We start from the raw sequence: 115,343 nt of genomic DNA, 5'->3' as shown, positions 1-115,343 counted from the left end.
TCGGCGGGCCCGTTCCGCCAGGTACATCCGTCACAAAGGTCCGGTCCGGAAAGGTGCGCGGCGAATGGGTCCGGGCGGCCGGTGTACCTTTCGGCTCGCAGGCGATCTACTACATCCACGGCAGCGGCTACGTGATCTGCTCGGCCCGCACGCACCGTGGTATCGCGGCCCGGCTGTCGAAGCAGACCGGGCTTCCGGTCTTTCTCACCGACTACCGGCTCGCACCCGAACACCGGTTCCCCGCCGCGGCCGACGACGTCGAGGCAGGCTACCGCTGGCTGCTCGACCGGGACATCGCCGCGGAAGACGTGGTGATCGCCTGCGATTCCGCGGGCGGGCATCTCGCGCTGGACCTGCTGGTCGAGAACGGGCGCCAGAGCAGGCCGCAGCCCGCCGCGGTCGCGATGTTCTCCCCATTACTCGACCTCACCCTCGGTATGGCTGCCGAGCAGGAGCGTGTCCGCACGGACCCGCTGATCTCCGCCGCCGCGGCGAGGCGGCTGCCCGCGTCCTATACCAGCGGTCAGCCCGCGGATGCACCGCGTCTGCGGCTGACGATCCCGCACGGCATGGCACTGCCTCCGATCCTGGTGCAGGTCGGCGGCACCGAGATGCTCCGCGCCGACGCGCAGGCCCTGTGCGACATGGTCCGTCGTGCGGGCGGCAGCTGCGACCTGGAGATCTGGCCCGGGCAGCTGCACGTCTTCCAGGCCCTTCCGCTGGTGGTGCCCGAGGCCGACCACGCCCTCGCCCGCGCCGCCGACTTCCTGCGCGCGGCGCTGATCGCGACCTCCACGAAGAAGGTGAGTTGAGATGTTCGGACTGGATCGGTGGGCGGGCCTGGGCAGATCCCGCCGCACGCACGGCGCGCGAGCCGTGGTCACCGGCGCGGGCAGCGGCATCGGCCGGGCATTCGCCCTGGAGCTCGCGGCGCGCGGCGGCCAAGTGATCTGCGCCGACATCGACGAGGCACGCGCCGACGAGACGGTCGCCCTGATCGAACGCACCCACCCCGGCGCCGCGCACGCCTTCCGTTGCGACGTGGCGCGGCGCGAGGATGTGGAACTGCTCGCCCACTTCGCCGACACGCTTTTCGAGCGCCCGGTCAGCTTGGTGATCAACAACGCCGGCGTCGGCATCGGCGGTAAACCCGTGGGCCGCATCGGATTCGACGACTGGCAGTGGGCGCTGGACATCAATCTGTGGGGCGTCGTGCACGGCTGCGAGGTCTTCGCGCCGCGGCTGCGCGCCACCGGGCGCGGCGGCATCATCAACGTCGCTTCGGCCGCCGGATTCGCCGCGGCGCCCTCGATGGCCGCCTACAACGTATCGAAGGCGGGCGTGCTGTCGCTCTCGGAGACCATGGCGGCCGAACTGAGCGGCACCGGGGTCGCGGTCACCGTCCTGTGCCCGACGTTCGTGCGGACGAACGTCGCACGCGACGGCCGGATCACCAAGGAATCCGCGCAGCTGGCCGACTTCCTGATGCGGTGGACCGGCTTCTCCCCCGAGCGCGTCGCGCGCACCGCGCTGGACGCGCACGACCGCGGGCAGCTCTACGTCCTGCCCCAGCTGGACGCGCACGTCGTCTGGCTGCTGAAGCGGTACTTCCCCGCCCGGTACACCTACGTCCTCGGGCTGCTGGATCGGCTACTGCCCCAGGACGACTCGACCACCACCGGCGGCACGCCGGTCACCGACAAGACAGGAGTCTGACATGGCCATCACGATGGACTTCGACGACATGCTCCGCAAGATCAAGGACCGCCAGTGGGCGCTGGCCGACATCGACTGGGACGCGCCCGGCGCCGAGACGATCACACCGGAACTGCACGCCAAGCTGAAGCCGTTCATGGCCGACCTGATGTGGATCGAGAACGTCGGCGCGCGCGGCTTCGCGGCAATGGCCAAGAAGGCGCCGAATGAAACGTTGCGCGAGATCTACCGTTACTTCCACGCCGAGGAGCAGAAGCACGCCAACGCCGAGCTGGCCCTGATGCGCCGGTGGGGCATGCTCGACGGTGACGAGATCCCGCAGCCCAACGTGAACGTCAAGCTGGTGATCGACTTCCTGGACAAGTACTCCGACGACATGTCGCTGTCGTTCCTCGGCACCGTGATCCCCATGCTGGAGGTGGCGCTGGACGGCGCGTTGATCAAGTTCGTCATGGACGAGATCGATGACCCGGTCTGCCAGGAGGCGTTCAAGAAGATCAACTCCGACGAATCCCGCCATCTGGCCGTCGATTTTGCGGTGATGGATCTGCTCGGGCACGCGCAGATGCGCAAGTTGCTCATCGACCTGGTCGGCGGATGGGCCAAGCCTTCGCTGGTCATCGGCGTGCTCAGCTACGTGCCGCTGCTGAACAAGATGCGCGACAACATCGTCGCGATGGGCGTCGACGAGCAGAAGCTCTACGGCGCGCTGAAGCGGTACGCGAATGTCGGCGAGCGCAGCGAATTCGCGCGCAGGCTCCCCATGTACCAGATCGTCAAGATGCACGGTGGTTGGGTGATCAACCGCGACCACCCCTACCACCTGGTGGCCGACGCGCTGGTGAAGATCACCGGCTTGGTGCCGAAGGCACTGCTGCGCAAGGACCCGACCTGGTCGAAGGAACTGACCTACGAGCCCGCCGCATGACAAGGAAACCGATGAGCACGCACACCCTCGACGTCGCCGTGATCGGCGGCGGGTTCGCCGGGATCGGCACGGCCATCCGTCTGAAGCAGCACGGAATCCACGATTTCGCGATCCTCGAACGGGGCACCGCGGTCGGTGGAACCTGGCGTGACAACACCTATCCCGGTGCGGCGTGCGACATTCCGTCGCGGCTGTATTCCTACAGTTTCGCGCCGAATCCGAATTGGTCGCACACCTACTCCGGCAGCGCCGAGATCCTCGGCTACATCGAGGCGATGGTCGCCGAGTTCCGGCTCGATCCGCATATCCGCTACCGGCACAACGTCACGGGCATCGTGTTCGACGAACAGGCCGGGGCCTGGGAGATCGCCGTCGAGGGACACCCGCACCCGGTCCTGGCGCGCACGGTGGTGCTGGCATCCGGACCGCTGGCCAACGCCGGTTTCCCGGATATTCGCGGCATCGAGACCTACCAGGGGCACAAGATCCACAGCGCCCGATGGGATCACGACTACGACTTCGCGGGCAAGCGGGTCGCGGTGATCGGCACCGGAGCCAGCGCGGTCCAGATCATTCCGGAACTGGTCGAAAAGGCCGCCTCGGTGAAGGTGTTCCAGCGCACGCCCGGCTGGGTGCTGCCGCGGATCAACCGGCGGACCACCGTGCTCACCAAGGAGCTCTACCGCCGGGTGCCCGCCACCGAACAGCTGGCGCGGCGCGCTTGGTACTACGGGCACGAGTCGGTCGCGCTGGGCGTGGTCTGGAATACACCGCTGACCAGGGTGGTCGAGCTGGCCGGCAAGGCACAGCTACGCAGACAGGTCAAGGATCCCTGGCTGCGCCGTCAGCTCACTCCGGACTTCCGGGCGGGCTGCAAGCGCCTGCTGATGACCGACGACTACTACCCCGCGCTGCAACGCGACAACTGCAAGCTGATCACCTGGCCCATCGCCCGGATCTCCGAGCAGGGCATCCGCACCGCGGAAGGCATTGAGCACCAAGCGGATTGCATTGTCTTCGCGACCGGTTTCGACGTGTCCAAGGCCGGCACACCCATTCCGGTGGCCGGGCTCGGCGGGCGAATTCTCGCCGAGGAGTGGTCGCGCGGCGCCTACGCCTACAAGAGCGTCGCGGTTTCCGGATATCCCAACCTGTTCCTGACGTTCGGACCCAACTCCGGACCCGGGCACAACTCGGCGCTGGTCTATATGGAAGCCCAGATCGACTACCTGGTCAGCGCGATCGGCACGATTCTGGACCGGGATCTGCTGATGCTCGACGTCCGCCGGGATCGGCAGGACCGCTACAACGCGGCCATCCAGCACCGGCTCGCCGCCACCACCTGGAACTCGGGATGCCGCAGTTGGTACCTCACCGAGGACGGCTTCAACGCGACCATGTATCCGGGCTTCGCCACCCAGTACGTCCAACAGCTGCGCACAGTGGATCTCGACGACTACTTGGTGGTCGAGGCGAGCGCCGACCAGCGCCGGGTCGCACCGGTTTCGTAGGTGCCGAGAGCGCGGTGGACCGGACGATAGACTCGGTCGGCAGAGTTTCCGCAGCGGGCAACCGCTCCGCTCGGCGCCGTGGTCAGCGAGGGAGGTGAGATCGACGCCGGAGTACCGGATCGACGATCTCGCGCGCGCCGCGGGCACCACCACCCGCAATGTGCGCGCCTACCAGGAACGCGGGCTGCTGCCGCCGCCGGTCGGCAAGGACGGGCGGGCCAGCATCTACGACGACTCGCACCTGGAGCGGCTGCGCCTGATCGACGCGCTGCTGCAGCGCGGCTTCACCACCGCGCACATCGCCGACTTCATCACCAGCTGGGAAACCGGCAAGGACCTGACCGAGGTGCTCGGGCTGCAGCACGCCGTGACCGCGTCCTGGGCCAAGGACGAGACCTTCGAGGTGCCGCGCGAGCTGATCGGCACCATCCTCGGCGCCGAGGCCGACGAGCTGGTCGACCGCCTGCGTGAGATGAAGCTGGTCCGGCTCGAGGGCGAGACGGTGGTGTTCACCGACACCCAGCTGCTCACCTCGTTCGCCGAACTGCACGAGTACGGTCTCGAACTGCGCACGCTCATCGAGATCTACGCCAAGGTGGCCGACCGGATCGATGACATCACCCACATCATGATCACCGCCGCCAAGCAGCACATCATCGACGAGCACGGACCCGGCTGGCTTCCGGACACCAGCAGCGAAATCGCCGACACCACCACGATGCTCAACAAGATGCGCGAGCTGGCGGTGGCCTCGGTGCACGCCACGCTGGCCCGTTCGCTGGACGTCACGCTGCGACGCGAACTCGGCGACTACCTCGCCACCGCCGCCGACCGCGAGCGCAGGCGCAGCGAATCCCGGCCCGAGATGCTAGGCGGCGACTCTCGCTAGCGCCCACTGAACCCACCCGCCGCGACGTACCCTCCTAGGCAAGTACAGCGTGCCGACCTTCGACGGATGGAGTCGCCGTGGCGTCCGACCGAGCCAGAATCCCTCCACAGCGGCTGGTGCGGGCCGTCGAATCGGTCCGCACGGTACTGGCCGTGGCGTTTCGCAAGCTGGTGCCGGGACACATCGCGCTGATGGAGCTGATCGCCGCCGGATGGATCACGCAGGCCATCCACGCCGCCGCGGTGCTCGGGGTGGCCGATGAACTCACGAAAGGGCCGCGATCGAGCGCGGAACTCGCCGCCGCGGTCGGCGCCGACGAGGACGCGTTGCGGCGCCTGCTGCGGCTGCTGATCAGCTACGGCATCTTCACACAGCGTCGCGACGGACGCTACGCGCTCACATCGATGGCGCGGGCACTGCGCCGCGACGCGGACGTGTCGCTGCGCGACGCGGTGCTGTTCTTCGGTTCCGCCACCCACCGCAACCACTGGTCGCACCTCGTCGACGCCGTGCGGACCGGCCGGCCCGTCGGCGAAGAACTGGACGGGATGCCGTTCTTCGACTACGTGCAGCGCGATCGCGAACTCGGCGAGCTGTTCGACCGCGCGATGACCAGTATCAGCACCCTGGCGATGGAACCGTTGCTGGCGGCCTACGACTTCGGCCGCTACGAAACCCTCGTCGACGTCGGCGGCGGCGAAGGAGCACTGCTCACCGAGATCCTGCGTCGCTCGCCGCGCTCGCGCGGCATCCTGTTCGACCTTCCCGAGGTGGTGGCCGCCGCGCCCGCCCGGCTCGCCGGACTCGGCCTGGCCGAACGCTGCGCCGTCGAAAGCGGATCGTTCTTCGACAGTGTCCCCAAGGGCGGCGACGCCTACATCCTCAAACACATCCTGCACGACTGGGCCGAGCCGGACGCGGGACGCATCCTGGGTGCACTGCGAGCGGCGATGGAGCCCGATGCCCGGCTGCTGATCATCGAACTCGTGGTTCCGGAACACACCGGTCCGCACCCGAGCAAGTTCATCGACCTGGAGATGCTGGTCAACGCGGGCGGCCGGGAACGGACCGAGGCCGAGTACCGGGAGTTCCTCGCCCGCCACGGGTTCACCCTCACCAGGTGCGTGCCGACGGTCTCGCCCGACAATGTGCTGGAAGCGCGGCCGAGCTGAAAACCCGAGCGCTCCGCTACCGCGCCGCTGGAAGCACGAACGCGAGGGTCGCGATCCCGATGGAGCCATCCGACATGCACGTGGCGCGCATCGGCTTGCCGACGTTCGTCTGCTGCGACTCGAAGCCGCTGTAGTAGCCGAATACCGGGCCGGACCCTGGCGGCACGTGAAAACCGAGGCACTCGGCGTCCAACACCGCCGATCCCTCACCGCTGTGGCACAGGGCGGCCGCGTCGGTGACACCGCGGTCGACATAGCAGCCGGTCGGCACCGCCCCTGCCGGCCCCGCGCCGATGAAGACAAGACCAACCCCGATACTCAGCAGACCGATCGCCCCGCCTGCTCGCCGCATGATGGTGTGCACCGCAATCCCTCCTCGGCAGATCTCGGCCAATCCTGGTCTTGCTGTGCGGGGCCGCCCCATCGCCCTCGCATCCCTGCTCTCCTGATATTTCAGCAGAACCGGACGGACGGGTCGAGTGCGACACCAGCGCAAATAGAGGGCGGTGCGATCGCGACGAAATCGCGATGCACGTCGCCGAACGTGCGCTACTTTCCCGAAGGGCCCGCGAGGGACCGCCATGCGTCGACAGCCCGAATCGGCGACAGCAGCATAGGAATCCGCGCCACCTCGACTGTGGTAAATGGTCTCGGGCATCGTCTTGGCATGTGAGATCCATCACTTCCAATGCGGCGGCGGTCGAAGCTCGCCAGTCCGTTGGAGGTCCGATCCGGGACTCGAAACCCACGCTGCCGTAGCCGATGCGGCTCCCCAATGGCCAGAGCGGAAATCACCATGGTCTCGCGGCGTGAACCTGCACAAAGCGGCCCTCTGGAAAGCCTTTCCCGGGCCGAGCGCCGCGACACCCGCCACGGACCGCACCGAAGGACATGGTCTTGCGTCCGCGAATGCGAGGAGGCGTCGTACCGCAAATCTTGGTAGCGCACATGAGATCTCCGGTCCGGCTATGGGACCGCTAGGCTACGGACAGCGTCGGCGGGTTCGAGTGAGGATGTGATTCGGCCGTGGATTGGACCTTCACCCCGGACGAGTTCGCCCATATCTGGCGTGAAACCGACCTGGATCGCCACCCGTATCCGCTGCGGATCCTGGAGACGCCGCGCACCGAAGACGAGGCGGAGAAGCTGCGCATCGCCCTCGCCGAACGGCTACCGCTCGGCCGCGACCCCGACCTGTCGGCCTGCCTGCGCATTCTGGCCGAGCCGCACACCAGGATCGTCGCTATCGGTGGCGCACACCGGCCGGGCAGCGAACTGCGGCTGCTGGCCGCCGCGATCTACGACCGCGCCGTGCTGGCGGTGCAGGAACCCGGGTCGAGTCCGGATTACGGTGGCCGCGTGCGTGTTTCGATCGGACACAGCTCGAAGTTGGGCCAGCGGATCGCGGCGCTGCTGCCGAAGACGCCGCCGGGCAAGGAACCTCCTCGCGTCGCGTCCGGCGACGCGGTGCGCGATCAGGAGACCGTGCCCGCGCGCCGATCTGCCGCGCCGCGGATCCGCAAGCTGCTGCTCGAGCCGCACACCGCCGAGGGGCACATCAGAATCGAACCGCGGCTGGACCGTCCGGCTCCGCCCCCGCCGATCCACTACACCTGGATCGACGTGCGCAACGACGGACGGTACTTGATCAAGGCGGGTGACGAGGTGCACATCACCCCGGCCTCATCCGAGCAGATCGCCGCGCAACTGCAGAAACGCATTCCCGCTTAGCTCACGTCGGCGGCCGGGACCGACGACTTTGCTGACCCGGCACCGGCTTCCGGTTAATCTGGGGCCTACCGACCGATCTCAGGGGTGAGCGATGACGATCGAGACCAGCCGAGCCGATATCGCCCGATTCAAGGAGGCGGCCCAGGCCGGGACCGTTCAGTTCGATCCGGCGGCGGCGCGGCAGTGCGCCGAAATGTACGACCGGCAGGCCGATCGGCTGCTCCACCTACAGCAGCGCCTCGAATCGGCCGCGGAACTCGGGGGATTCGGTGGTTTCGTCTCCGCGCAGCAGTTGCAGGCCGGTTTCGGTCACAAGGCCCGGGACGCCGCGGCCCTGCTCGACCACTACATCGAGGCGGCCTACCGGATGAAGGAAGCGTTCCTGATCAGCGGCGGCCTGTTCGAGGAGGCCGACGCCGCGCATGCCGCCGCTCTGCGCGCCATCGAGTCGAGGCTCCCGCGATGAGCGGCTCCGATCCCACCTACATCAGCTCGATGGAGCATTTCGAGTCGATGCGGCACGAGGAGATCTACGCCAAAGCCCAGCAGATCGACGCCGCGCAGGTGCTGCGCGCCTCGACAACCTGGCTCGAGGCGGCCGGAGCCCTCACCACGTCGTTCCCGCTCACGCAGGGCGGCGTCGACCGCGTGATGGACTCCGTGGAGTGGAAAGGCGCCGCCGCTGACGCGGCCCAGGCCAGCGCACGCAGTATCGCGGCGGCGGCCGACGAACTGGCGGCGGTGCTCGGCCAGGTCGGCGCCCGGCTCGGCGGGGTCGCCGCCGCCGCCGAGGCGGTGAAGCTCGCGGTGATGCCGCCCGGCGATTCCGGACCGATCGGTGCCATCGCGAAAGCTCTGGAGGCCGCTCGCGTCATCGACGCGCAGATGGCGCAGGAAGCACTGCGCCAGGAAGCCCTGCTCGCGATGAACATGGTCTACAAGCCTGCCTACTCCGCAGCGGGTACCGCCGTGCCCGCGCTGCCCGATCCGCCCGCCATTCCCGCCGCGCCGTCCGCACCGCGGGTGGGCTCGCCCGGCACGCCCAGATACGCGACGCCCGAGCAGGTTCTTCCGAACGACCAATCGGCCCCGGACACAGCGCAACCCGCGCCCGCCGCACCGGAATCGTCCGAGCCGTCACACAACCCGGTGCCGCCAGCCCAGCCGAAGCCCGACACGCAGCAGCCTCCGACGGCGCCACCCACCCAGCAGGCTCCCCCGCCGCAGGAAGCTCCTTCCACCCAGCAGACACCGCAACCCACGCCGTCCGCACCGCCGACACCGCCCACGCAGCAGGCACCGCAGCCCACGCCGTCCCCTCAACCCGCACCGCCGACACCGTCACCAGAGGCTGCACCGCCGACGCAGCAGGTGCCACCCACAACTCCGGCACCGCCGAGTCCTCCTCCAGCACCGCAGGTCCCGGAGCCTCCGCAAGCGCCGAGCCCGTCCGCACCCCCGCCTCCGCCACCGCAGCCGTCGCCACCACCTGCGCCGCAGACCCCGGAACCGGCACAACCGCCGAGCCCACCCCAGGCGCCGCCGGCGCAACCCCCGGTTCCCGGCCCGGCCGGGCCCCCGGTCGAGTTGCCGGACCCAGGTGGCCAGCCCGGCGTCACCGGCCCGGTGGAGGGCAACCAAGGGCACATCCCCACCACCAACCAACCCGGCGTCGTCCCGTCCTGATCGCCGTCAGCGCGCGTCCGCTCTAACGCGTCGGCAGCAGATCGAATGCCGGTATGTGCCTCGGTTTTACGACCAGGAAGTGCTTCACGTCCAAGGTTGCGACGGCTCGCGCCCCGAGACGTTCTGCAACAGCGATGACCGATACATCCACGGCACCAAGTGGCAGGTCGGCATATCTGAGGATCAATTCGTGTATCCGCTGTAAGTTGTGCCTGCGCCGGTGCTCACAGCGTGTCGAACCCCGCAGGATCTCGCGGTTGATCGGCCATCGGCCAGGTGGACTGCGATCGGACTCGCCCGTGGCCACGCGGAGTGTGGCCGTGCCTGGTTGATGCCTGCGGATTACACCTTGACCAGGTCGTCGGCGTGGATGACGGGGCGTTGCATGGTGTCGGGGAGTTCGTCGGTGGAGCGGCCGAGCATGCCGGCCAGTTCGGTGCTGTCGTATTCGACGACGCCGCGGGCGACGATGCGGTTGTCGGGGGCCACCAGGTCGACCACGTCGCCGCCGTAGAAGCGGCCGCGGACACCGACGATGCCGGCGGCGAGCAGGGATCGGCGCCGGTACGCCACCGCTTGGACCGCGCCGTCGTCGATGAGCAGCGCGCCGCGGCTGTCGGCCGCGTGCCGGACCCAGAACTTGCGCGCGGACAACCGGACCGGGCGGGCGGCGAACGCGGTGCCGACGGTGCCGGTGGTGAGTGCGGTCGCGGCCGAGGTGGCGGCGGCCAGGAGGACTGGCACGCCCGCGTCGGCGGCCAGCCGAGCCGCGGACAGCTTGGACGCCATGCCGCCGGTGCCGAGCGCGCCACCGCTGCCCGCGATCACGCCGTCCAGGTCGGCGCTGCTGCGGACCTCGGGGATGAAGGTGGCCGCGCCCTTGCGGGGATCGCCGTCGTACAGGCCCTCCACGTCGGACAGCAGCACGAGCGCGTCCGCGCCGACCAGATGCGCGACCAGCGCGGCCAGCCGGTCGTTGTCGCCGAAACGGATCTCTTCCGTGGCGACGGTGTCGTTTTCGTTCACCACCGCGACCGCGCCGAGCGAACGCAGGCGATCCAGGGTGCGCTGCGCGTTGCGGTGGTGTTCGCGGCGGGCGAAGTCGTCGGCGCTCAACAGCACCTGGCCGACCGTGCGGCCGTAGCGGGCGAACGAGGTGCCCCACGCGTGGGCGAGCGCCAGCTGTCCGACGCTCGCGGCCGCCTGTTTCGTGGCCAGGTCACGCGGACGACTGGTCAAGCCGAGCGGCGCGATGCCGGCGCCGATCGCGCCGGAGGACACCACGACCACATCGGACCCCGCGCGCATCCGCGTCTCCACCGCGTCCGCGAGCCGATCCAGCCGCGCGGTGTCCAGGCCGCCTTTCAGGCTGGTCAGCGCGGACGAACCGATCTTCACCACGACCCGCCGCGCCGACGCGATCGCCAGCCGAGCCTCGCTCAGGCCCGACGAATCCGTCTCGGCGGTCACCGAAGTCACCTGCATCGCCACCGAACTCCCTGCGCCACGATCGAATCCACAGTGGTCGGAGCGGGTGCCATGATCCGCGCCCGCTCGGGAACGATCGAGCCCGACCCGCGGTGCACGCACCGCGACCACGCCACGACTCGACCGTCGTCCACGTCCTACTCCTCGTCTTCTTGCACCAACCCGCGCCGCACCCGGGACGCGTGCTTGCGCTCGGCCGCGCTCACTCGGTCGGTCTGCTCCAGCCGGACATCGGTGCCGCGGCCGGTGGGCACGATGTCGATGCCCGCCGAGATCTGCGGCTCCCACTCGAAAGTCACGTCGCCGATGGTCACCGGCGCTCCCGGCTCGGCGCCCAAGCGCACCAGTTCGTCCTCGACGCCGAGGCGGGCGAGGCGGTCGGCCAGGTAGCCCACGGCCTCGTCGTTGTCGAATTGGGTTTGGTGCACCCAGCGCTCCGGCCGGGTGCCGCGCACGATGAAGCCGCCCGGCTCCTCCGGGTCCGCGATCACGCTGAACCCGGTCTCGTCCACCGCGATCGGACGGATGACCGGGCGCTTGGGCGCCGCCTTCGGATGCTCGTCGCGGTACTTGCGCACCAGGTCGGCGAGGGCGAACGTCAAGGGGCGCAGGCCCGCCCGGCTCACCGCGGAGATCTCGAACACCGGCCACCCTCGCTCGGTGAACTCCGGGGTCACCATTTCCGCGAGCTCGGCGGCGTCGGGCACGTCGATCTTGTTCAGGATCACCACTCGCGGCCGGTCGGCCAGGTCGCCGAGCCCGGCGTCGGCGCTCAGCGCCGGTCGGTAGGCGGCCAGTTCGGCCTCGAGCGCGTCCACGTCGGAGACCGGGTCGCGCCCCGGCTCCAGCGTGGCGCAGTCCACCACGTGTGCGAGCACCGCGCAGCGCTCCAGGTGCCGCAAGAAGTCCAGGCCCAGGCCACGGCCATCGCTGGCGCCGGGGATCAGGCCGGGCACGTCCGCGACGGTGAAAGTGGTATCCCCACTGGCGACCACACCGAGGTTGGGCACCAGCGTGGTGAACGGGTAGTCGGCGATCTTCGGCTTCGCCGCCGACAGCACGGAGACCAGCGACGACTTGCCCGCTGACGGGAAACCGACCAGCCCGACGTCGGCGACCGACTTCAGCTCCAGCACCAGATCGAGCTCTTCGCCGTCCTCACCGAGCAGCGCGAAACCGGGCGCTTTGCGCGCCTTCGAGGCCAGTGCGGCGTTGCCCAGCCCGCCGCGTCCGCCGCGGGCGACGATGAAGCGGTTGCCTGCACCGACCAGGTCGACGAGCACCTTGCCGTCGTCGTCGAGCACCATCGTGCCGTCGGGCACCTTCAGCACCAGGTCGGCGCCCTGCTTGCCGTCCCGGTTGCCGCCCTCGCCCGGCTTGCCGTTGCCCGCCTTGGCGTGCGGGTGGAAGTGGAAGTCCAGCAGGGTGTGCACGTTGGAGTCGACCTCGAGGATCACGTCTCCGCCGTTGCCGCCGTTGCCGCCGTCGGGTCCGCCGAGCGGCTTGAACTTCTCCCGGTGCACCGAGGCGCATCCGTGGCCGCCCTTGCCCGCACGCACATGCAGTACGACACGGTCGATGAACTTGGACATACGCCGAATCATCCTCCTTCGGGACTGGTCGTACTCAGGGCTGTCGTCGCGAAAACACGAAAAACGGGCCAGGGTATCGAGACCCTGACCCGCTCGTTGTTGTCCGGAAGTGGTTCGGCGGTCAGGCCTGAACCGGCTCCGGGACCACGATGTTGATGGTCTTGCGTCCACGCTTGGTGCCGAACTCGACCGCGCCCGCCGCGAGGGCGAACAGGGTGTCGTCACCGCCACGGCCGACGTTCACGCCGGGGTGGAAGTGGGTGCCGCGCTGACGCACCAGGATCTCGCCCGCCTTGACCGTCTGGCCGCCGAAGCGCTTGACGCCGAGTCGCTGGGCGTTGGAATCGCGTCCGTTCCGGGAGCTGGACGCGCCCTTCTTGTGTGCCATAGCTGATTCTCCTCGGGATGTCTTACTTGATGCCGGTGACCTTCAGGACCGTCAGCGGCTGACGGTGACCCTGGCGCTTGTGGTAGCCGGTCTTGTTCTTGAACTTGTGGATGCGGATCTTCGGGCCCTTGGTCTGCTCGACCACCTCGGCGGCCACGGAGACCTTGGCCAGCTTCGCGGCATCAGTGGTCAGCTCGGCGCCATCGACGACCAGGACCGGATCCAGCGCCACGGCGGTGCCAGGAGCACCCTCGATCTTCTCGACCTTCACCAGGTCACCGACCGCGACCTTGTACTGCTTTCCGCCGGTCTTGACGATCGCGTACGTTGCCATCGGTCGGCTGCCCTTCTTCCTATAGTGCTCTGCACTTGCTCACGCGGCGACTTCCGGGTCTGATTCCACCGGAAACCGCCACACGACTGGTCTGGTAATCGCCGCCGCCTCGGCGCCTGGTGGCTCTCGGTGTCGAACTGGCGAGAACCGGGCCACGAAGACAAAACATGTTGTCACCGGGCAGCGACTGTCCAAGATTACAGGACGGCCACCGCCACGACCAAACCGGCGTCCGTGCGCACACCGCGCCTATGCCACCGGTTCGCCGCCGACACGCACGTGGCCCCCGCCGGTCACACCGACGAGGGCCACGGGACCATGAGCGAGCGCAGCGAGCGAACAACGGACACAGCCGAGCACTCGCTCATGCCGGAGCCGAGCGCCAGCGAGGCGCAGGCATGAGCGACGACTCAGTTGGACGACTCGGGCGCGCCCGCCGGTCGCCCGACCGCCCGCCTGCGCGGCCGGTTGCGCTGCGGCAATTCGACCGGCTCGGGCTGGGAGTAATCGGTGGCCGGCGAGGGCGCCTGCTCACCGGTGGGCAGTACGAACACCGCGCCCGAGCTGTCGGCGGCAGGTGCGGCGGAACGAGCGACCCTCCGGCGCCGAGGCTGGCGGCCCCGGGCCGGTTCGGCCACACCGTTGGCGGTCGCCGCGGCAGCGGCCTCGACCGCCGATACGGGCTGCGCCACCGGGGCGGGCTCAGCAGGCCGAGCGGGCTGCGCGGCCGGAGTCGGCTCCGCAGTGCGAGCCGGCTCGACAGCGTGAGCGGGCTGTTCGGCCTGCGCGGGCTCAGGAGCAGGAGCGGGCTCCGCGACCTGCGCGGCTTCGGCAGCCGGGGCGGGCTCCGCGACCTGCGCGGGCTCGTCGACCCGAGCGGGTTCGACCGTCCCTGCGCGCTCGGCGACCGACTCGGACACCCCGGGCTCGCCGGTCTCGACCTGCTCGATGACCTCGACGACTTCGGCGGGCTCGGTCTCGGGCTCCTCGGCGGGCACTGCCACGGCGGCGTGGACAGTCTCCGCGATCAGCGACTCGGCGGCGGCACCGTCTTCGACGGCCGCGGCGGATTCGCCGGCAACCGCGGGCTCGACAGCCTCGGCCTCGGCTTCGGCGACCGCCGCCGCACCGGCCTTGTCTCCGCCCTGCTGCGGCTCCTGGTCGGCATCGTCGGGGTGGTGTGCGGCCATCGCCAGCGCGACCGGATGCGCCCGCTTGACGGCGGCGTCCTCCTCGGGTTCGCCGGCGGGACCGGCCCCGTTGGCCGGCTGGGCCTGCGCTGCCGCGCCCTTGTCCCGTCCGCGGCGCCTGCGCGAACCGCCTTCCTTGGTCCGCCCGGCGGCTTCGTCACCCGAACCGGGCTCTACCGGGTAGGCGTGCACCAGGATGCCGCGGCCATGGCAGTGCTCGCAGGTGGTGGAGAACGCCTCGACCAGGCCGGTGCCCAGCTTCTTGCGGGTCATCTGGACCAGCCCGAGCGAGGTGACCTCGGAGACCTGGTGCCGGGTGCGGTCCCGGCCCAGCGCCTCGGTGAGGCGGCGCAGCACCAGGTCGCGGTTGGACTCGAGCACCATGTCGATGAAGTCGACGACGATCATGCCGCCGATATCGCGCAGCCGCATCTGGCGCACGATCTCCTCGGCCGCCTCCAGGTTGTTCCTGGTGACCGTCTCCTCCAGGTTGCTGCCGCCGGAACCGGTGAACTTGCCGGTGTTCACATCGATCACCGTCATGGCCTCGGTGCGGTCGATCACCAGGGTGCCGCCGGACGGCAGCCACACCTTGCGATCCAGCGCCTTGGCCAGCTGCTCATCGATCCGGTAGGCCTCGAACACGTCGACGCCGTTGTTCTCGTGCCGGGCGACCCGGGCGAGCAGGTCCGGCGCGACGGTGCCGATGTACTTCTCCACCGTGCTCCAGGCCCGGTCGCCTTCGATGACCAGCTTGGAGAAGTCCTCGTTGAACAGGTCGCGGATGACCTTGACCAGGAGGTCGGGCTCCTCGTACAGCGACTTGGGCGCGTTGTTGTCCTTGCCGGTCTGCTGCTGGATGGTGCGCCAGGTGGCCTGCAGCCGTTCCACGTCGCGGGCCAGCTCGGTCTCGCTGACGCCCTCCGAGGCGGTGCGGATGATCACACCGGCGTCGGCGGGCACGATCTCGCGCAGGATCTCCTTCAGGCGCTTGCGCTCGGTGTCGGGCAGCTTGCGGCTGATTCCGGTGGAGGTGCCGCCCGGCACGTACACCAGGAAGCGGCCGGCCAGGCTGATCTGGGTGGTCAGGCGGGCGCCCTTGTGACCGACCGGGTCCTTGCTCACCTGGACCAGCACCTGGTCGCCCGGCTTGAGCGCCTGCTCGATCTTGCGCTCCTTGCCGCCGAGACCGGCGGCCTCCCAGTTCACCTCACCGGCGTAGAGCACACCGTTGCGGCCGCGGCCGATGTCGACGAACGCCGCCTCCATGCTGGGCAGCACGTTCTGCACCTTGCCCAGGTAGACGTTGCCCACCATGGACGCGGAGCCGGTGCTGGTCACGAAGTGCTCGACCAGGACGTTGTCTTCGAGCACCGCGACCTGCGTCGCGGCCGGATGGTCCGGGAAGGACTTCTCGCGCACCACCATGACCCGGTCCACCGCCTCGCGCCGGGCCAGGAACTCCGACTCGGTCAGGATCGGCGGACGGCGGCGGCCCGCTTCCCGGCCGTCCCGGCGGCGCTGCCGCTTGGCTTCCAGCCGGGTGGAACCGGTGATGCCCTGGACCTCGTCCACCGTGACGCGAGCGCGGCTCTTGTTGCGCGGCTCGCGCTCGTGCACCACCGTGTTCGGCGGATCGTCCTCGGCGGGCTCGTTCTCGCCGGATTCCCCGGCCACCTTGCGGCGACGGCGACGACGGCGGCGACGGCTCGAACCCTCGGGTACGTCCTCCTCGTCCTCGGACTCGGCCGTGCCGGTCTCGGCGGACTCCGCCGCTTCGGTGGGCTCGGTGGTCTCGGCGGCCGACTCGTCCTCGGTGTCGTCGGAATCGGTCTCCTCGCCCTCGTTGTCCGCGTCGGACTGCTGCTCGCCGCGCCCGCGACCACGGCCGCGGCGGCCGCGGCGCCTGCGCCGCGGCTGGCCCTCGGCGTCACCCTGCTGGTCGGATGACTCGCGCTCGTCCTCGGCGACCTCGGTCTCGTCTTCGGCGGGTTCGGCGGGTTCGGGTGCGGTCTCCTCGGCGCGCCGGGTCTCGCGTTCCGCGCGGCGCCTCCTGCGGGCCTCCTCGGCGGCGCCTGCGTCCGGCGGCAGGAACAGCGGCGCCTGCACGACCGCGGCCGATTCGAACACCACCGGGGCGACCGGCTCCGGCTCCTGCCGCACCAAGTGGGTGAACAACTGCGTCGGCTGGTGCGCCATGTCGCCGGTCGGCGCGGGCTGTCCGGGGCTCACCACCTCAGGTGCGGAGAAGAGGACGCCCGCGGCGGCGAAAGGTGCTTCGGCCTTGGGTTGTGGAGCGGGTTCCGGTGGTTCGGTCACCTCCGGCCCGGTCTCGGTCGAACGCGCGGTGCCCGCGTCCGACGGTTCGGCGGTGGTGTGCGCCGGTGCGGGGGACGCCTCCTGCTCGGGCGCGGCGTCCGCCTCGACCGGCGCCAAGGCGTCGCGGACGGACTCCGCGACGGCTCGGTCGACGTTCGATTGCGCGCTGCGCGCGTCCGCCCCCATCTCGGTCAGCTTGGCCAGGATGCGCTTGCTCGTTACCCCCAGCAACTTGGCGAGTGCGTGAACTCGGATTCGCTCCGGCAATTGTTCGGCATCCTGTGATGTTGTTTCCAGCGGCTCTTGTTCGGCCACGAAGTCTCCTCGGGCCCCCGGGCGCGTCCCTCCCGGCGGGAGTGACGCGGCCGACGCGGGGGCGCTGTTCGTTCGACTCGCACCCGGTGGGCGCGAGGTCAAGTGGTCTCGCCCCGCGTGCCCGGTTATCTCCTCGGTCGTTCGTCGTTCGGGCTAACTGGTCACGCGGCGCCTGGCAGTATGGCTGAACTCCGCGGATCGAGCGCTCATCCAGCGTGCCGACGCGGACAGCGAGCCCCGATTACCAGGCCTTTTGTCCGTGGCAGCGATGATCGGCATCGAACCGCGGTGTCATCCGGCTGCGCTCGTCACGTCTCGTTCGCGCACCTGCACGAACAGTCGGCATCGAATGCAGCCGATGCCAGTATCCCACATCGCGCGCCGGGCGTTCGCCATCGGCGCTCGGCACCGTCGGGCCCGCGCCGCGTTCGCCCTGCGCTACCACGGCGCGGGCACGACGGTCCGGACCCGATCAGGCGGGCAGTTCCGGGAACCAGAGCGCGATCTCACGCTTGGCCGATTCGGGTGAATCGGACCCGTGCACCAGGTTCTCCTGCGTCTCGAGAGCGAAGTCTCCGCGAATGCTGCCGGGCGCGGCCTTCTCGACCGGATCGGTACCGCCCGCGATCTGCCGGAACGCGGCGATGGCCCGCGGGCCCTCCAGGATGGCCGCGACCACCGGCCCGGAGGTGATGAACTCGATCAGGGAACCGAAGAACGGCTTCTCGGCGTGCTCGGCGTAGTGGCCCTTGGCCAGTTCCTCGGACACCTGCTTCAGCTCGAGGGCGACGATCTTCAGCCCCTTGCGCTCGATACGTGCCAGCACCTCGCCGACAAGGCCACGGGCCACACCGTCCGGCTTGATGAGTACCAACGTCTGCTCAGTCACGGCGCACAGCCTAACGGGCAACCTTCCGGACGCCGCACCAGCGGTCGGGCTGGCTCGCCCCGGAAGTCGCACCGCGGACCTGGACACCGCGTCGGGGCCCCCATGTGCCGATCGTCGTCCACGTCCTCGTCACGAGGCTGTCCGCGGCGAGGGGCCGAGGCGATCGCCGCGATGACGGCTAATCGCGCTGGATGCGCTGACTCGGCAGCAGGCCCTTTTCCATGCGCCCCCGCACGTCGGCGCGCAGCACCAGGATGAAGCCCCAGACCACGGCGAACACCACGCCGATAATGCCGATGGACAGGTGTATCAACGCGCCGAGCAGGACGAACACCTGCAGCGCCAGGTTGAACGGCAGGGCCCAGGACCGCCGCTGCAATCCGGCACCGAGGAACATCACCACCGCGAGTGCCACGAGATAGGTGCCGGACAGCCAGGTCACCCCGCCCCCGACGTCGGCGACCACCGGCAACGCGAGCAGTACGACGATCGCCTCGAGTACCAGGGTGCCCGCCATCACGCCGCGGAAGCCCTTCCACGGATCGGTCGCGGGCGGTGGCACCGGCCGCTCGCCCTGGTCGGCGGGTTCACTCATGCTGCATCCCTTTCGGCATGATCGGGGCCTTGCGTCACGCTCCGCTGCCGCCTGCGCTCACTCATGCCGGGTCCTTTCCGAACAGCGCGCGGGTCGCGCCCGCGGTCACCACCGAGCCGGTGACGACGACGCCCGCGCCGGACACCATCTCGCCCTGTTCGCCGACGTCCTCGGCCATGGCGATCGCGGTCTCCAGCGCGTCCGGCAGCGTGGTCGCGGTGACCACCCGCTCGTCGCCGAAACGCTGTACCGCGAGATCCGCCAGGGTCTCTACGTCCAGCGCGCGCGGCGAGCCGTTGGTGGTGACAACGATCTCGTCGAACACCGGCTCCAGCGCGGCGAGGATGCCGGCGGCGTCCTTGTCGCCGAGCACCGCGATCACGCCGACCAGCTTGCGGAAGTCGAACTCGTCGGTGAGCGTCGCGGCCAGCGCCCGAGCGCCAGCCGGGTTGTGCGCGGCGTCGATGAAGATGGTCGGCGCATTGCGGACACGCTCGAGCCGGCCCGGGCTGGTCACGCTCGCGAAACCGGCGCGCACGGCGTCGACGTCGAGCTGACGCTGCGCGCCCGCACCGAAGAACGCCTCCACCGCCGCGAGGGCGAGCACCGCGTTGCGTGCCTGGTGCTCGCCGTGCAGCGGCAGGAAGATCTCGTCGTACACCCCGCCGAGGCCCTGCAACTCGAGTTGCTGCCCGCCGACCGCGATCTGGCGGGCGAGGACACGGAACTCGGCGCCTTCGCGCGCGACCGCGGCATCCATCTCGACGGCGCGGCGCAGCAGCGCCTCCATCGCCTCCGGCTCCTGCTGCGCGATCACCACGACGTTGTCGCGCGGCACCAGGCTGTCCGGGGCGCGTTTGATGATCCCGGCCTTCTCCTTCGCGATGGAGGCCAGATCCGGGCCGAGATATTCGGTGTGGTCCAAGCCGATCGGCGTGATCACCGCGACCTGCCCGTCGATCACGTTGGTGGCGTCCCAGGCGCCGCCCATGCCGGTCTCCACGACCGCGACATCGACCGGTGCTTCGGCGAAGGCGGCGAACGCCATGCCGGTGAGCACCTCGAACTTGCTCATCGCCGGCCCGCCCGCGGCCGCCGACTGCTTGTCGATCATCTCGACGAACGGCAGCAGTTCCCGGTAGGTCTCCACGTACTTCGCCGGCGAGATCGGCGCGTTGTCGATGCTGATCCGCTCGGTCGCCAGCTGCAGGTGCGGGCTGGTGATCCGGCCGGTGCGCCGGTGCAAGGCGGTGAGCAGCGCGTCGATCATCCTGGTCACCGAGGTCTTGCCGTTGGTGCCCGCGACGTGGATCGCCGGATAGCTCTGCTGCGGCGAGCCGAGCAGGTCCATCAGCGTGGCGATTCTGGCGAGCGACGGCTCGATCTTGGTCTCCGGCCAGCGCTGGTCGAGTTCCGCCTCGACCAGCGCCATCTCGGCCAGTTCCACCGGGGACGGCCCGGCGCCGAGCCGCGCGCCGCCACGGCGCTCGTCGTCGCCGTACTGCGGTTCCGGCTCGTGGTTCACTTGCCGCTCAACTCCGCCAGGCGGGACTCGATGCGCGCCACTTCGGCGGACGCGATCTGCTGCCGGTTCTTGATCTTGTCGACGACGTGCTCGGGCGCCTTGGCCAGGAACGCCTCGTTGCCGAGCTTGGCGGCGGTGCCCTGGAGTTCCTTCTGCGCGGCGGCGAGGTCCTTTTCCAGGCGGCGGCGTTCGGCGTCCAGGTCGATCGCGCCGGAGGTGTCCAGCTCGACGGTCACCGTCGCCGTGCTCAGCCGCACCTCCACCGAGGCGGTGGCGGCGAAATCCGCGCCGGGCTCGGTGAGCCTGGCCAGGTTCGCCACCGACGGGGCGAGCTCACCGAGCCCCGCGGCGTCCACGCCGATCAGCTTGGCCGCCACCTTCTGCTTGTCGGCCAGGCCCTGGTCGCTGCGGAACCGCCGGATCTCCGTGATCAACCGCTGGGTATCCGCGATGCGTTGCGCCGCGGCCTGATCCGCGGGCACACCGGAGGCCTGCGGCCACGGCGCGATCACCACCGACTCGCCACCGGTCACCGCCTGCCACAGCGCCTCGGTGACGAACGGGATGACCGGATGCAGCAGGCGCAGCACCGCGTCCAGCACCGCGCCGAGCACCAACTGGGTCGCCTCGGCGCGTGCGCCCTCGGCGGCGAACTGCACCTTGGCCAATTCCAGGTACCAGTCGCACAGTTCGTCCCAGGCGAAGTGGTAGAGCGCCTCGCACGCCTTGCCGAACTCGTAGGCGTCGAACGCCGCATCCACGTCCGCGCGCACCTCGTCCAGCCGGTCCAGGATCCACCGGTCGGCATCGGTGAGCTGTGCGCGGTCGGGCAGGTCGCCGACTCGCGCGCCGTTCATCAGCGCGAACTTGGCGGCGTTGAACAGCTTGGTCACGAAGCTGCGCGAGGCGAGCACGTGCGGCTCGCCGACCGAGAGGTCGCCGCCGGGCTGCGCGCCGCGCGCCAGGGTGAAGCGGGTGGCGTCGGCGCCGAAGGCGTTGATCCAGTCCAGCGGGTCGATGCCGTTGCCACGCGACTTGGACATCTTCTTGCCGAACTGGTCGCGGATCAGGCCGTGCAGGAACACGTCCTTGAACGGCACCTGGCGCTCGCCGCCCTTGCCCGTGGTCAGCACGGCGTCCTCGGCGACGTAGGTGCCGAACATCATCATCCGCGCCACCCAGAAGAACAGGATGTCGTAGCCGGTGACGAGAACGCTGGTGGGATAGAACTTCTCGAGTTCGGCGGTGGCGTGCGGCCAACCCATGGTGGAGAACGGCCACAGCCCGGAGGAGAACCAGGTGTCGAGCACGTCCGGGTCCTGCACCCAGCCCTCGGGCGCCTGTTCGTCGGGGCCGACGCACACCACTTCGCCCTCGGGGCCGTACCAGATCGGGATGCGGTGGCCCCACCACAGCTGACGCGAGATACACCAGTCGTGCATGTCGTCGACCCAGCCGAACCAGCGCGGTTCCTGGCTCTTCGGATGGATCACGGTGTCGCCGCTGCGGACCGCGTCACCCGCGGCCTTGGCCAGCGAATCCACCTTGACCCACCACTGCATGGACAGGCGCGGCTCGATCGGCTCGCCGGTGCGCTCGGAGTGCCCGACGCTGTGCAGGTACGGCCGTTTCTCCGCGACGACGCGGCCTTCCTCGGCGAGCCGCTCGCGCACCTTGACTCGCGCCTCGAAACGATCCATGCCGTCGAATTCGGTTCCGGTGCCGGTGATCCGGCCGCGCTCGTCCATGATGGTCGGCATCGGCAGGCCGTGCCGCAGACCCATCTCGAAGTCGTTGGGGTCGTGCGCGGGTGTGATCTTCACCGCACCCGAACCGAATTCGGGATCGACGTAGTCGTCGGCGATGATCGGGATCCGGCGCCCGGTGATCGGATGTTCCAGGGTGGTGCCGATCAGATCCCGGTAGCGCGGGTCCTCGGGGTGCACGGCCACGGCGGTGTCGCCGAGCATGGTCTCCACCCGGGTGGTGGCCACGACGACGTGCGGCTCGTCGTCGCTGAGCGAGCCGTAGCGCAGCGAGACCAGCTCACCTTGCACGTCGTCGTACTTGACCTCGATGTCCGAGATCGCGGTACGCAGTTCCGGCGACCAGTTCACCAGCCGCTCGGCACGATAGATCAGGCCCGCGTCGTAGAGCCGCTTGAACATGGTCTGCACGGCACGGGACAGGCCCTCGTCCATGGTGAAGCGGTCCCGGCTCCAGTCGACGCCGTCGCCGAGCGCGCGCATCTGCCATTGGATGGCGCCGCCGGACTCGCGCTTCCAGTCCCACACCTTCTGGACGAACAGTTCGCGGCCGAAGTGTTCCTTCGTCTTGCCGTCCACCGCGAGCTGCTTTTCCACCACGGTCTGGGTGGCGATGCCCGCGTGGTCCATGCCGGGCAACCAGAGCACCTCGTAACCCTGCATGCGCTTGCGGCGCGACAGCGTGTCCATCAGGGTGTGGTCGAGCGCGTGGCCCATGTGCAGCGTGCCGGTGACGTTCGGCGGCGGCAGCACGATCGAGTACGGGGGCTTACCGCTGGCGGGGTCCGCGGTGAAATAGCCAGCCGCTACCCAGCGCTCGTACATCTCGGCCTCTACGTCGCTGGGGGTCCAGCTCTTGGGGAGGGCATCGGCACGATTACGCGTGTTGTCAGGGGCTGCGCTGGTCACCCCGCGATTCTAGAGCGCGTCGATCCGTCCACTTCGGGTCGGTCGACCCGCCCGGCACGGGTCCGCCGAATCCGGCGCGGATCCGCCCGGCACGCCGATCGACAGCAGGCATCGGATCTCGGGTAGACCTGCGCCCATGGCCGGCCGCCGGCGACGCGACCGCGTCGGAGCCTTCTCCTACGGATGGAAGGTGCGGCATTCCGGGCTGAAGACAAAATAAGGCGGAGTCTTCGGTGGATGAGGGACACCGAACACTCCGCCTATGCCAGTAGCTTACCGGCGATCCGAGACCGGACCCGGAATCCATAAGTAATTCTCAGCTTCCGGCATTTTGTACCCCGGATGTTCCCCTGAAAAGACGCAGCCGGACGGAGTCCGTCAACAGCCCGCGCCGGGCCGAGCGAAGGCGAGGCAGCCGCTTATCGCGCGAGCGCGGTGGCGTCCGCCAGCACCAGATCTCCGTTGATCGCGATCGCGGCGGTGGAGCCCGCACCGGCCGCCGAGATCACCTGGGCTCCCGGGTTGGCGACGTTGCCCGCGGCCCAGACACCAGGAACGCTGGTGCGCCCGGCCGGGTCGGTGACCACCCAGCCGCTGTCGTCGAACGCGCAGCCCAGCGCGACGAGCACGGCGTCGTGGGCGCGGAAGGCCGGGGCGACGAACATCGCCCTCCGCGGCACCGTCCGCCCGTCGGACAGTTCCACCCCGCGCAGTGTGTCGTCCACGACGAACCGGGCGACCTCACCCTCGAGCACGCGAACCCCGCGCGCGTCCAGGTGAGCGCGGTCGACGTCCGACAGGGCCATCGTGTGTGGAAAGAAGAGCACATCCTCCGACCACTGCGGCAGCAGCAGCGCCAGGTGCACCGCGCGCGCCACCGCGCCCGGTTCCCGGCCGCCGAGCACGCCGATCGGCTGGTCACGGACCTCGTAGCCGTGGCAGTAGGGGCAGTGCAGCACGTCGCGGCCCCAACGCTCGCGCACGCCGGGCAGGTCCGGCAGTTCGTCCCGCAGCCCGGTGGCGACCAAGACGCGGCGTGCCCGCAACGACCCGCCGCGGCCGAGCCGCAGGGTGTAGTCGTCCGCGGATCCGCACGCGTCGATGACGACGTCATCGATCACTTCCCCGCCATAGCTCGTGACCTCCGCGACGCCGGTCGCGAGCAGATCGGCGGGCGGCATCCCATCGCGGGACAGGAACCCGTGCATGTGCTCGGCGGGCGCGTTGCGCGGCGCGCCGCCGTCGACCACCGCGACGCGTCGCCGCGCCCTGGCCAGGACCAGCGCCGCGGACAGTCCCGCCGCGCCGCCACCCACGATCACCACGTCGTATGTCCCCCGCACGCCTTCGCCTCGCTCGGCTCCGGCATGAGAGTGCTCAGCTGTGTCCATTCCTCGCTCGCTCATCCGCGATCACCTCCACCGGCAGGTTGCCGTCCCCTTCACTTGTTCGGCAACTAATGTTGCCGATTCCGGGAAATTGCGGTGCACTGGTGACATGTCCACGCAACCGGCCGTCACCCAAGCGCTGGCCGACATCGGCCCGCGGCTCAAGGCCCTGCGCACCCGCCGCAACGTCACGCTGACCGCGCTCGCGGAAAGCACCGGGATCTCCAAGAGCACGCTGTCGCGATTGGAGTCCGGCCAGCGCAAAGCCAGTTTGGAGCTGCTGTTACCCATCGCGATGGCCCACCAGGTGCCCTTGGACGAACTGGTGGCCGCGCCGAAGATCGCCGACCCGAGGGTGCACACCACGGCGCGAAAGATGAATGGAATCACCATCGTTCCGCTCACTCGGCAGCCGGGGCCGCTGCAGGCGTTCAAGATCATCATTCCACCCGATCGCGGCGAGCCGGACCCGAAGGTGCACGAGGGTTTCGAGTGGCTCTACGTGCTGTCCGGACGGCTCCGGCTGGTGCTCGGCGAGCACGATCTGGTGCTCGGGCCGGGGGAGGCGGCGGAATTCGACACCCGCCAACCGCATTGGTTCGGCAGCGCGGGCCGCGGCCCGGTGGAAATCCTCAGCCTTTTCGGCTCCCAGGGCGAACGAATGCACCTTCGCGCACGCTCGGCGGGGCGGAAACGCGCGTAAGAAAAACCAGGGTTTTCCCGGTTGCCGAACGGGTCTCGGCTGGGGACGCTGGGAGGGGTGAACCCCCCGCTCGAAGCCCTGCCGACGCACGCCCCCGAACCTCGGCTGCCGATCCTGTCCCCGGACACGCTGCACGATCTGCGGGGACACGCCATCGAGGAGTTGCGGTACCCGGCGTCGGCGGCCCTGATCATCGCGGGCGTGCCCGGTGCGGGCAAGAGCACCGCGCTGCGCAAGTTCTTCAGCGCCGAGTCCGATGCCGTTGCGCCCTCGCACGGCCCCGATGGCGCGCTGGTGCTCGACTCGATGCAGGCGCGGAACCGCTTGCGGCCCAAGCTGTGGTGGCTGCCCTATCTGCTGTGGCGCCCGGTGGTGCATATCGCGCACTTCCGTGCGATCCGCACGGCGTTACGCGACAGCACCGGTCCGGTCGTGATCCACGATTGCGCGACCTTCCGCTGGACACGCACGCTGATCGCGCGCTGGGCAGCGGGCTACGGCCGCGAACTGCACCTGCTCATGCTCGACGTGCCCGCCACCGTGGCGCGGGCAGGCCAGTACGCCCGCGGGCGCCGGATCAATCGCGTGGCCTTTTCGATCCACGTGCGGCGCTGGCGTCAGCTGATGCGCGAGATCGCGACCGAGCACGATACGACCACCGGCGCATCGCGTTCGGTGGTCATCGTCGACCGCGCGGCGGTCGACCGGATCCGTCGCGTGGTCTTCGCCTCTTGAAGGCGGAGGTACGCCCTGACCATCCAACTCGCTTGTCGCCGTCAGGGAACCAGAACGGTGAGCGCCGCGGGGACCGCACGGATGGTGATCGGCAGGGTGCCGGCCGGTTCGCCGTCGGCCGTCGCGGGCGCGCCCGGCGCGCTGAGCGTGACGGCCGCGGCACGGTACTGCTTCACCTCTGGATGGTTCTGGCGCTTGCCCGCCGACAGCGCGGGCAGCAGGCGCAGCATCTCCCCGCGCGACAGCGCGCCGACCACGGTCAGGTCGAGCAGTCCGTCGTCCATGAGTGCGTCCGGGCAGATCAACATGCCGCCGCCGTAGGTGCGAGTGTTGCCGACCGCGACCATGACCGCCTCGGTTTCCAGCAGCGAGCCCGCGCCGGGATTGGTCAGTCCGTCGGTCACCGCGCCGGTCAGCTCGACGCGGTAGGGCACGGTGAAACGTCCGGATATCTCGGCCAGCGCCGCGACGGTGTAGCGCAGCCTGCCTTTCGGCCAGCGCATGTTATTGGCGCGCAAGGTGACTCGCGCGTCGAATCCGGTGCCCGTCACGGTGGCGAACCACATCGGCGCGGTTGAACCGGTGGACTCGATCCGACCCAGATCGATGGTCCGGGTCCGCCCGCGCAATACGACATCGGCCGCGGCGATCGGGTCGTCGGTCGGCACGCCGAGTTCTCTGGCCAGATCGTTGCCGGTACCCGCGGGAATCATGCCGAGCGCGACGCCGGTCTCCGCGACGGCCGCGAGGGTCACGTTGATCAGCCCGTCGCCGCCGATGCAGACCACCGCGTCGGGCTTCGCGCCGCTGACGCCCGCGATGGAATCCCGAACCTGCCGAACGGATTCGCCGGCCGACGCGCCGCACACTTCGGTCACCTCGACGCCGCCGGCACGGAACCGGGCGATCGCGGCGCTCGCGGCGTCGCCCCCCTTGCCGTGCCCGGACCGCGGATTGGTCACCACGGTGACTGCCCGCACGGGCGAATGCTCGGTCACGGCACCAGCTTTCCGGGATTCAGGATGCCCTCCGGGTCCAGTTCGGCCTTCACCGCGCGCAGGACGCGCACGCCGAGATCGCCGACCTCGTCCGGCAGCCACGGACGGTGATCGGTGCCGACCGCGTGATGGTGGGTGATGGTGCCACCCGCCGCGACGATGGCGTCGCCCGCCGCGCGTTTGGCGGCCAGCCACTGGCCGAGCGGGTCGTCCAGCTGTTTGGCGACGACGGTGAAGTACAGCGAAGCGCCGGTCGGATAGGTGTGCGAGATGTGGCACATGACCAGTGCGGGCGTCCCTTGCTCGCCCAGCGCGCCGGTCAGCGCCGCGGTCACCGCCGCCTTCAGCGCCGCCAGGTTCGACCACGTGGTCGCGGTCTCCATGGTCTCGCACAGCACGCCGACGTCCAGGAGCGCGTCGCGCAGGTAAGGCGCGGCGAATCGACCGTGTTCCCACTCCCGCGCTGGGTTCTCGCCCAGCGGTGTGCCGCCCGCGGCGGCAAGCAGCTCGCCCGCCTCCGCGCTGCGCGCCGCGACATGCGCCGCGCTGCCCTCGAAGGTGGTGATGGCCAAGCAGCCCGCGACCTGACTACCGCCGATATCACCGGAGCGGGCCAGGTTTATCCCGGTCTCCGCCTCGTCCGACAGCCGCAGCACGGTCGGCGCCGCGCCCGCCTGCACCACCGAACGCAACGCGGCCGCACCGGTTTCGAAGTCGGGAAACGACCATGCTTGGTAGGCAACGGTTTCCGGGACCGGGTGTACCCGCAGAGTGACCTCGGTGATGACGCCGAGCGTTCCCTCCGAACCGGCGAACAGTTCGCGCAGATCCGGTCCGGCGGCCGAGGCCGGGGCGCGACCGAGTTCGAGCGTGCCGCTGGGCGTGGCGATCTTCAGCCGCTGCACCATGTCGTCGAAGCGGCCGTAGCCCGCGGACGCCTGTCCGGACGACCGCGTCGCCGCGAAGCCGCCGATCGTGGCGAACTCGAAGCTCTGCGGGAAGTGGCCGACCGAGAGGCCGTGTTCGGCGAGCAGTTCCTCCGCCCGCGGACCGGTGAGTCCCGCGCCGAGTGTCGCGGTGCCGCTGATCGGGTCGATGCCGGTCACGCGATCGAGTCTGCGCAGGTCCAGTGCGATCACGGCGTCGAAGCGGCCACGGACGGGGTCGACGCCGCCGACCACGCTGGTGCCGCCGCCGAACGGAACCACCGCGACGGCGTGCTCCGCGCAGTAGGCGAGCACGGCGAGCACCTGGTCGTGATCGGCGGGGAAGACGACGGCATCGGGCGCGTCCTGCCGACCTTCGGCGCGGCGGCGCAGCAGATCGGGCGTGCTCTTGCCACCGGCGTGCCGCAAACGGTCGCGGTGGTCGGCGGACACGTTGCCGGTGCCGACCACCTCGGCCAATCCGGCTCGCCGCGCGGGCGTCAACGCCGATTCGCGCAGTGGCACGTCGCCCTCATCGCGGCGCGCCACCGGATTGCCGGAGATCCCGAAGACCTGCATGAGCAGGGTGCGGATTCGCTCCGGAAGTTGCCGGTGTCCAGCCGGAACTCCCCAGGCATCCCAGACCATACTCGGCGCGGACCCACTCACGCCGGTCCTTGTCGCGACAGCCCCCGCGGTGTGCTGCCGCGTCATGCCTGCACCTCGCCGGCGCTCGGCTCCGGAATACCGCGCCGGCGGCTGTGTCCATTGGTCGCTCGCTCCTCCATGCGTTACAGTTTGACATAGACTGTCAAGCAGTAACGAACATTCGGCTTATTCACCCTGTTCGGTGGCTCCCACCGACGAATCGACCCCCGGTGGTGACCTTGACCGCTCCCGACGACTCCGCCGAGAACGCGCTCTCGGCGACCGACCTCGCGATCTTGGACGCGGCCCGCGCCTGCGTGCAGGAGTTCGGCGTGCGCCGCACCACGCTCACCGAGGTGGCGCGGCGGGCGGGTGTCAGCAGGCCGACCGTCTACCGCCGCTGGCCGGATACCGGCGCGCTGGTGGCCGAGCTGCTGGTGCGCGAGCTGCGCGGGATCGTCGCGGCGACCATGCCCTCCGCGGGCAGCGCTCGCACCAGGCTGGTCGAAGGCGTGGTCGCGGGCGCGGCGACGGTCCGGTCGAACCCGCTGTTCGGCAAGATCTTCCGCACCGACACCGATCTCATGCTCACGTACGTGTTCGGGCGGCTCGGCCGCAACCAGCGCGCGCTGATCGAGCTGTTCGCGGCGGGCATCCGGGAAGGCCAGCAGGATGGCTCGATCCGCGATGGTGACCCGGAACGGATGGCGACAATGCTGCTGCTGATCGCCCAGTCGGCGGTGCAATCGGCGGGCACCGTCGCGCCGCTGCTGGCGGGCGACCACCTCGACACCGAACTCCGTCGCGCGATCGACGGGTATCTCGACGACCGCGCCGACGGCGGCGACCGAAAGCAGCCGCGATGACGGCGCCCTGCTGGATCGGAAAGGCATGACCATGGACTCTCGGCACACTGGAGACTCCGCGCTGAACGCCGCCCGCCGCGCCGCGGACCTGTCCCGGCTCGGCGACGGCGCCGAGATCGACGTGCTGGTGATCGGCGGCGGCGTCACCGGTGCGGGCGCCGCGCTGGACGCGGCCGCCCGCGGCCTGCGAACCGTGCTGGTGGAACGCCACGATCTGGCCTTCGGCACCAGCCGCTGGAGTTCCAAGCTGGTGCACGGCGGGCTGCGCTACCTGGCCAGTGGCCGGGTCGGCATCGCGCACGAGAGCGCGGTGGAACGCGGCATCCTCATGCGCACCACGGCGCCACACCTGGTGCGCCCGCTGCCCCAGCTGGTGCCGCTGCTGCCCGGCGTCGGCGCGGCCCACGCCGCGCTGGTGCGGGCCGGTTTCCTGGCGGGTGACCTGCTGCGGCGCGGCGCGGGAACCCCGGCGGCGATCCTGCCCCGCTCCCGGCGCGTCGCCGCCGCGGAGGCGTTGCGGCTGGCGCCGACCGTGCGCCGCGCGGGGCTGCGCGGCGGCTTGCAGGCTTGGGACGGGCAGCTCGTCGACGACGCGCGCTTGGTCGTTGCCCTTGCGCGCACCGCGGCGGCGCACGGCGCGCGAGTCATCACGTATACGGAAGCCCTTGATGTGACCGGCGATTCGGCGACCCTGCGCGACACCCGGACCGGCGAGACCCTCGCCGTGCGGCCACGCACCGTGGTGAACGCCACCGGCGTCTGGGCCGACCAGGTCGATCCGAGCATCCAGCTGCGCCCGAGCCGGGGCACCCACCTGGTGTTCGACGCGGCGTCCTTCGGCGGCCTCACCGCCGCGCTGACCGTACCGGTGCCCGGCAGCACCAGCCGTTTCGTCTTCGCGTTCCCCGCCGCGCACGGCCGGGTCTACCTCGGCCTGACCGACGAGGACGCGCCCGGACCGGTGCCCGACGAGCCCAAGCCGACCGAACCCGAGATCGAATTCCTGCTCGACACCATCAACCCCGCCCTGCGGGAGCCCTTGACACGCACCGACGTTCGCGGCTCCTACGCGGGCCTGCGTCCGCTGTTGCAGACCGCCGACGACAACACCGCCGACATCTCACGCAAGCACGCGGTACTACGCTCCCCCTCCGGTGTCGTCACGATCGTCGGCGGCAAACTCACCACCTACCGGAAGATGGCCGAAGACGCCGTCGACGCGGCCGTCGCACACGGCGGGCTCACCGCCGGACCATGCCGCACCCGCAAGCTTCCCCTGGTCGGCGCGGTCTCCGGAGCGGCCCGCGACCGCATCGACGCCGCGCCGGTGTTGATCGACCGCTACGGCAGCGAGGCGACCACCGTGCTGTCGGCGGCCCGCCATGATCCAGCACTCTCCGAGCCGGTCGCCCCCGGAATCGATGTACTCGCCGCGGAATTCGCGTTCTCGGTGTCACACGAGGGCGCGCTCGACGCCGACGACCTGCTGGACCGACGCACACGAATCGGACTGGTCGCCGAGGACCGGGCAGCAGCGACCCCTGCCGCCGCGGCCGCAGTCGCCGCCATCAGCTGATCTACATATCCAAACCCGCAGCCCCCACTCGCCCGTATCGCCCGCTGCGGCCGTGCTGCAGCGGGTGGAGGCGACCGCTGGGTCCGGTGTCGATATCCATCTCGGTACGGACTGCGGCGAAGTTGTCGGAGTGTGTCCGTAAGTTCGAGATGTCCTCGTTTTGTTGCGGAAGGAGATAAATGTGATCATCGCGGTTTTCGCCAGGACACTGCACGACGGCGTGTCATTGGAGCAGTTCGTGCAAGCGTGGGCACCAGAAGGTAGTGATCCCTACCCCGCTCAGGTCGAGATTGCCGTCGACCCGCAGAACACGCGTCGCGTACTCACGATCGTCCGATTCAACGGGTCGATGGGCGACTTCGAGGAGGCGATGCCGAGGCTGATTCATCCGGAGTCCCATCGGCGCCTCGACGAGGTGGTGGCATCCACGAGTTTGGAGGGCGTCTACGAATCGGTAGATGTGACGGTGTGAGTCCGAACGAACGACCTGACTCCTATTCTGTGTTCACGATGCCACCGACTCCACAACGGCGATGTGCCCGGCAGATCGGGCATGCCCGGTAGGGCCCGGTCGTTGCTGAACAAGATAGTCCACGACGTGCCCATCGGGTGCCGGCAAAGCCACTGCGAGCTGAGGTCACCGACTTGCGATAGCCGCTGCGTGACACGGATCAGTCCATCGACCACGCGGACAGTTCCGCTCGCATGCACGCGCGCGGCCAGCGGTCGAGGCCGTGGGCGCGTTCGGCGGCGCGCAATGTGCGCAGACCGGGAGTCTCCTCTTCCGCGGACAGGTAGCGGAAGCCCAGTCGCTCGTAATACGGGCCGTTCCAGACGACCTCCGTGAACGTCGTCAACGTCAGCGCGGGGAGGCCCTCGTCGGCGGCCCAGCGTGCGGCTCGGTCGATGAGGCGCTTACCGATGCGTCGCCCGGCGTAATCGGGGTGCACCGAGACCTGGTCTATGTGCGCATTTCCGTCGATCACCCCGACGACCAGGTAGCCGATCGGCGCATCGCCCTCGGACCAGACCCAGGCGCGTCCGGCTTCCTGGAATCCGCGCAGCGTTTCCAGCGAGGGAGGTTCGTCAGCGGCCACCGCCGTCATGCCGATCTCCGCGAACGGTTTGCCCGCCGCGCGCTCGATGTCCTGCAGCGCAGGGAGGTCATGGGGTGTCGCAGGCCGAATCACCCGGTCAGTCTGAACCAGCGGCACGGCGCGAGCCAGCGAATTAGTCGGCCCGGGTTGCGAGGATGCCGTTGAGCAGCACCTGGACCGCCCATGCCGCGCGGGCGTCACCGTCACCGGACAGCATGCTGTCACGCATCGCGACGATGGTCGGGTACCGGTCGGCGGGCAGCTCGGCGAAGCGCCGCTCGACGTCGGCGAGGTAGCCGCGCTCGGTGCCGCCGCTGGTGGCGTGCACGCTCTGTTCGGCGGCCGACGCGGTGATGTGCAGGTAGAGCAGGTCCACCGCCCAGGACGCGGTGCGATCGTCCAATCCCGCCTCGGTGAGCGACCGGAGCATCAGCTCCATGAGCCGCAGCGCGTTCGGGCTGGTCGGAATCGTGCCGAGCGCGACGAGCGCCAACCCTTCATGCCTGCTCATCGCCCTGACCGTGGCGTCGACGAGCTCGGTGAGCCGCTCGCGCCAGCTCGCCCCGACCGGCTCGGGAACCGTGCCGAGGACATGGTCGAGCATGGCGGCCATCAGATCGTCGCGGTTGGCGACGTAGACGTAGAGCGAAGCCGCTCCCGTATCCAGGTCCTGAGCAACCCGGCGCATGGTGAGCGCCGCCGCGCCGTCCCGGTCCAGGATGCGCAGGCCGGTCTCGACGATCACCTCGCGACTCAGCGGAGCTTTGGCCGGGCGCGCCCGGCGGCTGACGCCTGCCGCGCTCATCCATTCGCCTCACTGCCGCTCGGCTCCGGCATATCCGTGCTTCCGATCGTTCGCCCACTCATTGCGCCCGAGCATAACCGCAGACGAACGCCGTTTGACACGATCAGCGTTCGTGCCATCTGCCCGGGCGGAGCTTCGCGGCGCTCCGCACGTGCCCACCAGGTTCGACTACCGGGGGGTCCAGCATTCGCCGTTGCTGATAAGCCCCCGACCCTCTGACCCACTCAGCTTCGGTCGCACCGCACCATCCGGGACGCCGAGACACGCGAGCGATACGGTCGGCACGATCCAGTCGTAGCCTTTGGTGAGATCGCCCTGGGTCATCTCGAACGGCTTCCCTCCGGGCGCGGTGATGGTCATCGATTCCCGGCCGGTTTCGGCGATGTAGTCGAGCCGGTAGGTCCACCGGCAGTGTCCTTCGGTGATTCTCGTGGTGAACGCGATCGTATTCTTCTCCCCTTTCGGCAGGGTGATGCGCTTGTTCGCGAAGAAGTCGAGGACATCGACGCGCTCACCCTTGTCGTCGACACCGGTCCGATCGAACACCGGATGCTCGCTCGCCACATCGGTAACCAGAACGAGTTTGTCCGTTTCTCCTTCGAGGTGTTCGTCCATGAAGCCGTATCCGGACACCAACGGGGCCCCACACGGTTCGACGAGCACCGGCACGATATCCACGATCTCCACGGCGCTGGTCCGGTTGGCCAAAAATGTCACTTCCCAGGTCATGGAAGATACTGCGACGGCACCGTGTTCACGCATCCACGCAATGCGCGGCTCGTTCGTCAGCGGCCGAGTGAGGTAAGGCGTCGGGTCGACCCCGGCGGGCAGCACCCAGTTGCTTGCCGGATCATCGACCTCAGTCATATCGACGACTTCGATATCTGTGCCGTACTTTTCGGATTCGCTGGTGAGCCAACTCTTGATCTGCTCATTCGCAAAAGCACCGATCGCGCCGCCGACCACGAAGAACGCAAACAGCCCGGCGAGTGCGCGTTTCCACCATTTGCTCGCTGCGGACGACCGAGGCGAGGCAGGCTGCTCTCCTGCGCGTTGCCGTTGCTGTCGCCGAGGGGAATGGCGCAGCGGCTTCCCGCGCTGCGGCCTTGGGCCGGGGCGCGGATTCGGCTGCCGCGGAGTCATGGTGTTCGGATGATCGAAGTCCCCATGCAACCGAAGTTTAAGAGACCAGACCCTGGGCCGCACCCCATTCAGATTTGTGGGAAGGTAGCCAATTACCTTATCCACCAATGGCTCTGGCGCACTGGTGCTGGCGCGACCGCTCAGCGACGAGCACCGGCCCATGCGGAGCGCGGGCGAGCTTCGGCTCTTGCTGCTCGGTCGGTTCTACCTACCGCCGTCCATCGACAACGTGGTCGCCGGGCAAGGCGGCCGTGCGTTATCCAGCCAGTCACACCGCTCGCCCGTGGGTAGTCGGCCCGACCCGTTCCGACGGGTTGTCACGCAGAACCTTCGCGGCCCGCCATCGCACGGCCGAATGACACCGCGAACCGTCGTTCGCTGCGCCCTGACGGACGGATGCCGCGCACCACTGCCGCGCGTGGACCGCCACCTCGGCGTCCGCGAAAGTGACCAGCAGTGACACCAGGCGGTGAGGTTAGCTGTGCGCATCAGAATCGACACCGACCGTGGCGAAAACGGGAGCGCCGACAGCAGCGCACGACAACGAAAGGAGTGTCTTCTTTGCGACGCGAAGGCGCGCCAACGCCAGTGTGGGCCCGCCGAGTCCCGCTACATCAGTGACGTACATCATATTTAGAGGTTGGCGCGCATGCTCGGCGGAAGGGTGCGGCTGTAACCACAATGCCCAGTTCAGAGCGGTCGCGACACCGCTGACACCGGTGGCCGGAAAGCAGCTGGCAGCAGGGAATTCGACCAGCGGACGCCGGGGCTCGGCATCCCACCCTGCGAGACTTCAACTCTCCGGTTCGGCTCACGCCGACCCTCTATGCTGGCTCAGGTATGCCGGTAGTGCGCCGGGAAGGAGGGCGCGGGTGCGCAGTAAACCGTCCACCGTGGGTATCGCACCGGGCGACGGCCTGGTCGCCCGCTTCGGTGCGGTCGTCGCCTACGTGGGCGGCGAGACCGCTTCCACGGACCGAATACTCGGCACCATCGAGGCCGTGGCCGATGTCGAACATCCCGGCGCGGCGCTGGCCAAACGCCTCGCCGCGGTGATCTTCGGCGGCACGGCGCAGACGCCGCCGTTCGGTGTGGTCGCGCCGACCGACGACGGAACCCTGATCCTGTTGCGCGGACCGGTCACCGCCGAGATCCACGGCGCGGAAGGCCTCCGCCGCTTGGACGGCGGGCGCGCGTTCACCTGGGTGGACGAGATCCTCCGCGAACCGGTGCGCCGCATCACGATCGGCTCGAGCACCAGCGAGCCGCTGAGCGCGCTGCCGCGCACCGATCTGCGTACGGGCGTGGTCCCCGGCGGCGGCTTCGTCTGGAACGCCGCGCTTCGGCGCGCCGGGAAGGCCGCCGAGCCGCGCCCATCCGAGTCCGCCGAGCGGTCCACGACCGCCGGACACTCCGCGCAAGCCGAGCCCGAGCCCACGGCCGCGGCCGGATTCGCGGCGATGCCCGAACCGACCGGCGCGTCCGACGCCGTCGCACCGGCTCCCACAGCCGCCCGGCCGACCGGATCGGCACGCCCGCTGGCCAAACCGCGGCCACCCCGGCCGGTCGCGGATCGCCCACTGGCCTGGTCCCAGCTGCAGCCCGCGGCGCACCACCCGCACGAGCCCGTCGTCCTGCGCAAGACAGCCGAGAACGGCGGAACCCGCGTCTTGCGCCCGCTTGCCCTCGCGAGCGAAACCGCCCCCGGCGCACTGATCACCGAAGACGGCACCGCCTATCCCCTGGACCGCCCCTACGTCATCGGACGCGGCCCCCAGGTGGACGAATCGGTACGCGCCGCAACCGCCGCTCCCCTCGTCATCCAGCGCGACCGCCACGTCTCCCGCGTCCACGCCTATATCTCGGTCGACGACGGCAAGGTCTACGTCCGCGACGCCGCCGCCACCTCAGGCACCTTCATCGCAGCCCCCGACACCGACCAATGGACCCGCATCACCACCTCCCCCACCGAACTCCCACCCGGCTGGCGCGTCCGCATCAGCGAACGAATCCTCACCTATCGCGGCGACGACTCCTGACCTACAGCGGTGCAGCAACGGCCCCTCAACTGCCAGGACGAGCCGTGCTGGCGGTTGCGAGTACGGACCTCGTCACCGCTGGATGTTGGCCGTGGAAACGTATTCGGCATACGGAGTCGCGAGAGTCCAGAGCCGTTCTTTCATGCGTCGGCAGTAAGCAGCAATGCCAGGATCGGTGGTCACAGCCGCTTCAGCTGGCTTGCCCGCGTGGTCAACGAGGTTGAACGCTACTCGCGCACCATCGAACAACCACCAGTCATCGGGAGGCAGCTCATCGGCGAGATGCCTTGCGACATATCGGATATCCTCACCAGCTTCGACACTGCTCCCTGCTACTGAAAGCAACCAGCGGTGATAGTCCGAATGCGGGACCGTGACCACCCGTACCCGGCTCATGGTGATACCCCGCGCGGTCAACGTCGCAATGAGGTCGAGCCAATCGCTCTTGTCGTAGCCGCCGACCGGCTCCGGTTCGCCATCGAGAAATCGACGGAACGGTTCGGACTCCTCCGGTTCCGCGTAGGTGTCCCGAACTTCCAGATGAAACGCTGACGTTCGCGCTTCTTCGAACAGCTCCATCCACCGATCATTCGACCGAAATTCCACCGTGGTATCCCTCTCAGCCTTCACTACCGCGCCTGGTGTCCGTTACCTGTGCGCCGATAGCGTGGTCGGCACAGCGAACCCAGCTCAGGTCCAAAGAGTGTGTCCTGCGGGACTATGCACGCCGCCGGTCGAGCGCGGCCCTGATCAAATCCCTGGCTTTATCACCGGTCACAGACTGTCCGGCAAGCGTTTCGAACGCCCTACCGTAGACCGCTATCTCGCGCGGTTGCGTGATGGTCAGCTCTGCAGCTGTTCCTTCCACCATGACGAGTCGGTTGTCGAACATGACAAAGTTCGTTGACACCACCAGCGCTTCAGCCGTCGCCGCAACTATGCCGAGCGCGACGCGCGGCATGCCTATTATCGAGGCGAGCCTGTCGAGCTGGCCGATCATGACGTCGTCACCACCAACTGTTGTGTAGAGCGCCTGCTCAGCGATGAGAAAGTGAAACCGGTGGTCGCGCTGATAGAGGATGCGTTGCCGCTCCATCCGCTTCGACACGGCTTCGTCCAAGTCGTCGGGTACCTGGTGGAACTCCATGCCGCGCCTCAGCTTGGCTTCGGCGTATTCCGCGGTCTGCAGAAGACCGGGGAAGATCTGAGGTTGGTAATCGCGGATGAATGTTGCTTCGGCTTCGAGCTTCAGGGACTTCTGTTGTCGGCGCTTCAGCCCGGTGCCGAGCACCTTCCGCCATTCGAGGTAGGCCGTTTCGATGTTGTGCCGTGTCGCCAGAAGGTCTGGTAGTTGGTCCTCGGCACCAGTATGGGCGCAATACGCGCGAATATCGTCATCGGACGGCTTGATCCGTCCGTACTCGATCTTCGACACCTTGGTTTGGTGCCAGCCGGACAGCGCGGCCAGCTTCCTGCCGGTGAGTCCTGCCGTACGGCGAAGCTCCCGGAGCCGTGCCCCGAGAGCTTCCCGAGCGTCGTGAACGCTGTCGGTCACTGTTTGACGTACTCCGCGTACGGCGTCGCCAGCTCCCAGAGCCGTTCGCGTACACCTTGGCAGTATTCGACAATCCGAGTATCGGTGGTAACCGCTAGGCCCGCTGGCTTCTCGTGCTCGTTGACCAAGTTGTAGACAACACGGTCGTTGTCCACGAGCCACCAATCATCTGGTGGGACCTCTCCGGCGATATGCCGAGGTACGTACCGTATGTCTTCCCCAGCTTCCACGTTGCTACCGGTAACGGACAACAGCCAGCGGTGATAGTCGGTAAGTGGCTCGGTGACCACCCGTATCCTGCTCACTGTTACACCCCTGCCGACAGTTTCCTGTATGAGGTCAACCCACCGGTTCTTGTGCTCGTCCGGCAACGGGGGCTCACCTTCGAGGAACCGGCGAAACCGGTCGGACTCGGTTGGCACCGCGTATGCGTCCCGAACTTCTAGATGGAATGCTTCGGCCTTGCATCCGCGGAAGAGGGTCACCCAGTCCGGCGGCTCATGCTGAAGGTAGAGCACCGTAGAAAGTCCTCCTGATCCTCGGAACTTCAATCGCTGTCTCGTTCGGCGCTAGATCGAGCCGAGCCAGGATCTCTGGCTCGACGATGGGTCGTCCGGTGAGGGTGAACGTCCCTCGCCCGGTGTCCGTCATCGTCGCGCCGATAAACGTATCCGGCTCGGCGAACCCGAGTAGCAGGTGTGGGATCTCGACTGTTCCAAGCTTGTCGGTTCGCCAGCCTTGCACGAGGTACCCGTGCGGGTCGATGGCGTACAGAGTCGGACATCCGCCAACGTCTGACCCACCCATGCCGAGGAACTGTAGGCGCATGTTGTTGCCCCCTGTCTAGTTCTATGCACGAGTATTCCCGTGCAAATTCAATGATCCTCGACGTAGCAGGCTTTGTCAGCTGGAAGGGGGATTTCTGCAACCTTGTGCATACTTCTGGCGTGGGCCGGTGGACGCTTCGTAGCGTGTGTGACCAGGCACGCGACGCCGGGTGAGCCGCCCCCGGCGTCGGGTGCTCACCAACGGATGAGGAGGGCAGATGAGACCACGGCCAACAGCAATCGGGTACCTGCGCCGAGACGTTTCCGGCGTGTCCCAGACCTGGGACGAGATCCAAATCCGCAGCCTCGCCAAGCGACTCGGGTACGAACTGGCGAAGACAGTGGTGTTCGGGCCCAGGACCGATTGCCCGTTGAGCCGACTTCTGAACGTGGTCCGGCGGATCGATGTCGATGCCGTGATCGTGCCCAATCCGCAGCACTTCGGCGCGGACGTGCCTGCCGAGCTGGTGAAAGTCGTCGACGTGATCACGGTCCGGCCCGAGAACACCTACGCACGACGGCCATTCGATTGCACCGATGGCCGGATGTTCTCACCGGCCGAACACGATTCCTGGATCAAGACCCTCGGTCGTTGATGCTTTGTCGGCCGATTCGGCGGCCACGCGGCGATATGTAGATACAGCGGGTTATGCCCCACCTCGCGTTGTGACGGCCCTGTCCCGACTTCGCGAGCGACCCAAGCATCACGCCATTAGCCGCAACCATTCTGGCTTGCCGGAATCATCGCGACGAACGCCGATCCTGCGCGCCTGGTCGTCACCCCTGCTCGCGGCGTCGACGAGCACTGCGAGGCGCTGCCGCCAGCTCGCTCGGACCGGCTCCAGGACGGCACCGAGAACCTGGCCGAACCTGGCGGCCATCAGTACGGGTTGCTATGCCGCAATGTTCACGTGCACATGCCCACCGAACGCTTGCGCGATCTTTTCCAGGGTGGTGAGTGTCGGCACCACGTCCCCGGCCTCGAGGCGCGAGATCGCGTGCTGCTTCAGCCCGGAACGTGAGGCTAGCTCGATTTGGGTCCAGCCCCTGGCTTCTCGTTCTTCTCGCACCATCTTCCCCACCCGGTAGGCGATCTCAGCATTCCGGTATGCCTGCTGGTATTCGGGGGTTGCTCGTTGTTCAGCGGTACGACGGTCAAATTCCTCTTGCGAGATCATGGGCCGTAGGTCTCCTTTCTACAGTGTGATGATGTGCTGGTAAGTCCTGTCGTGCTCCGTTTCACAGACCTTCCGCGCATGCTTCGCCCGCTCGACTTCCCCGGATTCCCGCTGTCGCTGTTTTGTAAATGCGGTGAGCATGATGATCACCTGCCCGCCCGGGAACCAGTAGGTAATGCGCGCTTGTTGACTGGTGGAGAGAACGAACCTGAGTTCTCGCACTCCATCGCCAAGGAAGCGACTGTACGGCTCCCCGAGTCGCGGCCCGAGTTCGGCGAGAAGTCCAGCGCGATGGTCTGCCGCCGCACGGCTGGCAGGGTCCAGGCGGTACAGAAACTCGACTACCTCGGGTTCCGCGAGGATCTCGTACAGCACCCATCAACATTATCACACAGATGTGATATTCAGTGCTGTGATGCCGGTGCGCACTCAGACATGTGTGATGGAGCTCCGCCCCCGCCCCGGCCCGGACGGCGCGGGAGGACAATGGCGGCATGCATCGAAACGGACCGGGCCGGGACATCGACGAGTCCGAGCTGACCGTGACTCCGCCCAAGGAGGAGGCCGCTGGCGTCACCGCCGTGGCCGTGGCGTTGAGACGCTCGGTCGAGGAGATGGGCGTCATCCGGACCGCTCGTACCCTGGCGCGGGTCAACCAGGTGCACGGGTTCGACTGCCCGGGCTGCGCTTGGCCGGAGCCGAGCGGTCACCGCAGGCCCGCGGAGTTCTGCGAGAACGGGGCGAAGGCGGTCGCCGAGGAAGCCACACTGCGCACCGTGGGCCAGGAGTTCTTCGCGACGCACTCGATCGCGGAACTGCGCGACAAGTCGGGGTATTGGCTGGGCCAGCAGGGCCGGTTGACTCACCCGATGGTGCTGCGTCCCGGCGACACCCACTATTCGCCGATCGCCTGGGAGGACGCCTACCGGTTGATCGCCGACACGCTGCACGGTCTGGATTCTCCCGACGAGGCCGTCTTCTACACCTCCGGCCGCACCAGCAACGAGACCGCGTTCCTCTACCAGCTGCTTGTCCGCAGCTACGGCACCAACAACCTGCCGGACTGCTCGAACATGTGCCACGAGTCCTCCGGCGCCGCGCTGTCGAGTTCGATCGGAATCGGCAAGGGCTCGGTCTCCATCGATGACTTCGAAAAGGCGGACCTGATCATCGTCGCGGGCCAGAACCCGGGCACCAACCATCCGCGCATGCTCAGCGCACTGGCGGGTGCGAAAGCCAACGGCGCCCGGATCGTCGCGGTGAATCCGCTGCCGGAGACGGGCCTGCTCGGCTTCCGCGATCCGCAGACGGTCAAGGGCCTCACCACCGGCGTGCCGATCGCCGACGACTTCTTGCAGATCCGCCTCGGCGGAGACATGGCGCTGTTCCAGGCACTCGGCCGCCTGCTGCTGGAAGCCGAGGACCGGGCACCGGGAACGGTGGTCGACCGGGACTTCGTCGACGCCCACTGCGCCGGCTACGCCGAATACGAAAAGCACGTCCGCGCGGTCGATTTCGACACCGTCCTGGCGGCGACCGGCCTGAGCACGACGGAGCTCGAGCACACCGCCGAGCTGTTCGCGCGATCGAAGAACATCATCGTCTGCTGGGCGATGGGACTCACCCAGCAGACCCATGCCGTGGCCACGATCGAGGAGGCCACGAACTTGCTGCTGCTGCGGGGCATGATCGGCAAACCGGGCGCGGGCGTCTGCCCGGTGCGCGGCCACTCGAACGTCCAGGGCGACCGCACCATGGGCATCTGGGAGAAGATGCCCGGCACCTTCCTCGACGCCCTCGACGCCGAATTCGGCATCACCAGCCCGCGTGAGCACGGCTTCGACACGGTCGCGGCCATCCGCGCCATGCGCGACGGCCGCGCGAAAGTCTTCCTCGGCATGGGCGGCAACTTCGTCGCCGCCACCCCCGACACCGCGGTGACCGAGGCCGCGCTGCGTGGCTGCGCGCTCACCGTGCAGGTCTCCACCAAACTCAACCGCAGCCACGTCGTGCACGGCCGCACCGCTCTGATCCTGCCCACCCTCGGCCGCACCGACCTCGATCTGTCCCCAGACGGCACGAAACAGCAAGTGTCGGTGGAAGATTCGATGTCGATGGTGCACTTGTCCACCGGGCGGCTGAAGCCGGTCAGCGACCAACTCCGCAGCGAAGTCGCGATCGTCTGCGAACTCGCGCAAGCGTTGTTCGGCGCGGACCATCCGGTGCCGTGGGCGCGGTTCGCCCGCGACTACGACGCCATTCGCGACGCGATGTCCCGCGTGGTGCCCGGCTGCTCGGACTACAACACGAAAGTCCGGCAGCGCAACGGATTCCAGCTCCCACACCCGCCGCGCGATGCCCGCGAATTCCGCACCGCCACCGGCAAGGCGAACTTCGCCGTCAACGAGCTCACCTGGCTGCCGGTGCCACCGGGCAGGCTGATCTTGCAGACCCTGCGCAGCCACGACCAGTACAACACCACCATCTACGGCCTCGACGACCGCTACCGCGGCGTGCACGGCGGACGCAAAGTGGTGCTCGTGCACCCCGACGACATCACCGCGTCCGGCTTCGCCGACGGCGACCTGGTGGACGTGGTCTCCGAGTGGACCGACGGCAGCGAACGCCGCGTGGAAGGCTTCCGCCTGGTCTCCTACCCCACCCCACGCGGCAACGCCGCCGCCTACTACCCCGAGACCAACCCCTTGGTTCCGCTGGACCATGTCGCGGCGCGGTCGAACACACCGGTCGCCAAAGCGGTCACCGTCCGCTTCGAGCCGAGCACCCCATGAGCCGGGTCACCGCCCGCCGCCGGATGCGCCGGATCTCCCCCACCGGCGAAATCCAGCGCCCGGACACCCTCGCGGTGGAAGAACCCCTGGAAATCCGCATCGATGGACACTCGCTGACCGTCACCATGCGCACGCCCGGCAACGACATCGACCTGGTGCACGGATTCCTGTTGAGCGAAGCCATGATCGGTTCCGCCGAAGACATCGTCGCCGCCCGCTACTGCGCGGGCACCGACGACCAGGGGCGCAACACCTACAACGTCTTGGACGTCACCCTGCGCGCGCCGGTTCCGGTGCCCACCCGCGCCTTCCCGACCACCGGCGCGTGCGGCCTGTGCGGCAAGACCGCCTTGGACGACGTGCGCACCCGCACCCGGTTCCCGCTACCGAACGACGGCCCAGCGGTGGACACTCGTGTGCTGGCCGCCATGCCCGACAGCCTCCGGGACCGCCAATCCGTGTTCGACGCCACCGGCGGCCTGCACGCCGCGGGACTGTTCACCGCCGACGGCACCGCACTCGCGGTCCGCGAGGACATCGGCAGGCACAACGCCGTGGACAAGGTGATCGGCTGGGCGCTGCGCGAAAACCGGATTCCCGCACACGATCTCGTGCTGATCGTGAGCGGGCGCGCCTCGTTCGAACTGGTACAGAAGGCCGTCATGGCCGGTATCCCGATGCTCGGGGCGGTCTCGGCGCCGAGTTCGCTCGCGGTCGACCTCGCCGCGGACGCCGGGCTCACCCTGGTCGGTTTCCTGCGCGGCGACACCATGAACGTCTACAGCGCCCCCGAACGGATCCGCGCCGAACCCGGCAGAACCTCCCTCTTGGCCTGACTCACTATTGCCTGTAACGGATCGTCCGACTTACCGTGACTGCACAGAGCCGGAACGGGTTCGGCGAGAACGGAGCGGCCGATGCGGATCTCGGTTGAGGGGAACTCCGAGGGCCTGCGCGTACGGATGCGGTTCGAGCAATACCGCCGCCGCCTGCTGGTCACGCGGATCGTCCTGGCGATCTTGGCCGTGCAGGGCGCTATCGTCGGCCTGTGGGCCACCCTGGCGCCGCACTCCTGGTACACCAGCTTTCCGGGCTTCGGCGTCCAGTGGGTGGCGGCCGACGGCCCCTACAACCACCATCTGACCGGCGACGTGGGGGCGTTCTTCCTTGCGCTGACCGCCGTCACGATCGCGGCGCTCGTCGTCAACGGCACCACGGCAGCCCGGATCGCGGGCGTCGGCTGGCTGACCTTCGCCATCCCGCATTTCCTCTACCACGCCCTGCACAAGCCCGCCGAGCTGGGCGCGGGCAGCTTCACCGCCAGCCTGATCGCCGCGTTCCTACTCGTCGTCGGCGGATTGGTCTGTGTGTTCGTTCCGCCGCGCGGCGATCTCCCGCTGTCGGACCCGCAGCCGATCACCTTCCGCTTCCCGCGCCGCAGACCGCGCGCGTCCCGCTGAGCTCACGACTGCGCACGGCTCCGCCGTGCGCCAATGCTCTGCCCTCGGTCCGCTCGCTAGCGCTCGCTCACGAGTCCGGGACGCCCGTGGGCGATCACCACGGGCGTGATCCGGTGCGTCCGCGGATCCCACGTCGCCGCGAGGCTCCCGCCGATCAGTCCTTCAGCGCGTCGAGCAGCGCCGCACGCTGACGCGCGCCGAGGCCGCCGATGCGGCGATCTTCCGGGATCTCCGCCTGGTCCATCAGCTTCGCGGCTTTCACCGGGCCGACGCCGGGCAGAGCCTTGATCACGGCAGCCACCTTGGTCTTCTTGACCAGCTCGTCGGTGTCGGCCTTCTTGAGCAGGTCGGCGACGGAAACCTTGCCCGCCTTCACCTTGCCGATCAGTTCGGAGCGTGCCTTGCGGACCGCAGCCGCCTTGGCCAACGCCTCGGTGCGCTGCTCTGCGGTCATGGTAGGCAGTGCCATGTCTCCTCCGCTTCCACTCGTCACTCGAACCTCTGGTTGACCGGACCGAGTAAACATCACGGCACCGGGAGCGCAAGCTCGACACACCGGGGCACGAGCAGCGGAAATAGCGATGAATTTCCCCGGTCCACGCCGTCGGAACGGGTAACCGGCCCGCGCGCCGCGGGCGAAACGGACGAAAGGAACACCACGTCATGGAGCTGTCTCTCACCCAGTTCGTCACCGTCGACGGCGTCTACCAGGCGCCCGGTGGGCCGCAGGAGGACACCAGCGGCGGATTCCCCCACGGCGGGTGGTCGGTGCCGTTCGGCGACGCGGATTTCGGCGCGTTCATCGACGAGGTGTTCGAGCGGGTCGACGCGTTCCTGCTCGGACGGCGCACCTACGACATCTTCGCTGGCTACTGGCCGAAGGTCACCGATCCGGACAACCCGGTCGCCACGAAACTCAACACCCTCCCGAAGTACGTCGCGACCTCGACTCTGGAGCGCGCCGAGTGGGCGGGCACGCAGCTGCTGCGCGGCGACCTGGTCGCCGAGGTGACCGCGCTGAAGCAGCGTCCCGGCCGCGAACTCCAGGTGCACGGCAGCGGGAACCTGGCCCACACCCTGCTGGCGAACGGCCTGGTCGACACCCTGTATCTGCTCACCTTCCCGGTGCTGCTCGGCACCGGCAAACGGCTGTTCACCAGCGAAGTCCAGCCCACCGGGCTCCGGCTCACCGACTCCCGCGTGACCGGCAGCGGCGTCGTGATCAGCACCTACCGCAACGCCGGCACGCCGCGGTACGGGGACTACAGCGACGAAGTAGCCGCGGCAGACCGGTAACACCGGCGACCTCTTCCCCGACAGACTCAGCAGCAACACCTAGCGCGGGTCGCGGTTCAACGGCGAACCAGAGGGGGATCAACGGCGATCCCCCAAACCCGGCTCGGTCGGCCCCCGCCGATCGCCACCGCCGCCTGGCGGGAACACGACAACCGAACAACTGCCGCTCGACACACGTCCGTGCCAGCATGGCCGGATGACGCCGAGCACTCCACCGGAAGCGGGCTGGCCCGCGGCGCTATGGCTGTGGGCCGGGCAGGCGATCTATCGCGGACCTTCCCTGCGCCTCGATGCCCATTCGACCGCCGTGGACTGCCTGGCCGTCGGGGTGGACGCCCCGTTCACGCTGGAGTCCGACGGCGTCGCGCGCACCGTGCGCAGCGCGCTGATCCCACCGCGCCGGGTGCACCGGGTGGTCGCGGGCGGTGACCACATGATGTTCTGCTATCTCGATCCGGGATCACTTCGAGCACGCGCGTGCCGTGAGCGGATGACCCTCTGGGACCACGATTTCGGGCTGAACCACAGGGAAGAGGCCGCGTTGGCGGCGGCAGCGGGCCGCGACCGGCCGGAGGCACGATCGCTGGCGGATCTCGTCGGCTCGGCACCACATCCACCGCTGGACGACCGCGTCGCGGCCGCCATGGCGACCCTGCTGGCGCATCCTGCCCACGAGTTCACCGCCGAACGGTTCGCCGCGGCGGCGCACCTGTCGGAGTCCCGATTCCTGCACCTCTTCGCGGCGCAGGCGGGAACCTCGTTCCGGCGCTACCGACTCTGGGCCAGGATGCTCGGCGTCGGCCGGGCGATCGCCAAAGGCGAGAATCTCACCACCGCTTCCATCGACGCCGGGTTCGCCAGCCCCTCCCATTTCAGCGACGCCTTCCACACCCTGTTCGGGCTGTCGGCCACCGCGCTGCTCGCCACCGGCGTCCGGATCGTCGTGCTGGATGACGCCGGAGGGATCGAATCGAGGACTCGGACTTGCTAGGCTAGAAATTAGAACACGTTTCACTTCATCGGAGGTACGGTGGCCAAACAGATCCGCGACGTGGTCGAGCAGTACGTCAAGCTGGTCGGCTCGGGCCCGACCGAGGACATCGTCAACCTGTACGCGCCCGACGCGATCGTGGAGGACCCGGTCGGCACCCCCGTCCGGCAGGGCCACGCCGCCATCCGCGAGTTCTACGAGGTGATCGCCGCGTTGGATCGGGAAACCGAACTGCGGCCCGAGCAGATCAGGATCGCGGGCAATCAGGCCGCGTTCCCGTTCACCCTCGTCACGAGAGTCGGCGGGCAACGCTTCACCGTCTCGCCGATCGACGTGATGGAGTTCGACGACGAAGGCCGGATCACCGGGATGCGTGCCTACTGGAGTCAGCAGGACATGCGGATCGAACCCGAGTAATCCACCGTGGGGCGGGTCACACCATGGCCCCATCACATTCCGGCACGGTCTCTCGTCCGAGAAGTAGGAACCAGATCCGCTGATCGAAGGAGATCGACATGGGCGCCACCCGCATCGCCGCCGTCACCCCGCAGCAGGCCGGACCCGTGACCAAGCTGCTGTACCGGATCGCCAAGCGCCGCTTCCGGGAAGTGCCGGAGCCGTTCGCCGTCGCCGCCAACCATCCCAAACTGCTCGTCGCGAACGCCGTCCACGAAACGATGGTCGACAAGGCCAGCAACGTCCTGCCCGCCGTCATCCGCGAGATCGCGGTCTACCGCACGGCGTGGACGATCGGCTGCTCGTGGTGCGTCGACTTCGGCGCCATGCTCATGCGCCTCGGCGAGCTGGACACCGAACGGCTGGAACACATCGCCGACTACGCGACCTCGCCGCTGTATTCCGAGGACGAGCGCGCCGCCATCGCCTACGCCGACGCGATGACCGCGACACCGACCTCGGTCACCGACGAGCAGGTCGCCGATCTCGAGCGTCGCTTCGGCCGCGCCGGTGTCGTGGAGCTCACTTATCACATCGCGCTGGAAAACTCACGCGCCCGGTCCAATTCAGCGCTCGGCATCACGGCACAAGGCTTCAGCACCGATTCGTGCCGAGTTCCCTGGGCGTGACGGCGGGACCCCTCACTACCGGAAAGTCCCTGGCCGACTGGCTGTTTCAACGCCGCGTCCGCTCCGACTGTCGCTGCGGCGGGGAATGGACTATGAATAGGAGGTGTGGACGCCGCTGGTCCCGGTCGGCGAGCTATCGTGTCGCATTCGGTGACCGGTAGGGCTAGTCGGCGTCTTCGGTTTCTCGAGTTCCCCTCCGTTCGACCGTTTGGAGCCGCATGCTCGACGAACAACCCCTCGACGACGACGTCGTGCGGCTCGCGAGGCGGGTCGAGAAGGCCAGGGGCCGCCTCGCCTACCAGTTCGACCCGGCGCTGACCGGCGCGCTGTCCGAGGAGGAGCTGCGCGCCGAACGCGAACTGGCCGAACGGATCCGGACCCAGGACCGGGACCAACGCTGGAAGCAGGCCGAGGCGGCCGCCACGGCCTCCGACCGGGCGCGGCATACCACCGAGGCCATCGAGAAGGCCGAGGTCAAGGACATCCTATTGGCGCGCAAGGCCATTGCCGCCCAGCGGCGCGCGTCCAGTCCGCACGCCCGGCTCGCGTCGCTGTACCGGCACCGATCATGGTCGCTCGGCGCGCTGGCGGGCGTGGTCGCCGCGGGGATGCTGTGGTCGGCGGTCAACGTCCAGCACAACATCGCGCCCGGCGGGCCGACCGACCCGCTGTACTGGTTCAGCTATCTGCTGGAGGCGATGATCAGCGTGTCGCTGATCATCATCATGATCGGCACGAACAAGGTCACCGAGTGGGGCGTGCTGGACAATCGCAGCCAGGTCGCGGCCGCCGAGATCGCGTTGCTGGCGCTCACCGTCGGCCTGAACACGTACCCGTACGTGAGTGCGGGCCGGTGGTTCGACGCGGCGATGCACGGGGTCGCGCCGGTGATGATCGGCGTCGCGCTGCTCATCCACGATGCCGCCAGCGCACGCTACGGCCGTGCGATCGGCATCGCCACCGAAGAGGTCCGAAATCTCCCCGATCCCACCGGGCCGGATCCGCTGTCGGAATCCTCAGGGGATGTTTTCGTCGGCTCCTACGCCGACCTCCCGGTGGGCGTGGGAGCCGTGCAGAACGACGACCGTTTGGTCCCCAGCTCGCGCCGGTAGCAAGTCCCCGGTGGCACGAGCGGTGCTGCCCAGCAGCGTGCTTTACGACTGCTGAGGCGGCACCGGACGAACCCGCAACTTTGCAATACGTCGTGGCGGAAGCGACACCGGCCGCCGCGGCCGAGCGAGCCGATCACCTCTGCACGGCACCGCACATCGCATCTCCCATGGAGACCGGCACGCGATGCCGTCCGTATCGGATTCAGTACGGATATCGCCGTTCAACCGCGTCTTTGGCCTCTTTGAGCCCACACCCGGTGAGTTCGCGGTACCGCTTGATCGCGTGAACCTTCTTGCCCTGCATCAGAAGTGCGTCGACCTCGGCCATTCCGTCACCGCTCGGCACGAGCGGTGACGGACCACCGGGTCCGGTGGCCTGCTGGATGCCGAGATGGTTCATGATCAGATCGAGCTTGTGATGCAACGCGTCGACCTTGCGCTCCAAACGACGATGGGCAAACATGCCCCGATCGTAGTGACCGGCACGGCCTCAGGCGGCGTCCAGCACAGCGTGGGCGAGACTCGTCATGGTCTCGAAGGACTCGATGTCGGCGGCGACCTCGAGCAACCGGTCCACACACCGCGGACCGGTGACCAAGCGCAGGCGGTGGTCGGTGTTCGCCAGCCGGGACCGTGCTTCGATCAGCACCCGTAGCCCGGCGACGCCGAAGAACGTGACTTTGGATAGATCGACGACCACCAGCGGCGCCGCCGTGCTCAGCGACCCGATCAGTTGGCGGCGGAACACTTCGACGGTGTAGTGGTCGACCTCGCCCGCGACGGCGCACAGCGTGACCTGGTCGCTCGGGGCAGTGACGGAAATCTGGAGCCGCTCGGCCGGATGGTCGGCTTTGCGGGCGTCGGAAAGCAGAAACGGAGGGGTGGCGAAAGCTGTCGACATCAGGACCTCGGTCCAGTCGTCCGCGGCGATCTCAGAACGAACGCCCGCGGTAACGATTCGCTCCGGACGACACACCCGCCGGAACTAGGCTGTTTGCTCAACCCTCACAAAGGAGTACCCCGCCGGCCCAGCCGCTACACCCGGAGTTATGCCGACTTCTCCCGGCGCTCCGGCCGCTGCGCCTTGCGCGGGACGATGGTCGGCAGCACGTTGTCGTTGACGGTGTCCGCGTTGACGACCACCTTGGCGACGTCGTCGCGGCTGGGAATGTCGTACATCGCGGGCTGCAGGACTTCCTCCATGATCGCCCGCAGACCACGCGCACCGGTGCCGCGCAGGATGGCCTGGTCGGCGACCGCCTCCAGCGCGTCGTCGGTGAACTCGAGGTCGACCCCGTCCATCTCGAATAACCGGACGTACTGCTTGACCAGCGCGTTCTTCGGCTCGGAAAGGATCTTGACCAACGATTCCTTGTCCAGGTTGGTCACCGAGGCGACCACGGGCAGGCGGCCGATGAACTCGGGGATCAGACCGAACTTGATCAGGTCCTCCGGCATGACTTCGGCGAAGTGGTCGGTGGTGTCGATCTCGGCCTTGGACCTCACCTCGGCGCCGAAGCCGATGCCCCGGTGGCCGGTGCGGTCGGAGATGATCTTCTCCAGGCCCGCGAACGCGCCCGCCACGATGAACAGGACGTTGGTGGTGTCGATCTGGATGAACTCCTGGTGCGGGTGCTTGCGCCCACCCTGCGGCGGCACGCTCGCCTGGGTGCCCTCCAGGATCTTCAGCAGCGCCTGCTGCACGCCCTCGCCGGACACGTCGCGGGTGATCGACGGGTTCTCGCTCTTGCGCGCGATCTTGTCGACCTCGTCGATGTAGATGATGCCGGTCTCGGCGCGTTTCACGTCGTAGTCCGCCGCCTGGATCAGCTTCAGCAGGATGTTCTCCACGTCCTCGCCGACGTACCCCGCCTCGGTGAGCGCGGTGGCGTCGGCGATGGCGAACGGCACGTTCAGCATCTTCGCCAGTGTCTGGGCCAGATAGGTCTTGCCGCAGCCGGTGGGACCGAGCATGAGGATGTTCGACTTGGCCAGCTCGACGGTCTCGCCGCGGCTGTCGCGACTCTTGTCACCGGCTTGGATGCGCTTGTAATGGTTGTAGACGGCCACCGCGAGGGTGCGCTTGGCGGTGTCCTGCCCGATGACGTAGTTCTCCAGGAAGTCCCGGATCTCGGCGGGCTTGGGCAGCTCATCGAGCTTGACCTCGCTGGATTCGGCGAGCTCCTCCTCGATGATCTCGTTGCAGAGATCGATGCACTCGTCGCAGATGTACACCCCTGGTCCCGCAATGAGCTTCTTGACCTGCTTCTGGCTCTTTCCACAGAACGAGCACTTCAGCAGATCGCCGCCATCTCCGATGCGCGCCATCTCGTGGGTCCCTACTTCCTTGTCCGCGTGCAACCGTCCGTCCAGGTTGCCAGCTGTCCACCACTTTCGCAGCCGCAAACGCTTCGACTGTTTCGGAGCTGGTGGACAGTGTCGGCAACCGGGAGCAAAGGTCCCTAGGTTGACCGTACCCGGTGTGCGGGATGGAGGTCGACAACTCGCGCATGTTTCTCGCGCGGGTTGTGAGCCCGATGGCCCACCATGACCTCCGACCGACCGCCGCGCGACGCCCGAGTTCGAACGAAATCGTCCGAATCGCCGGCGACACGGAAGCGGTCCGGCCGGGCAGCATGCCCCTGACATACCTCCCGGCCGGAATTCCCTGTTGTAAAGCAATTTTCAAGCGAAACACCGCCGGGATCGGCGATTCGCCCCGCCCTCGGCGGGTCTACCCGGAAACGACGGGCATGTGCGTCACTTCTGTGCGCTGAGCTTGCGGTAATCGAACACGGTGTCGATGATCCCGTACTCCTTGGCCTCCTCGGCCGTCAGGATCTTGTCCCGGTCGGTGTCCTTGCGGATGGTGTCGGCGTCCTTGCCGGTGTGCCGCGCCAGCGTGGTCTCCATCAGGCGGCGCATCCGCTCGATCTCGGCGGCCTGGATCTCCAGGTCCGACACCTGACCCTGAATACCGCCCTCCAGCGACGGCTGGTGGATCAGCACGCGGGCGTTGGGCAGGCAGGCACGCTTGCCAGGGGTGCCAGCGGCCAGCAGGACGGCCGCGGCGGAGGCCGCCTGGCCCAGGCAGACCGTGGCGACGTCGGCGCGCACGTACTGCATGGTGTCGTAGATGGCCATCAGCGAGGTGAACGAGCCACCCGGCGAGTTGATGTACATGGTGATGTCGCGGTCGGGGTCCAGCGACTCGAGCACCAGCAGCTGCGCCATGATGTCGTTCGCGGAGGCGTCGTCCACCTGTACGCCGAGGAAGATGATGCGCTCCTCGAACAGCTTGTTGTACGGGTTGGACTCCTTGACGCCGAAGCTCGAGTGCTCGATGAACGACGGCAGGATGTAGCGCGCCTGCGGGCTCTGCGGTGCGATGCCGGACAGGCCGGCGCGCGGGTCGATCGGATTGGCCATCTTCGTCTCCAAAGTCGGTGCGGCGGCCGGACGTTCGAGGCGTCCGGGGGCCTGTGGGTGGTCCGGTGCGTTACTTCTTGGCGCCGTTGGCCTGGTTCGCGTGGCTGATCACGTGGTCGATGAAGCCGTACTCCAGGGCTTCGGACGCGGTGAACCAGCGGTCGCGGTCGGCGTCGTTGGTGACCTGCTCCACGGATTTGCCGGTGTGCAGCGCCTGCAGCTCGTTCAGCTCCCGCTTCGTGTGCGCGAACTGCTCGGCCATGATCGCGATGTCGGCCGCCGAACCACCGATGCCCGCCGAAGGCTGGTGCATCATGATCCGCGCGTGCGGCAGTGCGTACCGCTTGCCCTTGGTGCCCGCGGTGAGCAGGAACTGCCCCATCGACGCGGCCAGGCCCATGCCGTAGGTGGCGATGTCGCACTCGGCGAACTGCATCGTGTCGTAGATGGCCATGCCGGCGGTCACCGAACCGCCCGGCGAGTTGATGTAGAGCGAGATGTCCTTGGTGGGGTCTTCGGCCGACAGCAACAGGATCTGCGCGCACAGCTTGTTCGCGATGTCGTCGTCGACCTGGGTGCCGAGGAAGATGATGCGCTCACGCAGCAGGCGCTCGTACACCGAATCACTGAGGTTGAGACCAGCAGTCGCGGTTGTCATGACCCCTGCCTGGTTGATTGTCACGGATACCTGCCTTCTCTCACCGGCTCGTTGCGGATTGCCACATAGCCATCACTGGTTGGATATGCCGCACCCTATTGGACAGGGCGTATCCAACTTGCCGTCACAAACATTAACGAAGCAGGGCGGCACCGAACTCCCGGTACCGCCCTTTCTTCGCTCACAGCGCAATCAGTGCACCCCTCGGGCGCCGATAGCGCGGGTATTCCATGGAATTATTCGGCGTCCGCCGCCGACGTCTCGTCGGTCTCGCCCTCGCCCGCGGAATCCGCCGGAGCGCCGAACATTTCGGCGGTGTCCACCGGGTTGCCCGCGGAGTCGGTGACGGTCACCTGGCCGACCACCCCGGCCAGCGCCTTGCCGCGGCGCACGTCGGCGAACACCGCGCCGAGCTGCCCCGCCTGCTGCACCTGCTGGATGAACTGCTCGGGCGACATGCCGTAGCGCTGCGCCTGGAACAGGATGCGCTCGGTGAGCTCCTCCTGACCGACCTGGGTGCCCTCCGCCTCGGCGATCGCGTCCAGCAGCAGCTGGGTCTTCACCGACTTCTCGGCGGACTCCTTGGTGTCGGCGTCGAACTCCTCGCGGGTGCTGCCCTGCGCCTCGAGCGCCTCGGCGAACTTGGCGTCGTCGTGGTCGAAGCCGTGCACGGCGTCATGGGTCACGGCGTCGATCTCGGCCTTGACCACGGCCTCCGGCAGCGGCACCTCGACCTGCTCCAGCAGGGTCTCCAGCACCTTGTCGCGGATCTCGCCCGCCTGCTGCACCTTCTTGACCCGCTCGACGCGGCCGCGCAGGTCGGCCTTCAGCTCGTCCAGGGTGTCGAATTCGCTGGCCAGCTGGGCGAACTCGTCGTCCGCCTCGGGCAGCTCGCGCTCCTTGACCGACTGCACGGTCACCGTGATGACCGCGTCCTTGCCCGCGTGCTCGCCGGCGACCAGCGTGGAGGTGAACTCCTTCGACTCGCCCGCCGACAGCCCGGCCAGCGCCTCGTCCAAGCCCTCGATGAGCTGGCCGGAGCCGACCTCGTGGGACAGGCCGGTGGTGGCGGCCTCGGGCACCTCTTCGCCGTCCACGGTCGCGGACAGATCGATCGAGACGAAGTCGCCCTCGCGCACCGGGCGCTCGACGCCGGTCAGCGTGCCGAAGCGCTGGCGCAGCGACTGCAGCTGCTCCTCGATGTCCTCGTCACCGACGCTGATCGCGTCGACGGTGACCGCGATGCCGGAGTAATCCGGCAGGGCGATCTCCGGACGCACGTCGACCTCGGCGGTGAAGGCGAGCTCCTGGCCGTCTTCGATCTTGGTGATCTCGATCTCGGGCTGCCCGATGACCTTCACCTCGGCGGTGGTGACCGCCTCGCTGTAGCGGCCGGGCAGCGCGTCGTTGACGACCTGCTCCAGGATCGCGCCACGGCCGAGGCGGGCCTCGAGCAGCTTCGCGGGCGCCTTACCGGGACGGAAGCCGGGGATGCGGACCTGCTTGGCCAGTGCCTTGTACGCGCGGTCGAAATCCGGCTTCAGCTCCTCGAAGGGCACCTCGACGTTGATCCGGACCCGGGTCGGGCTCAGCTGCTCGACGGTGCTCTTCACGGACATGCTCCTTGTTCGTTGTTCGTACTGGTTGACGTTCGGTGTGCGTGCTCCACCCTGTACCCCGGCGGTCGGAATGGCAGGCGAAGTGGCGCTACGCCGGCAGCCACCACCGGCGCCGATCCGAACCGGGGTCCCGGCCTCGGCCGAGACGACGAGGGATGCGGTGTGCGCGACGCATCCCGACCAGGTTAGTTGACCGGCCGAGCGGGCCTGCAATCGGCGGTGCCTGCCCGAGGCCGCGACGGGTCCGCCTACTTCCCCACCGAGACCGCGTCGGTGACGAACACCAGCGTCTCGTACGGCGCGATGCCGCGCCCACCAGCGCCGTAGCCGAGCTCCGGCGGCACGATCAGCAGCCTGCGCGCGCCTTCCTGGACGCCGACCAGCCCTTGGTCCCAGCCATCGATGACCTGACCGCCGCCGAGGGTGAGCTGGAACGGCTTGCCACGGTCGAACGAGCTGTCCAGCGTCTTCTTGTCCGACCAGGTGACCAGCGCGTAGTTCATGGTCAGCTGCTGACCGGCCACGGCGCCGGGCCCGCTGCCCGTGCTGAGGTCCTTGACGATCAGCTGCTTCGGCGGGTCGCAGTCGTCCGGGATGGTGATCGTCGGCGCGGCGCCGAAGTCGCCGGTCACGCGGACGTCCTCGGCGGTGCACTCGCGGCCCTTGCTCGGCGTGGCCGGACGCTGCGCGGCGGAAGGACCCGCCTGGGCGGTGGCCTTGGTGGTGGTGACGGTGGAGGTCTCGTCGTCCGACCCGCAGGCCGCCAGCGCGATGGTCGTCGCGGCGATGGCTCCGATCCCGATGATCCTTCCGAGAATCTGCATGCCCCGGACCTTAATGGACGCAGTCCGTCAACAGTCCGCGCACGGCCGGAGCGAAGGCGGAGGTACACATGGACCACGCCGCGGTCAGGCGGGCCGGACGTCCCGCGACACGCTTTCGCCACGCCGGAATCGCAGGCCCCGTTAAGCTGGCGATGAATTCTCCATTCCGCGTTGCCGATTCCGGTCGGCAGCCGTGCACGATCCGGGACGGCGCGTGGTGGCGCCGCCGTCCCGGATGCCCCGAGCGTGAGGAGAGTCGGCGCATGACCCACATGGCCAGTGCAGGTGGCGATACTTCGGCCGACAATGTCGGCGGCACGGGCGGGCAAACCGTCGCTCCCCGTCCCTATCGGCTCGCGGACGCGCGGGGCCCGCTGGAACGCGACGAACTGACGTCCATGGACGCGTGGTGGCGGGCCGCCAACTATCTCTCGGTCGACCAGATCTACCTGATGACCAACCCGCTGCTGCGCGAACCGCTGCGACCGGAACACATCAAGCCGCGCCTGCTCGGCCACTTCGGCACCGTGCCCGGCCTGAATCTGGTCTGGACCCACGCCAATCGCGCGATCCGGCTGCGCGGCCTGAACGCGGTGTTCGTCGCGGGGCCCGGGCACGGCGGGCCCGGCCCGAACGCGTGCGCCTGGCTGGAGGGCACATACTCCGAGCTCTACAGCCACATTCCGCAGGACGCCACCGGGATGGGCGCGCTGTTTCACCAGTTCTCCTTTCCCGGCGGCGTGCCCAGTCACTGCGCACCGGAGACGCCGGGCTCCTTCCACGAGGGCGGTGAGCTCGGCTACTCGCTGCTGCACGCGTTCGGCGCCGCGCTGGACAACCCCGACCTCACCGTGTTCTGTGTGGTCGGTGACGGCGAGGCGGAGACCGGTCCACTGGCCGCCAGCTGGCATGCGAACAAGTTCATCAACCCGGCGCGCGACGGTGCCGTCCTGCCGATCCTGGCGCTGAACGAATACAAGATCGCCAATCCGACCATCCTTGCGCGTATCCCCGAAGAGGAATTGCTCGCGCTGCTGCACGGATACGGCTACGAGCCGATCGTCGTCGCGGGCGACGATCCGGCCACCGTCCACCAGGCCATGGCAGGCGCGATGGACACCGGTCTCGAGCGGATCGCCCAGATCCAGCGCGCCGCGCGCGGCGGCACCGACGGGATACGACCCGCATGGCCGATGATCGTGCTGCGCACCCCGAAGGGCTGGACCTGCCCACCGATCGTGGACGGCGACCCGGTGGAGGGCACCTTCCGCGCGCACCAGGTTCCGCTGCCCGCCGCGCGCACCGACCCGGAGCACCGCGCGGTGCTGGAACAGTGGCTGCGGTCCTATCGCCCGGAGGAGTTGTTCGACGAAACCGGTAAGCCGGTGTCGGAGCTGTGCGACCAGGTGCCCGAGGGCGATCGGCGGATGAGCGCCAATCCGGTCGCCAACGGCGGCGCGCTGGTGCGCGACCTGCGACTGCCGGACTGGCGCGAGTTCGGCGTCGAGATGAGCGCGCCGGGCGCGACCCGGCACGAGGCCACCAGGGTGCTGGGCGGATGGCTGCGCGAGGTCACCAGGAACAACCCGGACAACTTCCTGACCTTCGCGCCTGATGAGCTGGCCAGCAATCGGCTGCAGGACATCCTGGAGGTCACCGGACGCGACTGGCAGGCCGATATCGATGCCCGCGACGAGAAGCTCGACCGCACCGGCCGGGTGGTCGAGGTGCTGTCCGAGCACATGTGCCAAGGCCTGCTGGAGGGCTACCTGCTCACCGGCAGGCACGGCGTGTTCACCTGCTACGAGGCGTTCATCCACATCGTGGACGCGATGTTCAACCAGCACGCCAAGTGGCTCGACGCCAGCGCGGCGGTGCCGTGGCGGCGGCCGATCGCCAGCCTCAACTACCTCCTGTCGTCGCACGTCTGGCGCCAGGACCACAACGGCTTCACCCACCAGGACCCCGGCTTCCTGGACGTGGTCCTGAACAAGAAGCCCTCGATCGTGCGGGTGTACCTGCCGCCGGACGCCAACACGCTGCTGTCCACCTACGACCACTGCCTGCGTTCGCGCCACTATGTGAACGTGGTGGTCGCGGGCAAACAACCGCAGGCCGACTGGCTGTCGGTGACGGACGCGGCCGAACACTGCGCACGCGGCATCGGCATCTGGCCTTGGGCGTGCCACCGGGACGAGGTCGGCACCATGCCGGACGTGGTGCTCGCCTGCGCGGGTGACGTCCCGACACTGGAGACCCTGGCCGCCGCGGCGATACTGCGCGAGCGGCTGCCCGAGTTGCGCGTCCGGGTGGTCAACGTGGTCGATCTGATGCGGCTGCAACCGCGGGACGAGCATCCGCACGGCCTGCCCGACAGCGAGTTCGACACGCTGTTCACCCGCGACCGGCCGGTGATCTTCGCCTTCCACGGCTACCCGTGGCTGATCCACCGGCTGACCTATCGGCGCGCCAACCACGGTGGCCTGCACGTGCGCGGCTACAAGGAGCGCGGCACCACGACCACGCCGTTCGACATGGTGATGCTCAACGACCTGGACCGCTATCACCTGGTGATGGATGTGATCGATCGCGTGCCGACGCTGCGCGAGCGCGCCGCGGGACTGCGGCAGGAGATGGTCGACGCGCGGTGGACCGCCCGCGCGTGGACCAGGGAGCAGGGCGCGGACATCCCCGAGGTCGCCGACTGGACTTGGCCACACCAGCGCGCCTGAATGCGGGGCTACCGGGCGGCCCGCGACTGAGACGTACGATCGACCGTATGGAAGGTGTGGACTCCGTTTCGCCGCCCCAGCGGCACATCGCGGGCATCACCGACAAACGTCTGCTGCGCGGGGCGAAGACCCGCGCGACCGTGCTGCGGCAGGCGGTCGACATCGCCTCGCTGGACGGGCTCTCGGGCCTGAGCTTCGGCAGGCTGGCGACCGACACCGGACTGAGCAAGGCGGGCATCCAAACCCTCTTCCGCACCAAAGAGGCGCTGCAACTGGCCGCCATCGATTACGCGCGCGATCGGTTCACCGAGGCGGTCGTGGAACCGGCGCGGTCCGCGCCGCACGGAGTCGCCCGCCTGCGAGCGCTGGTCGAGCACTGGATGGCGTACGCCGAGACGCCATTGTTCGCGGGCGGATGCTTCCGCGTCGCGACCATGGCCGAGAACGACAGCAAGCCGGGTCCGGTACGTGACGCACTGTTCCGCGACCAACGAGCGTGGGTGCGGCTGCTGGAACGGGAACTGCGCGCGGCGGTCTCCGCCGGTGAGATCGCCGATCTGGATACGGATCTGGTCGCGTTCCAGATCGACGCGGTGCTCTGCGCGACCAATACGGCGTTGCGGATCGGCGACCCCGAAGCCGCCGACCGTGCCCGCAGGATCATCGAGGGAATCCTGAAACCCGCCTGAGCACACGCTATGCGCTTTGCGCATAACGAGGGCGAATCATGCCCCCGCCCTGGGCATTCGGATACTTCGGACAAACGGTGCGCCAGCTTGTATCTTGCGGATAACGCGTCTGCACGCGTTCCGTTGCAACATCCCATCCGTCGCCGTTGCCGGAGGGCGCACAGAAGGGGCGGTTCCGATGAACCACACAGCCGAGGCGAGCGCGTTGGAAATCCTAGGCGCGATAGGGATGGTGGCGTGGATGGTCGTGATGTGGGCGGCCGTCGGCGTGCTGGTCGTCGCCTTGCGAAAACCATTGCGCCCCTGGATGTTCCGTACCGCGCTCGGCGTCGTCGGGCTGGGCGTGATCGCCCAGATCGGCCACTTCCAAGAACATGTCGCGCAGGTCGGATACTGGGTACAGCATCCGAACGCACCGGCCTGGATGACCCCGTGGGGCACCGGCCTGGCCAACGGTTTCGGCCAAGTCGACCACATGAAGCCGTCGTTGGGCATGGAGCTGCTGCACCTGGTCGGCAACTTCCACTTCCTCGCCGGGCTGGTCGGCGTCGCGCTGGTCACCCATCACGCAGTGGAGAGCAAGGCGCGCAAGTGGGGCCGGATGGGCGTGCTGATGCAGGGCATCCACGGGCTCGAGCATCTCGCGCTGACCCTCACGGTCGCCTTCGGCACCAAGGCGATCGGGCTGTCGACCATCTTCGGCCTGCTGGATCCCGGCGCGGGTGCGTCTACCTACCGCATCTGGTGGCACTTCCTGGCCAATGTGATCGGCACGACCATCTTCGCGCTCGCGCTGTACCACTTGTGGCGTGAGCGCGCGGTGATCGAAGCCCCGTTCCGTGAAACCGCCGCCACGACCGAGCCCCGCCGGGCTCCGGCCGCGGCAAACGAGCCGGTGGCCCCGGCCTACGCGGTCGAAGCCTGATTTCTCGAGCTCGAAACCGCGCCTGCCAGCAGCCCACCTGCCAGCAGGCGCGGTTTCTCGTATCACACTGAGCGGCCACCCGATCGCGGATCACTCAGGTCAGCGGATGCCGGAAGCGTGTTCGCGCTATCTCACCGGGAACTCCTCGAACCACATCACTTTTCGGCTGACGGGCGATCAAACCCGCCTGCACCCGCAAACTGTTCTCGAGTTGACGCGGGCGAAATATTGCCGACGACCGCGCGCACGGTCCACCCATCGCTGCCGACATCGCCGCTGGTCATGCGGCGGCTACCCAGCTGGCGGCACGCAAGCTTCCCAACACCGAGAAACCCACTCGACAATCCATCTCCCCGTCGATTAATGTGACGTTATCCAACGGCACGATAGATAGGGAGTCGTTGATCGGACCGCACCGGCCGATCCTCGCTCCCAAGGGTGGCGAGATGAATCGGACACGAACGATGACCGGCATCACGGCACACCAGCGACGGACGCAGACCTGGCTCGTCCGCCCGCTGATCGTGAGCGCGATAGCGGCCACGCCGGAAACCCCGGCGCCGGCCCGAGCGCTGGCCGGGCCCGACACCGTCGAGGCTCCACGCCCCGCATACCCGGGCCGCCACGGAGACGACAGGCCGGGCTCTTCCCACTCCGACGACCGGAACCGCGCCGACCGGCACCGCCCCGCGGACGACATGTCCGCGACGGATGCCGCCGCGATTCCTTTCCCGCCCCCACCCCGCGCGGCAACTCCGACACCCGCCGTTCGCCGCACCGCCGCATCCCGAACCGTGCCGCGCACAGGTCGAATTCCCAACGGAGACTTACGATGAACGCCACCATCACACATACCGCCCGGCGACTGCTCAGCTGTGCCGTGATCATCGGCGCACTCACCGCGGGCGCCGCTGGCGTCACCGCGGCCGAGCCGCGCTCGAACCCCTCGGACCCGCGCAACGGCACGGGCGACGACCATGGCTGGACCCACATCGACCCGATGGGTCAACACCACCGCAACAGCGACCGGCTGGAGGCGAACGCGGCCGACCAGGCTCGCCGGGACTACCACCAGCGCCAGAGCCAGCCCGGACCGAGCGACACCGTCACCGGCAACAACTCCAACAGCTCGACCTGGTCGCGGACGACCCGCCCGGACGGCAGCGGCTACACCGTGTGCAAGCCGCACGCCAGCTGGTGCCGCTGATCGAGCAGCCGGCGCACTCGCTCGCACCGCAGAAACCTTTCCCACATTTTCGCACTGATCTTACCGCTATATAGCGGCACATCACTTGAAGCATCATCGTTCCCGAAGCCCGATCCTCGTCGACGGCCGGGACAGCGCACGAAAGAGAAACCCCAATGAGCAAGATTAGAGGCCTACGCCGTACGACCGCGTGTCACGACAAGCGGACCGTCACGGCACGGACGCTCACCCTGCTGGCGGCGGCAGTGGTGGCGGCGGGCGGCCTGAGCCTCGGCGCGGGCACCGCCGAGGCTCAGGGCGCTGCCTGCCTCTGGGCCGGTGGCGCCTACGGCCAGGGCACGGCGGTCGTGGCAGGCGGCTGGAACTTCATCTGCGGCACCGACGGTCGCGGCGCTCCGTACTGGCATACGTCCTCCTGGCACCGCGCAGACGCGCGGCAGCGGAGCACCGTCCCCAACCCCGGCGCGTACACCCACCCCGCCGGCCTGTTCAGCGCCGGCGCACGCCAATTCGGTACCGACTACAACGATTACTGCGTCGGCAACCAGCTCATCGAGGGCTCCGAGGACGTATACCAGGTGGTCGCGGACGGACGCGGCGCGCTGTACTGGAAAGCCGCCGGACCGATCCACCAGTGGGCGTTCGACCCCGGCACGGGCCCGCGGCCGTCCTGGCGGTCGTCCGGCATGTGCCATGACGGCTCCCTGATCTGACCGAACTCGATTAGCCCACCACTACGCCCGTAACCGTCGACGGTTACGGGCGTAGTTGCGCTTGCGTCGGCCCGCTCGGACGGCGGCTCTGGAGGGCCGAATATGCGTGCCGATAGATCCGATAGATCACAGCCCCGAACGCGTGGTCGATCAATGCCACGTTCGCCTCCCGGGGCACCCACACTGGCCCAACCGCCGCTTTCGAGCGAAGCGAGACCGAGCATTGCCCGTTCGCGGCCCGGCTCGCGTCCGCGACGAAGTCCCCAGCGGCGGTCGCTCGGACGTCGGCTCTGAAAAGAGCCGAATATGCGCGCCAAATAAACCCAGCCCTGAACTCGCGGTCGATCAATACCGCGTTCGCCGCCCAGCGCACCCACACCGGCTCCACCGCCGCCGCTTCGGCGCGAAGCGAGACCGAGCATTCCCCGTTCGCGGCCCGGCTCGCGTCCGAGCGGCCGCCGCGTCCGCGACGAAGTCGCCAGCGGCGGTCGCTCGGACGCGAGCCACAAAGGGGCCGCGAACACGCAGCGCCGCAGGCGCTGCAAATCAAGCAGAGCGTCGCGTGGGTCGCCGCTCGGATTCCAGTCGCACCCGCTCGTCCAGATGCTCCGGTATATGCCAGGTGATGTCGGCCCTGGTGGCCGCCATCAGCTTCCTGCGCACCGCCGCGACCTGGGCGTCGACCGTCCGGATCGAACTGCCCCTGCGCCCGGCGATGGCGCTGTTGGCCCAGCCCGCGGCGGCGAGCACGGCGACCTCGCGCTCCGCGGGGGTCAGCTCGTCCCAGCGCGAGGCGATCGTCCTGGTTCGCGGTCGCGGGCTCGGGAGTTGATCGATCGGCAACCTGCCGAGCAGGAACAACTGGAGCTCGTCGCGTTCCGGCCGCAGGCGGGCGCCGCGCTGGGCGGCCGCCGCGTAGACCTCCTCGCCGACGACCGAGGTGGCCACCTCGACGGCTCGGGCGGTGCCGCGGGCCACCAGCGTCACCCGGTCGGCGACGATGCCCATCGAACGGTGCAGCGTGTCGATTCCGCCTTGCAGATGCGCGATCTCGGTGGCGGCGGCAATCGATTCGGCGGTTCCGCTGTCGCCCGCGTCGAGCCGAGCGGACAACAGGTAGGTCTTCGCCATCATGCTGAAGTGCGCGACCCAGCCCGCCGTCCAGGTATCCCCGGTGGTCAGCAGGCGCTCCAGCGTGGACTGTCCGAGCCGCACCGCCTCCCGCGGATCGCCGTGCCTGGACACCGCGATCATCAAGGCCAGTTCGGCCCACGCGATGGCCCAGGCCGCGCCGGAGTCGAGGGCTCGGTCCAGATGCCTGCGCGTGGCCCCGAGCGCCACGTCGGCGTCGGCGATGTTGGCGTAGGTGAGCGTCTCGAACAGCTCGCTGCGCTGCTCCCCCGCCCGATCGCCGGCCGCGGCGAACTTCCTTCGCGCCCGGGCCAGTACGTCGGCGGCGCGCAGATCGAAGTGGATCAGCAGCAGTTCGAGGCCCCAGGTGAATTCCACCGGGGCGGGCAGGCCGACGTCGGTCGCCGTGGTCTCCCGCCAGCCGCGACGCAGGTCCGGGTCGGTCAGGCACTCCGCGGCGCACTCGTCCAGCAATTGCGCGGTGTAGGTGTGCCTGCCCTGCCAGATGGCGATCCAGCCGACCAGCGCGGTGGCGTTGATGCGCAGCCTGGTCGGCGGTGGATCGAGCTGGGCGGTGGCTTCCAGTGCCTGTTCGGTGAGACCCGTGATGGCACGGTTGGACCCGGTGATGAACGGCACACGCAACGCCATCAGCGTCGCGGCGGTCTCCAGTCCGACGACGGCCTCCTCCGGGTCGGCCAGGCTGGTTTCGATGGCGATGAGGATGTTGTCCCAGGCCGTGCGCGCCCAGTCGATCCACTCCTGTTCCCGCGGGCCGTACCAGGTGGCCGGCCCAGCGGCGACCCGGTCCCGGTAGTGGCGCCGGTGGCGGGCGAGCAGCCGCGCCTCGTCGACCTCGTCGCCCCGCGCCGACAGGCGGTCGCGCATGAACACCCGGACGCTTTCCAGCAGGTAGTACCGGACCGCGGTCGGAGTGATGTGCGCCGACAGCAAAGACCGCTCGACCAGGCGCTCGAGCAGTCGCCCGATCTCCTCGGCGGGCAGCGACGCGTCCGCGCAGACCGCCACGATGGCGTCGGTGTCCGCGCCGCCGAACGGAGATTCGTCGTTCTCCGCGTCGCAACTGGTGGCGAACACCGACAACCGTTCCAGCAGCAGTTGTTCGAGGTCGGTGCACAGACCGTAGGACCAGGCGATCACGTCGCGCACGCTGCGGTGGCGTTCCCCGACGCCGACCCTGGCGCCGTGCGTCCACTGCAGGCGCCGGTCGTCGGTGTCGCCGGACAACTCGCGCAGCACGATCGCGGGCGGCCGGTGCAGCAGTCGCGCGGCGGCAAGCCGGATGAACAGCGGGTTGTTGTCGACATGACCGCAGATCCGCGCGGCGATGGCGAGCTGTCCGGGATCCTCGGGAATCGGCCGTCCGGTGCGCTCGGCACGCCGCCGGAACAATTCGAGGGCGTGCGGGCCGGACAACGGCGGCACGGTGACCAGTTGCTCGTCGATCCAGCCCACCGGCTCCCGGCTGGTCGCGACGACGGTCAGCCCGGGTACCGCTTGGAGCAGTCCGACGATCAGCGGGCCGACCCCACCGAGCACGTGTTCGCAGTTGTCCAGCACGAGGATCGTCCGGTGGGACTCGTCGTCGTACTCGCTGAAAGTCGCCACCAAACCGTCCCAGGCCGACCGGCCCGTGATGCCGTTCTTGGCGAGGGACTGCAGCACTTCCTCGGCGACCGATCCGGTTTCCGCGCCCGCCGCGAGTCGAGCCAGGCGCGTCCAGTAGACGGCGTGCCGGGCCGCGCCCCGATAGCGGCGCACCGCTTCGAGCGCCAACGTCGTCTTGCCGATGCCACCCGGCCCGACCAGCGTGATCAACCGCGCGCTCGACGAGGACAGCAGCGTGTCGATCTGTCGCAGTTCGGCGTGTCTGCCCACGAACTCGCCGGGCGCGGCGGGGCCGTTGCCACCGCCGCTGTTCACTTCCGACATGCCGCCCACACCTATCGATCCAGAAATTACCGGGAGCAGCAGCCTAATAGTCCATCAGGCACCCCTGCGGCCGCGCCTGGGCCGTCGCTCGGATTCGTGGCGGACGCGGCCGGCGAGTTCGTCGGGAATGTGGCCGGCGATGTCGGCTCGGGAGGCGATCATCAACTTCTGCCGGATGGTGGCGACCTGCGCGTCGACCGTCCGGATGGAGCTGCGCCGCCGGGCGGCGATGGCGCTGTTGGGCCAGCCCGCCGCGGCTAGGACGGCGACGTCGCGCTCGGCCTGGGACAAGTCGTTCCAGCGCGAGCTGGGCCGCCGCGACGCGGGGCGGGCAGTGCTCGGCCGGTCCGGCCGCCGGGGCGCGGGCGTCGATTCGGTGGTCGGCCACCACAGCGCGTCCAGTTCGGGGCGCAGGCGGGTCCGGCGCTCGGCCGAAGCGTATGCCCGGTCGCCGAGCACCGTGCGCGCGACCTCCGCGGCGCTGCGGATCTCGGCGGCGATCAGCGGCACCCGGTCCACGGCGATACCCATCGAGCGCTGTCGCGTCTTGAAACTCCCGACCAAATAGGCGATTTCGGTCGCCGCGGTCGCTGCCGCCGCGGGATCCCCACCGTCGGCCCGCTCGGCGATGAGCACTTGGCCCATCGCGACGATGTGCGCGCCCACCGCCCAGGTCGCCGTCCATGTGTCCTGCTCACCGCGGTGGCGGCTGAGCACGCCGTGGGTCATCGCCAGCGCCTCGGCGGCGGACCCGTGCTTGGCCAGCGCCACCGCCCGCGCGATCTCGGCCCACGCCGTCGAGAGCGTCGAGCCGGACGACACCGACCGCTCCAGGAATCGCGCGGTGTTCTCCAGCGCCTGCTGCCGGTCGCCGACGAGGGCGGAGCAGAACGCCACGAAGACGTCGCTGCGCTCGGCGCCGATGCGGTCGCCCTGCTCGGCGAACTTGTGCCGAGCCCGGGTGAGGACGGTGATCGCGCGCGGGTCGCCGCGCACCAGCATCAGCTCGAGTCCCCACATCCATTCCACCGGCGCGGGCAATCCGAAATCCACGTCGGTGTAGCGCGGCCCCGCCTCGGTGGGCGCGATCATGCAGTCGGCGAGCAACTGCGGGATGTTGTCGCTGCGCCCCTGCCACAACGAGATCCAGCCGAGCAGCGCGGTGGCGAGGTCGGCGACCCCGGAGGGACGGAGCCCGGCCGCCTTGGTGGCTTCCAGCGCGCGCTCGGTCAGCCGGGTCAGCGCGCCCGCACCGGACTTGACGAACGGGACCTTCATCGAGAGCAGAACCGTGGCGGTCTCCAGCGCGATCACGGCCTCCGCCGGATCGGCGAGGCCGGATTCGATGCCGAGCACGATGTCGTTCCACGCCGACCGCGCCCAGGCCAGCCAGGCCAGGTCGTGCGGGCCGAGCCAGATGGCCTGTCCGGCGACGACCTTGTCCCGGAAGTACCGGCGGTGCCGGGCGGCGAGGCGATCGAACTCGCCGCGGTCGCGGCGGCGCAGGTGATCGCGGGCGAAGACGCGCACGCTTTCCACCAGGTACCAGCTGACCGTCGTCGCGGTCAGGTGCGCCGACACCAGGGATTGTTCGGTGAGCCGCTCCAGCAGGTGTTCGATATCACGCGCGGGCAGGGAGTCGTCGGCGCACACCGCGATCGCGGCGTCGAGCTCGATGCCGCCGCGGACGGACTCGTCATCGGTCTCGTATCCCGCGGCGAAGACCGACAGCCGCTCCAGCAGCAGTTGCTCGGGCGGGCTGCACAGCGCGAAGGACCAGGCGATGACGTCGTAGACGCCGCGGTGGCGCTCCTCGGCGCCTGCCCGGGCTCCGTGCGTCCAGCGCAGGCGCTTGTCGTCGGCGTCGCCGGTGAGTTCCCGCAGCACCATCATCGGTGGCTGATGCCGCAGCCGGGCCGCGGCCAGCCGGATGAACAGCGGGTTGTGGTCGACCCGGCGGCAGATCCGCGCGGCGACGGCGACCTGCTCGCGATCGTCCGGGATCGCCCGCCCGATGAGTTCGGCGCGCTCGCGGAACAATTCGAGCGACTGGCGCGGCGACAGCGGCGGCACGGCCAGGAGGTACTCGTCGACCCAGCCGATCGGTTCGCGGCTGGTGGCCAGGATGGTCAGCCCGGGCGCGGCATCCAGCAGCTCGGCGATCATCGCCGCGACCGCGCCGAGCAGGTGTTCGCAGTTGTCCAGCACGAGAACCGCACGCTCGGCGGAACGGTCCCCGCTGGTGAAGGTGCGCACCAGCGCGGCGCGGGTCGGTGGGGAGCTGAGATCGGTGCGCACCGCCGACTGCATGACGTCCTGCGCGGTCGCGGTGCTGTCGGGCTCCAGCTCGGCCAGCCGCGCCCAGTAGACCGGCCTGCGCCCGGCCCGCGAGCCACGGCGCAGCGCCTCCGCGGCTAATCGCGTCTTGCCGATCCCACCGGGGCCGACCAGGGTGATCAGGCGGGCGTCACCGTCCAGCAGCGCGCCCAGCCGGTCCAATTCCGTTTCCCGGCCGATGAATTCACTGGTGGACGCAGGCAGCACGTCGCCACGTGCCTGAACCAGGGACATACAAACGAAAGTTAGCCGACGACGCGCCGACGCGCTGAGCAATCAGAGGTTAACGTTCGTCTCACGTCCCCCGTGTGGGCGGCGGGCGGTCACCGGCCGCCGCGCGCACTACACCGTCGACGCCGAGGCCGTCTGCTGGTAGTGCATTTGGACGACCGCGCTGTCGAAGGTCATCACGTCGACGAGCTGCAGCCCCGAGGCCACCGCGGGCGTCGGGAACAACGGGACGCCGCCACCGAGCAGGATGGGGTGGACGAACAGCCGGTACTCATCGATCAGGTCGTGCTTCATGAACTCCGACGCCGTCTCCGCGCCGCCGAACAGGACCATGTCGCAGCCGGGCTGCGCGCGTAGCGCGGTGATCTGCTCGACCAGATCGTCCCGGACGATGCGGGTGTTCCACCCGGCGGTGCGCAGGCTACGGGAGAAGACGAGCTTCGGCGTCTGTTTCCAGCACCGCGCGAAATCGACGTAGAACGCCGAGATCGCCGGATCCACGTCGGCGGTCGGCCAGAACGATGCCATGATCTCGTACGTTTTGCGGCCGTAGAGGAACAGGTCGGCCGAACGCAGTTCGTCGAGGAACGACTCGCACAGTTCCTCGTCGACCACCGGCCAGTGGATTTCCTCATCCGGCCCCTCCGCGAAGCCGTCGAGCGACATCTGCATCCACAGTGTCACGCTTCCCATTGCCCACACCCATCTGCTGCCCTTGTGCGACGGTCAGATTGTCGGGGAGAGCGACACTTCGGCGCATCGGTAGGTCGGTGGAAGACATACTTAGGTAGACGACGATAGGTAACGTCGCAACAGTGCGAACGCGCGCCGAACGAGACCAATATACCGCTAATTAACGGCACGTTACTGTCACGTATCTCCACTGATGGGAATCTGAAATGGAGATATTTCCGGCGGTTTCGGCCGCACCTGCCGATCAGTCCTGCGACAGGGCCTCGGAGAGCTCGGTGTCCTGGTCGAGATACTTTGCGACGAAGCGGTTTACGAGTTCCGCGGCGGTCTCGCCGGGGATCACGCGAGTGGCCGCCAACCGTTGCGTGAGGTCGTCGACTTCCGCCGGGCCGCCCGGGGAATCCTGGAACGACGCCCAGGCCGTGCGCCGGAACAGGTCGACGAAGCGGCGGGCGATCCGGTCGGCGTCGGCGCGCAGTTTCTCCAGCTCGCCGAGCGCTTGATCGGCTGGGATGCCCGCGGCGGTCAGGCGATCGAAACCATGCGCCAGCCGGCGATCCGCGATCCGATACGTCGCCGCGTCCACGGGCTCGTACAGGCCCGCGGCGACGACCCGCGCCAGACCGTTGGGCACGTCGCGGTAGCGGTCGGCGAGTTCGGTCGCCGCGATGGTGTCCCCGGTGTCGACGGCGGCGGTCTCGGGCGCGCCGGGCTCGGCGACGCCCAGGATGTCGCCCAGGTCGTCACCGCGGTCCCAGGCGTTGAGCAACTCCTTGATGCCGTTGAGTTTGATCCCCCGGTCGAGCAGCCTGCTGATGGTGCGCACCCGGTTGAGGTGGTCGGCGCCGTAGAACCCGGTCCGCCCCTTGACCTGCGGAGGCGGCAGCACCCCGCGTTCGTGGTAAACGCGCAGGCTGCGCACGGTCGTACCGGCCTCCCGCGCCAGCTCGTCGATCGTGTACTCCACACCCGCAGTCATCCTTCAAGGAAACCACATCGCAACACGGCGCGACGGCCGGTGCGCGGCCATTGCCGGGGCGACCGACCGGTCTCCAGCGACAATTCAGCAAACTCCGCGTGCGTGGTGGCGTCCCCTGCTCGAGAGGCGCGGGCGCCACCCCGCGGCCGACCGCCCTTCCCGCTCATGGAAACCCGCTCGGTGCACGGCTTTTGCGGCTGCACCTATCCTTCCGGCATGGGTGAATCTGCGGGCCCTCCGGCCAGTATCGCCGACCGGGAGCGGGCACTTCGCGAGCTGACCCAGCACTTGGGCGCGGGCAGAATCGGTCTGGCCGAGTTCGACGAGCTCAGCGCGGCGGTCGCGGCGGCGACCAGCAAGGCTCAGCTGGCCGAACTGTTCGCCGACCTGCCCGGCAGCACACCGCCCGCAGCCGAGGTCATCCCGGCCAATCCGCTGCCCCGCCTCGTCGTGCTGGCGGGGGCGGCCGTGGTGTTCTCGGTGGTGCTCGCGGTGACCACCGGCAACTGGCTGTGGCTGCTGGTGATCCTGGCGGCGCCAGCGCTTTTCATGCTCACCGCGCGCACGACCTGAGTCCGGTCACCACCGCGACTTCGGACGCACGTGGTTGGCCAGGTCGACCAAGCGGTACCGGTGCAAGCGATGCGGCGCGATCCGCGCCAGCGCACGCAGGCTCGACTCGAGCCCGCGTTGCAGCCCCAGCAAGGTGAACGGGAACCCGAGCAGGGTCGCTTCCGGGGTGGCCGATTGTCCGCCCGCGCGCACCCACTCCAGGGCCGCGCCCACCACGATGACCTGCAGTTGCAGCGCTCGTGGCTCGTCCGGCGCCGCGTCCAAGCGCGCGGCGGCCTCCAGCAGGTCGGCCTCGGTCGTCTCCGGGATCGGTTGGGAGACCAACAGCAGACACCCGGTCATCCGCGCGACGTTCTGATATCGCGACGCCTCCGGCACCTGGTCCAGGATCTCCACGGCCTCCAGCAGCCCGCCGTCGGCGGCGAGCCTGCGGGCCAAGCCGAAAGCCGCGCTCACCACGCCGTGGTTGGTCCGCCACACGGTGCGGTAGTACTCCTCGGCGAGCCCGCCCCAGTCGGTGTCGGCGGCGGCGCCTCCGAGATGTTGCAGGGTGAGTTCGGCCGTCGCGGCCAGTGCCAGAGCGGGCGCGATCTCGCCGGGCAGCATGCGGTGCACCAGATCGAAGTACTCGAAGGCGCGCTCGTACTGCCCGTCCAGCAGCGCGGCGACCGCGGAGTACCACTCGATACGCCAGTCGGTGCCGTACTCGGGCCGCAGATCGGCGAGCCGGTCGCACGCGGGCACGACTTCACCGAGGTCGAGGTGTGCGCGCACCGCGGTGAGCGTGCCCTCCAGCTCGAAGGTCTCCGGCTCGCGGATCGTCCCGGAGACGATCCGGTCGGCGGTGCGGCGCAACGCGTCCAGGGCATGCCGCGGGTCGCCGTGCAGCAGCGTGGACAGCAGGTCGGCGCTGGGGTCCTCGCCGTCGATCAACGGAACCGGCAGGGCCGCGACGACGCTCGGCGCGTCCAGCGCGGGCAACCGGTGCCGGCCGTCGGCCATTCCGTCGGTCTGCCCGATCAGCGTCTCGATGCCGAAATCGCCACGCATCGCGCCGAATTCGAGCGAAGCCTGGGGGTGCTCCTTGCCCGTGTCGTAGGCGAGCACCATCCGCAGGACACCGGCAAGCTGGCCGTACATGGCGTAGGCGGTCGGGAAGCGGCGGCGGGGATCCGGATCGGTCGCGCGCTGCAGCAGCCGGTGCAGCGCCGGGTAGCGCCGCAGCAGCGGCTCCTGCTCCGGCGCGGGAATGCCCGGCAGCTGGTGGCCGTCGGCGTTCTTGGGCATGTCCATGACCAGCGCGGCCAACGTGCGCCCGACGGTGTAGATATCGGAGGCCACGGTCGGGCCGGTCTCGGTGATCTCGGGAGCCTGGTAGCCGGGGGTGCCGTAGATGCTGCCGTAGGACTCCATAGCGGCGACCGCGCCGAGGTCGATCAGCTTGACCTCGTCCTCGCTGACCATGATGTTGTCCGGCTTGAGGTCGTTGTAGGCCAGCCCGAACGAGTGTAGATAGTCCAGCGCGGGCAAGATCTCCATCATGAAGGCGATCGCCTCCGAGACCGGAATACGGTCCGGCGCACGGAGGTCGAGCATCTTCTTCAGCGAGCGTCCGCCGACGTACTCCATGACGATGTAGCCGTCGGCCACGTCGCGGCCGGAGCGGTGCTTGACGAAGTTGTGGATCTTGACGATGCCGGGATAGGCCACCTCGGAGAGGAACTGACGTTCGGCGAGGGCGACCACGTGCGCTTCGAAGTCGAGCGGGTTCTGCAACCCTTTGAGCACCACCCAGCGATCGCTCACATTGCGATCGACGGCGAGGTAGATCCATCCGAGTCCGCCGTGGGCCAGACAGCCCTGGACCTCGTACTGGTCGGCGACCATCTCGCCCGGCTGGAGCGAGGGCCGGAAGTTGAACGGGGAGCCGCATCGGCCGCACTCCCCCTCGACCGCACCCGGCCCCGCTTCGGTCGTGCGGCCGACCGGCTGCTGGCACTTCCAGCAAAAACGTTTGTGCTCAGGGACTACCGGGTCTTGCATGACCGCGGTGCGCGGATCGAGCGGGCTCACCTTGGGCATGGACACCAGACCGCCGCCCAATCTGCGCACGCTCGGCCGCGAGCGCGCGCTGCGCCCGGAACCGGGTTCCGATTCGAGTTCACCGAGCAGCAGCTCGGCGGTGCCGATGGTCGGCTCAGGAGCGGTGTCCGGAGCGGTCGATGGCTCGACGACGCTCGGGACGGAGTCCACGGCGACGGCACGCTTCGACCGCTCCTCGACCCACCGCGGTGTGGACCACGGATCGGGTAGTCGTGGGGCCACTTCGGTTTTGAGCAGGTGCCGAGTCGCCCAGGGATGGGAAGTTCGCCGAGGCACCTCGGTGCCGCGCATTCGCCGATTCGCCCACGGATGCCCGAGTGGACGGTCGGATGCGCTGGGGTGCTCGGCCATACGAACCTCTCAAACCCACCGTTGAATCGGGGTTTCATTCTGGTCCGCCGCCTGTCGATGCGCAGAGTGTTGTTCCCGGCATTGGGAATAGATCCGCCCCGGGCGAAAGGCCCGGGGCGGATACTGGCTCACTCCTCGTCGGGCTTGTCGAGGATCACCACCGTGTCGCCGCCCTGTTCGCGGCGCTTCGGCCGCTCGGCCAGGACGGGGAACTGTCCGGTGACGCCCTCGCGGATCGCCGCGATCTGCAGCACCCGCTTGCGGGCGAGGAACCAGCCACCGACCAGCGCGGGAATCATGATGACGACCATCGTGATCACCGCACCACGCTGCACATGGTCGTCGCTGAAGGCCATCAGGCCGACCACCGTCACCAAGAACACCAGGGTCGCGTAGCTGGTGTACGGCGTGCCGATCAGCCGGAAGGACGGCCGTTCCACCCGGCCGGTGCGCGACCAGCGCCACAGCTGCAGCTGGCAGACCACGATCGCGGCCCACGCGAAGATGGTGCCCAGCGCCGACATGTTCAGCACGATCTCGAACGCCTGCTCCGGCACCACCGCGTTCAGGCCGACGCCGATCAGCGCGACCGCGCCGGTGGCGAGGATGCCGACGTAGGGCACGCCGCCGCGGGACATCCGCGCCGCGATGGTCGGCGCGCTGCCGTTCATCGACATCGAGCGCAGGATGCGGCCGGTCGAGTAGAGGCCGGCGTTCAGGCTGGAGAACGCCGCGGTCAGCACGACCAGGTTCATCACCGAACCGGCGCCGTCCAGGCCGAGCTTCGAGAAGAAGGTGACGAAGGGGCTCTCACCGTTCTTGAAGGCGGTGTAGGGCAGCAGCAGACCGAGCAGGACCAGCGAACCGACGTAGAACAGCGCGATCCGGGCGATCACGGAGTTGATCGCGCGCGGCATGATCTTCTCCGGATTCTCCGCCTCACCCGCCGCCGTGCCGACCAACTCCACTGCGGCATAGGCGAAGACGACGCCGGTGGTGACCAGGACCAGCGGCAGCAGGCCGCTGGGGAACAGCCCGCCGTGGTCGGTGATGACGCTGGGGCCGGTGACCTGACCGTCGACTTTGAAACGGCCCGCGAGGAACACCGTGCCGATGATCAGGAAGGTGACCAGCGCGACCACCTTGATCAGTGCGGCCCAGAACTCGAGCTCGCCGAACCACTTCACCGAGATGAGGTTGATGCTCACCACGACCGCGAGCGAGACCAGGGCGATCAGCCACTGCGGTATCGCCTCGAACGCTCCCCAGTAATGGACATAGGTCGCGATGGCGGTGATGTCTACGATCCCGGTCATGCACCAGTGGAAGAAGTACATCCACCCGACCGCGAATGCCAGCTTCTCGCCGTAGAACTCACGCGCGTAGGAAACGAACGATCCGGAGGAGGGGCGATGCAGCACCAGCTCACCGAGCGCCCGCAGGATGAAGAAGACGAATACGCCGCAGATGGCGTAGACGAGGAACAGACCCGGGCCAGCGCTGGCCAGTCGCCCGCCCGCACCCAGGAACAATCCGGTGCCGATCGCGCCACCGATCGCGATCATCTGCAGCTGACGGGGGCGCAGGGCCTTGTGGTATCCCTCGTCCTCCTCATGCAGCGCGGCAGCGGGTGCGGGCGCCTCCGCGGGAGGTCGAACTGTGGTCATGGCGATGGCCTTTCAGGTGACGGCGATCATAACTTCGCTCAATGTACCGTTAGATAGCGGTACGTTCAATAGCGACTCGCCTCTTGTAACATGCTGGACATCAATGAATTTGAGAAAACAGCCTCCGAACAGCAATGATCGCAATAAGGAATCATTGAACGAGCCACTGGATATCGGTACGCTCGATGGGGCAAGGCAGTAGAGGGAGCGCAGATGGCGTGGTTCGAGCGGGAGTTCATCGCGGTCCCCGAGGAGCGCAAGAACCAGATGGTCTACAAGTGGCCGGATGTCAACATCCGCCGCTACAGCCGCGCGATCGTCAACGCCGACGAGACCGCCCTGTTCGTGCAGTCCGGGCAGGTGATCGCCGCGATGGGCCCGGGCCGCCACCGCATCGACGCCACCGAACTACCGGTGCTCGGCGCACTCGTCGACACGGTCACCGGCGGGAACTTCTATCGCGCCGAACTGTATTTCGTCTCCACCAGAGAGTTTCCCGGGATTCGGTTCGGCGGACGGCTGGCCGATATCCTCGACCCGGTCAGCGAGCAGGTGGTGACCCTGCGCGTGTTCGGCGAGTTCGCCCTGACCGTCCGCGATCCTGGCGAGCTGCTCACCCAGCTGGCGGGCACCGCGGACCTCACCGACCAGCAGCGGGTGCAGAGCTGGTGTGCCGACCTGCTGCTCAAGTCCATGAAGATCGCCGTGACCCAGGGCATCTCGCGCGGCGATTGGCAGGTGCTCGGGCTCTCGGCGCAGTTGCAGCCGATCGAGACCGCGGTGCTGCGCCAGACGAACACGGCACTCTACGAATACGGCCTACGCATTCCCCGGATCGGCAACTTCGACATCTCGCTGGCTCCGGAAGACGCCGACCGGCTGAAGCGACTGGCCAAGGACGTCAAGTACATACGCCTCACCGGCGATTTCCAGCGCTACGCCGCGGGTGAACTCGCGCTCGGCGCGAGCCAGGGTTTCGCGCATGGTCACCACCACGGCGCCGACGGCGGATTCCTCGGCGCCGCGCTGAGTTTGAACGCCATCGGCCAGCAGGTCGGCACCCCTTCCGCGGCACCGCAGCTGCCGCCCGCCGCTCCCGAGGCGGGACAGGTGTCGTGCGCCGCCTGTGACGCCGCCAACCCGGCGGGCGCGCGGTTCTGTATGAACTGCGGTGCGCGCCTTGCGCCGCAGCCGCGGCACTGTCCCAGTTGCGGCGCGGAATCCGCCGCGTCGGCCAAGTTCTGCGGTGCCTGCGGAACGCCGATGCCCGGAGGCTGACGCCGAGCGCGCCATGCCTCCGGGCATCGCCGGATGGATCAGCCGGCGACCGTCGGTGCGACGGCGGTCGACTCACCGCCGCTCACCATGCCGCGGACCTGCCGCGCCGCCACCGAGAGGGCGGCCAGGTCGTGGGTCTCGGCGGCGAAGATCTGCGCCAGCGACGCACGGGCGCGGCCCAGCCGCGACCGGTTGGTCGACTCCCAGTACGCGATCTTCTCGGCGGTGCTGTCCTGCGGTTCGGTCGCGGTCAGCACGTCCAGGGTCAGCGAGCGCAGCGAATCGTAGAGATCCTCGCGCACCGCGAGCCGGGCCAGCGCCCGCCAGCGCCCGCCGCGCTCCAGGTTGCCCACCGCGGTCAGCAGGCGCTCGATCTGGAAATGCTCGTTCAGCGCGTAGTACAGCACCGCGACCTCCGCGGGATCGCGGTCGGCGATGTCGGCCAGGTCGATCACATCCAGCAGCGGGAAGCGGTGGATCAGCCCGAAGGCCTCCTCGGCCAACTCCCGCGGCGCGCCCCGGGAGATCGACCGCCGCGAGCGCTCGGCGAGATCGTCGGTGAGATACCCGGTCAGCCAGGCGGGCACCTGGCCGACCAGGGCACGCACCCCGTCCCGGTACCTGGCGATGTCGGCGCCGATCGCGATCGGCTGCGGCCGGTTGGACAGCAGCCACCGCGACGCACGGTCGAGCGTGCGCTTGGTCTCCAGCTCCAGTTCGTTGCGCGCCGCCGTGGACATCGGCGTCTGCCTGATCCGCTCCCACAGAGTGTGCAGATCGAAGATCTCCACCGCCGCCTTGTACGCGCGCACCGCGTCGTCGGTGGTCGCCCCGGCCTCCTCCGCGAGCCGGAAAGCGTAGGTGATACCGCCGTAGTCGACCATCTCGTTGACCACGACGGTGGCCACGATCTCGCGCCGCAGCGGGTGCCTGCCGATCGCGGTGGCGAACCGCTCACGCAGCGGCGCGGGGAAGTAAGCCGGCAGCACCGACGCGAACGCGGCACTGTCGAGCAGGTCGCCCGCGAGCAGGTCGGCCTTGAGCGACAGCTTCACGTGCGCCATCAGATTGGCCAGCTCGGGCGAGGTCAGCCCGGTTCCTTCGGCGGCACGGCGGGCCAGCTCGGCATCCGTCGGCAGCGCCTCGAGCTCGCGGTCCAGGCCGCGGCGCTGTTCCAGGTCGTTGATCAGCCTGCCGTGCACGCCGGACATGCCCGCAGCGTCGGCCCGCGACATCCCCAGCCGGAAGTTCTGCGAGATGTTGTCGCGCAGCACGAGTTCGGAGACCTCGTCGGTCATCGAGGCCAGCAGCGGATTGCGCTCGGCGACCTGCAGCTCGCCGCTGGATACGACGGCGTCCAGCAGGATCTTGATGTTGACCTCGTGGTCGGAGCAGTCCACGCCAGCCGAGTTGTCCAGCGCGTCGGTGTTCATCCGTCCGCCATTGCGGCAGAACTCGATCCGGCCCAGCGCCGTGGCACCCAAGTTGCCGCCCTCGCCGATCACCTTGACCCGGAGTTCGTCGGCGTTCACCCGGACCGCGTCGTTGGACTTGTCGCCCACCTCGGCGTTGGTCTCGGTACTCGCCTTGATGTAGGTACCGATGCCGCCGTTCCACAGCAGGTCGACCGGCGCGAGCAGAATCGCCTTGATCATCTCCGGCGGCGACAAGGTGGTCACGTGTGCGGGCAGATCGAGCGCGGCGCGCACCTCCGGCGTCACCGGGATCGCCTTGGCGGAGCGGTCGTACACACCCCCGCCGGAGCTGATCAGCGACGTGTCGTAGTCGGCCCACGACGAGCGCGGCAGTGCGAACATCCGCTGGCGTTCCCGGAACGAGCGGGCCGCGTCGGGAATCGGGTCGAGGAAGATGTGGCGGTGGTCGAAGGCGGCCACCAAACGGATGTGCTCGGACAGCAGCATGCCGTTGCCGAACACGTCACCACTCATGTCACCCACACCGACAACGGTGAAATCCTCTGTCTGGGTGTCGATCTCCATCTCACGGAAGTGCCGCTTGACACTCTCCCACGCACCCTTGGCCGTAATCCCCATCGCCTTGTGGTCATAACCCGCCGAGCCACCCGAGGCGAACGCATCCCCCAGCCAGAACCCATAACTCTGCGCCACATCGTTGGCGATATCCGAAAACGTCGCCGTGCCCTTATCAGCGGCGACAACCAGATAGGTGTCATCACCATCCCGGCGCACCACCCGCGCAGGCGGCAACACCTCACCGGTCGCACGGTCCACATTGTCGGTGATGTCCAGCAGACCGGAGATGAACGTCCGATAGCAGGCAACACCTTCCGCACCCAAAGCCTGCCGATCCGCCACCGGATCACCCGTAGCCGCGGGTGGCTGTTTGACCACGAACCCGCCCTTGGCACCAACCGGCACGATCACCGCGTTCTTCACCGCCTGCGCCTTCACCAAACCCAGGATCTCGGTGCGGAAGTCCTCCAACCGATCCGACCACCGCAAACCACCACGCGCAACCGAGCCGAAGCGCAGATGCACGCCCTCCACCCGCGGCGAGTACACGAAGATCTCGAACTGCGGACGCGGCTTGGGCAGTTCGGCGATCGCGTGCGGGTTCAACTTGACCGACAGGTAGTCCAGCGGATTGCCCGCCTCGTCGCGCCGGTAGTAGTTGGTCCGCAGCGTCGCCTCGATCAAGCCGAACAAGGCACGCAGAATACGGTCGGTGTCCAGGCTGACCACGGCGTCGATCTCGGCCTGCACCCGCTCGGCGATCTCGGCGGCCCGGTCGGCGGTCTGATCGCCGACGCCATCCGGATCGAAGTACGCGGCGAACAGTTCGGTGCACGAGCGGGCGGTGGCCGGGTGGGTGAGCAGCACGCGGGTGATGTTGCCGAAGGTGTAGGCGAATCCGGCTTGCTGCAGGTACTTCGCGTAGGCGCGCAGCAGCGCCACCTGACGCCAGTGCAGACCGGCGCGCAGGACCAGTTCGTTGAGGCCGTCGACCTCGGCACGACCGAACCACATCGCGGTCACCGCGTCCGGGAAACGCCGTCGCACACTGGTTTCCGGCAGCGACGCGACATCGACCGACTGCCCGAGCTGTGCGGGCGGCTCGCTGTCGAGCGCGTCCCGCAGCGGCGCGGCCGTCACGCGCAGTCCGAAGTCGTAGATCCAGCGGTCCGGCCGGTCCGGCACCGTGATGCGGTAGGGCCGCTCGTCGACGACTTCCACACCGAGACTGTGCAGCACCGGCAGCACCCGGCTCAGCGACACGCCCTCCCCCGCCACGTACAGCGTGAATCGCCAATCCGCCGAGGCGGACTCGCCGTGCCGGTAGAGATTGGTGTCGATCTCGCCGTCGGCCAGCCGCTCCAGCCTGCGCAGATCGGTGAGCGCCCGTGCGGGCTCGTGCTCCTGCTGGTAGCTCGCCGGGAAGGCGGCCGCGTAGTCGCCGACGAGCGCCTGCGGCACGTCCGACGCGCCCGCCGCCTCGGCGACGAGGCGGTCGCTCCAGGTCCACGTGGTGGCCAGCAGCAGCTCCTGGATCCGCTCGCGGTTGTCCTCGGAGATGTCGCCGGGTTCGGCGCCCGGCTTACGGTGCACGGTGAAATACACGACGGCCAGCTCGGATTCCGTCGCGCGCGCCGAATAGGCGATCTGCTCGGCATCGAACTGCTCGCGCAGGATGTCGCCCATGCGCAGCCGGACCTCGGTGGAGTAGCGGTCACGCGGCATGTACACCAGGCAGTAGATGGTGTCGCTGCGCGCATCGCGGCGCAGGAACAACCGCACCTGGCGCCGCAGGCCCAGATTCATGACAGCGGAGACGGTTTCGAACAGCATGCGCGCGTCGGTGGAGAACAGCTCCACCCGCGGGAACGACTGCATCATCTCCAGCATCGCCTGCCCGGAGAAGGAGTTGAGGTCGAAACCGGCCCAGTCGATGACCTGCAGTACCCGCCGGGAGATGACCGGGATGTCGAGGATGTTCTCGTGCAGGCCCGCGACGGTGAAGGTGCCGACGAAGACGTGCTCGCCCTTCACCATGGCGACGGTGTCACCCCAAGCCGCGCGACCGCTCGGGTCACCTGAGCCGTAGTCGGCGACGCTGATGAAGTACAGATCCCGCGACCCGGGCAGCAGCGACTCCACCGAGCCGTTGGCCATGCGCAGGACCGTCCGCTTCGCGCCGACCACCGGCACGCTGATACCCGCGGCGGCGCCGCCGGCGAGCACGCCCAGTCCGGTGCCGGGCAGCTGCCACGGCTCGAAGTCGGCGTTCGCGCTGGGCGCGGAGCGGCGGAAGTGGTAGTAGCCGTAGCCGAGCGGGGTGAAGTGCCCGTCCGACAGCCAGCGCAGCAGATTCGCGGTCTGCGGGATCTCCGCGTCACCGGCCCACTGCGCGGCCTGATCGAGCTGGTCGGCAACGGTGGTCAGCACCTCGACCATGGTCGGCGTGTCGTCGGCGACCTGGCGCAGGTCGGCCAGCAGGGGCGGCAGCGCGCGCTCGATCCGGTCCACCAGCTCGTCGGACAGGCCCGTGCCCAGCTGCACGTGGATCCACGACTCGCGCAAGGTCTGTCCGTCGGTCTCGCCGGCGGTTTCGGCCTCGCCGTCGCGGGGGGCGATGGCCAGCACCCTGCCCTCGGCATCCCGCGACACGTCGAACACCGGGTGCACGACCTCGGTGATGGTCGCGCCGAGCCGGCGCAGCGCGGCGGTGACCGAGTCGACCAGCAGCGGCATGTCGTCGTTGACGATCTGGATCGCGGCGCCGAGCCCGGCGCTGTCGTCCGGGCGGTAGACCCGGGTGGTCGCCGAACCGGGCGCGCGGGTGGCCGCCAGTCCGAGATGCTGGCGGAAGATCCGCTCGGCTCGATCCGTGATCGCCGACGCCGAGGATCCCGGCTGGATCCAGCGGAAGTAGGCCGCCTCTAGATCGGTCGGATCATCGTGGAACCGCTTCGGTGAAATCGTCTGCTGGGTGGTTGCCACCATCGATCCGTCGCCTTCCCGGGAACTGCACTCGTACGTGTTTCGTACTTCAAATAACGTACCGCTGGATAACGGCACAATCAACAGTGTAACAATAATATTCCGTGGCAGATACCGGTCACGGCGTCCGGATCAGGGAGTTTCTCCGGCCGAACGGATGCGGTTGCGCTGTGTCAGCGGACCAGACCCGCTCGCGAGACGAAGGTCCGAGCGGCCGTCTGACCGGCGAATGTCCCTGTCTCCAAGCGCAAACCCGCCCTGGTGTCCGCGTACCAGACGGTTGCCGAGGGGCTGATCGCCACATAGACAGGACCGTCGACGAGCACGACCGCGCGGGCGCTGCGCCAGCGAGAAAGGCTGTCGGCCAACTGATCCGGCTGGACCAGCTCGGAATAGAAGGTCAGGTCCCTACCGCCGGCGATGCCGCCGAAGAGCATCGGGTTGCTGGCCGCGATGACGCACTTCTCCCCGCGCCGACTGGCATCGAGTGCCTCGCACGACGCCGCGGACCGCAGCAGACCCGGCATGGCCTGCGCCGGTGTATCCCCGCGCGTGAGCGATGGCAGAGACATCGAACAGGACCGGGCACCGAGGACGACGGCAACGAGCATGACCAGGATTCCGATTCCGGCGGCACGCCACTGCCAGAGCGGATAAGTCTTGCCGACAATCTTCTTGGTCTCGGCGACCGCTTTTTCCGCCTCCGCGCCGACCTTCTCCGCAACCCCGGCCATCTGGGCGGGGAGGTTGCTCTCGACGACGGACTTGTCCCTGGACGCGCGCAGCGGCGCACCGCAGTGCGCGCACCGGGAATCGGCACCGGTGTTGCGGTGCCCGCAGTACTCGCAGACCAGCTCGCGCAACGTGGACACCTCAGCGCCCCGTGACCACGATCGAGGAAATGGCGGTGGTGTTGACCGAAGGACCGCCTTTGGATTCCAATACGGTCAGCACGATCTTCGAGGCGCTCACCGGCGGCTCGATCTTGGTTACCACCAAGGTGCGCTGGTCGAGGGTCGGCTGCGTGTAGACGGTCTTGTTGCTGTCGTCGAATTGATACGAAACCCGGCTCGCCGTGCGGTATTTCGCCCACTGGTCGGTACCGTCCGCACTGATGTTGTCCCAGCCGGGCACGATGCCGATCGAGTCGATCTGGTAGGTCTTGCCCAGGTCGATGGTGATCACCTGGCCGTCGACCTTGTAGGCACGCACGCACGACCAAGCCTTGCCCGATTGCCCGGAGAACGCGTCCATCGCCGGCGTACCGCCCGGCCCGCATTTCGATTCCGCGGACTTCACCTGGATGATCGAGCCCGCCGCCGGAGCGGCCGACGTCGCCGGCGCCGCGGAGGTCGGCGGCGGCGTGACGACCAGCAGCTGGTTCTGCGCCGTGTTCTTCGAGTCCCCGCCACCGGTGGTGACAAGAAGCAGCACCAGCAGCACCGCGACCACCGCGGCGACGATCAGGGCCACCTTCGGTTTGCGCAACTGGACGAGCGCGTCCTTGGCCACCTCCTGCGCCGGCGCGAGCCGGTTCGCCTGTGTGGCCGCGCGGCGTTCCGGTTCGGGTTCCGGCTCCGGGGCGGCCGGCGCGTTCGAGCGCGCCGCGACCGCGGAGTAGTCGCTCCCGAAATCCATCGCGGGCGTCGTGTCCTGCGTCTGCCCGTTCAGCAGCGCGAGGATTCGCTCGCTGGCCCTCGGGCCGTCGCCGCTGCGGCGCCGTGGCGCCACAGGCTCGGAGTCCGGATCGAGGTCGGGAAGCCCGAGCGAGGCGGCACCGAAGTCCGGACTGTCGCTGGGCGGCGCGGCGGAAGGCCCGAACGACGGATCGGACAGCAGCGCCTCCAGGACCGCGCCTCGATGACGGAGAAAGACGTCTCCCGCGTCCTCATCGGGCATGAACCGGATCGTATCCGGCGCGAGCAGCCCGCCGAGCGCACGCTATTCCCGTTGCGGGGAACAGCCGCAGGGCCGGTTCAGCGTTTCTTTTCCTCGGTCACGAAGTACTCCGGCGGCACGTCGAACACTCGCGCCAGCGCGATCACCAAGTCCAGCCGCGGGATCGCGTCCCCGTGGATGAGCCGGTACAGACCGGACTGCGACACCGGCACGTCCGGGTAGGCCAATTCCAGGTGCTGTGCCAGCGAGTAGAGCGTCAGCGACCGCGTCGATCCATCCTCGGTGGACACGACGGACTCCGCGATCAGCTCCGATAGCCGGCTGGAGAAGATCGCGGCGGCGGCCTGTCTCGGGGTCAGCGCGTCCCCGGCGTCGTGATGAGGGAGATCGCCGCCATCGGAATGGGTGTCCGCAACCACGGTGATAGACATTAACCGACCGCTCCCGTCAGCTCACGCGACGGCCACCAGGTTGCGGAGGTGCAACCATGGGTCCGGATGCCCGAGCGCCGGGCGCGGGCGGGCCGTCGACGGTATCGAAATATCGTGTCTCGCCTCTCGGCTCGATGAGGTCAACCCGCACCGTGCGCATCGGAATGCTCACGTCCACCGCGGTCGCGCTGACCTGGTTGATCGCGAGATCGACCGCACGCCTGCGCGGACCGCCGGGCTCGCTGATGGTGACCGTCGTGTGCGCGCTGGACGCACGCGGCGGCAGGTGGTCGAAGACGGCGATCGTGGCGGGGGTGTCCGCCTCCGCACCGTTCTGAGCTCCTGGTCCTCCGGCGTTGGGATCCGCCATCCGCATCGAGCGGGGGTCACCGACCGCGGTGACGAGCTGACGCCAGCTGTCCGGTCGCGCCGAATGGATCTCCACGTCCGCGCCGACGACCATCGCGCGCAGGATGATCTGCTGCGCGACCGGCAGCACCGCATGCACGTCGATGGTGCGCCTGCGCGGGTTGTACCGGGCCGGGTCGAACAGCGGCAGCGCCAAGGTGTGCCGCGGCTGTCCGCTGATCGCACCGAGGATCTGGCCGTTCGGGCCGATCGCGATGGTCAACTCGGCGACCACGTCGCTGGGTGCGACATCAGAGCCGGACTCGAAGCCGCGCAGGGCGCGGACCGAGTCGCCGGTGGGCAAGGACGCCATCAGCGCCGTCGACTGGTCGCCGCCGAGCAGGCGCAGGTATTCCGGCGGGGTGGTGGTCAGAGCCGGACCGATGAACCGGACCAGGGCGCGCGGCCCTTCCCCGTCGTCGGTCAGACTCACCACCAGCGTGGTGCGGCCGCGGTTCCAGGTCCAGCAGTCGTCCAGGCCGACGCCGTCCAAGCGGGTCCAGTCGATCAGGAAGCTGGTCACGAACCGGCCCGGCACCGACGACTCCAGATGGCTCCAGGTCTCCCGCAGATCGGTGAGTTCGACACCGGCGTGCAGCAGGCGCGTCGCGTCCCGCAAGGCGTCGGCGGGCAGCGCGTGCGCGGCGATGCCGCGTTCGCGTAGCCGTCCCGCGATCCGGTGCGCGGCGCTGGCCAGCGCCTTGGGCGCGACCACCGAGCACGGGCCGCGCTTGCTCAGCGCGGCCAGGTTGCGTTCCTGATCGAGCCGGACCACCAGCCAGGTCAGCCGATCGCCGACCACCGGGTGGGAGCCGATCAGCTGGTCGTAGAGCATGCTGTAGCTGCCCGCGGAACGGACACGCTGCCCGGTGGTGACGATGTCGATGTCGACCGAGATGCCGAACTGGTCCAACATCGGATACAGCACATCGACCGGAATGGTGTCCTCGGTGTAGAGCGTCTGCTCCCCGATGACGGTGGGCAGGTCCAGGTTCGGCGCGAGCTGGATCATTGCGATCAGCGTGTTGCCCGCCTCGTTGATACCGCACACACCCGCCGCGACCTGCACATCGCGGATTCGGGCCAGCTGCGCCCTTTCCCGCGCCCGGGTATTCCGGCCGGATCGGTATTCCACCCAGTCGAGCAGCCAGCGCGCGCCGGTGCGTCCGTTCACCCGGACGGTCACCGTCGTGACCAGGACCGTGACGACCACCGCGCTGACCCACCACGGTGTCTTGGCCGACAGGCCGACCAGCAGCGGGCTGCCGACCACGACGAAGGCCGCGAAAGGACCACGCTCGACGCCGCCGAACCGAACGCTCGGAAAGCTCACCGCCGCCTCCGCATCACGGAGTTCGCGTGACTTCCTGCCAGGCCGAGCAGGAGGGCGATGACGATGACGACTGTCGCGGTGACCGCAGGCAGCGGATCCTTCGGGCGCGGCGGGGCGGGCATGGGCAGTTCCGCGGACCGGAACAGCCCGGCGGGCGGCTTCGGCGGCGTCCGGTAGCTCAGCGCCGCGAGCGGGTCGATCATGCCCGCGCCCACCGCGTTATCGATGCCGCGAGCCGGAGCGTGCGCACTGGCCTGCAAACGGGCGGCGATCTCCGAAGGCGTCTCGTTGGGGAACCGCGACCGCAACAGCGCGGCGACTCCGCTGACGTAGGCCGCGGCGAACGACGCACCGCCCACCGGAACCAGCTTGTCCGGCGTGCCGACACCGTTGATCAGACCGCCGCCGCCGGGACCGAGCGACTCGATGCCGGTCCCCGGCGCGGCCACCGAAACCCACGGCCCGTTCAGCGAATCCTGCATCGGCGCGCCGGTCGCGGTGGTGAATCCGACGGTGAGCACGTCGGCGCCGAACCACCCCGGTGTGGAGATCGTCTTCACGTCCCGCCAGTTGCGGGGATCGGCGGGGCGGGCCGGATCGATGTCGGGATTCTGCGAGCAACCGGTGCCGCCGGCGGTGTTGCCCGCCCCCGCAACGATGAGCGCCCCGCGAACGTGCACGGCGTGGCCGATGGCCGCCGAGAGAATGGACTGGTCCACCTGCCCGTCAGCGGGCACGCAGATCGGCAGCGACACCGTGATCACTCCGGCGCCCTGGTTCGCCGCGCGGGTGATCGCTCGGGCCATGGTGCGCAGGTCGATGGACAGTTGCAGGTCGCGATCGGAACTCGGTTGTTCGAGGCTGAACGCGCCGGAACGCGTGCGAAGGGAGATGATCCGCGCGTCCGGGGCGACGCCGGCGAATCCGTCCGCGGGATCGGGGGCGGCGCCGATGATCCCGGCGACCAGCGTGCCGTGCGCGTCGCAGTCGGACAGGCCGTCGCCGCCCGCCGCGACGTAGTCGCCGCCGCCGACGAGGTTGGGCAGGCGCGGATGGGGAGTCACGCCCGTATCGATCACCGCGACGGTCACGCCCGCGCCGCGGCTCAGCGCCCGGGCGCGGCGCAGATCGAGCGCGAGTTCCGGTGGCGGAACCCGGGACACGTCGCTGTCCGGCAGCAGACCCGCGGCCAGACAGCCCTTGTCCTGCTTCGTCGGGAGTTCGGGTCCGGGCGGATCATCCGTGGGCGGTGAACCGACCACGACCTGCGGCGGTTCCAACGCGATGGCGGGCGCGGCCGGGACGGCCAGCAGCACTCCGGCCAGAGCCGCTACAGCGGCGCTGCCGACCTTCATCAGATCCCTCGCATCGCGGTGTAGACGCCCATGATCCAGAAGGCGATCACCGGAACCACCAGGATGAGCGCGTACTCCACCAGGTCGGTGACCCGCCGGGTCACCGGGGAAAGTCGCTTGCCGGGCAAGCGGATCGCCGCCACACAGGCCGCGATTGCCGCGATAGCGACCACCAATCCGACCACCAGACGCGCGACCGGGGTTTCATACGCGCCGACCAAGACGAATCCGACGCCGCACACGGTAGCGGCGGAGGCGGCGATCAAGGCGATCGCTTGCACCCGGTCCGGATGCCAGCGCGAGCGCATCGCCAGCAAGCCCGCGATCGCGGCGGCCATGACGATCTCGCGGATACCGCCGGGGCTGACCACGGCCGAGGTCACCGCGGCGACCGCGAGCACGGTCGAGGTCGAGGCGATCAGGCCGCGCAGGCTGGTCACGGCCAGCCGGGCGCGGCTCTCGATGCCCACCTCGTTGCTCAGGCGCTGTCGTTCGCTGTCCTCGGTGTGTTCGTCTCCTTCACGCACCGTCTCGGCATCGAAGAGGTCGGTCAGCGTCGTCGGGGCGACCTCGTTGCCCGGGTCGGGCAGGTCCGGCGGCCGGATGCGCGCGATCACCACGGAGATTCGTGGCGCCACGGTCAGCAGCACGATGCCGACGAACACCGCGCCACCGGCCACCTGCCCCACGGACAGATCCACGTAGGTCAACGGCAAGGCCGCGGCGGTCAGGGCGACCCCGAGCACCGTCACCGCCATCAGCGTCGCGATGCCGAGTCCGCTCAACCGCATCATGGTGGCGGCGGCCACCGCGGCGACCACCGCTCCGGCCGCGAGGTTGGCCGCGGCGAACGGTCCTGGCTGGCCGTAGGCGGGCGGCACCAGCATCGCGCCGCCCGCGAACAGCAGCGGCGTGGCCGCCAGCGACAAGCCGAGGCAGATCTTGGCCGGAGCGTCGCGCCGGCGCGCGATCGCCGCACCCGCCCAGCACAGCGCGCCGAGCAGCAAGGCAGGCAGCCCACACCACACCACCGAACCGGTCATGGTCCACGACCAGGACAGCATCGCGGCCACCGCGGACGCGCCGACTCCCAGCGCGGCGAGGCCGACGATCGTCGCGGTATTCGCGTCGAATTCGGCGAACTCACGCTCGTTGATCAAGGCGAGCGCGTCGGTGATGTCCTCGACCACCGGCGTGAACACCTCCGCCGACTCGACGACCGACAGCATCAACACGGTGCCGTCGGTGACGTCGTGGTCGGCGAGGCTGCGCCAGCGCGGCATCGGCGGCTCGCCGGGGCGAGCCAGGCTCCACTGGCCCTGTGGCGGGGTGAAGTCCACGCTCTCGTCATCGATCGCCGAGGCCAGCACCACCAGCAGATCGTCGATGAACGTCTCGATGGTGAACTTGGTCGGCACCACCACGTCGACCTGGTAGGAGGCGACCATCACGGCGATCCGGGCCCGTGCTACGTCCGCCGACGACTGCGTCCCGGCGGGCGCGGGTGCGACGGCAGTGGTCATCGCCACGCTCCGCGATCACCGGAGTTGTTGTCGGCGCCGCCGGCGAGGTATCCGGGGAATCCGTCGGACAGCCAGGCGGCCAGTTCCTCGAACGCGAGCACGGTCTCCTTCTCCAGCAATCGGAGGTCGATCTCGCCGCCTTCGGCCAGGTGCGCGTCGTAGGGCAACACGCAGGTCGGGCGCTGCGCGGTGGCGAACAGCTTCTCGATCGCGTCCACGTCGACAGTGGGTTTCAAGGGCTGGTGATGCACGATCCCGACGATCGACTTGGCGATCAGATGCTGGAGACCGTGCGAGCTCAGCCAGTTCAGCGTAGCCACCGCGCCGGTCACGCCGCCGACGGTGGCCGGGGTCACCACCACGACGGCGTCACTGGTCTGCAGCACCGACGCGGTCGCCGAATCGAGCACACCGGTCCCGCAGTCGACCACCAGCAGGTTGAAGTGACGGCGCAAAACCTCCACGGCCGTGTGGTATTCGTGGCCGGACAGCGCGTCGGTGGCCTCGGTGGTCCACGGCGAGGCGATCACGGCGAGGTCGGCCGAGTTGATCGAGGTGAACGACTGCACCGCGGAGAACGCGTCCAGGTTCTGCGACTGCGCCAGGTCGCGCAAGGTCAGTCCGTACGGGTGCCTCGCGGTGCGGGTCGACAGATCACCGAAGTCCGGGTTCGCATCGATCGCGACCACCCGGTCCGGGCGCAGGCTGGCGAACGTCGAGCCGAGCGTGGCCGCGGTGGTCGTGCGGCCGACGCCGCCCTTCACGCTCACCACCGCGATCTGATAGGTCGTGGTCAGCTGCCGGCGAATGCGGTTGCGGCGGTCCTCGGCGCGCTGCTCGGCAGGCGAAAGCCCGATATTGAAGCCGACTTTGTTCAGCGCACCACGAACACCGGACTGGGACCGCAGCTGCGCGCGCTTCGCGGCGGAGATGTCGGCGAGCAGCTCGATCGAGCTGAGCGCGGCGGGCAGCACCTCGACCCGCGGCGTCCCGTCGTAGGCCGACCGGTCGACGCGTTCTGGAACCCAGGGTGCCGCCGATCCGGACGACCAATTCTGATTCGTGGATGCGCTTTCGTTCCGCGCGAGCGCCTGGGAGGGCTCGGCTGCCTGCTCGGCCTGGTACGGCTCGGCGGCCTGCTGCTGGGCCGAAAGTTGGTGGGCGGCCTGCTGTTGTCCTTCCGCCGGTGGCGCGGCGGCGTAGTCCCGCTGCGTATTCGCCTGCGGCGGTCGAACGCTTGCCTGCGGCGGTTGCGCGCTGGCTTGCGGCGGTTGCGCACTGACTTGCGGCGGTTGCGCACTGCCCTGCGACGGCTGCGCACTGGCTTGCGGAGGCTGGGGATTCACCTGGGGCGGCGGCACACTGGCGTCGGGCAGCGGCGCACTCGCCGCGGGCGGCGGAGCTACCACACCCTGCGACCGATGGTCGGGTTCCGCCTGCGGCTCGCGCGGCGGTCCGACGATGGGGTCGACGTGACTGAACGTGTCGGCATCCTGGCGTGTTTCGGCAGCGGGCCCTGGTGCCACGGCCGCATCGGCCAACTCGCCGGTCGGTGCGAAGAACGCGTCGTAGCCGCCGCGAGCCCGCACGGCGTCGGCCGAATGACCGTTTCTGCTCGGTGCTCGGTTCATTTCCGTCGTCCTCTCCACAACCACGGTCCGACGTTCAGTTCAGTCTGCTGGTGTCGAACCAACTTCGGCCGGGCAGCAGGTCGATCAACGCCCCGATCCCCGACCGCAAAGCCGCATCGTCGCCAGGGGCGAACGTGGACCATATCTCTCCATCCATCGCCCTGCTCGGGGTGACGATCAGCCGCCCCGAGAGCGTGTCGAGCACGCTCACACACGCCTCGGTCTGGATCGAGCCGCCATCCCGATGCTCGACCATCACGATCTCGGCGCGACGCTCCACCTCGGCCAGCGCCCGGGTCAGCACGGTGGCGGTGTGCGGCTGGGCGCCCAACTCCACCAACGCTTGCCGCCGTTCGTCCGGTTCCGACGGCACCTCGTCGAGCTGCTCGACGCTGGTGGTCATGGGTGTGAACCGCGGTATCTGCGCGGGGCCGAGCGCTGCGGCCAGCGCGGCCGTCACATGCTCCAGATTCCGCCCCTCGTGGAACATCGTCTGAATGACCACGTTGTCGTCGAAGCGCAGGGCGAGCACATGGGTGTCGCCGCTGCGCACCAGTGAAAACCGCAGCATTCCTTGCGGTTCACCGTCCAGTCCGGTGGACAGGACAACAGCCATCACTTCCATATCCGGTCGGTAGAGGCACTGTAGCCAGTGCTCGACCGTCGGATCCACCCGGTCGCCGTCAATGATGCCCGCCTCGGCGAGCTGCGGCGCTACCACAGCGTGCACCCGCTCCTGATCCTCGAGCCGGTAGACATTGGGTAACAGCGCAAGCACCGCGGGATAGGCATCGATGCCCACCATGTCTTTCAACAAAAGGGCGGCGTCGACATTCAGTTCAATCGATACCGGATCAGCTTCCACACCTTCACCGAATACAGATCGGGGCCGTCGAACGCACCGCAGCAACCTGCGGCGCTGGTCGTCGAGTCCTTGACTTCGTCCGGACGGACAACTGTAAGGGCCTCCTCTCCATCGACTCGAACTCGGCCACGGTGTACCTCACCGCGCACGTTCCTGGTCGGTTGCGGCCGATTCCTCGGCGGCGCCACCGATGACACCGACCAGCAGCAACTGTTCGGTTTCCGACTCGTCGTGTTCGTCGCGGCGTTCGAAGTCGGCGTACTCGATCACACCGATGACCGGAGGCTGTTCCAGGACCGGAACTTCCTGAGGTTCGCCGGGCACGAAAACCTTCGACTTCTCGCGGTCCTCGTCCCGCTTGCGTCGCCGCATCTGCGCTTTCGGTGCGGTCGCTCCGCGAGGCGGAGTGCGCCCGGCCGGGCCGGCGGCGGTCGGGTTCGACGTGGCGCCGAAGGCAGTGCCGCGGCCGAGCGACCAGTTGGAAGGCATCCGGAACCCGCTCGCGGCGCCGGGCATGGCGCCGAGTCCGCCGCGGGTCATGCTGAGGGCGACAAGGCTGCCGACTCCACCGTTCAGCCCGGCAAGGGTAGTCGAATTCTGCGATGTTTCCGAGAAACCCTGCGGATCCATCGAACCGGTATCGGAGCCGTCCGCCGACGGGTTCGCGAACGAATCGGACGGCGACGTGGGGTCCACCTCCGGCACCTGCTCCACCGGTTGCGTGGGGTCCGGTGGCGTCGGGTCAGTGGGATCGGGGGGCGGCTTGCCCGGATCGGTACCAGGATCGGTACCCGGATCGGTGCCGGGGTCGCCGATCTTGTCACCGAGCCCGGGGCGTTCGCCCAGATCGGAGATAGCACGGTCACCGATATCGGGGGAGAAGTGCTCGAGAACCGGGTTCCCGTACGACAGACCCACCGGTGTCGGCTCTGGACCACCGAAGACGATCGGCAATGGGGCTTCCGGATTCGGCAGCATCGCCAGCGCAGCGGATGCCGCGGCATCGTAGCCGGACATGACCCCTGCCGCGGCGAACCTGATCGCCTGATACTCGATCGCGAGGGCCACAGCCGCCCCGAGCGCAAGCGGAGCCAGCTTCGTCGTGCTGGCCGCGGCAACCGCGGCCTTCCTCGCATAGTGGCTGATGAGCCACGCCTCCACGCCCAGCATGGCGCCGAGGGCCGTCGTGTATGCCGCCTCGGTCGCCTTCGCGACCTGCGCGGCCTGCGCGGCCACAGTGGACTGTCTGTGCAGCCATGCCGCATGTTGACCAAAAGCTGCCTGGGCGCGCTCGGACGAGGCCCCCTGCCACTCGTTCCCCAGCGCCTTGATCGAGGCTTCTGTTCCGGCGGCGGTGGCGGCCAACCCGGCCGACAAGGCAGCGTAGGCGTCCGAGGCGATCTCGAGCGCACCCGCGCCGAAACCGGTTTTCAACCGGAAGATGTTCTCTTCCGGCGTCTTCGCGGCGAACGCGAACGGAGAGGATGGCATGACATCAGCCTTCGCTCTATCTGGCTTCGGCTACTTGCCGAATGCCGAACTTTGAACGTGGCCGCTACCAGCAGTATCCCCCGCGGTGTAGGACACCTCCACCGCAGGCAGCTGCGGCGCAGCTTCCGCGCGGTACTCCGCTCCCCGTACCGCCTTCTCGTAGAGGTTGACCGCGAACGCGAAGAAAGTCTTGGTGATGTCGATGCTCACGTCATCGATACCCGCCGGCATCGGAACGCTGCCCGTAGCGGTTACACCCATCGTCTCGACCATGTTGGCGGTATCACCGGCCACTTGCGCACCGATGGTGGTGACTTGCCCAGAATTATTGATCGCGAAGGTCATGATAGCTCCTAAGGAGGGACGCCGAGCTCGCGTCGAGCGGTGCAATCAGAACGTTAAGCTATCCCCACTGTTGGGGATAGAACATCTCGCTCACATTCGCCCCTGCGGCTGCGTCCACGCCGCTCGCATGAGGTTCCTCGACACCAGAAGGCAAACGCGCGTCGTGTGGTGTGATCCGCCGACGGATCACCGTTCGCGATGTCGCTCTGGGCATTCCAGGCCCCGCGCGCAACCACTGGATACACGCGATCGTCCTCGACGATGTCCGCGCGAACGAACTCGTCGAGGACGACAGCATGTGCCCGATCTGACCGGCCTTGCCATAGACATTCGGCATCAATGCCGATTCGGCAGGGCGGGAACCACATCCGGATCGCATTCCATGTCAGCCTGGAGACCTGGCCTTCTCAGGAGAAGCGAGTGCGGCCGTGCGTGCCTAGCCGATACCTTCGAACCGCGAGGCCTGCGCCTTGTCGATCCACGTGAACTCGCCGTCGACGCCGTTGACCTTCGAGATCTTGTTGTTCAAGAGGGCGAGTGCGTCGTTGTACTCTTGAACCTTAGTCCTGATCCGCTGCTGCAGTGCGTCACTCGAGCCACCCGCATGCCCTGTGAACACTTCGGCGATCATCTTGCACAACTTGTCCCGCTCCTCGTTACTGACGTTCATTTCCGCCAGCTTCTCCTTGGCGCGGATAACCAAACCATCGACCGCATGAGGATCATTGAACAATTCCATTTCAGAAATACCTCTCTCGGTGGATACTACTAGAAGTTGTAATTGTATTGGTTGATCTCGGACACACCGGCTTCATCCTGAGCGCCGAACTTCCCACCTGAATCATTCAATGCCGCAATGACTTCCCGGAAGATATTCTCCAGCTCCTTTCCTCTTTGGTGAGCATTCTGATATGCTTCCTGGATCGCATTAGCGGTTTTACCCGCAGTCGCCGAGAGATACTCCTGCCTGATACCGTCCAATATCTGCAAGTGGTTGTTGAACGTGTCGGCCTGAAAGTCGAGCTTTCTTGCCGAGGCAGTCAGGTCTTCTTCGGATCCCCTGAATTTCCAGTTGTCGGCCATCTCTGTGCGCCTCTCCCATCAAGTGTTGATCTTGCCTCGGTCGGATTCGCCGAGGACGTTCGTTAATTGTGTGTCGGAATATTCGAGACGTGGATCGGGCTCGTCGACGTCCTCGATCACACCGATTACCGGGATTTCTCCAGAACCGACACCTCCTGAGGTTGTCCGAGGGTGACCGCTCGGCGCTCGTCTGCTCAGGCTGCCGGCACACTGGTGCCGCCGAGCACGTCGGCCTGCAGATGATCTGGAGAGGCAGCGGTGGGGCGTGCCATGCGAGACTCCAATCGATCTTGAACACACAGCTCGAATCGAGCGGTACCTATATAGAGATAAGGTAATTCATTCCCAACCATGGGATGGCTGACCGCGATCAGACCTGCCGCGGTACCCAGGCCACTTGGACGAGATCTCGGCGCGACGTCATCGGCTCCACGAGGATGCCCCGTCCCGGCGGCTGTTTGGTGGCACGCACGTCCCCGATCAGCGCGCCGTCGAGTTTCGAGCCGTCCATGATCAGGCCCGAGCAGTTCAGGTTCCTCATCTGGCCGATCACATTGTCGTAGAGCGCGGAGTCGGCCTGCGCAATATTTCGCGCGGCGATCACATGCAAGCCGGTATCGCGACCGTCGACAAGGACCTCCTTCAGCGGTTCCAGTGGGTTCATCGAGCCGCGCTGCGCGACCATGTGATAGTCATCGATCACCACGAAGACCTCGGGTCCGCTCCACCACGACCGTTCCGCGAGCTGGCGGCTGGTCACGTTCGCCGGTGGGCGCCGGGAGCGCATCTTCTCAATGAGCGGCGGCAGTGCGTCCCGTACGTCCCTTTCGTTGGTCACATGCCCGATGAGCATTTCCTCCGGCACGGACTCGAGATGCCTGCGGCGGTAATCGATCAGGAGGACGCGCGCCTGCGACGTGTCGTACTGGCGCCGGATGGATTCCAGCAGCGCCGCCAACGTGCTGGACTTCCCCGATCCCGACGATCCCAGCACGATGAAATGGGTCGAAACTCCGAAATCGATTGCCGCTGGAGTGAGATCGGATTCCCGGACACCGAAGGGCACGACGAGCCGCTGAGCCAGCGTCTGGGGCGCGGGAAGTTCCCTCCGGACCTCATCGAGGCCGATTTCCGGCGGCAGCAGTTTCACCTGCGGCGCACGCCTGCCCGGATAGCGCTGGGTGATCTCGCTGATCGCGGCGGAGAGTCCCTCCGCGGCCGAGTCCGGTTCGCCCACGCCATCGATACGAGGCAACGCCGTCAGCATGTGCAATCCGTCGGTCGAGATACAGCGGCCAGGTCGGTTGGCGGGAATCGCGGCAACCACGGCGCGATGCGTGTTGAAGACCGTATCGGCCAGGTCGCCCAACCGCATTTCGAGTCTGGTCTGCACCAGGTCCTTGATCGCGGGCCGGACCGCCATCCACCGTGAGGTCGTGAGCACGAGATGGATGCCGAAGTTCAGCCCTTGCAAGGCGATCGATTCCATGATCGGGGTGTACTCGTCGTGGTAAGGGCTGTTCGTGCCAAACCCGATCTCCCAGCCGTCGACGACCAGGAAGACATCACCATAGGGATCGCGGTCCAGCCAGGGCGGCGGCTGGTTCGGATTACTGCGCAGCGCACGGAACTTGCGGGTGGTGTCGATACCGAACTCGGCGAACAACGATTGCCGGCTCTCCAGCAGGTTCGTGATCAATGCGATGGTACGACGGATACGATCGCTGTCGCGGGCCGACGCAACCGATCCCACGTGCGGCAGATTCGCCAATGCCGACAACCCACCGCCGGAGAAATCCAAGCAGTAGAACTGGACCTGCTCCGGAGTGTGGGTCATTGCGGCGGACAAAATCAGCGTCTGCAGCGCTGTCGATTTACCCGACTGTGTGCCGCCGACGATGGCCATGTGGCCGCCGGCGCCCGACATATCGACCGACCATACGTCCTGGCGCTGTTCCCGAGGCTTGTCGACCAACGCCAATGGCATCTGCAATGTCCCTTGCGGCACGGCGCGAACCATCCGGTCCAGAGTGGGCGGCGTAACCAACGGCGGCAGCCACATGCGATGCGCGGGCTGCCCATGACGGGCCAGCTGCTGCAACACCGCTTCCATCACCGTGATCGAGTCTCCGTCGCTGGACTCGGGAGTGTTGTCGACCACCACCGGGTCCACCACGGGCGGTCGAGTGTCGACTACGTGAACCGCGGTGAACCGCTGTGGCGGCCGGTACCCGCCGCCGGGCCGTCTGGCGCGCTGCGCGGAGGCCGCCGAGATCTGCGCGGGCGGCGAATACCGTTCGCCCACATAAGCTGCCTGGAACCGCTGCAGATCGCCCGAGCCGACCCGCAGGTAACCCGAGCCCGGCTTCTTCGGCAGGTGGTAGGCGTCGGCCGTGCCGATCGCATCGCGTGAGTCACTGGTCTGGTTGGTGCGCAACGCGACTCGATAGGAAAGGTGCGCTTCCAACTCACCCATACGGTTGGCCGGCACCTTCTGCGACGCGAGCAGCAAGTGAATGCGCAGTGATCGGCCCAGCCGGCCGATGGCCACGAACAGTTTCGAGAAGTTCGGAAACTGCTCCAGCAGTTCGGCGAACTCGTCGAGAATGATCAGCAGGGTCGGCAGTGGCCGCAGGTCCGCGCCCTGCTCCCGCGCCCGTTCGTAGTCGGCGACGCTGGCGAAATTTCCCGCGTCGCGCAGGATGCGCTGCCGCCGTGCCATTTCACCGTTGATCACATCTTCCATGCGGGTGACCAGGTCGGCTTCTTCCTCCATGTTCGTCACCACGGCCGTCACATGGGACAGCCGGTCGAATCCGAGGAAGGTCGCACCGCCCTTGAAGTCGACGAGCAGCAGGTTCAAGACGTCCGGCGAATGCGTCGCGACGGCCGAGAGCACCAGGGTACGCAGGAATTCCGACTTACCCGATCCCGTCGCGCCGATGCACATGCCGTGCGGGCCCATGCCTTCTTCGGCCGATTCCTTGATATCGAGATAGACGACACCGCCGGCGGGATCATGACCGAAGGGGATGTTCAACCGCGCCCGATCCTCGTCGCGGCGCCGGACCCAAACCTGCTCCACGCGGATGCCGCCGGGATCGGCGATGCCGACCATCTCCTCCCAGGACGTGCCGCCGCTGGCTTGCTCGGCGGCCACCGCCTCCACCACGGTCGACAACCGGTATGGCGAGATGTTGCGCGCCATCGCTGTCATCGCCGCCACCGACAGTGTGTCGGTGACACCGACGCGGCGCAGGCCTCGCGGGGTCACCTCGTTGAGCGACCGGTCCTCGGTCACGGTGAACCGCAGTGCGCGCGGGAGGTTCTGCTCCGTGGCGCCCAGCCGCAACCAGGTGCAGCCATCGATGCCGGAGATATCGCGGTCGGTGGCCGGTCCCCCGACGTCCACGATCAGCAGGTAATGGGTGCGATCCAAGGTGGGTTGCGAATTCGCCGAGAACGGACCGCGGTTGAGCCCGGCGAGCACCTTGGTGCGCAGCTCGGCGACGGTGCGGTAGACCATCCGGCTGGAACCGATCGCGTCGGTGTCGCTCGGATGCTGGGTGTGCGGGAGCCATTTCAGCCAGGCCCATTCCGGCGCGTCCGGATTCGACAGCACCGCGGCGATCGCCACCTGGTCCGGTCCGTGCAGCACGACCACCTCGGCGATCATGGCGCGGATCAGCCCGGCCACCAGGTCTGCGTCGCCGTCTACGCCGACCTGCGGCGCGGACAGCAGATTGATCGCGACCGGCATGCCACCGACCGTGGAATACGCCTTGGCGAAGCGGGTCAGCTCGACGACGCCGACCGGATCCAGATCGGAGGTGGGCGCGGCCTCGGGGACGATGACGCGCACCTGGTTGGCGATGCGCCCACGGCCGACGCGTACGCGCAGGAACTGCGGACTCGCGACCTGCACCTCCCACATGCGCTTGCCGCCGATCAGCCGGCCGATCTCATCGGGACCGGGATGGGTGTAGCGCAAGAAGGCGTGCAGTTCGGCTTCGGCGCCGTGCACCGTCTTGCGGTTGTCGGTGATGCTGCGCAGGTAGTCTTTGCGTTCCTCGTTGAGGCTCGCAGCGCCGCCGGATCCGTTGCCCGCGAACGAACCGCCCATCATGCCGAACATCGAGACCAGCATCATGACCGGGAACATCAGCATCATCGGGTTCATGGCCCCGCCGCCGCGGAACATCATGACCATCATCCCGGCCATAGCCGCCACCATCACCACGGGCATGATCATGCGCAGCCGCGACGGCGGAACCGGCTTGGGCAGTTCCGTCGGTGGTTGCAGCCGCAGTTCGGTCACGGCGGGCGCTTTGGGTCCGCGCACCATGCGCGCGGGTCGCACGAACCGGCGAGTACTGGTCACTACGAACCACCCAACCCGGCGACGATCTTGTTGCCCGGAATACCGTCGTGCTGAATGCGGGCCTCGCTCTGGGACAATGCCGGACCCACCGCGAACAGCGAGATGATGCTCCACGGTGCCGGGACCGGCGTGCGCAGCGCGAGTGCGGTCAGCGTGGGGTCGCCGGAGCCGCCCTTCGGATCGGTGATCACGCCGTAGCGAACGCCGCTGTCGGAGACCCAGTACAGCGATTCCCGCAGCGGGGAACCGGGTTCGGTCCCGGTCACCTGCACGAAACGGCCGGTGTCCCTGGGCAGATAGGCCGCGTCGGCGGTGAAGCCGCGTGAGGCGGCCGAGGTCACCAGATCGACGGCACGGCCCTGCTCCTCCTTGGTGAGCGGCAGCTGCCTGCCGACCAGCAGCTCGGTGGCCGCGTTCGGATCGTTCCCGGCGCGTGACCAGCGGTAGCAGGTCACGCCCGAGCGTTCCGGATCGACCAGGCGGATGGGGCGGCCAGGGTAGGTCGCCGTGCCCGGCCACTGGCCTGGGCGCAGATTGGCCGCGATCACGTCCGGGCCGACCGCGCGAGTGGAGACCGAGCCTTGGGAGTCCGCGTTGCGGACCATCGCCGCCAGCACCGCGGTCACCCGCACCAGACCTGTTTGCGAGACAAGGTAATACGCGGCGCCCTGATCCGGCGTCGACACGGTCAGCACCGACCCGACCGGCGTGGTGAGTCCGGAGTTCAAGGTCACGGCCTCCCCCTTGCCGGGCACGTCGGGCACCCGCAGCGGCGGCACTTCGGGGATCGCGTTGACCAAGCCCTTGGACGCGGCCATCACCGGCGCCGTCGAATCGATGCCGAGCGCCATCGCGACCGCGGTGTTCGCAAGATCGATCGCCGCGCGCACCACGCCTTTCTCGGCGTCGCCGTAGACCAGCCAGGTGGTGGTGTCGTCGCGCAGCAACCGGGCCTCGCCATCGCCGAGCGGGCGGATGGCGTCACCGTCCACCGTGAGCGGACCGCCGATCGCGGTGGTTCGGACCGCGGAGCGGCTCACCGTCGGCAGACCGGTCGCGGGGTTGACCGGCGCCGCGGCGCCGGTTCTCGCCGTGTCGCACACCGTCCAGATCGAATCTCTTTCGTCGGTGTCGACGATGCTGCCGGGCGCGCCGGGAATGCCGACCCACGGCCCACGCGGGTATTTCGACAACTCATCGCGGGAGACCTTCACTGGAGTGTCGGGAGAACCGACAATCAAGCGGGCCGAGGTCAGATTCAGCGCCGGAAACAACCGATTGCCCAGTCGCACGAACAGTGCGCCGCTGTCCTTCTCGGCCACGAGATTCGAGTCTCCCACCTTCTTGGCGGGTTTGAAGAAGGCCAGCACGGCGGCGCCCGCGATGATCACGCAGGCCAGCGCGATGCCGATGGCCAGCGCGGTGGAACGGCCGCGCTGCGGGTCGTCGATCATCGAGGCATCCCGGCGGACCAGCGCGTGTTCGATCCGCCGCAGCAGAAAGCGCCAACCAGATATCTGGTGCTTGGTCACAACCCGGAAGCGCGCCACCGGTTTTCATCCCTTCCGCCGACCTGCTGTCACACCCTAACGGCCGGTAACAACCCGAAATACGACTCTATCCCCAACAATGGGAATATCGCTCCGGCGCACGCCCGTCAGCCGCGGACTCCCGATTCGGCGCCGGTCGCCCGGTCCCGACCGGCGCGAGTCGACGCATCACACCCGCGAGCTCGGCGCCAAACCCTCCAGCGCCGCGGTGACGTCGAACGCATCGATCGTCATGAGCTCTTCGTCGCTCATCGAGGCGATGTCGGCGTTGTCTCTGGTGAACCGGTAGTCGCGCTCGGCTTCGGCGGCCTCGACCACATTGCGCACGAAACGCCCGTTGCCGGCCAGGTCGATCAGCCGCCTGCCGTTCTTGGTCTGTCCCGCCAATTCCTCGCAGCGCAAGCGCAATACCTCGCGCGCCTGCTCGGACAGGATCGAATCCTTCTTCCGCGCAATATGTTCGGCGATCTGCACCAGTTCGTCGGCGTCGTAGCTGGAGAACCGGATGCGTTTGGTGAAGCGTGAGGCGAGACCGTCGTTGGACGCGAGGAACCGGTCGATCTGGTCCTCGTACCCCGCGATGATCACGACGAGTTTGTCCCGGTCGTTCTCCATCCTGGCCAGCAGAGTGTCGACCGCTTCCTTACCGAACGCGTCGCCACCGGACAGGCCTTCCTGGATCAGCGTGTACGCCTCGTCGATGAACAGCACGCCGCCCAGCGCCGAATCGATCAACGCGTTGGTCTTCGGCGCCGTGTGGCCCAGGTGTGTACCGACCATGTCGTTGCGGGACACTTCGATCACGTCGGCGTTCTCGACGACGCCCAGACCGGCGAAGATCTTGGCGATCACGCGCGCGATAGTGGTCTTACCGGTGCCGGGCGGCCCCGAGAAGATCAGGTGCTGCGAGCGGGAATCCACGGCGAGCCCGCGCTTGGCGCGGACCTGGTCCATCAGCACGCCGGACTTGAGCCGGTCGACCTGTTCCTTGACCGAATCCATGCCGATCTGCGCTTGCAGCAGATCCGAGGCCTCCGCGAGCAGGCTTTCCCGTTCGGCGCGTGCCGCGCTGGCGGCCGCCTCGCGTGGGTCGTCACCCGTTTTCGGGTCCCACTTGTTCGTCCGGGAGGCGATGAGTTCCGCGGTGGCGACCTCGAAGCGGTAGGACTTGTCCCGGACGGCGCGCTGCCATTCCTCGCGCTCGGGCCACAGCCCGGAACCCTGCAAGCCCTTGAGGATCTTGTCGGCGGCGTCGTGATCGCCGTTGTGCCGCATCAGCATGCCGAGCAGGAAGTGCGCGTCGGCCCAGATGTAGGACAGATTGCCCGAGGAGCTGTCCTCCACGATCCGCTGTGCGCGCGGCATGGCTTCACCGAAGCGGCCGAGGTGAGCGAGCGACTGGGCGGCCATCAGTTCGGCGGCGATGTCCAGCAGACCGTCTTCCAGCACCGGCCTTGCGTTGCGCAACGCAAGGACGTCCGGCCATTGCTTGGTCCGGAAGAACAGCGACATCCGCACGAAGTCCGCGACATCGTCGCTGGGGACCTCGTCGAGAATGGCCGCGGCTTCTTGCCATTCGCCGCCTTCGGCATACGAGCACGCCTGCGCGATGGCGATCTGGTCGCGGTCGGCCATCGCGACGCGCAGCCCGTACATCCCGATCTCGACCTGGCACCACAGAGCGCGGTCGACCAGACCCGCCCGTTGCTGGTCACGATAGAGGTTGTGCACCGAACGATAGGCGCCGTAGATGACTTCGGAGGTGACCTCCCCCGCCATGGCGCGCCCCAGCCAGGCGTCGCACATGTCGGGATCGAGGTCGGTGGCAGCCCGAAACGCCGCCGCCGCATGCTGTTCGTTGCGCACGCCACCCGGGACCAACCCAAGATTCTGAACACCCGTGTAGAACGCGTCCTCGGCCGCTGACACTCGGACTTCCCTTCCGCCGATTTTGCCTGATGGAACGATAGATTCCGGCGGTCACGACCAGGACTCCAATGCTTCCCAAATATGGGAAGTGGTGGCTGCGTTCGCGGCGCCGGGCCCGAACCCGGCACACGCAGAGATTGCGAACCCATCCGGACGCCCGACCACCTCCAGCCGACATGCCAATTTTGAACGTGCCATCGAACAACGGTATGTTTACTGCGGGGTCGGCAATCATCCGCCTGCAGACGGCCCCTTCGGCGGCGGCTGGCAAGCCGCGATCCGGCCCCTCCAGCCGCCGCGCAGCAGGTCAACGAACTTTCCGAAATTTCTTGCCGTTATTTAGGTGCACACTATTGAACGTTCCGACAGAAGAGGGTACTGTCTGAACACAGATCGTCAGTCCCTCATCCTGACGATCTGAACCCAAGAAGCAGCGGCCGGTGGCACCGGCAGGCCACCGGCCGTTGCGGGGGTGCGACACCTGAGACGGGTCGAACCCGCACCGGCAGTGCGTCTACGTTTACCACTGCCGCCATCTCGACTTATTTACCCATTCCCGCTACTGGGAATGGGTTTTTCTCGTTGCGGCTCCACGCGATCGGGCGCCGGTGCCGTCACCCGGGGCGGCACCGCGGTTACGTCGGACGAATCGACGCGCTCGGCCTTGTCCGCATCGGTTCCCCTTTCCCGGACCATCCGCAGCGAGGGCCTGGTACCGGACGAAGAGTGCACCACGGCCGGTATGTCCCGGGTTCGGCGCGACTTGCTCCATGGGGTGGCCAGGGGGGTGCGTGCCTTGGGCCGGTTGTCGGCCGAATGCGCGGGCGTGAGCGGCGGTTTGGGAGTCGACGGCGGTTGACCGGCACGCCTCCACGGCGTGGCCGCCGCGCCTGGCGCTTGCCGGGCGGGAGCACCCCCCAGCGGGCCGCCCTCGGCGGGGTTGCCGAGAACGGGCGAATGACCGGCAGCAAGCACCTGATCGGACACCGAACTGGGCACGAACCGCTCGGAATCGAATATCGAACGCACTGGTTCGCCGAGCCCCGCGTCCCGGAAAGCCGCCACGCCCGGGTTCGGCACACCCTGTTGGTGCACGGAACGTGGATCAGCGGTCGAAAGTCTTTCCGCCGCGGCCGCGTCCGGGGCGGACGGCGCACCGGCAACCGACGGCTTCATCGCGGGGTCGAGGCCGGATTCACCACGTTCCGCTCTCCCAGCTGGTGGTGTCGGCGGGTCTCCGGTGTCCGCCCCCGCGCCTGCGTTGCCTGCGGAACCGCTTCGATCGCCGGGCTGTTCCGTGGTTCCGGGCGCGTCCCCAGCATCTCGTGTCGCGAAGGGCGCACGTGAACTATTGGTTTCGGGCTGCCCCTGGCTACTCCAGTCGGCTGGCGTGGTGGCGCTCGGTCGCGACTCGAACTGTTCTCCCGGCCGGCCAACGAGATCGTCCGGCGTCGCGGTGGAGCGGGTCGGTGAGACGCCCTCGGGCGCAAAGTGATCCGCCACGTCGTCGAAGCGCGCCGGTGTGGTGAAGTCCAGTGTCGACACGTTCTCCGCGAACGTCGATGCGTGCTGCATGATGTTGTCGGCGTGATCGTCGAGCAGCTTGGCGAAGCGCTGCACTTCGTCGGGTTCGATGTGCAGGGGCTTCGGGCCGCTCGACGGCGCGGGCACCCCGAGCGCGTGCCGGGTCGCGTCGTACACGATGCCCTTGATCATGTCGTCGATGGCCTGCTCGAGCGGTTCGATGGCCCTGCCGATGACCTCGGCGGCGATGTAGGCGACCAGGCATTCCTGCATCTGATGGCAGATCCGGCGCGCCGCCGCGGCGACGAGCGGCGCGGACGGAGCCAGCGGCGGCGTCACCATGATCGACAGGTAAGCCGCGGCCAGCGCGGCGAGTTCGGCCAGCACGGCGACTTTTATCACCGTGATCACCGTCGCCGCCGCGTAGAGAGCCTGCTCCACGACCTTGCACGCGTCCTCGAGCCGATCCATATGCGTCGAACTCATGCTCGCCCAGCTGGCGACCAGTTGGTCATAGGATTCACCCGAGTAGACCGCGCCCATATCGCCGATCACGCCGGTCGCCGAGTCGTGCGTGTCCCGCACCTGGGCAGCGAAGGTGCGCACATGCCTGGCGAGCGCACGCACGTCGTCCTCGTTGATGTCCGGATACGGGATTCCGCACAGGTTGAGAAAGAACGCGACCTCATGGGGCAGGTCTATGGCCACGGCCGGTTCCCCTCCACGGTCACCGGCTCACAGGACTCGGACGACGACGGCCTCGCTGGGCATGCGTGACCACTTCACCGTCGAGCCCGTGTAGGGCGCCTCGATGACCATGCCGTTGCCTGCCGCGAGCTGGACATGCTCGGGTCCTCTGGCGCTGAACGACCCGGCGGGAAACACCAGGTCGCCGGGCCGCACGTCGTCGGGATGCACCCGGACCCCGCTGTAGATCTGCTCGTAGGTGGTGCGGGGCAACACCACTTCGCCGCCGCTGGCCTGGGCGATCGCGTACTGGGTCAGGCCCGAGCAGTCGAATCCGCCGCCGCTGGGTCCACCCGCCCCCACCCCAGACATAGGGCGTGCCGAGCCAGTCGCTCGCGGCGCGTACCGCGTTGCCGCCCACCGTCCCGTCCGAGGGAACCATGCTGTTCCGCCGCAGCCGCGAGGCCGATCTCGACCTGCTGCGCGTCCGCCGCCGCCTGCGCGGCGACGGCCCGTGCCGAGCCTGGCGGGTCTGCGGGACGGCAGGTGGCATGATCTTCGCGGCTTGCTGCTGCGCGGCCGCGATATCGGCATTGACCTGTTTGGTGGCATTGGTGATGGTGGTCTGCGCGGCATCGAGGAGCGCGGGACCACTGAATCGCGTGTCGGCGACCGAAGCGATCGCCTGGGCCCGTGTTTGGAAATCCGCGATCTGATTACCCAGACGTCCCCGGCCATGGACCGTTCCGTCGCCCGACTCGCCGACGGCCTTGCTGACAATGCTGTCCTTGCCCGCATGCGATTCCGCCGCCGACATCTGCATGCCCAGCGCATCCCCGTAGCGCAGCGCCACCGCGCCGGAATGGGCACGCATTTCAGCGGCGAGGGCTTGACTCACGACCGCCGACTGGCCCGCGGGTTGGCCGTCCCCATACAGCGCGAGCAGCGATCGGAGTACTCCGTCCAGGTCGTTCGTCAGTCCCGGTGCCATTCGACCGACTCACCATCGCTCATCACCGACCGCCTCTCGCATTCTGACCAACCATTGTGTCGCCCGCACCGATTTCGCCGTATTCCCATTCATGGTGGGGTTCTTAGAACTATGCGCTCCTTCCCAATCTCGGGAAGCCGAGACAATGAGTGAGGACTTCTGAGAGGCGGTGGCGAGGGCATGGCACCAACGGCGGCGGAAACCAAAGCCGAGAAGGCGGCAACGCTGGCGGCCACTCCGTTGGCGAACATCGCCGCCGAGGCCAAGCACTTCTGGCTGGTGGATCTGCATTGCCCACCCGGCGCCTCGGAGGGGCTGCGTGCCTTCATCGCGCTGGCGGACACCGCGATTCAAACCGCCGTCGACCTGCTCGGCCGTGGCATGACCACGCCACCGCCGAAAGTGGACGATTTGCTCGAGCCCGCCTTCTACGAAGCCCTCGGTAAAGGCAAGGCCGACGAGGCATACCGGAAAACCATCGACAAGGTCGAGGCCAGGCAGCTGCAGTTGCTGCAAATGGACAACAAGGTGATCAAGTCCTCGGTCACGGTAGCCGCCGAACAGGTGCAAGCCCTGCGTTCGATCAAGAACATCGTGGCCGATCTCAACGCGAAGCTGAAGGCCGCAGGCAACGCCAAACTCAAGCCCGCCCAAGAGCTGCCCTTGCTGAAGGCCGTCGCCGCCGCCGTGGACGCGGCGTACGACCAGGTCACCGCGTCCACGGCGGCGGGGGCGGCGGTGACGGCGGACTGTCTTCGTTGCTTCCGATGCTCATGATGCCGCTGATGGCGGCGGCGCCGCTGGTCGCGCAGATACCGGAAATGCTGCAGAAGGCCGAAGAGGACAGGGCCGAGAAAGCGGAGAAGGCCGAGCAGAACCAGAAGGGCGCCACACCTGCGCCGCCCGGCAATCAGCCCGCGCCCGCCCCGGCGACGCCGCCGCCGGGCGATCCGAACGCACCCGCGCCCGCCCCGGCCGGCGATCCCAACGCGGCACCGGCCGCGAACGCTGCAGGCGATCCGAATGTGGTTCCGGCCGCGGCTACTGTGCCGCCCGGCCAAGTGCAAGCCCGGCGGGCTCGCAACGTGCCGCCGAACGGACAGCCGGGCCAAGAACAGCCCGCACCGGAGGACGAAGCGGTGCCGGAGGAGAACCCCGTCATCGAGGCGTAGTCGGCCGGGCAGGTCGACTGGCGCGCAAGATCATTCGCGGTTCGGCGCGGTCGGTGCCCAACGGTGCGGCACCGGCTGCAGATGAGCGCCGTCCGGCTCCGCACCGGTCGAGAATCCTGGATTCGGCGTCGGGCGCCTGTTCACTATCCGGCGTGTTGTGCGGTCCGAGCGGCACAGCTGGAGCATTGACGATCACCCAGTCCGGCGACTGCTATTCCGGTGCGCTCACAACCCAATGCAGCCGGGCAAAGCGCACTTGGGCGCTATCGGCCGCGGTCCACGGCCCGTCCACGGTGGGTGCGCCACCGTCCCGGATTCTTCAGCTCCACGTGCACATGCCGCCGCCGTAAATCAGCAGGACAGGGTCGCCACCATGACGAGTGACGTTGTCGCTCAGACATATCCCGGATTCCGAGCGGCATCCGTGCCATATGCTGTGCACTTCAGGTGCGCTCTCCGACGTTCATGGTCGGGGCGCCCGCCACACGGCCAGCGGCTGGGGCAAGCACGGTGCTGTGACCCCAGCCGCTCACCGGTGGTTTGTCACCGGCCCGCTATCAGCGCCGGACCCCGATCAGCACGGCGTACTACATCGCGAACTCGGGTTCTCGCTCTCACGACCGCTCCGGAGGCGTGACGGGGGGTGGTGTCGACGGCGCGACCACGGCGGTGGGCGGCGGCCCCGCAACGACATCCGGTGCGGTGACAGACGGGACCGTGGGCCGGGCGACGCGCTCGGGCTGGACGGCGGTGGACACCGGCGCCGGAGTCGAGACGAACTGTGGATGCTGCGTGATCTGTTCGTGCGCGTACACGGCGTCGCGCAGCGTCTGCCTGCTCGACTCGTCCGCGAGCAACAGCGCCAGCTCGTTGCATCGGCGCTCGAACACCATGCTGCGCAAGGACGAAACCCCGGCGTCCACGCGCAGCTGCCCGATCTCGACCCGGCCGACGTCGACCCGCTGTCCGAGCATCGATGCCGCCAGCAGATCGTCGGCGTCGCGTAGTTCGTTCCACAGGTCGGGCGGCACCGCCTTTCCGGCCTGCAGTGCGGCGAGAATGCGCTCCCGCACCTGTCGTGACGCGGCAGCCTCGGCCGGCACCGGTCCGGATCGCCCGACCTGCGCGTGCGCGTCGGCGGCGAGTTCCATGCAACGGGACCGGACCTGGGCGTCGGGGACCGCCGACACGTGTTCGAGGGCCGCGATCGACCCGGTCAGGCCGAGTCGATCGGCCGTGTCCGGCGTGAATTCGCGCAGATCGACGTCGTAGGACGGAGCGACGAGTCCTTCCATCGCCGCGTCACTGAATCGGGAACGCAAGCCGGGGTCGATCGGTCCGGACGAAACCAACGCCGACAATTGCGCATTCGCCTTGGCACCCCAAGCCAGCCCGAATTCGGCCAGCACCCGGGCCGGGTCGGTCACACCCTCCCACGGCGATCCGCCGCCGTCTGCCTCGGTCAGCAACTCGTCCCAGTTCCACGGAGTGGAGACCTCCCGCGGCAGGAACAGGCCCGCGGGCAACCAGCCACGGCCTTCGTTCGAGGTGATGAATACGCCCGCTCCGCCCGGGCCCCGCAGCACCGCTACCGCCCAGGCCATGCCCACCGGGGAGTCCACTGCCGCCAGCACGCTGCCGAGCAGGGTCTTCGCCAGCACCAAGTCGTCGTTCACCTGGCCGCCGACCACATACGCCGGTTCGGCTTCCTTGTCCTTGGCGGCGGCGACGGCCGCCCCGAACGGAGTCGAGACCGGCAGCGGCATGGGCGGCAGTTCCGGCCGACCGGTCGCGCCGCTGGGCGGCTGCCCGGACCCTCGGTCGTCGGAGGAGTAGACGGGCCCGGCACCAGGTGGCATGCCCGCCCCGGTCGGCGCCGTCACACCGGTACTCGACGGCCCGCTCGACGTCGTCGCATTCGGGTTCGATGTGCCGCTAGCCGAATCCGTCGGCGGCGTGACCACCCCGGATGGCGTACCGGTGTTCGACGGCGTCGCCCCATTCTGCCCGGGTTCCGCGCCGAGCGGGCTGCTCTGGGTGGTCTCCGGTCCAACGGAGGTCGGGCCGCCGGGCGGGCCACCGGGCGGGCCACCGGGCGGAGGGGTGAACGGTTGCGCCGGCCCGCTCGGACCGAGCGGATCGGGGGATGTTCCGCCCGGGAGCGTCGGGAACGATGATGGGCCGTCGTCGGTCAGGCCACCGGCTTGCCGGATCGTCGAAGCCAACGCCTCATCGCCTTGTTCGTAGGCGTCCGCAGACGCGCGCAACGACGCGGCGGTGCGGGCGTGCTCGTCGGCCAGCGCCTCACCCGCGCGCTGCCGGGCGTCGTAATACTTCTCCAGCGCCTCGTAGACCGGCCAGGCGATTTTGCCGTAGGTGGGCAGGAAATTCGCGAGCCAATCCGCCGGTGGTTTGGACCATTCCCGAGTATCGGCCTCGACCCGGTCGTGCTGCAGGGCCATGTAGCGCAATACCGCAGGTTCGATTTCAATCCTGCCATCCCGGTCTGGCATGCTCGATCAGAATCCTTTCCCACCACAGGTCTTCCTATTGTCGATCCTTCCCAAGTCTGGGAAGTCCCGCGCGGCGCATGACCACATCGAACGTTCTATACCCTTGGGTGACAATGTCTTTCGGACAATCTCATGCTGGTCGGCTCAGCGTCCCGGCCCCGCCGTGATGGTCGGACGACGAGCGGGACCGCCCGCGTGCCCGGGCGCGGCCGGCTCGACGAACGCCGGATGGCCTACCAGCTGTGCGTGGGCATACACCGCGTCGCGCAGGCTCTGCCGCGTCGCGGCGCCCGCCAGCAGCAGCACGAGTTCGTCGCACCGCCGCTCGAAGACCATGGCGCGCAAGGCGCTCGTCTCCGAGGCCGACCTGCCGTCGTCGGCGCGCAACTCGCCCAGCGCCACGCGGGACACGTCGGCGCGCCGCGCCAGCATCGACGCGGCGAGCAGGTCATCGGCGTCGCGCAACTCCTCCCACAACTCCTGCGGCACCTCGCGGCGCTGCCGCAACGCGGCGAGGATGCGGTCGCGTGCCGCAGGCGCCCCCAGCGCAGCCGGGGAACCGAGGCCGGCCTTGTGCACGCGAACGTGGGCGTCCGAGGCCAATTGCCAGCATCGCGACGCGATCTCGGCTTCCGGCGTCGCCATCGCGCGCTGTACCAGCGGCGGCGCTCCGACCAGTTCGAGACGGTCGACCAGCCCGGGCTTCGGCGCGCTGAGATCCATCGCAGGCGAGGCGGCCACCTCACCCTCCATCGGCACGTCACCCAGCTGCCTGCGCAGATCCGCGTCGATCTCGCCGGACGACACGACCGCCGTCAACCGGGCGCCGGACTTGCATCCCCAGGCCAGCCCGAACTCGGCCAGCACCCGCGCGGGGTCGGCGATACCCTCCCAGCCGCTCCCCTCGGTGACCTCCCAGACCCACGGCGTGGACACCTCACGCGGCAGATACAGCCCGGCGGGCAACCAACCGCGACCTTCGTTCGAGGTCACGAACGCGCTGACACCGCTCGGATGCCGCATCACCGACACCGCCCAGCCCAGGCCGACGACCGCGTCGCCGCCCGCGGCCAGCACGCCGCTCAGCAACGTGCGCGCCAGTACCAGGTCACCGTCGACCCGCTCGCCCAGCACGAACGCGGGCGCGGCGGCAGAGGTCATGGCCGCGCCCACCACGTCGCGGATCAGCTCGTCGCTGCCGTCCTTCTCGCTCTTCACGGCGTCCGAGCGCTGGTCGGTCCGCTCCGGCGGCTCCTTGCCGGTACCGCTGGACACCGCCGACGGCGGCGCCGACGGACCCGCTGTGACCTTCGGCGCGACGACGTGCCCGCGCGAGTCGGCCGGTGGCACCGCAGGCTTGGCCTGCACCGGCGGCGGTCCCGAGCCGGCCTGTGCCGCGGGGGCGGAGACCCCTGATCCGGACGGAGCGGCCGATACCGCCGATACTCCCGATGCGGCGGGTGCTGGTGGTGCGATGGGTGGCGCAACGATGAGGGGAGGCGCCGCGGCGGTCGGGTCGGCCGTTGGAGCGCTTGTCGCGGTGAACGTTTCGGAACCGCCCGCGTGCCGCGATTCCTCGGCCGAAACGGCGGTCGAACCGTCCTGAGTGGTCGACTCCGTTCCCTCGGCCGAGGGGTCCGCGGAAGCCGTGTCCCCATGAGCGTCATCCGTCGAGACATCCTGGTCCGAACCGGCGGGCTCGCTGTCGCTGCCCTGCGCACGCGCGGGGCCTCCTGCGGGCGCGCCCGGTCCGTCATCGGTGACGGCGCCGGGTGAGTAGCCGACGGGGGTGGTGGTCGGACCGGGAGTCGTCGTCGGACCGGGTGTCGTCGTCACGGGCGTTGGGCTCGTCGACGGAGGGTCGACGGGAGCGCTTTCCGCGGGACCAGAATTCGATGGGGGTTCGATTTCGGTTCCCGGCGCGAATGGGTCGATCTGGGGCTCATGCCCGGTGACATCCGGAAACAATGGTATCGGGATAACGTCGTTGGGCCCGGGCCGCCCTCGTGGTCCGCTCGGCCGGTGATTGTCGGAGTGGTCGTGGGCGGGCCGGTGTTGCGGATCGGCATCTCGCCCGTCTCCCCTGCCCGGTACCTGTTCCGGCGGCCCCATAGGCAGCTCGGGCAAGGGGAAGCTCCGCGCATTCCGGACGACGTCTTCGACGTCGTCCCGCGCAGCGGCGATGATGCCGGGAATCCGGTCCCTGATGGCCTGGGCGTCGGATTCGTCCTCCTCCGCCGCCGCGGCGCGCTTCGTGTCGTCGATCCGTTTGGTGGCGTCCCCGACGATGTCCAGAATCTGGTTCCGCGTATGGCGCACCACGTCGGAGAAACCCCGGAAGGCATCCGCCGCATCGTCCAGAGCGTCGACGAACATCTGTCGCTTCGCGCGGCGGCGGAGCATGTCCAGCTTGACCGGTTCCAACCCCGCGCCGGAGCGGACCCGCTCGTGGAAGTCGCGGAGGCGGCCTTCGACGTCGAACAGGTCCAGCGACTCCGCGCCTTCGCGCGCAACGCGTTCGAGATCGTTCCAGTGCGACGGGCCGATCTCCGGCCAGTTGTCGCGGACTATCTCGCGCCAGTACGGGCTGTTGCGCTCCGGTTCCATCGACGGGTCAGGTGGACTCGGTGCGGCGAACCCCGGCGGCTCCGGCCTGGTCCGTGCGCACGTATGCGGCGACGGTCTCCGTGACGTGCCCATCGACCGCGACCGTACGGCGGCCATCCGCATGCACGTGGGCACGGATGAGTCGTCGCACTGCATTCGTGTACTTGCTGTGGTCCAGATCGAGCTCCGACTTCGGACCTCCTGGGACCTGGAATTTTCCGACGATCTGCTCGACCCGCTCACCGAACGTGGTGTCCGCTGTCCGGTACTTGCGCCACGAGACGGCGACCTCGTCGGGCTCGTCCGTATCCAAACCGTCGGTCATGTCGGTGTCCTATCTCGAAAGTCGAAGCTCTGCAGTCAGGAATCGCGTCGGAACTCGGACTCCTCCATGGCGCGATACGACGCCTCGGTCGGAAGGTCGAACGAGTCGATCGTGTAGGGGCGAGTGCCGTTGTACTCCATCTCGGCGCGCAACCCGACCCGTGACTTCGCATGCGCCAACCGGGCGAGCCGGACGATCTCGGCGGCCAGCCAGGTGTCGCCGTTGTCGCGGGCATCGTCGGTGATGTAGAGGCCGATGATCTCCCCGTCGCGGTCACAGCCGACGCCGACGGTGTGATCAGGGTTGAACACCTCGTAGGTCCGGCTCCGCCAGTCCGGCGTGGCGGCGTCGAGATCGTCGTCGACGTCGAAATCGTCCGTATCGATCGAGTGCATGTCGGTCATCGGGTGCTCTCTCAGAATCGTTCGGCAGGTTGAGAACTGATGGCGTAGCCGCCGTCGTCGGCTGTGGCGTCCAAGCGCTCCGCCAACGCCGACCACGCCGCGTCCTCGATGCGCATGACCTGGCGCAGCTGCCAGAATCGCGCGCCCAAGTAGAGCTCGCCGGTGCCGTCGGCGGCGACGTCGAGATGATCGGGACCGTCGGTGGTCGCGTTCAACGTCACCGCGGTGACGGGCGGGCGCGTGTCGTCGATATTCACCAGCGTGGCGCCGCCGCCGGGGATGAAACTCTGCCGCAGCCGAGCGCTGGTGCCGATCGCGACATCGGCGCTGTTGGTGGTGATGGTGATCTCCGGGTTCAGCAGCAACTGCATCACCCAGGACCGCGCCGCCTGCTCGGGGTGGTCGGCGTTGATCGCGATCGCGAGGGTCGCGGCCAAGTCGATCACGAGCACCGAATCCGTCGTGGTGACACCGGCGATCACCAGACGCTTGGCGGTGCCGACCGGGTACGGCAGATCGTCGGCGGCCAATGACACCGCGTCCGCGCCAACGCCGCCTCCGGTCGCGGGATGTGCGGTGACGGTTCCGGTCGCGATCTCGATCGTGTAGGCCACGATCGTCTCCGGCATGCCTTCCGCGACCCCGGCCAGACGCACCAGCCCCTCATCGTGCAACCACCGCACCGTATCCGCGACGGTGACATCCGGAACCGGCTCGCTCATGCCCGCGCCCCGCCGACCCTCGGCTCCGGCACGAGCGAGTGCTCGGCCGCGTGCGTTGTTCGCCCGTTCATCCCGCCTGCCCGGATGCCGTGGTGACCGGCTGGGTTTCGTCGACGGGCGGCGCTTCCATGACGCTTTCGTACTGCCGCGCCGCGTCGGCGGTGCTCTCCCGGATGGCGGACATGATCTCGTTGATCAGCTCGGGGCAGGTCAGCCTGGCGGCGGTGCCCGGAGCGAGGTAGAGATCGGTCAGCCTGCCCATGGCGTCTACCTCCGGGATGACCGCGCCGCTCGGCGACGGCCTGCGGGCACGGATGCTGTCGATCTTCTCCCGCATCTCGGCGATCCGGTGCCGCAGATCGCGGGCGGCGTCCAAGGCCGCCTGCACGTCCGGGTGGATGGAACTCATGAATCCACCTCGCTGCGCTCACTCATGCGTTACCTCCGGGTTGGCTGGGGGTCTGGTTGCTCGGGGCGGGCGTCGCCGGGGGCACGGTGGGGGCGATGGTCGGCCGCTCGCCGATCACCGCTTCGGTGTGCGGTGTGTCGTCGACGTACATGAGGCGGTCCGGATGCCATGCCACCACCCGGTTTCGCTCGTTGCCGTTGCCCCCGGCGTTGCCCATGCCCGGCGCCATGGGCATGTACGGCATCATCGGCGTACCGCCGCGTGCGGCGGCGGCGTTGGCGGCCGATGACGTGGAGAGGGGTTCGATCACCGGCGTACGCGGCATGGACGACGAGGCGACGCCGGCCGATGCGGCCAGCGGCAAAGCCGTGGCCGAGACGGTTTCCGCGGTGACGTCCGAGATACTGGTGCCGAGGCTGCTGATGGGCGTCCCGCCGGGGCTGCCCGTGCCGATTCCGCTCGGGATGCCGAGGTCGTCGTAGCCGTACTCGTCGAGGCTGTAGTCATCAGCGGAATCCGACTGGCCGAGCTGGGCCAGTGGCATTCCGGCCGAGGCCATCGCGCTCATGAGCGCGGGCAGCATCTGGGTCAGTGCGCTACTGTCGCCACCACCTTTGCCACTGCCGCTTCCGTTGCCTTCGCCTGTTCCCTCGCCCGTCCCCACTTTGGAGCCGACCTCGGTCGAGTATCCGGTGATCGTCTCCAGCGAACGGGCGTTCTGCTCGTTGAATTTCGCCAGCGCCGCCTGGATGCCGAGCTCGTTCTTGGAACGCATCGCGGCAAGCAGCTCTTTGCGCGCCGCGATGATCTCCTGCGGCGTGGGATGCTTGGCCTTCGCCGTACGAAATGCGTTGCTGTAAGTATCGATTCCGTCGGCAAGCATCCCGAGGCCCCGGCCGAGCTGGTCGAGCCATCCCCGGTGGCGACCGAGTTCGGCCGCTGCCGAGGCGCCCACCGGCTCCCAGTTCTGCATCGCTCGCGACGCCGAGTCGACGCCTTCGGTGGCGAGCAGGTGCGGCCCACCGGTGAACTTGCGCAGCGCGTCCGCGAATCCCGTCGCCGCGCCGGGCCCAGGACCCGTGTGCAATTGCTTCGCGAAGGTCAATGGATCGACCGCGCCACCGGCAACCGGGAACCGCAGCCCGGGCGGCCGGCGCGGGCTGACCTCCTGGACCTCGCCAACCGGATTGGCGAGAACGTCGCCGCCCCTCCCGCCGATCTCACGCGCACCGCGGTCATCTCCCTCGGTGTAGTCGACCGCCGCCGCGCCGACGTTGTACGCGGTGCGCTGAATCTCGTTGAGAACACCGATCATTCCGTTGAGCAGCGACGCCGCCTGCGCGTTGAGCTGCGGCACCGCCTCGGCCGAGATCGGGTCAGCCCCCGCGGGCACGACCCATCCCGGGGGCAACGCCGCGCCGGTATCGCGCGCCATTTGCGCAAGCTTCGCCGCCGTGGCGACCAGCTCCTGCGGATCCACATTCAGCGGCATCGCGACCTCCTCTCCTCATCTGCCGCAACCCTCCTCGCGCGATCAGCCCGCCGCGACAACCGGCATTGCCGCGTTCGCGGACTGATCGGCCGAGCCCGGCGTCGCCGGGGGCGCGCCCCCATCCGCCGGCGCGGTCAACTCGATGCCCTTCGGATGCGCGAATCCGGCGAACTGACCGAATTTCTCTGCGAAGTCCGGCATCTCCGGCACCTTCCCGCCATCGCCGGTCATGAGCGCGCTGAAAGGCTTCAGCTCGCCATTGACGATCACCTCCAGCGTGCCACCGTCGGGCGCGCCACCCTCCTCGGCGCCGAACACCACGACGATCGCGGTGCCGTTGTCCCAGGTCGCGACATCGCCGGTCATCAGCTGGTACGGATCGACACGATCGCCGATCTGCTTCTTGTCCGACCACTTCACCGAGGTCTTCTCGTACGCCTTCTGGGCGTCGGTGCCGCTCTTGTTGCCGAACGCCGCGTCCAATGCCTGGGCGACCAGCACGGACACTTTCTGCGTCTTCCCGTTGGGGAACGTGTACAGCACGCTGCCGTCCGCACCCGGTGTGCGAGCGGGCGCCCCGGTGGGCTGCGTGGAAGACGTTGTGCCGGACGGCTGTCCGTGGTGCGTCGCCGGCGCTGTCGTGGATTGCTGCACTGTCGCGGGCTGCGCCGTTACTGATTGTGGGGGGACCGGTTGTGGGGTGACCGGCGCGACCGCGTCCTCGAAGCGGTCCGGGTCGAGTTCCGCACGGCGGCTGTCCAGGTCCCGATCGGCGAGGTTTCGCATCATCGCCTGCTGCATCAGCATATCCATCAGGCCCGAACCGGAGCCCATTGGGGAGACCGCGGGCTGCACGGGCGGGGTGGTCGGCGTCATGCCCCCGGGCGTCATGCCCGGCGTGGACCCGAGATTGCCGAGCCCACCCGGTGACTGGCCGTTCAGGCCGGAGTCATCCAAACCTCCAGGCGTCAGGCTATCGGGACCGCTGCCGTCATCCAGACCGTCCAGGCCTGGGGGGAAGGGACTGTCGTCCGCGTATGGTGGCTCTGTTCCAGCCGGCGGCGTCGGGGACACCGGGGGCACGTAGGGCGGAGTCAGCCCCGGATTCCTCTGCGCGGCCTCCATCGCCGCTAGTCTCTTCTCGAGGTCCTTGGTCAGAGCGGTATCGTCGCCGATACCATTCGCGTGTTTGTCTTGGTCGGATTTGGCATCCGTCATGATTTTCAGCGACTCTTCCATACCGAGCGTGACGTAGGTCATGACATGTTCGCTTTCGCTCATGTCGTCGACCGGTGGCGGCGTCTCTGCCGCGGTGTTGAGAGTGGAGATCAGCTTACTGACGTAGCCCCGAGCGGTCTCACTGCTGATCTTCGACTTTTCGACCTTGTCTTTGACCTTTATATCCTGCTGCTGCAGGGCGTCGAACGCCCGTTTGAGGCCGTCATTGACCGTCACGTAGGAGGTGAACATGTTCGATATGCTCGACCTGACCTTGGGGTTTGTCATGTCGACTTGCGGCACCGAACCGGCTTTCGGAACCGACTCCTTGACGCCCTTACCGAAAGCGTCCCAAGTCAGTTCGATGGTAGTCTTCAGACTTTTATCGTCACCGGCGTCTATTTCCAACCAGTCATGAATTTTTCTGGAGAGTTTGAGCTGCTGCGGCCACTGTGTGGAATATACATCGGGAACATACAAGGGCGGCATTTCGTCCGTCATGGAAACACCAGCGCGGGTGAATCAGTACTACCCCTGTTTTCCTTACCCGCCGGGCGCGTCGGGAGTCTTTTGGGGAGACCCGACTGCTGCGACTGCGAATCCGGTCCAAGGCGGCTGCCCACGAACCCGGCAGCCGCGCTGGAGCCAGTCAACCAACCGCGGGCTGCATTCAATGACGGGCCCCTCGCCGCCCACGCGTCTCGGAAGCCCGCGTTCGGGTTACGGATGGCCGGATGGAACGCGCCTGAAAACATCCGCCGCAGCACATTCTGTCCACCCATAGTCGCGCGGATACCTCTTGCGGCACCGCCGATAAGTCCTCCCCCCAGTGACAAGACGCCAGTTTGAGCACCATTAGTAAGTGCTTGACCGACGCTGCCACCCTGCGCCAGGGTTATGCCCGCTTCCATCCCCCCTCCACCCAGGGCACTGCCTAATGCAACGCCGAGACTAGCACCGGCCACCGTCCCAGCCCCCGGAATGAGCACGGAACCAACCGCGCCACCGACCAAGGCGGCGCCGGTGGTCAGCGCAAACCTGCCTACACCACCCCAGAACCCCATGAGATCACCTATCCGATGTCGAGCGTGAGCGCTTTATGCAACGACCGGCACCCCCGGCCAAGGCCGGAGAGGGTTCGTACGACACCATGGCCAGGCCCGCCTCTCGATCAAACGCCTCATCGTCGAACGGAGCAGCGCGAGCAGCGACCGACCATGAGTGAGACCTACTTTCGACGTGTTCATTGTCGAGGATTCCCAGCTACGGGAAGTGTCGTCCTGGCCGGACCGGCCAGGATGATCATCGAAGACTTACACTGACATGCGCGAATTGCCCGGGCCGCCAGACCGTTTGCCAGCCGACGGTGACCGAGTAGGAGGAAGTATCGGATGAACCTCCGCCGCCTGTTGCTCGAACGTGCCGACCGGGCCGTCTCCACCTGGCGATCGGGCCGACAACCCGGGGTACGTCATGACCACCGCTGAAGTCTGGCCCGCGGGCGCCGAGGTAGAAGCGAAAGAGCCGGAAACCGCAGAGGATCAGCCCAGGCCAGCGACTCCATGGTCGAACCGGCCCACACCGCAACGTCCGAGACCGGGTACGACTGCGCCAGGGCAGCCAGATGCTCCATCCGCGCCGGGCCAGTCGGGGGCTCCCGCACCCGGTCAGCCGGGTGGCGCTGGTCAACCTGGCGTTCCTGGTCAGCCTGGGCAGCCGGGTGTTCCGGGTTCGGCTGGGTCGCCGGGTGTTCCGGGTCAGGCGGGTGTGCCTGGTCAGGGTCAGCCTGGTCAGTCGGTGCCGGGTGAGGTGGTGCCGGGT

Annotated in this window: 96 protein-coding genes (1 of these 96 running past the window's edge); 35 read left to right on the top strand and 61 right to left on the bottom strand. The window is 68.2% G+C overall.

Annotated elements, in window-relative coordinates:
- From ACWPXK_RS31040 to ACWPXK_RS31015, 6 genes are all read left to right on the top strand, one after another.
- Positions 1–812, top strand: the 3' portion of a protein-coding gene (locus ACWPXK_RS31040; protein ID WP_454199720.1) for an alpha/beta hydrolase. The gene continues 172 nt to the left of window position 1, outside the view; only the last 812 of its 984 coding nucleotides appear in the window; the start codon falls outside the window, past its left edge; it ends in the stop codon at positions 810–812.
- A gap of 1 nt (position 813) precedes the next feature.
- Positions 814–1,716, top strand: a complete 903-nt coding sequence (locus tag ACWPXK_RS31035; RefSeq protein ID WP_454199719.1) for an SDR family NAD(P)-dependent oxidoreductase — start codon at positions 814–816, stop codon at positions 1,714–1,716.
- Between the two features lie 7 nt (positions 1,717–1,723).
- Positions 1,724–2,644, top strand: coding sequence for a ferritin-like domain-containing protein (locus ACWPXK_RS31030; protein ID WP_454199799.1), 921 nt, complete (start codon positions 1,724–1,726; stop codon positions 2,642–2,644).
- Positions 2,645–2,655: 11 nt separating this feature from the next.
- Entirely contained in the window at positions 2,656–4,155 is a 1,500-nt protein-coding gene (locus tag ACWPXK_RS31025) for a flavin-containing monooxygenase (protein WP_454199718.1), read from the top strand.
- A 94-nt stretch (positions 4,156–4,249) separates the two neighbouring features.
- Entirely contained in the window at positions 4,250–5,044 is a 795-nt protein-coding gene (locus tag ACWPXK_RS31020) for a MerR family transcriptional regulator (protein WP_454199717.1), read from the top strand.
- Positions 5,045–5,121: 77 nt separating this feature from the next.
- Positions 5,122–6,216 carry a methyltransferase gene (locus ACWPXK_RS31015; protein ID WP_454199716.1) on the top strand — a complete coding sequence of 365 codons (1,095 nt, stop codon included), beginning with the start codon at positions 5,122–5,124 and terminating at the stop codon, positions 6,214–6,216.
- A gap of 16 nt (positions 6,217–6,232) precedes the next feature.
- Here ACWPXK_RS31015 and ACWPXK_RS31010 read toward each other — a convergent pair whose 3' ends face one another.
- Positions 6,233–6,580 carry a hypothetical protein gene (locus ACWPXK_RS31010; protein ID WP_454199715.1) on the bottom strand — a complete coding sequence of 116 codons (348 nt, stop codon included), beginning with the start codon at positions 6,578–6,580 and terminating at the stop codon, positions 6,233–6,235.
- A gap of 662 nt (positions 6,581–7,242) precedes the next feature.
- Here ACWPXK_RS31010 and ACWPXK_RS31005 point away from each other — a divergent pair.
- From ACWPXK_RS31005 to ACWPXK_RS30995, 3 genes are all read left to right on the top strand, one after another.
- On the top strand, positions 7,243–7,947 hold the full coding sequence (locus ACWPXK_RS31005) for an ESX secretion-associated protein EspG (protein ID WP_454199714.1): 705 nt from the start codon (positions 7,243–7,245) through the stop codon (positions 7,945–7,947).
- Between the two features lie 91 nt (positions 7,948–8,038).
- Positions 8,039–8,413, top strand: a complete 375-nt coding sequence (locus tag ACWPXK_RS31000; RefSeq protein WP_454199713.1) for a hypothetical protein — start codon at positions 8,039–8,041, stop codon at positions 8,411–8,413.
- Positions 8,410–9,633 carry a hypothetical protein gene (locus ACWPXK_RS30995; RefSeq protein ID WP_454199712.1) on the top strand — a complete coding sequence of 408 codons (1,224 nt, stop codon included), beginning with the start codon at positions 8,410–8,412 and terminating at the stop codon, positions 9,631–9,633. Before ACWPXK_RS31000 ends, ACWPXK_RS30995 begins: the two co-directional genes overlap by 4 nt.
- Positions 9,634–9,975: 342 nt before the next feature.
- Here the strand turns inward: ACWPXK_RS30995 and proB are convergent, their stop codons facing one another.
- From proB to ACWPXK_RS30945, 10 genes are all read right to left on the bottom strand, one after another.
- A complete protein-coding gene (gene proB, locus ACWPXK_RS30990; protein WP_454199798.1) occupies positions 9,976–11,076 on the bottom strand; it encodes a glutamate 5-kinase in 1,101 nt (366 codons plus the stop codon).
- A 182-nt stretch (positions 11,077–11,258) separates the two neighbouring features.
- Positions 11,259–12,713: a GTPase ObgE gene (obgE, locus tag ACWPXK_RS30985; protein ID WP_454199711.1), complete on the bottom strand. Its 1,455-nt coding sequence runs from the start codon at positions 12,711–12,713 to the stop codon at positions 11,259–11,261.
- Between the two features lie 121 nt (positions 12,714–12,834).
- Positions 12,835–13,101, bottom strand: coding sequence for a 50S ribosomal protein L27 (gene rpmA / locus ACWPXK_RS30980; protein ID WP_364327556.1), 267 nt, complete (start codon positions 13,099–13,101; stop codon positions 12,835–12,837).
- Between the two features lie 22 nt (positions 13,102–13,123).
- A complete protein-coding gene (gene rplU, locus ACWPXK_RS30975; protein ID WP_040775804.1) occupies positions 13,124–13,435 on the bottom strand; it encodes a 50S ribosomal protein L21 in 312 nt (103 codons plus the stop codon).
- Positions 13,436–13,845: 410 nt separating this feature from the next.
- Positions 13,846–17,259: a translation initiation factor IF-2 N-terminal domain-containing protein gene (locus ACWPXK_RS30970; RefSeq protein WP_454199710.1), complete on the bottom strand. Its 3,414-nt coding sequence runs from the start codon at positions 17,257–17,259 to the stop codon at positions 13,846–13,848.
- Positions 17,260–17,731: 472 nt separating this feature from the next.
- Complete coding sequence (gene ndk / locus ACWPXK_RS30965; RefSeq protein WP_040775911.1) at positions 17,732–18,148, bottom strand: nucleoside-diphosphate kinase; 417 nt, start codon at positions 18,146–18,148, stop codon at positions 17,732–17,734.
- 178 nt (positions 18,149–18,326) lie between these two features.
- On the bottom strand, positions 18,327–18,743 hold the full coding sequence (locus tag ACWPXK_RS30960; RefSeq protein WP_364327546.1) for a DUF4233 domain-containing protein: 417 nt from the start codon (positions 18,741–18,743) through the stop codon (positions 18,327–18,329).
- A gap of 61 nt (positions 18,744–18,804) precedes the next feature.
- Entirely contained in the window at positions 18,805–20,190 is a 1,386-nt protein-coding gene (folC, locus tag ACWPXK_RS30955; protein WP_454199797.1) for a bifunctional tetrahydrofolate synthase/dihydrofolate synthase, read from the bottom strand.
- A 74-nt stretch (positions 20,191–20,264) separates the two neighbouring features.
- Positions 20,265–22,943 carry a valine--tRNA ligase gene (locus ACWPXK_RS30950; RefSeq protein WP_454199709.1) on the bottom strand — a complete coding sequence of 893 codons (2,679 nt, stop codon included), beginning with the start codon at positions 22,941–22,943 and terminating at the stop codon, positions 20,265–20,267.
- Between the two features lie 419 nt (positions 22,944–23,362).
- Complete coding sequence (locus ACWPXK_RS30945) at positions 23,363–24,349, bottom strand: NAD(P)/FAD-dependent oxidoreductase (protein ID WP_454199708.1); 987 nt, start codon at positions 24,347–24,349, stop codon at positions 23,363–23,365.
- A gap of 91 nt (positions 24,350–24,440) precedes the next feature.
- On the opposite strand from ACWPXK_RS30945, the gene ACWPXK_RS30940 reads away from it, so the two are divergent.
- Together ACWPXK_RS30940 and ACWPXK_RS30935 are read left to right on the top strand one after the other, a co-directional pair.
- Positions 24,441–25,034, top strand: a complete 594-nt coding sequence (locus ACWPXK_RS30940) for a helix-turn-helix domain-containing protein (protein ID WP_454199707.1) — start codon at positions 24,441–24,443, stop codon at positions 25,032–25,034.
- Between the two features lie 57 nt (positions 25,035–25,091).
- Positions 25,092–25,769: an AAA family ATPase gene (locus ACWPXK_RS30935; protein WP_454199706.1), complete on the top strand. Its 678-nt coding sequence runs from the start codon at positions 25,092–25,094 to the stop codon at positions 25,767–25,769.
- 41 nt (positions 25,770–25,810) lie between these two features.
- Here the strand turns inward: ACWPXK_RS30935 and ACWPXK_RS30930 are convergent, their stop codons facing one another.
- The gene (locus tag ACWPXK_RS30930; RefSeq protein WP_454199705.1) at positions 25,811–26,767 is read right to left on the bottom strand and encodes a diacylglycerol kinase; all 957 of its coding nucleotides are present in this window, start codon (positions 26,765–26,767) and stop codon (positions 25,811–25,813) included.
- On the bottom strand, positions 26,764–28,341 hold the full coding sequence (locus ACWPXK_RS30925; protein WP_454199796.1) for an FAD-binding oxidoreductase: 1,578 nt from the start codon (positions 28,339–28,341) through the stop codon (positions 26,764–26,766). Before ACWPXK_RS30925 ends, ACWPXK_RS30930 begins: the two co-directional genes overlap by 4 nt.
- A 239-nt stretch (positions 28,342–28,580) precedes the next feature.
- Here ACWPXK_RS30925 and ACWPXK_RS30920 point away from each other — a divergent pair, with 239 nt between their 5' ends.
- The 3 genes from ACWPXK_RS30920 (at position 28,581) to ACWPXK_RS30910 (ending at position 31,255) form a co-directional block, all read left to right on the top strand.
- Complete coding sequence (locus ACWPXK_RS30920) at positions 28,581–29,207, top strand: TetR/AcrR family transcriptional regulator (RefSeq protein ID WP_454199704.1); 627 nt, start codon at positions 28,581–28,583, stop codon at positions 29,205–29,207.
- A 25-nt stretch (positions 29,208–29,232) separates the two neighbouring features.
- Positions 29,233–30,783 carry a glycerol-3-phosphate dehydrogenase/oxidase gene (locus ACWPXK_RS30915; protein WP_454199703.1) on the top strand — a complete coding sequence of 517 codons (1,551 nt, stop codon included), beginning with the start codon at positions 29,233–29,235 and terminating at the stop codon, positions 30,781–30,783.
- Positions 30,784–30,964: 181 nt separating this feature from the next.
- The gene (locus ACWPXK_RS30910; RefSeq protein WP_454199702.1) at positions 30,965–31,255 is read left to right on the top strand and encodes a hypothetical protein; all 291 of its coding nucleotides are present in this window, start codon (positions 30,965–30,967) and stop codon (positions 31,253–31,255) included.
- 199 nt (positions 31,256–31,454) lie between these two features.
- On the opposite strand, the gene ACWPXK_RS30905 is transcribed toward ACWPXK_RS30910, so the two are convergent.
- The 3 genes from ACWPXK_RS30905 to ACWPXK_RS30895 form a co-directional block, all read right to left on the bottom strand.
- The gene (locus ACWPXK_RS30905; protein ID WP_454199701.1) at positions 31,455–31,973 is read right to left on the bottom strand and encodes a GNAT family N-acetyltransferase; all 519 of its coding nucleotides are present in this window, start codon (positions 31,971–31,973) and stop codon (positions 31,455–31,457) included.
- A 40-nt stretch (positions 31,974–32,013) separates the two neighbouring features.
- Positions 32,014–32,685, bottom strand: a complete 672-nt coding sequence (locus ACWPXK_RS30900) for a TetR/AcrR family transcriptional regulator (RefSeq protein ID WP_454199700.1) — start codon at positions 32,683–32,685, stop codon at positions 32,014–32,016.
- Positions 32,686–32,853: 168 nt separating this feature from the next.
- A complete protein-coding gene (locus ACWPXK_RS30895) occupies positions 32,854–33,828 on the bottom strand; it encodes a hypothetical protein (protein ID WP_454199699.1) in 975 nt (324 codons plus the stop codon).
- 872 nt (positions 33,829–34,700) lie between these two features.
- Between ACWPXK_RS30895 and ACWPXK_RS30890 the strand changes: the two genes are divergently transcribed.
- Positions 34,701–35,867 carry an FHA domain-containing protein gene (locus ACWPXK_RS30890; protein ID WP_454199698.1) on the top strand — a complete coding sequence of 389 codons (1,167 nt, stop codon included), beginning with the start codon at positions 34,701–34,703 and terminating at the stop codon, positions 35,865–35,867.
- A gap of 72 nt (positions 35,868–35,939) precedes the next feature.
- Here the strand turns inward: ACWPXK_RS30890 and ACWPXK_RS30885 are convergent, their stop codons facing one another.
- The 3 genes from ACWPXK_RS30885 to ACWPXK_RS30875 all read right to left on the bottom strand — a co-directional run bounded on the left by ACWPXK_RS30885 (position 35,940) and on the right by ACWPXK_RS30875 (position 37,940).
- Positions 35,940–36,446, bottom strand: coding sequence for a DUF6879 family protein (locus ACWPXK_RS30885; protein WP_454199697.1), 507 nt, complete (start codon positions 36,444–36,446; stop codon positions 35,940–35,942).
- Positions 36,447–36,585: 139 nt separating this feature from the next.
- Positions 36,586–37,422, bottom strand: a complete 837-nt coding sequence (locus ACWPXK_RS30880; protein ID WP_454199696.1) for a helix-turn-helix domain-containing protein — start codon at positions 37,420–37,422, stop codon at positions 36,586–36,588.
- Entirely contained in the window at positions 37,419–37,940 is a 522-nt protein-coding gene (locus ACWPXK_RS30875; protein ID WP_454199695.1) for a DUF6879 family protein, read from the bottom strand. The genes ACWPXK_RS30880 and ACWPXK_RS30875 overlap by 4 nt, the downstream gene beginning before the upstream one ends.
- 527 nt (positions 37,941–38,467) lie before the next feature.
- On the opposite strand from ACWPXK_RS30875, the gene ACWPXK_RS30870 reads away from it, so the two are divergent.
- A complete protein-coding gene (locus tag ACWPXK_RS30870; RefSeq protein WP_454199694.1) occupies positions 38,468–38,845 on the top strand; it encodes a hypothetical protein in 378 nt (125 codons plus the stop codon).
- Positions 38,846–39,142: 297 nt separating this feature from the next.
- Here ACWPXK_RS30870 and ACWPXK_RS30865 read toward each other — a convergent pair whose 3' ends face one another.
- Both ACWPXK_RS30865 and ACWPXK_RS30860 read right to left on the bottom strand, forming a co-directional pair.
- Positions 39,143–39,427 carry a helix-turn-helix domain-containing protein gene (locus ACWPXK_RS30865; RefSeq protein ID WP_454199693.1) on the bottom strand — a complete coding sequence of 95 codons (285 nt, stop codon included), beginning with the start codon at positions 39,425–39,427 and terminating at the stop codon, positions 39,143–39,145.
- Between the two features lie 18 nt (positions 39,428–39,445).
- Complete coding sequence (locus ACWPXK_RS30860; protein ID WP_454199692.1) at positions 39,446–39,802, bottom strand: type II toxin-antitoxin system RelE/ParE family toxin; 357 nt, start codon at positions 39,800–39,802, stop codon at positions 39,446–39,448.
- 119 nt (positions 39,803–39,921) lie between these two features.
- On the opposite strand from ACWPXK_RS30860, the gene ACWPXK_RS30855 reads away from it, so the two are divergent.
- The 3 genes from ACWPXK_RS30855 (at position 39,922) to ACWPXK_RS30845 (ending at position 43,679) form a co-directional block, all read left to right on the top strand.
- Positions 39,922–42,219 (top strand): FdhF/YdeP family oxidoreductase, encoded by a 2,298-nt coding sequence (locus tag ACWPXK_RS30855; RefSeq protein WP_454199691.1) that lies wholly within the window; start codon positions 39,922–39,924, stop codon positions 42,217–42,219.
- Positions 42,216–43,055, top strand: a complete 840-nt coding sequence (gene fdhD / locus ACWPXK_RS30850) for a formate dehydrogenase accessory sulfurtransferase FdhD (RefSeq protein ID WP_454199690.1) — start codon at positions 42,216–42,218, stop codon at positions 43,053–43,055. Before ACWPXK_RS30855 ends, fdhD begins: the two co-directional genes overlap by 4 nt.
- Positions 43,056–43,136: 81 nt before the next feature.
- Entirely contained in the window at positions 43,137–43,679 is a 543-nt protein-coding gene (locus tag ACWPXK_RS30845; protein ID WP_454199689.1) for a hypothetical protein, read from the top strand.
- Positions 43,680–43,833: 154 nt separating this feature from the next.
- Here ACWPXK_RS30845 and mihF read toward each other — a convergent pair whose 3' ends face one another.
- A complete protein-coding gene (mihF, locus tag ACWPXK_RS30840) occupies positions 43,834–44,148 on the bottom strand; it encodes an integration host factor, actinobacterial type (RefSeq protein ID WP_067475971.1) in 315 nt (104 codons plus the stop codon).
- 194 nt (positions 44,149–44,342) lie between these two features.
- Here mihF and ACWPXK_RS30835 point away from each other — a divergent pair, with 194 nt between their 5' ends.
- From ACWPXK_RS30835 to ACWPXK_RS30815, 5 genes are all read left to right on the top strand, one after another.
- On the top strand, positions 44,343–44,975 hold the full coding sequence (locus ACWPXK_RS30835; protein WP_454199688.1) for a dihydrofolate reductase family protein: 633 nt from the start codon (positions 44,343–44,345) through the stop codon (positions 44,973–44,975).
- A 196-nt stretch (positions 44,976–45,171) separates the two neighbouring features.
- A complete protein-coding gene (locus tag ACWPXK_RS30830) occupies positions 45,172–45,966 on the top strand; it encodes a helix-turn-helix domain-containing protein (protein WP_454199687.1) in 795 nt (264 codons plus the stop codon).
- Between the two features lie 39 nt (positions 45,967–46,005).
- A complete protein-coding gene (locus tag ACWPXK_RS30825) occupies positions 46,006–46,383 on the top strand; it encodes a nuclear transport factor 2 family protein (RefSeq protein ID WP_454199686.1) in 378 nt (125 codons plus the stop codon).
- Between the two features lie 98 nt (positions 46,384–46,481).
- Positions 46,482–47,051 carry a carboxymuconolactone decarboxylase family protein gene (locus tag ACWPXK_RS30820; protein WP_454199685.1) on the top strand — a complete coding sequence of 190 codons (570 nt, stop codon included), beginning with the start codon at positions 46,482–46,484 and terminating at the stop codon, positions 47,049–47,051.
- Positions 47,052–47,269: 218 nt separating this feature from the next.
- Complete coding sequence (locus ACWPXK_RS30815) at positions 47,270–48,163, top strand: hypothetical protein (protein WP_454199684.1); 894 nt, start codon at positions 47,270–47,272, stop codon at positions 48,161–48,163.
- A gap of 202 nt (positions 48,164–48,365) precedes the next feature.
- Here ACWPXK_RS30815 and ACWPXK_RS30810 read toward each other — a convergent pair whose 3' ends face one another.
- From ACWPXK_RS30810 to ACWPXK_RS30780, 7 genes are all read right to left on the bottom strand, one after another.
- On the bottom strand, positions 48,366–48,626 hold the full coding sequence (locus tag ACWPXK_RS30810; RefSeq protein ID WP_454199683.1) for a ribosomal protein L7/L12: 261 nt from the start codon (positions 48,624–48,626) through the stop codon (positions 48,366–48,368).
- A 27-nt stretch (positions 48,627–48,653) separates the two neighbouring features.
- Positions 48,654–49,064: an STAS domain-containing protein gene (locus ACWPXK_RS30805; RefSeq protein ID WP_454199682.1), complete on the bottom strand. Its 411-nt coding sequence runs from the start codon at positions 49,062–49,064 to the stop codon at positions 48,654–48,656.
- Positions 49,065–49,210: 146 nt separating this feature from the next.
- On the bottom strand, positions 49,211–50,491 hold the full coding sequence (gene clpX / locus ACWPXK_RS30800) for an ATP-dependent Clp protease ATP-binding subunit ClpX (RefSeq protein WP_454199795.1): 1,281 nt from the start codon (positions 50,489–50,491) through the stop codon (positions 49,211–49,213).
- 432 nt (positions 50,492–50,923) lie between these two features.
- Positions 50,924–51,553 (bottom strand): ATP-dependent Clp protease proteolytic subunit, encoded by a 630-nt coding sequence (locus tag ACWPXK_RS30795; RefSeq protein ID WP_040775770.1) that lies wholly within the window; start codon positions 51,551–51,553, stop codon positions 50,924–50,926.
- A gap of 109 nt (positions 51,554–51,662) precedes the next feature.
- On the bottom strand, positions 51,663–52,250 hold the full coding sequence (locus tag ACWPXK_RS30790; RefSeq protein ID WP_364327464.1) for an ATP-dependent Clp protease proteolytic subunit: 588 nt from the start codon (positions 52,248–52,250) through the stop codon (positions 51,663–51,665).
- 236 nt (positions 52,251–52,486) lie between these two features.
- Positions 52,487–53,863, bottom strand: coding sequence for a trigger factor (tig, locus tag ACWPXK_RS30785; RefSeq protein ID WP_454199681.1), 1,377 nt, complete (start codon positions 53,861–53,863; stop codon positions 52,487–52,489).
- Between the two features lie 254 nt (positions 53,864–54,117).
- The gene (locus tag ACWPXK_RS30780; RefSeq protein ID WP_454199680.1) at positions 54,118–54,693 is read right to left on the bottom strand and encodes an FKBP-type peptidyl-prolyl cis-trans isomerase; all 576 of its coding nucleotides are present in this window, start codon (positions 54,691–54,693) and stop codon (positions 54,118–54,120) included.
- A 263-nt stretch (positions 54,694–54,956) separates the two neighbouring features.
- Between ACWPXK_RS30780 and ACWPXK_RS30775 the strand changes: the two genes are divergently transcribed.
- The 5 genes from ACWPXK_RS30775 (at position 54,957) to ACWPXK_RS30755 (ending at position 60,959) form a co-directional block, all read left to right on the top strand.
- On the top strand, positions 54,957–57,425 hold the full coding sequence (locus tag ACWPXK_RS30775) for a phosphoketolase family protein (protein WP_454199679.1): 2,469 nt from the start codon (positions 54,957–54,959) through the stop codon (positions 57,423–57,425).
- 47 nt (positions 57,426–57,472) lie between these two features.
- On the top strand, positions 57,473–58,114 hold the full coding sequence (locus ACWPXK_RS30770; RefSeq protein WP_454199678.1) for a TetR/AcrR family transcriptional regulator: 642 nt from the start codon (positions 57,473–57,475) through the stop codon (positions 58,112–58,114).
- Between the two features lie 178 nt (positions 58,115–58,292).
- Entirely contained in the window at positions 58,293–59,039 is a 747-nt protein-coding gene (locus ACWPXK_RS30765) for a DUF6008 family protein (protein WP_454199677.1), read from the top strand.
- 832 nt (positions 59,040–59,871) lie between these two features.
- Positions 59,872–60,246 carry a hypothetical protein gene (locus tag ACWPXK_RS30760; protein ID WP_454199676.1) on the top strand — a complete coding sequence of 125 codons (375 nt, stop codon included), beginning with the start codon at positions 59,872–59,874 and terminating at the stop codon, positions 60,244–60,246.
- Positions 60,247–60,401: 155 nt separating this feature from the next.
- Positions 60,402–60,959 carry a hypothetical protein gene (locus tag ACWPXK_RS30755; RefSeq protein ID WP_454199675.1) on the top strand — a complete coding sequence of 186 codons (558 nt, stop codon included), beginning with the start codon at positions 60,402–60,404 and terminating at the stop codon, positions 60,957–60,959.
- Between the two features lie 546 nt (positions 60,960–61,505).
- On the opposite strand, the gene ACWPXK_RS30750 is transcribed toward ACWPXK_RS30755, so the two are convergent.
- From ACWPXK_RS30750 to ACWPXK_RS30735, 4 genes are all read right to left on the bottom strand, one after another.
- A complete protein-coding gene (locus tag ACWPXK_RS30750; RefSeq protein ID WP_454199674.1) occupies positions 61,506–64,043 on the bottom strand; it encodes an ATP-binding protein in 2,538 nt (845 codons plus the stop codon).
- A gap of 54 nt (positions 64,044–64,097) precedes the next feature.
- Positions 64,098–66,614: an ATP-binding protein gene (locus ACWPXK_RS30745; protein WP_454199673.1), complete on the bottom strand. Its 2,517-nt coding sequence runs from the start codon at positions 66,612–66,614 to the stop codon at positions 64,098–64,100.
- Positions 66,615–66,722: 108 nt separating this feature from the next.
- A complete protein-coding gene (locus ACWPXK_RS30740) occupies positions 66,723–67,304 on the bottom strand; it encodes a dihydrofolate reductase family protein (RefSeq protein ID WP_454199672.1) in 582 nt (193 codons plus the stop codon).
- 244 nt (positions 67,305–67,548) lie between these two features.
- On the bottom strand, positions 67,549–68,283 hold the full coding sequence (locus ACWPXK_RS30735; protein ID WP_454199671.1) for a MerR family transcriptional regulator: 735 nt from the start codon (positions 68,281–68,283) through the stop codon (positions 67,549–67,551).
- A 216-nt stretch (positions 68,284–68,499) separates the two neighbouring features.
- Between ACWPXK_RS30735 and ACWPXK_RS30730 the strand changes: the two genes are divergently transcribed.
- Positions 68,500–68,856: a DUF1707 SHOCT-like domain-containing protein gene (locus tag ACWPXK_RS30730; protein ID WP_454199670.1), complete on the top strand. Its 357-nt coding sequence runs from the start codon at positions 68,500–68,502 to the stop codon at positions 68,854–68,856.
- Positions 68,857–68,862: 6 nt separating this feature from the next.
- On the opposite strand, the gene ACWPXK_RS30725 is transcribed toward ACWPXK_RS30730, so the two are convergent.
- Both ACWPXK_RS30725 and ACWPXK_RS30720 read right to left on the bottom strand, forming a co-directional pair.
- The gene (locus ACWPXK_RS30725) at positions 68,863–71,310 is read right to left on the bottom strand and encodes a tetratricopeptide repeat protein (RefSeq protein ID WP_454199669.1); all 2,448 of its coding nucleotides are present in this window, start codon (positions 71,308–71,310) and stop codon (positions 68,863–68,865) included.
- 128 nt (positions 71,311–71,438) lie between these two features.
- Positions 71,439–72,977, bottom strand: coding sequence for an amino acid permease (locus ACWPXK_RS30720; protein WP_454199668.1), 1,539 nt, complete (start codon positions 72,975–72,977; stop codon positions 71,439–71,441).
- Positions 72,978–73,190: 213 nt separating this feature from the next.
- Between ACWPXK_RS30720 and ACWPXK_RS30715 the strand changes: the two genes are divergently transcribed.
- Positions 73,191–74,255 (top strand): SPFH domain-containing protein, encoded by a 1,065-nt coding sequence (locus ACWPXK_RS30715; RefSeq protein ID WP_454199667.1) that lies wholly within the window; start codon positions 73,191–73,193, stop codon positions 74,253–74,255.
- Between the two features lie 38 nt (positions 74,256–74,293).
- Here the strand turns inward: ACWPXK_RS30715 and ACWPXK_RS30710 are convergent, their stop codons facing one another.
- The 18 genes from ACWPXK_RS30710 to ACWPXK_RS30625 all read right to left on the bottom strand — a co-directional run bounded on the left by ACWPXK_RS30710 (position 74,294) and on the right by ACWPXK_RS30625 (position 102,041).
- Positions 74,294–79,237, bottom strand: a complete 4,944-nt coding sequence (locus ACWPXK_RS30710; protein ID WP_454199666.1) for an NAD-glutamate dehydrogenase — start codon at positions 79,235–79,237, stop codon at positions 74,294–74,296.
- A 170-nt stretch (positions 79,238–79,407) separates the two neighbouring features.
- Positions 79,408–80,106, bottom strand: coding sequence for a hypothetical protein (locus tag ACWPXK_RS30705; RefSeq protein WP_454199665.1), 699 nt, complete (start codon positions 80,104–80,106; stop codon positions 79,408–79,410).
- 1 nt (position 80,107) lies between these two features.
- Positions 80,108–81,133 carry a discoidin domain-containing protein gene (locus tag ACWPXK_RS30700; RefSeq protein ID WP_454199664.1) on the bottom strand — a complete coding sequence of 342 codons (1,026 nt, stop codon included), beginning with the start codon at positions 81,131–81,133 and terminating at the stop codon, positions 80,108–80,110.
- A gap of 77 nt (positions 81,134–81,210) precedes the next feature.
- A complete protein-coding gene (locus ACWPXK_RS30695; RefSeq protein WP_454199663.1) occupies positions 81,211–81,552 on the bottom strand; it encodes a helix-turn-helix domain-containing protein in 342 nt (113 codons plus the stop codon).
- Between the two features lie 28 nt (positions 81,553–81,580).
- Positions 81,581–83,305 (bottom strand): type VII secretion protein EccE, encoded by a 1,725-nt coding sequence (eccE, locus tag ACWPXK_RS30690; protein ID WP_454199662.1) that lies wholly within the window; start codon positions 83,303–83,305, stop codon positions 81,581–81,583.
- Positions 83,302–84,660 carry a type VII secretion-associated serine protease mycosin gene (gene mycP, locus ACWPXK_RS30685; protein ID WP_454199661.1) on the bottom strand — a complete coding sequence of 453 codons (1,359 nt, stop codon included), beginning with the start codon at positions 84,658–84,660 and terminating at the stop codon, positions 83,302–83,304. Before mycP ends, eccE begins: the two co-directional genes overlap by 4 nt.
- Entirely contained in the window at positions 84,660–86,183 is a 1,524-nt protein-coding gene (gene eccD / locus ACWPXK_RS30680; RefSeq protein WP_454199660.1) for a type VII secretion integral membrane protein EccD, read from the bottom strand. Before eccD ends, mycP begins: the two co-directional genes overlap by 1 nt.
- Positions 86,180–87,814, bottom strand: coding sequence for an AAA family ATPase (locus ACWPXK_RS30675; RefSeq protein ID WP_454199659.1), 1,635 nt, complete (start codon positions 87,812–87,814; stop codon positions 86,180–86,182). The genes eccD and ACWPXK_RS30675 overlap by 4 nt, the downstream gene beginning before the upstream one ends.
- 34 nt (positions 87,815–87,848) lie before the next feature.
- On the bottom strand, positions 87,849–88,679 hold the full coding sequence (locus ACWPXK_RS30670; protein ID WP_454199658.1) for an ESX secretion-associated protein EspG: 831 nt from the start codon (positions 88,677–88,679) through the stop codon (positions 87,849–87,851).
- Positions 88,680–88,817: 138 nt separating this feature from the next.
- On the bottom strand, positions 88,818–90,170 hold the full coding sequence (locus ACWPXK_RS30665) for a PPE domain-containing protein (protein WP_454199657.1): 1,353 nt from the start codon (positions 90,168–90,170) through the stop codon (positions 88,818–88,820).
- Between the two features lie 30 nt (positions 90,171–90,200).
- On the bottom strand, positions 90,201–90,515 hold the full coding sequence (locus ACWPXK_RS30660; RefSeq protein ID WP_454199656.1) for a PE domain-containing protein: 315 nt from the start codon (positions 90,513–90,515) through the stop codon (positions 90,201–90,203).
- 436 nt (positions 90,516–90,951) lie between these two features.
- Complete coding sequence (locus ACWPXK_RS30655) at positions 90,952–91,254, bottom strand: hypothetical protein (protein ID WP_454199655.1); 303 nt, start codon at positions 91,252–91,254, stop codon at positions 90,952–90,954.
- Between the two features lie 29 nt (positions 91,255–91,283).
- Positions 91,284–91,598: a hypothetical protein gene (locus tag ACWPXK_RS30650; protein WP_454199654.1), complete on the bottom strand. Its 315-nt coding sequence runs from the start codon at positions 91,596–91,598 to the stop codon at positions 91,284–91,286.
- 370 nt (positions 91,599–91,968) lie between these two features.
- Entirely contained in the window at positions 91,969–95,979 is a 4,011-nt protein-coding gene (gene eccCa / locus ACWPXK_RS30645) for a type VII secretion protein EccCa (RefSeq protein ID WP_454199653.1), read from the bottom strand.
- Positions 95,979–97,529, bottom strand: a complete 1,551-nt coding sequence (gene eccB / locus ACWPXK_RS30640; RefSeq protein WP_454199652.1) for a type VII secretion protein EccB — start codon at positions 97,527–97,529, stop codon at positions 95,979–95,981. The genes eccCa and eccB overlap by 1 nt, the downstream gene beginning before the upstream one ends.
- Positions 97,530–97,697: 168 nt before the next feature.
- Positions 97,698–99,458, bottom strand: a complete 1,761-nt coding sequence (gene eccA / locus ACWPXK_RS30635; protein ID WP_454199651.1) for a type VII secretion AAA-ATPase EccA — start codon at positions 99,456–99,458, stop codon at positions 97,698–97,700.
- 546 nt (positions 99,459–100,004) lie between these two features.
- Positions 100,005–101,690: a WXG100-like domain-containing protein gene (locus tag ACWPXK_RS30630; protein ID WP_454199650.1), complete on the bottom strand. Its 1,686-nt coding sequence runs from the start codon at positions 101,688–101,690 to the stop codon at positions 100,005–100,007.
- A 27-nt stretch (positions 101,691–101,717) separates the two neighbouring features.
- Positions 101,718–102,041, bottom strand: a complete 324-nt coding sequence (locus tag ACWPXK_RS30625) for a C40 family peptidase (RefSeq protein WP_454199649.1) — start codon at positions 102,039–102,041, stop codon at positions 101,718–101,720.
- A 5-nt stretch (positions 102,042–102,046) separates the two neighbouring features.
- On the opposite strand from ACWPXK_RS30625, the gene ACWPXK_RS30620 reads away from it, so the two are divergent.
- From ACWPXK_RS30620 to ACWPXK_RS30610, 3 genes are all read left to right on the top strand, one after another.
- Positions 102,047–102,385, top strand: coding sequence for a hypothetical protein (locus ACWPXK_RS30620; RefSeq protein ID WP_454199648.1), 339 nt, complete (start codon positions 102,047–102,049; stop codon positions 102,383–102,385).
- 455 nt (positions 102,386–102,840) lie between these two features.
- Positions 102,841–103,437: a hypothetical protein gene (locus ACWPXK_RS30615; protein WP_454199647.1), complete on the top strand. Its 597-nt coding sequence runs from the start codon at positions 102,841–102,843 to the stop codon at positions 103,435–103,437.
- On the top strand, positions 103,428–103,832 hold the full coding sequence (locus ACWPXK_RS30610) for a hypothetical protein (protein ID WP_454199646.1): 405 nt from the start codon (positions 103,428–103,430) through the stop codon (positions 103,830–103,832). The genes ACWPXK_RS30615 and ACWPXK_RS30610 overlap by 10 nt, the downstream gene beginning before the upstream one ends.
- Positions 103,833–104,446: 614 nt before the next feature.
- Here the strand turns inward: ACWPXK_RS30610 and ACWPXK_RS30605 are convergent.
- From ACWPXK_RS30605 to ACWPXK_RS30570, 8 genes are all read right to left on the bottom strand, one after another.
- Complete coding sequence (locus ACWPXK_RS30605) at positions 104,447–106,345, bottom strand: type VII secretion target (protein ID WP_454199645.1); 1,899 nt, start codon at positions 106,343–106,345, stop codon at positions 104,447–104,449.
- Positions 106,346–106,489: 144 nt separating this feature from the next.
- Complete coding sequence (locus ACWPXK_RS30600; protein WP_454199644.1) at positions 106,490–108,952, bottom strand: hypothetical protein; 2,463 nt, start codon at positions 108,950–108,952, stop codon at positions 106,490–106,492.
- Positions 108,953–108,959: 7 nt separating this feature from the next.
- Entirely contained in the window at positions 108,960–109,277 is a 318-nt protein-coding gene (locus ACWPXK_RS30595; protein ID WP_454199643.1) for a hypothetical protein, read from the bottom strand.
- Between the two features lie 35 nt (positions 109,278–109,312).
- Positions 109,313–109,681, bottom strand: a complete 369-nt coding sequence (locus tag ACWPXK_RS30590) for a hypothetical protein (protein ID WP_454199642.1) — start codon at positions 109,679–109,681, stop codon at positions 109,313–109,315.
- An 11-nt stretch (positions 109,682–109,692) separates the two neighbouring features.
- A complete protein-coding gene (locus tag ACWPXK_RS30585) occupies positions 109,693–110,403 on the bottom strand; it encodes a hypothetical protein (protein ID WP_454199641.1) in 711 nt (236 codons plus the stop codon).
- A gap of 67 nt (positions 110,404–110,470) precedes the next feature.
- Complete coding sequence (locus ACWPXK_RS30580) at positions 110,471–110,812, bottom strand: hypothetical protein (protein ID WP_454199640.1); 342 nt, start codon at positions 110,810–110,812, stop codon at positions 110,471–110,473.
- A 22-nt stretch (positions 110,813–110,834) separates the two neighbouring features.
- Positions 110,835–112,304: a PPE domain-containing protein gene (locus tag ACWPXK_RS30575; protein WP_454199639.1), complete on the bottom strand. Its 1,470-nt coding sequence runs from the start codon at positions 112,302–112,304 to the stop codon at positions 110,835–110,837.
- A 42-nt stretch (positions 112,305–112,346) separates the two neighbouring features.
- Positions 112,347–114,023, bottom strand: coding sequence for a hypothetical protein (locus ACWPXK_RS30570; protein ID WP_454199638.1), 1,677 nt, complete (start codon positions 114,021–114,023; stop codon positions 112,347–112,349).
- Positions 114,024–115,146: 1,123 nt separating this feature from the next.
- Here ACWPXK_RS30570 and ACWPXK_RS30565 point away from each other — a divergent pair.
- A partial coding sequence (locus ACWPXK_RS30565) for a hypothetical protein (RefSeq protein ID WP_454199637.1) occupies positions 115,147–115,343 on the top strand: 197 nt, incomplete at its 3' end.

It is taken from the genome of Nocardia sp. Marseille-Q1738 (genome assembly GCF_965283145.1).
The sequence above is the reverse complement of the archived record's forward strand: the minus strand, read 5'-3'. Positions and strand labels throughout refer to the sequence as shown.

Bases quoted from the DNA above. Each gene is read 5' to 3' on its own strand.
- ACWPXK_RS30770 (WP_454199678.1), top strand. From the start codon at position 57,473: ATGGAAGGTGTGGACTCCGTTTCGCCGCCCCAGCGGCACATCGCGGGC.
- fdhD (WP_454199690.1), top strand. From the start codon at position 42,216: ATGAGCCGGGTCACCGCCCGCCGCCGGATGCGCCGGATCTCCCCCACC.
- ACWPXK_RS30665 (WP_454199657.1), bottom strand. From the start codon at position 90,170: ATGCCATCCTCTCCGTTCGCGTTCGCCGCGAAGACGCCGGAAGAGAAC.
- ACWPXK_RS30765 (WP_454199677.1), top strand. From the start codon at position 58,293: ATGAACCACACAGCCGAGGCGAGCGCGTTGGAAATCCTAGGCGCGATA.
- ACWPXK_RS30590 (WP_454199642.1), bottom strand. From the start codon at position 109,681: ATGACCGACATGCACTCGATCGATACGGACGATTTCGACGTCGACGAC.
- ACWPXK_RS30710 (WP_454199666.1), bottom strand. From the start codon at position 79,237: ATGGTGGCAACCACCCAGCAGACGATTTCACCGAAGCGGTTCCACGAT.
- ACWPXK_RS30995 (WP_454199712.1), top strand. From the start codon at position 8,410: ATGAGCGGCTCCGATCCCACCTACATCAGCTCGATGGAGCATTTCGAG.
- ACWPXK_RS30615 (WP_454199647.1), top strand. From the start codon at position 102,841: ATGGCACCAACGGCGGCGGAAACCAAAGCCGAGAAGGCGGCAACGCTG.
- ACWPXK_RS30655 (WP_454199655.1), bottom strand. From the start codon at position 91,254: ATGGAATTGTTCAATGATCCTCATGCGGTCGATGGTTTGGTTATCCGC.
- mihF (WP_067475971.1), bottom strand. From the start codon at position 44,148: ATGGCACTGCCTACCATGACCGCAGAGCAGCGCACCGAGGCGTTGGCC.
- ACWPXK_RS31025 (WP_454199718.1), top strand. From the start codon at position 2,656: ATGAGCACGCACACCCTCGACGTCGCCGTGATCGGCGGCGGGTTCGCC.
- ACWPXK_RS30700 (WP_454199664.1), bottom strand. From the start codon at position 81,133: ATGCCCGATGAGGACGCGGGAGACGTCTTTCTCCGTCATCGAGGCGCG.
- ACWPXK_RS30760 (WP_454199676.1), top strand. From the start codon at position 59,872: ATGAACGCCACCATCACACATACCGCCCGGCGACTGCTCAGCTGTGCC.
- ACWPXK_RS30815 (WP_454199684.1), top strand. From the start codon at position 47,270: ATGCTCGACGAACAACCCCTCGACGACGACGTCGTGCGGCTCGCGAGG.
- ACWPXK_RS30805 (WP_454199682.1), bottom strand. From the start codon at position 49,064: ATGTCGACAGCTTTCGCCACCCCTCCGTTTCTGCTTTCCGACGCCCGC.
- ACWPXK_RS30580 (WP_454199640.1), bottom strand. From the start codon at position 110,812: ATGAGTTCCATCCACCCGGACGTGCAGGCGGCCTTGGACGCCGCCCGC.
- ACWPXK_RS30820 (WP_454199685.1), top strand. From the start codon at position 46,482: ATGGGCGCCACCCGCATCGCCGCCGTCACCCCGCAGCAGGCCGGACCC.
- obgE (WP_454199711.1), bottom strand. From the start codon at position 12,713: ATGTCCAAGTTCATCGACCGTGTCGTACTGCATGTGCGTGCGGGCAAG.
- ACWPXK_RS30575 (WP_454199639.1), bottom strand. From the start codon at position 112,304: ATGCCGCTGAATGTGGATCCGCAGGAGCTGGTCGCCACGGCGGCGAAG.
- mycP (WP_454199661.1), bottom strand. From the start codon at position 84,660: ATGAAGGTCGGCAGCGCCGCTGTAGCGGCTCTGGCCGGAGTGCTGCTG.
- ACWPXK_RS31000 (WP_454199713.1), top strand. From the start codon at position 8,039: ATGACGATCGAGACCAGCCGAGCCGATATCGCCCGATTCAAGGAGGCG.
- ACWPXK_RS30810 (WP_454199683.1), bottom strand. From the start codon at position 48,626: ATGTTTGCCCATCGTCGTTTGGAGCGCAAGGTCGACGCGTTGCATCAC.
- clpX (WP_454199795.1), bottom strand. From the start codon at position 50,491: ATGGCGCGCATCGGAGATGGCGGCGATCTGCTGAAGTGCTCGTTCTGT.
- ACWPXK_RS30745 (WP_454199673.1), bottom strand. From the start codon at position 66,614: ATGTCCCTGGTTCAGGCACGTGGCGACGTGCTGCCTGCGTCCACCAGT.
- ACWPXK_RS30830 (WP_454199687.1), top strand. From the start codon at position 45,172: ATGACGCCGAGCACTCCACCGGAAGCGGGCTGGCCCGCGGCGCTATGG.
- ACWPXK_RS30855 (WP_454199691.1), top strand. From the start codon at position 39,922: ATGCATCGAAACGGACCGGGCCGGGACATCGACGAGTCCGAGCTGACC.
- ACWPXK_RS30595 (WP_454199643.1), bottom strand. From the start codon at position 109,277: ATGACCGACGGTTTGGATACGGACGAGCCCGACGAGGTCGCCGTCTCG.
- ACWPXK_RS30895 (WP_454199699.1), bottom strand. From the start codon at position 33,828: ATGACTCCGCGGCAGCCGAATCCGCGCCCCGGCCCAAGGCCGCAGCGC.
- ACWPXK_RS30835 (WP_454199688.1), top strand. From the start codon at position 44,343: ATGGAGCTGTCTCTCACCCAGTTCGTCACCGTCGACGGCGTCTACCAG.
- ACWPXK_RS30585 (WP_454199641.1), bottom strand. From the start codon at position 110,403: ATGAGCGAGCCGGTTCCGGATGTCACCGTCGCGGATACGGTGCGGTGG.
- ACWPXK_RS31035 (WP_454199719.1), top strand. From the start codon at position 814: ATGTTCGGACTGGATCGGTGGGCGGGCCTGGGCAGATCCCGCCGCACG.
- ACWPXK_RS30600 (WP_454199644.1), bottom strand. From the start codon at position 108,952: ATGGAACCGGAGCGCAACAGCCCGTACTGGCGCGAGATAGTCCGCGAC.
- ACWPXK_RS30845 (WP_454199689.1), top strand. From the start codon at position 43,137: ATGCGGATCTCGGTTGAGGGGAACTCCGAGGGCCTGCGCGTACGGATG.
- ACWPXK_RS30940 (WP_454199707.1), top strand. From the start codon at position 24,441: ATGTCCACGCAACCGGCCGTCACCCAAGCGCTGGCCGACATCGGCCCG.
- ACWPXK_RS30675 (WP_454199659.1), bottom strand. From the start codon at position 87,814: ATGAACCGAGCACCGAGCAGAAACGGTCATTCGGCCGACGCCGTGCGG.
- ACWPXK_RS30915 (WP_454199703.1), top strand. From the start codon at position 29,233: ATGACCATGGACTCTCGGCACACTGGAGACTCCGCGCTGAACGCCGCC.
- ACWPXK_RS30570 (WP_454199638.1), bottom strand. From the start codon at position 114,023: ATGACGGACGAAATGCCGCCCTTGTATGTTCCCGATGTATATTCCACA.
- ACWPXK_RS30960 (WP_364327546.1), bottom strand. From the start codon at position 18,743: ATGAGTGAACCCGCCGACCAGGGCGAGCGGCCGGTGCCACCGCCCGCG.
- ACWPXK_RS30945 (WP_454199708.1), bottom strand. From the start codon at position 24,349: ATGAGCGAGCGAGGAATGGACACAGCTGAGCACTCTCATGCCGGAGCC.
- ACWPXK_RS30870 (WP_454199694.1), top strand. From the start codon at position 38,468: ATGAGACCACGGCCAACAGCAATCGGGTACCTGCGCCGAGACGTTTCC.
- ACWPXK_RS30660 (WP_454199656.1), bottom strand. From the start codon at position 90,515: ATGACCTTCGCGATCAATAATTCTGGGCAAGTCACCACCATCGGTGCG.
- ACWPXK_RS30780 (WP_454199680.1), bottom strand. From the start codon at position 54,693: ATGCAGATTCTCGGAAGGATCATCGGGATCGGAGCCATCGCCGCGACG.
- ACWPXK_RS30885 (WP_454199697.1), bottom strand. From the start codon at position 36,446: ATGGAGCTGTTCGAAGAAGCGCGAACGTCAGCGTTTCATCTGGAAGTT.
- ACWPXK_RS30650 (WP_454199654.1), bottom strand. From the start codon at position 91,598: ATGGCCGACAACTGGAAATTCAGGGGATCCGAAGAAGACCTGACTGCC.
- ACWPXK_RS30605 (WP_454199645.1), bottom strand. From the start codon at position 106,345: ATGCCAGACCGGGATGGCAGGATTGAAATCGAACCTGCGGTATTGCGC.
- ACWPXK_RS30790 (WP_364327464.1), bottom strand. From the start codon at position 52,250: ATGACAACCGCGACTGCTGGTCTCAACCTCAGTGATTCGGTGTACGAG.
- rplU (WP_040775804.1), bottom strand. From the start codon at position 13,435: ATGGCAACGTACGCGATCGTCAAGACCGGCGGAAAGCAGTACAAGGTC.
- ACWPXK_RS30925 (WP_454199796.1), bottom strand. From the start codon at position 28,341: ATGGTCTGGGATGCCTGGGGAGTTCCGGCTGGACACCGGCAACTTCCG.
- ACWPXK_RS30625 (WP_454199649.1), bottom strand. From the start codon at position 102,041: ATGTCTGGGGTGGGGGCGGGTGGACCCAGCGGCGGCGGATTCGACTGC.
- ACWPXK_RS30730 (WP_454199670.1), top strand. From the start codon at position 68,500: ATGGGTGAATCTGCGGGCCCTCCGGCCAGTATCGCCGACCGGGAGCGG.
- ACWPXK_RS30715 (WP_454199667.1), top strand. From the start codon at position 73,191: ATGGCGTGGTTCGAGCGGGAGTTCATCGCGGTCCCCGAGGAGCGCAAG.
- ACWPXK_RS30775 (WP_454199679.1), top strand. From the start codon at position 54,957: ATGACCCACATGGCCAGTGCAGGTGGCGATACTTCGGCCGACAATGTC.
- rpmA (WP_364327556.1), bottom strand. From the start codon at position 13,101: ATGGCACACAAGAAGGGCGCGTCCAGCTCCCGGAACGGACGCGATTCC.
- ACWPXK_RS30750 (WP_454199674.1), bottom strand. From the start codon at position 64,043: ATGTCGGAAGTGAACAGCGGCGGTGGCAACGGCCCCGCCGCGCCCGGC.
- eccD (WP_454199660.1), bottom strand. From the start codon at position 86,183: ATGACCACTGCCGTCGCACCCGCGCCCGCCGGGACGCAGTCGTCGGCG.
- ACWPXK_RS30740 (WP_454199672.1), bottom strand. From the start codon at position 67,304: ATGGGAAGCGTGACACTGTGGATGCAGATGTCGCTCGACGGCTTCGCG.
- ACWPXK_RS30720 (WP_454199668.1), bottom strand. From the start codon at position 72,977: ATGACCACAGTTCGACCTCCCGCGGAGGCGCCCGCACCCGCTGCCGCG.
- ACWPXK_RS30865 (WP_454199693.1), bottom strand. From the start codon at position 39,427: ATGATCTCGCAAGAGGAATTTGACCGTCGTACCGCTGAACAACGAGCA.
- ACWPXK_RS30755 (WP_454199675.1), top strand. From the start codon at position 60,402: ATGAGCAAGATTAGAGGCCTACGCCGTACGACCGCGTGTCACGACAAG.
- ACWPXK_RS30610 (WP_454199646.1), top strand. From the start codon at position 103,428: ATGCTCATGATGCCGCTGATGGCGGCGGCGCCGCTGGTCGCGCAGATA.
- ACWPXK_RS30900 (WP_454199700.1), bottom strand. From the start codon at position 32,685: ATGAGCGCGGCAGGCGTCAGCCGCCGGGCGCGCCCGGCCAAAGCTCCG.
- ACWPXK_RS30735 (WP_454199671.1), bottom strand. From the start codon at position 68,283: ATGACTGCGGGTGTGGAGTACACGATCGACGAGCTGGCGCGGGAGGCC.
- ACWPXK_RS30725 (WP_454199669.1), bottom strand. From the start codon at position 71,310: ATGGCCGAGCACCCCAGCGCATCCGACCGTCCACTCGGGCATCCGTGG.